Source organism: Enterobacter sp. PP-008-ECC_S150, from assembly GCF_045257065.1.
Taxonomy (GTDB): Bacteria; Pseudomonadota; Gammaproteobacteria; order Enterobacterales; family Enterobacteriaceae; genus Enterobacter; species Enterobacter chengduensis.
Window position 1 is genome coordinate 1 of sequence record NZ_JBJHHG010000019.1, and the last position, 110,748, is coordinate 110,748.

The window sequence follows — 110,748 nt, forward strand, 5'->3', positions numbered from 1 at the left end:
CGGTGGTCCCACCTGACCCCATGCCGAACTCAGAAGTGAAACGCCGTAGCGCCGATGGTAGTGTGGGGTCTCCCCATGTGAGAGTAGGGAACTGCCAGGCATCAAATAAGTGAAGAGGCCATCCGGAAGGATGGCCTTTTTGCGTTTCTGAACCACCGGATTTTGTAGGCCGGGTAAGGCGAAGCCGCCACCCGGCACGTCAGACCGCACCCCACGTCACAATAAAGTCCGCAATTCCCTCCACATCATTTAAGTCCAGCACCGGAACCTCAAGCGGCAATACCACATCACTGGCCACCGCAATGACATGCTCATCCAGCGTTAGCTCACTCATATCATGCCCGGCATCGCTTCTGAACAGCAGGATCTTAGGCACTGCCTCATGCTTAAATCCCTCAATCAGCACCAGATCCAGGGTGGAATGATCCATCCGACTGACCAGATAAGCGAGATCCAGCGGCGCCTCATCCGGCGTTTCTGTCATTAACGCCCAGCGCTGAGGACTTGCTACCATCGTTTGTGCTGCTCCGGCTTTACGCAGCTCATAGCTGTCTTTTCCTGGCGTATCGATATCCATGTTGTGATGACTATGCTTAATCAATCCAGGACGGATACCTCTGGCACAAAGCGCAGGAATGAGCTTTTTCAGCAGCGTGGTTTTCCCGGTCCCACTCCAGGCGGATATGGCTACAACAGGTATCATCTTTTCTCCTGCATCAGCAGCAAATCTTCACGCGTATTCACGTTCACAAAGGCTGATTTCACATCGCTAAAATCAACGGAATGGCCGCCAGACTCACGCATGAATACCATTACCCTGCGCTCGCCCGCAGCCAGATAGCGCTGCAGGGCAGGCGCTAGCGATCGGTGCATCAATGCGATAGCAGGATGGTCGCGCTCGCCGTCATGTGCCCAAACCACAGGAGCCGTACCATGACGCAGTAACAAACGCTCGACAAGACAGGATGGAATAAACGGGGTATCACAGGGGCAGAAGATAAACCACTCACCATCAGACTGTTGCATGACCGAAAGCATACCGGCCAGCGGTCCCGGATAATCCTCAAGAATATCCTGATAAACGGCGTACCCGCTTTGCCGGTAAGTGTCGAGATGCCGGTTAGCGCTAATGACCATTGTCGATACCTGGCCTGCGAGCGTATCGGCGACATGCTGCCACAAGGGTTTGCCATTAAGAAGCTGAAGCCCCTTATCTTTTCCCCCCATTCGCGTCGCTCTGCCACCTGCCAGAACGACCCCAATGATTTCCTGGCTAAGATTCACGAATATCGCCTCTTTTATTGTGGGATTGACCCTGCTAACGTGTCACTCTAAATGAAAGGAGCACCACCATGAAATGTAAACGTCTGAATGAAGTTATTGAACTCCTCCAGCCCGCCTGGCAAAAAGAGCCAGAGCTTAATCTGATGCAATTTTTACAGAAACTGGCGAAAGAGTCAGGTTTTGACGGCGATCTGGCAGACCTTTCTGACGACATCCTGATCTACCACCTTAAAATGCGCGACTCCGCCAAAGATGCTGTTATTCCTGGTATTCAGAAAGATTATGAGGAAGATTTTAAGACCGCACTATTGCGCGCCCGAGGCGTAATTAAAGAGTAAAAGCTTGTAAGCGGCGGCACCGAAATCGCCACAAGATGATATCCTGAATCATTCGTATAATTTCCGGATGATCGGATGAACGACCAGGCTTTTACTTTCCAGACCTTACACCCGGACACCATTATGGATGCCCTGTTTGAACAGGGTATTCGGGTGGACTCCGGGCTTACACCGTTAAACAGCTACGAAAACCGCGTCTATCAATTTCAGGACGAGGATCGTCAGCGCTTCGTCGTAAAGTTTTATCGTCCAGAACGCTGGTCCGCAGAACAAATTCAGGAAGAGCATCAGTTCGCTCACGATCTGCTGGATGATGATGTCCCCGTTGCCGCCCCGCTAAAATTCAATAATCAAACGCTCCTGACGCATGAAGGGTTTTACTACGCGGTCTTCCCGAGCCTGGGTGGTCGCCAGTTTGAAGCGGATAATATCGATCAGATGGAGTGGGTTGCCCGCTATCTTGGGCGTATACACCAGACGGGACGCAAAAAAGCGTTTATTGCCCGCCCGACTATCGGGATTCAGGAATACCTTACGGAACCGCGCGAAATATTCGCAGCGTCTGCAATGATCCCCTCTGCGCTCAAGGATGATTTCCTCAGCGCTACCGACAAGCTTATTGCTGCAGTGAAAACCTGCTGGCGCGATGATATTTCCCTCCTGCGCCTGCATGGCGATTGTCACGCCGGGAATATTCTCTGGCGTGATGGCCCGCTGTTTGTCGATCTCGATGATGCGCGTATGGGGCCAGCGGTTCAGGATCTGTGGATGCTGCTCAACGGTGACAAAGCCGAGCAACGCATGCAGCTTGAAACCATTATTGAAGCATATGAAGAATTTAGCCCGTTTAATTCAGACGAAATTGCCCTGATTGAGCCTTTACGTGCGATGCGTTTTGTTTATTATCTCGCATGGTTAATCAGGCGTTGGGACGATCCCGCATTTCCCCGGAATTTCCCGTGGCTTACCGGAGAGGATTACTGGCGCAGCCAGATATCTACATTTACTGAGCAGGTCAAGGTTCTTCAGGAACCCCCTCTGCAATTAACGCCGATGTATTAATTGGACACACCCAGGAGAGAGTTAATTATGAAAAAAATTTGGCTGGCGCTGGCAGGTATGATTCTGGCATTTAGCGCTTCTGCTGCGCAGTTTACCGACGGCAAGCAGTTCATCACGCTGGAAAAACCGGTCGCTGGCGAGCCACAGGTGCTGGAGTTCTTCTCGTTCTATTGCCCACACTGCTATCAGTTCGAGCAGGTTCTGCATGTGTCTGACAACGTGAAGAAAAAGCTGCCGGAAGGCACCAAAATGACCAAGTACCACGTCGAGTTCCTGGGCCCGTTGGGTAAAGATCTGACCCAGGCCTGGGCGGTTGCCATGGCACTGGGCGTGGAAGATAAGATCACTGCGCCAATGTTTGAAGCCGTACAGAAAACCCAGACCGTTCAGACCACTGCGGATATCCGTAAAGTGTTCGTTGACGCTGGCGTGAAAGGTGAAGATTATGACGCAGCGTGGAACAGCTTCGTGGTGAAATCCCTGGTGGCTCAGCAGGAAAAAGCGGCTGCTGACCTCCAGCTTCAGGGCGTTCCGGCGATGTTTGTTAACGGCAAGTACCAGCTGAACATGCAGGGTATGGACACCAGCAGCATGGATATCTTCGTGCAGCAGTATGCTGATACCGTGAAATACCTGGTTGAGAAAAAGTAATTTCGTTGATGTACAAACGCCGGTCACTGACCGGCGTTTTTGTATGAAGATTTTATATTGTCTATCCGTTCGTCTTTCTCTTTCCAGAGCGTATTAAGCCACTGCTGGAAACGACGTTTGAAGTTCTTATCGTTTACGTAATCACCGTGCAGTTCAGCGTCAATCGGGACCAGATCGACGTGCACGACGATGCGCGTCAGTTTACCGCTGAGCATATCGAAGAACGGCGTCTTATCGTTTTCCGGATAGCAGAGCGTGACGTTAAGAAGCTTATCGAACTGTGCACCCAGCACGTTAAGCGCCATCGCAATCCCCGCCGCCTTTGGCGGCAACAGATGCTGATAAGGAGAGCGAGTTTGCTGACGCTTCTCTTCCGTAAACCGGGAGCCTTCAACAAAGTTCACGATGGTCGTTGGATGCGCGCGAAACTTTTCACAGGAACGGCGCGTGGTCTCTACATCCTTACCGCGACGTTCAGGATGACGAATCAAATAGCTGCGCGAATAGCGTTTCATAAACGGCATATCGAGCGCCCAGCAGGCCAGCCCGATAAAAGGCACCCAGGCGAGCTGCTGTTTCAGGAAGTATTTGTTCATCGGGATATGTTTGCGAAACAGCACGCATAACACCACGATGTCGGCCCAGCTGTGGTGATTGCAGATTAGCAGGTACCAGTTCTTTTTGTTAAGGCGCTCCAGCCCTTTCACATCCCACTTCAGGTGCGGGTTAAGGCACAACAGGATCGCCAGTCCTTCGCACCAGCAATACATCATGAAATTACAAAATGCGGACACGGCTCGCCACACCACGGGGACAGGCAGCAGCAGTTTAATTATTCCGGCGAGAATGATCGGCACAGAGCAGGCGACAGTCACCAGGATAGTTAAAATGATGCTTAACGGTAATGTTATTGCAGCGAGCAATCTCGACATGATGAGCTTTTTCAGGTAGTTAGCTGTAAGTGGGCGGCCGACCAGGCGACGCTGGGCGCTGATTTTACCAGAAAACAGGCAAATGAATGGCGCTTTCACGTGATGTTTTGGCCGCTTTTACCCCACCGCAGAAGATTTCTCTGTCATTGCGCGCTTATCAAGGCTTATATCCACATAGACTAAATTGCCATCAGTTGGCCATATAGATACTATCAGATGGCATAACAGCATGATAATTAAGATCTAAAAATTAGCTCGTATGTGTTTTTTACGTCTGTTATTCATCTGAAGTGAAAATATACACAAACTTATCCACAGTTTGATTTTTGCGAGCGATCCTCACGATCGCAAAATCTTTTCCTGTATCAGGCGCTAATACCTGATGTTTTCATCCTTCTGTGGCATCCTTTACCCATAAATTGATTAAAGGCACGGACATTATGGTTCAGATCCCAGAAAACCCTCTTATTCTCGTCGATGGCTCTTCTTACCTGTATCGGGCATATCATGCGTTTCCTCCTCTGACCAATAGCGCAGGGGAACCGACCGGCGCAATGTACGGCGTGCTGAATATGCTGCGCAGCCTGATCCTTCAGTATCAGCCAAGCCATGCGGCAGTCGTTTTTGATGCAAAAGGCAAAACGTTCCGCGACGAGCTGTTCGAGCATTACAAATCCCACCGTCCGCCAATGCCTGACGATCTGCGCGCGCAGATTGAGCCGCTGCATGCCATGGTAAAAGCGATGGGGCTGCCGCTGCTGGCGGTCTCTGGCGTTGAAGCGGATGACGTCATCGGCACGCTGGCGCGTGAAGCAGAAAAAATGGGTCGTCCCGTGCTGATCAGCACCGGTGATAAAGATATGGCGCAGCTGGTAACGCCCGGTATCACCCTGATTAACACCATGACCAACACCATTCTGGGGCCGGAAGAGGTCGTCGCTAAGTATGGCGTGCCGCCTGAACTGATTATCGACTTCCTCGCATTGATGGGCGACTCTTCGGATAACATTCCGGGTGTACCTGGCGTTGGTGAAAAAACCGCGCAGGCGCTGCTTCAGGGGCTGGGCGGACTGGATACGCTCTACGCAGAATCAGACAAAATTGCCGGGCTCTCCTTCCGTGGCGCAAAAACCATGGCCGGAAAACTCATTGATAACAAAGAGGTGGCTTATCTCTCCTATCAGCTGGCCACCATCAAAACCGATGTCGAACTGGAGCTGGGCTGTGAGCAGCTGGAAGTGCAGCAGCCTTCCGCGGACGATCTGCTGACCCTGTTTAAAAAATACGAATTTAAGCGCTGGATCACCGACGTGGAAGCCGGGAAGTGGCTACAGGCAAAAGGAGCGAAACCGGCAGCAAAGCCACAGGAATCGATTGTCGCTGATGCAGAAGCGCTGGTGGAGGAAGAAGAGGCCGTTACGCTCTCTTTCGACAACTACGAAACCCTTCTTGAAGAGTCGCAGCTGGTCGCCTGGATCGAGAAGCTGAAAAAGGCGCCGGTCTTTGCCTTTGATACCGAAACGGACAGTCTTGATAACATCTCTGCCAATATGGTTGGCCTCTCGTTTGCGACAGAGCCGGGTATGGCTGCCTACGTTCCCGTGGCGCACGATTACCTGGACGCGCCGGAGCAGATGTCCCGTGAACGCGTGCTTGAGCTGCTGAAGCCGATCCTGGAAGACGAAAAGGCGCTCAAGGTGGGGCAAAACCTCAAGTACGACCGCGGTATTCTGCAAAACTACGGCATTGAACTGCGCGGGATCGCCTTCGACACCATGCTCGAATCCTACATTCTGGACAGCGTCGCGGGTCGCCATGATATGGATTCCTTATCTGACCGCTGGCTCAAGCACAAAACCATCACCTTTGAAGAGATTGCAGGTAAAGGGAAAAATCAGCTCACCTTTAACCAGATTGCTCTTGAAGAGGCGGGACGCTACGCGGCGGAAGACGCCGACGTCACGCTGCAGCTGCACCTGAAGATGTGGCCAAAACTGCAGAAGCAGGAGGGGCCGCTGAACGTGTTCCAGCATGTCGAGATGCCGCTGGTACCGGTGCTGTCCCGCATTGAACGCAACGGCGTGAAAATCGACCCAACGGTGCTGCATAACCACTCTGGGGAGCTGGCGCAGCGTCTGACCGAGCTTGAGCAAAAGGCGCACGAGCTGGCAGGCGAGCCGTTTAACCTCTCTTCGCCGAAGCAGCTGCAAACCATTCTGTTTGAAAAGCAGGGCATCAAGCCGCTGAAGAAAACCCCTGGCGGCGCGCCGTCAACGTCTGAAGAGGTGCTGGAAGAGCTGGCGCTGGATTACCCGCTGCCGAAAGTGATTCTGCAGTACCGTGGTCTCGCGAAGCTGAAGTCGACCTATACCGACAAGCTCCCGCTGATGATCAACCCGAAAACGGGTCGCGTGCACACGTCGTATCACCAGGCTGTCGCGGCGACCGGTCGTCTCTCGTCAACGGACCCTAACCTGCAGAACATCCCGGTACGCAATGAAGAAGGCCGCCGCATTCGCCAGGCTTTCATTGCGCCGGAGGATTACCTGATTGTCTCGGCGGACTACTCGCAAATCGAACTGCGCATTATGGCGCATCTGTCCCGCGACAAAGGCCTGCTGACCGCGTTTGCCGAAGGGAAGGATATCCACCGCGCAACCGCGGCGGAAGTCTTTGGCTTGCCGCTGGACAGCGTGACCAACGAACAGCGCCGCAGCGCTAAGGCGATCAACTTCGGTCTGATTTACGGCATGAGTGCATTTGGTCTTTCGCGCCAGCTCAACATTCCGCGTAAAGAGTCGCAGAAGTACATGGATCTCTACTTCGAGCGCTATCCGGGCGTGCTGGAATACATGGAGCGCACCCGCGCGCAGGCGAAGGAAAAAGGTTACGTCGAAACGCTGGATGGCCGCCGTCTCTACTTACCGGACATCAAATCCAGCAACGCGGCGCGCCGCGCTGGCGCAGAGCGTGCGGCGATTAACGCCCCGATGCAGGGTACCGCGGCGGACATCATTAAGCGTGCAATGATCGCCGTCGATGCCTGGCTGGAAAAAGAGAAGCCTCGCGTGAAAATGATCATGCAGGTACACGATGAACTGGTGTTTGAAGTGCACAAAGACGACCTCGACGCCGTGTCGAAGAAGATCCACGAACTGATGGAAAGCAGCATGACGCTTGACGTGCCGTTGCTGGTGGAAGTCGGAAGTGGTGAGAACTGGGATCAGGCTCACTAACGGTTCTTCGCATAACGCGCTTTTTATGTAAGTTTGCAACATAAGAAGGCGCGTTTTGTGACGATCATTAGAATTCCCTATGTAAAGAATGAAAAAAAACTACAAAAAGTGCTTTTTCTGCAGCACAAAAAGGGGTAGAGTTATCGGCGTAGGGTACAGAGGTAAGATGTTCTATCTTTCAGACCTTTTACTTCACGTAATCGGATTTGGCTGAATATTTTAGCCGCCCCAGTCAGTAATGACTGGGGCGTTTTTTATTGCGGCAAAGAAAATTCAGGCAAAAAAAACGCGGCCATCGCCGCGCTCGGTATTACTCTTCTTCCGCTTCCGTCGCGGGTTCCAGCTCGCTAAACCAGGTGTCGAGCTTCTGACGCAGCTTGTCCACGCCCTGCTTTTTCAGCGAGGAGAACGGCTCAACCTGTACATCACCGTTGAACGCCAGCACCGCTTCGCGAACCATATTCACCTGCGCTTTACGCGCGCCGCTTGCCAGCTTATCGGCTTTTGTCAGCAGCACCAGCACGGCGATATCGCTCGCTACTGCCCAGTCGATCATCTGCTGATCCAGATCTTTAAGGGGATGGCGAATGTCCATCAGCACGACCAGACCTTTCAGGCACAGACGTTTTTCCAGGTATTCACCCAGCGCCCGCTGCCACTTGATTTTCATCTCTTCCGGTACCTGCGCGTAACCGTATCCCGGTAAGTCGACCAGGCGTTTGCCCTCTGCGACTTCAAACAGGTTGATCAGCTGGGTACGGCCAGGTGTTTTTGAGGTACGCGCCAGGCTTTTCTGATTGGTCAGCGTATTCAGGGCGCTGGATTTCCCCGCGTTGGAGCGGCCAGCAAAGGCCACTTCTATACCGGTATCAGAAGGAAGGTGGCGAATATCGGGCGCACTGGTGACAAAATGCGTCTGTTGGTAGTTCCAGGTAGTCACGTGGTCGTCTCCAAAATCGTAATCTGAAGGGGATTATACCCGAATGCAGGCAAAAGGCTTTTCTGATTACTCTGCCCTGTAGGTGAATGCCCCTGCCGGTGTGAGACATCGGCCAGTGATGCTATGGGAGATTTAAGAGAATTCGCAGGCGTCAAAAAAGCCAAACTGTTTTAAATCATAAGTTTATTTCCAGGTAATTGTCTGAAAATCCCTTTTTGTACCGTTTCGTTGCTTGTTAGTTTAATGGAACAAGGTAAAGTGTGCGTCAGGGCGAGGAAGCCAACAGGATATCGACTTAAGGATTAGGGTCAGGAGCGCCAGGAGGCGAAGACGCAGGATTGTCAGGATGACCAGCGCCTGGAGGCGTTTAAGCAGGAAATGGAACCGTATCACGGACGGTATTAGCCAAGGGATAAACAGGGTTTGTTGTTGGCAAACACGGAATGTCTGGCCCGCTAAGGGTTGTGAGTCAGGAAAAAAGGCGACAGATTGCTCTGTCGCCTTTTTTCTTTGCTTGCTTTCTGCTAGATTTCGCCGCAATTCTATACTGAAGAAAACGACTTAAAGATAAAACATCATGAAAAAACCAACCTCCGCTGCGGGCGCGAAACGCCCTGCAAAAGCACGCCGCAAAACGCGCGAAGAACTGAACCAGGAAGCGCGCGATCGCAAACGCGACAAAAAACATCGCGGTCATGCTGCGGGTAGCCGTGCCAACGGTGGTGGTGCAGCGGGTGCTTCTGCAAAAGGCAAACAGCAGAAAGACCCTCGTATCGGCAGTAAAACTCCCATTCCACTGGGCGTGACAGACACCCCGGTCACTAAGCAGCACAAACCAAAGAGCGAGAAACCTATGCTTTCACCGCAGGCTGAGCTGGATTTGCTGGAGAACGATGAGCGCCTGGACGCGCTGCTGGAACGTCTTGAAGAGGGTGAAACCCTGACCGCGGAAGAGCAGTCATGGGTGGATGCAAAACTGGACCGCATTGATGAGCTGATGCAGAAGCTGGGCCTGTCTTACGACGATGACGAAGATGAAGAAGAAGACGAAAAGCAGGAAGATATGATGCGTCTTCTGAAGGGTGGAAACTAACATTTGCACCCGGCAGGCACGATAGTCCTGCTTATAACCCTTCCGGTTATATGTTATCTGGTGTGGTTATTCGTTAAACTACGGCGGTTGTCGCGGCGACAGAAGTGGCTGCGCACCCGAATGATGGCCCGCAACGGGGCCAGAACGGGCCGCCGTATACGAACGCGACACCAACGGAAGGAGTGAGCATGTCAGCACCAACTATCGACTGGGATTTGGCCCTAATCCAGAAATATAACTATTCTGGGCCGCGCTATACGTCATACCCCACCGCGCTGGAGTTCTCCGATGCCTTCGGCGAGGGGGATTTTCAGCAGGCCGTCGCGCGCTATCCTGAGCGTCCGCTGTCCCTCTACGTCCATATTCCGTTCTGCCACAAGCTTTGCTACTTCTGCGGCTGCAATAAAATCGTTACCCGTCAGCAGCATAAAGCCGACCAGTATCTCGATGCGCTCGAGCAGGAAATTGTGCATCGCGCACCGCTCTTTAAGGGCCGTCACGTCAGCCAGCTTCACTGGGGAGGCGGTACGCCAACCTATCTGAACAAAGCGCAAATAAGCCGTCTGATGGCCCTGCTGCGCGGCAATTTCAGCTTTAACGCCGACGCTGAAATCTCGATCGAAGTCGATCCGCGTGAAATCGAGCTGGATGTACTGGATCACTTACGCGCCGAAGGCTTCAACCGCCTGAGCATGGGCGTGCAGGATTTCAATAAAGAGGTTCAGCGTCTGGTGAACCGCGAGCAGGACGAAGAATTTATCTTTGCCTTACTCAACCATGCGCGTGAGATTGGCTTCACCTCAACCAATATTGACCTGATTTACGGCCTGCCAAAGCAAACGCCGGAAAGCTTCGCCTTCACGCTCAAGCGCGTGGCCGAACTCAACCCGGACCGCCTGAGCGTCTTTAACTACGCGCATCTGCCGACGCTCTTCGCCGCCCAGCGCAAAATCAAAGATGCGGATCTGCCTTCAGCCCAGCAGAAGCTGGATATCCTCCAGGAAACCATCACCTCGCTGACCGAGACCGGGTATCAGTTTATCGGTATGGATCACTTTGCTCGTCCGGATGACGAGCTGGCGATTGCGCAGCGCGAAGGGGTCCTGCACCGTAACTTCCAGGGCTACACCACCCAGGGCGATACCGATTTGCTGGGGATGGGCGTCTCCGCCATCAGCATGATCGGCGACTGCTACGCGCAGAACCAGAAAGAGCTGAAGCTGTACTATCAGCAGGTTGATGAAACGGGTAACGCCCTGTGGCGCGGCATTGCGCTCACGCGCGACGACTGCATCCGTCGCGATGTCATTAAAGCGCTTATCTGCAACTTCCGTCTCGATTTCGGTGACATTGAGTCGCATTGGGATCTGCACTTTAGCGATTACTTTGCGGAAGACCTGAAGCTGATTGCGCCGCTGGCGAAAGACGGGCTGGTGGAGGTGTCGGATAGCACGATTGAGGTAACGTCGAAAGGGCGTCTGTTGATCCGCAATATCTGCATGTGCTTTGACGCCTATCTGCGCCAGAAAGCGCGTTTGCAGCAGTTCTCGCGGGTGATTTAAACCGCATTGCCGGGTGGCGGCTTCGCCTTACCCGGCCTACGAAAATGCGATATGTAGGCCGGGTAAGCGAAGCGCCACCCGGCTTTTCATTAACAGCTCGCTAGCTAAACAGCCCAACCAGCGCCGCACACAGCACTGCCGCAACGGCGGTTTGTGGCGTGTGGCTTTCAGCGGCTCCGCTAGAGAGCATATTCACGATTGTTTCTAGCATGATGTTCACCCCCAATTTCCGGGCACGATCATACAAAACTCGGCGGAACAGTAAAGCGCAAAATAACGGCAATTTGCGCTCAATTTATAACCTTTACACGGCGGTGTAAAATTACTCCATTCCCAGCTCTTTCAGCTTGCGCGTCAGGGTATTACGTCCCCATCCCAGCAGGCGAGCGGCTTCCTGCTTATGACCCTGCGTATGACGCAGCGCGGTAGTTAATAGCGTACGCTCCATCTCTGGCTGAGCCTCAGACAGCAGGTTTTGATGACCGGAACGCAGCGCGCGGTCGGCCCACTGCGCCAGCAGCGTCGCCCAGCTGTCCGGCAGCGCGTGGCCGGTACTGCTTTCAGGCGCGGTCGCTTCAAACAGCTCGGCCGGTAAATCCTGAATCAGCACTTCCTGCCCGGCGGCCATCACCGTTAACCAGCGGCAGGTGTTTTCCAGCTGACGCACGTTGCCCGGCCACGCCAGGCGCGTCAGGGCGGCATCGGTTTCCGGGTGAAGCTGTTTGGCCTCCACGCCCAGCTCGCGGGCGGCTACCTGGAGGAAATGGCGCGCCAGGCGGGGAATATCTTCCCGGCGCTCACGCAGCGGCGGCAGATGAACGCGGATGACGTTGAGACGGTGGAATAAATCCTCGCGGAATTTGCCTTCCTGCACGCGCTGCTCCAGGTTCTGGTGGGTCGCGGCGATAATGCGCACGTCCACTTTCACCGGCGCGTATCCCCCCACGCGATAAAACTGCCCGTCGGCCAGCACGCGCAGCAGGCGGGTCTGAACATCCAGCGGCATATCGCCGATCTCGTCCAGGAACAGCGTACCACCGTCAGCCTGTTCAAAGCGCCCCTGGCGAATGGTGTTCGCGCCGGTGAACGCCCCTTTCTCATGGCCGAACAGCTCGGACTCAATTAAATCCTTCGGGATCGCCGCCATATTCAGGGCGATGAACGGCGCTTTTGCTCGCGGACTGTGGCGGTGCAGGGCATGCGCCACAAGCTCTTTACCGGTTCCTGATTCACCGTTAATCAGCACGCTTATAGACGAGCGGGACAGGCGGCCGATAATGCGAAACACGTCCTGCATCGCCGGCGCTTCGCCGATGATGTCGGTTGTTGGCCCAAAATCGGGCGCGTGGCGCGGCTGTTGCTGCTCCTGATAATGGCTAATCGCGCGCTCAACCAGCGCCACCGCCTCGTCGATATCAAACGGTTTGGGCAGGTAATCGAACGCCCCTTGCTGATAGGCGCTCACCGCGGCATCCAGATCGGAGTGTGCGGTCATTATGATGACCGGAAGCATAGGGTGGCGTTGTTTGATCTGCTTTAACAGCGCCAGCCCGTCCATGCCCGGCATGCGAATATCCGAAAGCAAAACGTCCGGCGTTTTGGTGGTGAGTGCGTCGAGCACTTCGCTGCCGCTCTCAAACGTCGTGCAGCTTAATCCTGCCCCTGTGAGCGCGCGTTCAAGCACCCAACGGATGGAGCTATCGTCATCGACTACCCAGACTATCCCTCGTTGCATAAACGTCACCTTTATTTTTTAATCGGCAGGAAGACCGAAAACTCGGTATGTCCCGGCCAACTGGTAAATTCAATTTTTCCGGAGTGTTGATCGATCAAACTGCGGGCAATGGATAAGCCCAGTCCGGTCCCGCCTTCGCGACCGCTGACCATCGGGTAGAACAGGGTGTCCTGCAGATGCGATGGAATGCCGGGCCCGTTATCCTCGACGTCGATGCGGGCCGCCAGCCGGTAGCGGACGCCGTGTAACGTGAGCTGGAAGGCGGTGCGGGTGCGTAAAATAATCTCGCCCCCGTCGGGTCCCAGCGCCTGCAGAGCGTTGCGCACAATATTCAACAGGACCTGCTCAATCTGGTCCGGGTCATGGGCCAGTTCCGGCAGGCTGGGGTCGTAATCACGAACCAGCGTGACGTTCTCCGGCAGCTCCATCGAGACGAGCTTCACCACCCGTTCAGCCACCTTATGGATGCTTTCCGTGACGTGCATTCCCGGCTGCTGCGGCCCGAGAAGGCGGTCTACCAGATTCCGAAGACGGTCCGCCTGCTCAATGATGACGTTGGTGTACTCCGCCAGCGCGGGGTCGGGGAGCGCCTTGGTCAGCAGCTGCGCCGCGCCGCGTAGCCCACCCAGCGGGTTTTTGATTTCATGCGCCAGACCGCGCACCAGATCCCGCGCGGCAATTTGCTGCGCATGCTGAAGCTGCTCCTGGCTCAGTCGACGCTGATTATCCATCGGCGCCATTTCCAGCAGGATCAGGCCTTCTGGAAGACGCTGCGCGGTCAGCGACAGAATGTGCGAGCGCCCGTCGATCACCAGCGTCACTTCGTTGTCGGTAAACCCCTGTCCGGCCTGCAAACTTTCCTGCATCAGGCCAATATTCAGCGAAAAATAGCTCAGGAGTTCAGGAAGCGGGGTGCCGAACAGTTTGCGTGCGCTTTGGGCGAGCAGCTGCTGCGCCGCCGGGTTGGCGTAATGAACGGCCAGCTCGTCATCGACCAGCAAGATGCTGTTAATCAAAGAATTGAGGATCTGCCCAGCATCGGGCAGCGTGCCAGTTGCCATTCAGCAGTCTCCTGGAGTCGTTTGCACTAATTTAGTGCGGTATAGCGTTTTCGGCGTAAAAAGCGCGTGAGATCAGGTTGTTGGTGGAGAAAAAAGCCCATCCGGAGATGGGCTAAAAGTTTCCACGGCAACTACTCCCGGCGCGTGTCACGCCGGGTAAAACAACTTAATTAAACGCTGTAGTACAGTTCGAACTCAACCGGATGCGGAGTCATACGCACGCGGTCGTTCTCTTCGGTACGCAGGGCGATGTAAGCATCGATAGCGTCGTCAGTGAATACGCCACCCGCAGTCAGGAACTCGCGGTCTGCGTCCAGCGCCTGCAGGGCTTCTTCCAGAGAGCCAGCAACCTGTGGGATCTCTTTCGCTTCTTCTGGCGGCAGGTCGTACAGGTTTTTGTCCATCGCTTCGCCCGGGTGGATCTTGTTCTTGATACCGTCCAGACCGGCCATCAGCAGTGCGGCGAAGCACAGGTATGGGTTAGCCGCTGGATCCGGGAAGCGAACTTCGATACGACGCGCTTTAGGAGACGCCACCACCGGGATACGGATAGAAGCAGAACGGTTACGCGCAGAGTAGGCCAGCATCACTGGCGCTTCGTAGCCCGGGACCAGACGCTTGTAGGAGTTGGTGGTTGGGTTCGCCAGGGCGTTGATCGCTTTAGCGTGTTTGATAACACCACCGATGTAGTACAGCGCCTGCTCGGACAGACCTGCATATTTGTCGCCAGAGAACAGGTTAGTGCCGTTCTTGGACAGAGACATGTGGCAGTGCATACCGGAACCGTTATCGCCAAACATCGGTTTTGGCATGAAGGTTGCGGTTTTACCGAAACGGTGCGCAACGTTGTGCACAACGTATTTGTAGATCTGAATTTCGTCCGCTTTTTTGGTCATGGTGTTGAAGCGGGTAGCCACTTCGTTCTGACCGGCAGTCGCTACTTCGTGGTGGTGAGCTTCAACCACCAGGCCCATCTCTTCCATCACCAGACACATGGTGGAACGAATGTCCTGTGCAGAGTCGACCGGAGGAACCGGGAAGTAACCGCCTTTCACGCCTGGACGGTGACCTTTGTTACCACCTTCGTATTTGGTGGAGGAGTTCCATGCGCCTTCGATGTCGTCGATAGCCACGTGGGAGCCAGAAATAGAGGCACCGAAACGGATGTCATCGAACAGGAAGAACTCTGGCTCTGGCCCGAACAGCACGGTGTCCGCGATGCCGGTAGAACGCAGGTACTCTTCAGCGCGTTTGGCGATAGAACGTGGGTCGCGGTCGTAGCCCTGCAGCGTGCCTGGCTCGAGGATATCGCAACGGATGATCAGGGTAGGTTCTTCGAAGAACGGATCAATGACCGCAGTGGTTGCATCTGGCATCAGAACCATGTCGGATTCGTTAATGCCTTTCCAGCCGCCAATGGAGGAGCCGTCAAACATTTTGCCTTCTTCAAAGAATTCGGCGTTCACCTGATGAGCAGGGATTGTGACGTGCTGTTCTTTACCTTTGGTATCGGTGAAGCGCAGATCGACAAACTTCACTTCATGTTCGTTCAGCATCGTCAAAACGTGTTCAGCGGACATACTTAACTCTCCAGATTGGTCATTGTCGTCGTGGTAACGAGGTCTTCAATTTCTGTTTGTACTGGCTGTTGCCATGTATTTTTTATAAAGCGAAATCTGTGCCAACTTTTAAAACACCCCCAAAAGGCGTTATCATGCGCACCATAGTGCAAAAGGGCTGCACCACAATGGATTTGTTGCACCAGTATAGTGCTTCGATGTGAACATTGAGCACCATATTGGTGCAATTTACGTTAAAGTGCCCTTTTACCGCTCCGTGAAAGCGATCACAAAGCATCTCTGCAATACTTGTTTGCGGGGGATGTTTGTGATCCTGTTTTGTAGTGCGATTAATCCGTGTACAATAACGCGCTATTTCTAAATGCCTGAGGCAAAGTTGTGATCGAAAATTTGCGTAACATCGCCATCATCGCGCACGTAGACCATGGTAAAACTACCCTGGTTGACAAGCTGCTGCAGCAATCCGGTACGTTTGATGCGCGTGCCGAAACCCAAGAACGCGTGATGGACTCCAACGATTTGGAGAAAGAGCGTGGGATTACCATCCTCGCGAAAAACACCGCGATTAAATGGAATGACTACCGTATCAACATCGTTGATACCCCAGGGCACGCCGACTTCGGTGGTGAAGTTGAACGTGTAATGTCCATGGTAGACTCCGTTCTGCTGGTCGTTGACGCAATGGATGGCCCAATGCCACAGACGCGCTTCGTGACCAAAAAAGCTTTTGCCCATGGTCTGAAGCCAATCGTTGTTATCAACAAAGTTGACCGCCCTGGCGCGCGTCCTGACTGGGTTGTTGACCAGGTCTTCGACCTGTTCGTTAACCTCGACGCGACCGACGAGCAGCTGGACTTCCCTATCGTTTACGCCTCTGCGCTGAACGGTATCGCGGGTCTGGACCACGAAGACATGGCTGAAGACATGACCCCGCTGTATCAGGCGATTGTTGACCGTGTTCCTGCGCCAAACGTCGATCTCGACGGTACCCTGCAGATGCAGATCTCTCAGCTCGACTACAACAACTATGTTGGTGTTATCGGCATTGGTCGTATCAAGCGCGGTAAAGTGAAGCCGAACCAGCAGGTTACTATCATCGATAGCGAAGGCAAAACCCGTAACGGTAAAGTCGGTAAAGTGCTGACTCACCTGGGTCTTGAGCGTATCGAGAGTGACGTTGCGGAAGCGGGCGACATCATCGCCATCACCGGTCTGGGTGAACTGAACATCTCCGACACCATCTGCGATCCGCAGAACGTCGAAGCGCTGCCAGCCCTGTCCGTTGATGAACCAACCGTATCCATGTTCTTCAACGTCAACACCTCTCCGTTCTGTGGTAAAGAAGGTAAATTCGTTACCTCCCGTCAGATCCTTGACCGCCTGAACAAAGAGCTGGTGCACAACGTTGCGCTGCGCGTTGAAGAAACCGAAGACGCTGACGCATTCCGCGTTTCGGGTCGTGGCGAGCTGCACCTGTCAGTTCTGATCGAAAACATGCGTCGTGAAGGTTTCGAGATGGCGGTTTCCCGTCCGAAAGTTATCTTCCGCGAAATCGACGGACGTAAACAAGAGCCGTTCGAAAACGTAACGCTGGACGTCGAAGAGCAGCACCAGGGTTCTGTCATGCAGGCACTGGGCGAGCGTAAAGGCGACCTGAAAAACATGAATCCAGATGGCAAAGGCCGCGTACGTCTCGACTACGTGATCCCAAGCCGTGGCCTGATCGGCTTCCGTTCTGAGTTCATGACCATGACGTCCGGTACCGGTCTGCTGTACTCCACCTTCAGCCACTACGACGACGTGCGTCCGGGCGAAGTGGGCCAGCGTAACAACGGCGTGCTGATCTCTAACGGTCAGGGTAAAGCGGTTGCGTTTGCGCTGTTCGGTCTGCAGGATCGCGGTAAGCTGTTCCTGGGTCATGGTGCGGAAGTTTACGAAGGCCAGATCATCGGTATTCACAGTCGTTCTAACGACCTGACCGTAAACTGCCTGACCGGTAAGAAACTGACCAACATGCGTGCGTCCGGTACTGACGAAGCAACGGTTCTGGTTCCACCGATCAAGATGACTCTGGAGCAGGCTCTGGAATTCATCGATGACGACGAACTGGTCGAAGTGACTCCACAGTCAATTCGTATCCGTAAACGTCACCTGACCGAGAACGATCGTAAACGTGCAATGCGCGGTGCGAAAGAAGACTAATACGGTCAATCCGTAGGCCGGGTAAGCGCAAGCGCCACCCGGCAACGTAAAAGCCGCTGAGAAATCAGCGGCTTTTTTATTAGAACGAATACCGTAACCCTAAGCGAATCCGGTACTGCTCGCGGTTGTAATCATTCCATCTGTCCAGCCACTGAAGCTCAAGGTACGGCAGCCAGTTTCTGTCGATCTTATAGCTGAATTTATTGGTGATTTCCCAGTGATGGTCTTTGCCGTTTTTGCTGTGATAATCATTCACCCGCTGGAAAAAGTGCGGTTCAAAGGTGTAGAAAAACGCATCCGTCACTTTGAAATTCCAGTAGTTGGCAAACTCGTGCGTGTCGTTCTTATCCATCTGCCCGTTGTCATCCGGCGTATCGTAATTGGTATGGTTATAGCGATAGCGAAACGTCAGGTTGAACCAGTCGACGAATTTATAGTTGGTGTCCAGATAGACCGCACCCCCCGAACCGGCGCTGCTGTCGTTAATTAATCCGCCAGGCTGGAAGGTGAGTTTGTCGGTGGGTTTAAAGAGCGGATACCACCCCTCAATTTCGTTATAGCTGTGCTTCAGCTCGTCCCATTTCCCCACGTTATAGGCGTTGGTGAACATCAGCCCCGCGCCCATATCGAAGTTATAGCCCGCACGCAGGATCACCTCGTGCAGCTCAGAGGCCGTGTTGTAGGCTTCGCGCGTTTCGACATAGGCCCCGGCAAATACCGGGCAGGACACAGACGACACGATCAGTACGGTAATGATTCTTTTCATAATTTGTCCATGTATCAGGTACAGAAAGGCCTCCCTCCTGATAAGCAGGAAGGACATAGTGGCCGGATTTATTGTTATAAAGTGACTGCTGACGCTTTATTGTTGGTGGTTATCTCAGGGGTATTTGCGGTTTGTTTTTTCCGTTTTCCAATCTCCTCGATAATAAAAGCGAAGCGCGCTTCGTTGAGTTTATAAAACAGCCCCATGGTCACGGCGGCCACGATCGCCAGGCCGCACGGCCAGAGGAAAATAAGCTGACGCAACCCCAGCAGCGTGCCTGCGCTCTGCACCGCATGGGGAACGTAGCCAATCTGGGTTAGCATGATGCCGGGCAGGAAGCCGGCGAGGGCGGCGGATATTTTGCGCGAGAAGGTATACCCGGTGTACACCGACCCTTCTGCGCGGATGCCGGTTTTCCACTCGCCGTAATCGACGGTATCCGGCACCAGCGCCCAGTTCAGGCTATTCACAAACGCCGTGCCGAAGAAGGCCATGCAGGAAAACAGCACGAACAGCAGGGAGCTGGTCCCCAAGAAGAAGTTCAGCACGTCACCCACTGCCCACAGCGCCAGCCCGCCCAGATAGACCGGCTTCTTGCCGAAGCGCTTCACCGCGCCGGGAACCAGAAACACGCCAATCAGAATGCAGCCCATGCTGAAAAAGCCCATCCACGACAGCAGATGGAGATCGTTCAGCACGTACTGGGTGTAATAGACCTGAATCGCCAGCTTGATGTTAAACGCGGCGAGGGTGCACAGGTTGGCGATGCACAGCACCAGCAGCGGCGGGTTGCGGAAAATCGCGCAGAACGATTTCAGAATGCCGGGCTTATGGTGATCGGGCGCGATCTCCACGTAGCGCTCCTTCACGCCGCTGTAGCACCACCACATGCAGAACAGGCCGCCGGTCACAAACGCCAGCGCGGCCACCAGATAACCGAGTGAAGGCTGGTGGACGAACAGCGCCTGGATGGGCATAAAGCCGACGGTGCAGAGCAACAGCCCCACCGTTGCGCCGCCCTGACGCCACGCCGCAAGCTGCGCACGCTCGTTGGGGTTTTTGGTCATGGCGGGCACCATCGCGCCGTAAGAGCAGTTCATCAGGCTATAGCACAGGCCAAACAGCATGAAGAGCGCGGTGGCGAGCGCCGTTTTCACCGTCAGGCTAAAGTCGTTGGCCATAAACTGCGCCGTCGCGACCAGCGCCACCGGAACGGAGGCATAAAGGATGAAGGGCCGGAATTTTCCCCTCGCGCCGATATTGCGCCGGGAGTCCAGCAGCACGCCGGTCAGCATGTCGGTAAACGCGGTAAAGAATTTCGCCACCAGGAAAATAATACCGCCGTAGAACGCGGGCAGGCCCAGCTCATCGGTGTAAAACTTCAGCAGATACAGCGTGCCAATACACAGCATCAGGTTCGAGCCAAAATCGCCCATCCCGTAGGCGCACTTCTCTCGCAGGCTCAATTTCAGGGTTAACGGATCACGGTTATGTGTCATGGTCGATCCTCAGAGCGCCCCGCAGGGCGCGCTATCTCGTCTTTTATGCCGTACGCTTGCGCAGTTCAATCTCTTCGACGATGCGCACATACATCTTCTCGTTGAGGTTGTAGAAGCAGCCCATCGCCACGATGGTGATGACCGCCAGCAGGCTCGGGTAGATAAAGATCAGCTGGCGCAGCCCTTCAACCGTCCCGGCGGACTGCACCACGTTGGGCACATAGCCGATCTGCGTCAGCATAATCCCCGGGAAGAAGCCCGCCAGCGCCTGAGACACCTTGCGAAAGAAGGTAAACCCGGTGTAGACCGTTCCCTCAGAGCGCACGCCGGTGCGCCACTCGCCGTACTCCACGGTATCGGACACCAGCGCCCAGTTCAGGCTGTTCACAAACGCGGAGCCGAAGAAGGCCAGGCAGGAGAACGCCACAAAGCTCACCGAGCCGCCGCCGAAGAAGTAGTTGAGCAGATCGCCCGCCACCCAAATCGTCAGCCCGCTGATGTAGACCTTTTTCTTACCGAAGCGCCGCACCGCGCCGGGCATCATAAAGACGCCGATAAAAATGCAGCCCATGCTGAAGAAGCCCATATACGACAGCAGGATCGGGTCGTTCAGGACGTACTGCGTGTAGTACACCTGGATGGCGAGCTTGACGTTAAAGGCGCCCAGCGTGCACAGGTTAGCAATGCAGAGGATAAACAGCGGACGGTTCCCGGCGATGGCGCGAAACGACTGCAGCAGACCCGGCTTTTGCGCCGGATGAGCGGGCCGCGTCTCGACGTAACGCTCGGTCACGCCCTTATAGCACCACCACATAAAGAACAGCCCGAACAGCGAGAAGAGGGTAGCGGCAAAGATATAGCCAAGCTGGTCGTTGCCCTCAATCAGGTTCATCACCGGCACAAAGCCGACGGTGCAGAGCAGCAGGCCGAGCGTGGCGCCGCCCTGACGCCAGGCGGCCAGCGAGGCGCGCTCGTTCGGGTTTTTGGTCATGGCGGGCACCATCGCGCCGTAGGAGCAGTTCATCATGCTGAAGAACAGGCCGTACAGCATGAACAGCACCGTCGCCATGACCGTCTTACCCGTGACCTCAAACGGCGTGCCGACAAAGTTGGCAATCGCCAGCAGGGTCACCGGGAACGCCGCGTACAGCACGAACGGGCGGAATTTCCCCTTCGGGCCGATCCTGCGCCGGGAGTCGAGCATGATCCCGGTGCCCATGTCGGTGAAGGCGGTGAAGAACTTGGCAATCAGGAAGATGATCCCGCCGTAGGTGCCCGGTAGCCCCAGCACGTCGGTATAAAACTTCAGCAGATACAGGGTGCCAATATCCAGCAGGATATTCGAGCCGAGGTCGCCCATCCCATAGGCGAGTTTTTCTTTAAACGGCAGGCGTAGGGTTGCCGGATCGGAAGTATGTTGACTCATTATTATTCTCCGTCTGCCCGCAGGTTTCCCTGCGGGCGAGCCTTATCAGATATGACGTAAGGTGCTAAACAGATCTGCCCATTCGCTGTGCTGGCGATAGAAGACCGGCGGCTTGCCGAGCGGGGCGTCAACGGTCACGTCACCGCCCCGGCAGGTTTCTCCGGTCCACGCATTCACCCAGCTGTCCTGCGGCAGATAGAGCGTCCAGTCGGTGCGCCCCTCTTCGTGAACGGGTGCCACCAGCAGATCGCGGCCAAACAGATACTGGTACTTCAGCGTGTAGGCGCGCGCGTCGTCCTCGTAGTGCAGGAACAGCGGGCGCATCACCGGCAGGCCGCTTTTCGCGTTCTGCGCGACGGCGGCTTTGATATACGGCTTCAGGGTGGTGAAGACGGTGGTCATGCGCGCGAAGTGCGCGATGGTTTCCGCATCGCCGTCGAACTGCCAGTTGTCGCCGGGACGATTGCCCTCATGGGTGCGCATCATCGGCGTGAAGGCGCTGAAATCGCACCAGCGCAGCAGCAGCTCTTTGCTGCGCTTCATCCCGAACAGGGTGGTATAGCCGCCGATGTCGCTGTGGTGCAGGCCGTGCCCGGTCATCGCCAGGGAGAGCGCCGCCGGAATCACCGAGGCCGGGCCGTCGTCCAGGCTCCAGTCGACGTTCTGGTCGCCCGCCCACATCATCACGGAATGCTTCTGGCTGCCGGTGTAGCCCGCGCGCATGAAGAACAGGATCTCCCCGAGCTTGCCGGTCTCTTCCAGCGCCTCGTAGTTACACTTCGCCCACAGGGCAGGCCAGGCGTTGTGCATGATCTCCGCGCTGACGCCGTTGTGCAGGAAGGTGTCGGTCGGCAGGTACTCCCCGAAGTCGGCCATCCAGCCGCTACAGCCCAGTTCGATCAGGTTCTGTTTGATGACCTCTTTGTACCAGTCCCAGGCTTCCGGATTGGTCAGGTCGATAACGCCCGCATAGAACTCACCGAACTCGACGTGGTAGTCCTTGCCGTCGGCATTTTTGGTCAGATAGCCGCGTTTCGCCGCCTCTTCGCACAGGTCTTTATCGCTGGCTACGTACGGGTTGATATAGGAGAGGAACTGCACGCCTTCCTGTTTCCACTGCTGAATACGCGCATCAAGCTGCGGGTACAGCTCGCGGTTCCACTTCCAGTTCCACATCACGCGTTTGCCGAAGGAGGTCATCCGGATGCCGGACCAGTCCTGCGCCCAGATGCCGTTTACCTTCACGCCGCCTTTGCGCATCACGTCGAGCTTCTGCTGACACACCTCGGTGCCGCCCTGAATCCCCAGCGTCACGCCGTCGTACACCCAGTCCGGCAGTTCTGGCTGTCGCCCCAGCAGAGCGGTGAGTTTTTCCAGCAGATCGATGTACGTTTCCGCACATTCAAAGCGCAGCGTGGCGTTATCCTCCCAGAACGCCAGCTCGTGGAAGTCCGGCGCGCTGAAGTCGAAGTTCATGTAGCAGCTGTTATCCACGTGGCAGTAGTACTTCTGGGTGCTCACAAACGTCGGCTGCGGGAAGAAGGTCCAGTAGTAATCGCCGCCTGCGTTCTCCTTGCAGTCGGCCTGCCAGGTGACAAAGGTTTGCTTGTTACGACCCACGCCCTGCTCGCTGGTCCACAGCGGGAACGGCTTGCCGCGCAGATCGAAATAAGAGAACTGCTCGCCGCAGCCGTAGATATGATCTTCCGGCTGCGCCGCCAGCCGCAGCCAGATGCGGTTATGGCGGGCGGCATCATTGCTGAGCTTCAACTCCAGACGGCCTTCGGCATCCACGCCCACCCGCAGCGTCGCGCTCACCGCGTCGCCCCGGGTAAAGCGGATCGCCCAGCCCGCGCTTTGCTGCGTAACGGTTGCGTCCGTCAGGGCAATCTTTTCGTTGAGCCTGTCCTTGATGCTGAAGTTGCCGCGAAACATCTCGATATCGGCCTCGCCCGCGCCGATCCACAGGCAGGGCGCTTCCGCGCTGTGGGACAAAATCAGGCGGTTTTCCCAGTGCAGGGTGAAACCCCTTTCGTTATTTTTCAGATCAATATTGTGTAGGGTACGCATAAGAGCTCCGTCTTTTATTATTTGGCCAGGCTATCCAGCAGGCCGGCGGCCGTTGCCGGGGCTAAGCCCGGAGCCAGCGGCAGGCGAGGGATCACCAGGCAGTGCAGCAGATGGTAAATATCCTGCTTGCCGTCCCAGACTTTGGTCGTCACTTCGTTATTGGTGTCCAGCTCCTGCCACCAGGAACCGTTCTCGTAATCCATCAGGTACTTGATGCAGTAATCCCACCACCTCTGATACCAGGCTTCGTACTGCGCTTCGCCGGTCACGGTGTAGAGCGCGTAAGCCGTGCCCATCGCCTCGACGATCGGCCAGCGCACGCGCTCGCGCACGATAGGCTTGCCGTCCCAGCCCACGGAGTAGACAAACCCGTCCGCACCGTCCGGTGCCCACGCATCGCGAATGGTGGCGTGGAACAATCCTTTCGCATCTTCCAGCAGCCACTCCGGCGGCGTTTCAAAGCGGGCTTCCAGCGCGGCGCGCAGGTGCAGCATGAGGCGGCCCCACTCGATCCAGTGCCCCGGCGTGCCGCCGTAGGCGCGGAAACGGTGGGCAGGATTGTCGATGTTGTAGTCGCGGATCGGGTTCCAGTCAGTGTCGAAATGCTCGTTAACGCGGTACTCCCCTTTGCGCGCCACGTCGTGAATAATCACCGAGGCGATGCGCAGGGCGCGGTCGAGCCACTTGCGGTCGTGCGTCACGTCATAGACGATCAGGAAGGCTTCCACGGCGTGCATGTTGGCGTTGCCGCCGCGATAATCCTCGGTTTTGCTGAAGGCCTCGTCCCAGGATTCGAGGCACATTTGCTCTTCCTCACTCCAGAAATAGCGCTCGATCACCTCAATGGCGTCGTCCAGCAGCCTGCGCGCCTGAGGATGGCCGGTAGTCACGGCGCTCGCCGCGCCCAGCAGCACGAAGAAGTGCTGATAGCCCTGCTTGGAGGCGTCAATCACGCCCTCATCGTTCACGCAGGCGTACCAGCCCCCGTGCTGTTTGTCGCGCAGCGGGCCGTTGAGGGCATTAATACCGTGCTCAACCAGGGCATACGCGCCGGGACGGCCCATGTTGGCGGCCACCGCGTAGACGTGCAGCATGCGGGCGGTGATCCACAGATGCGTGCCCATATCGCTGCGCACCTGACCGTTATTGCCCAGCCAGCCAAAACCGGTCGGCACGGCGGCGTTTTTACCGAAGTCGAAAATACGGTCGGTCTCTTGTTCGAGCCAGCGGTTATGGCTCAGGGTATTAAACCATTTCATGTTCGGGTCCTTTCCTAGCGGCGAGCCATCATTTCGTCGACGATCTCACCCAAACGCTGCAGTTTCGGCACGGAGACGTCGCGCAGCATCATGTCCGTATCCGGCAGCCCTACCACGGACGACCACACGGCGCGACCGGCTAAAAAGCCGGAAGCTCCCGCCTGCATGGCAACCTGCACCGCGCGCGGGAAGAGCTTGTCGTCCACGCCGGAAGAGAGGATCACCCACGGCATATTGATTTCCGCGTTCAGCTTCTGCGAGGCGGCCAGCAATTCCTGCTGCGTACCTTTACCGAACAGCGGCATCTCCACTTTGTAGAGGTCGGCCCCGCTGTCGCCCAGCTCTTTCGCCGCATCAATAATCGCCTGCTCGCGGTCAAACGCGGCACCGCGACGCGGCGGACGCACCACCGGCTCAATAATGCTCAGCAGCCCGTTGCTGTGGCACAGCGTGTTGAACGCCTGCACCATCTCCAGCCGCTGCTGCGGATCTTCATCGCTGCGCCACAGCACCAGCAGCTTCAGCGCCTTGCCGCCGTCGCGCCTGACCGCCTGCGCGTCGATGGTCTTGTCGATGACCACGCTGTCGACCGGAATACCGTTGCCCGGTATAAACTCGTCGGCGGCCACAATCATTGCGCAGCTTTTGGCAACGGCATGCTGCTCGACGATCTGGCGGTAGCAGAACTGCTGGTCGACGAGAATGGCGGAGGCGTAAGGCGACAGGATTTTGGCGGCGTTAACCTTAAAATCCGTGAGGTGCTGGTCGGTGACCGGCACCGGCGCGCCAGCCGCTGCAAACATCAGGCGCATCGCTTCGCGCTGGTCCACGGCCAGCATCGCAAAACCGCCGGAAGGTCGGGTGATATCTTTCAGGGTGTACATCGTCATTCCTCAGTCCTTTCGTATCAGTGTGTTTTTTTCAGCCCGGCAGATGCGCGAACCTGTTCGAGAATGGCCGTCCAGTCTTCGCGCCCGCGCCCGGCGGCGCGTGCCTGGCTGTAAACTTCGCGCGAGGCCGCGCCGAGCGGCATCGGGACGTGGAGCTGGTTGGCCACGTCGAGCGCAATGCCCAGATCTTTATGCGCAAGGTCGATCATGAAGGCGGGTGAAAGATCCCCTTTCAGCACCTTGTTCGGCCACGAGGTTGTGAAGTGGCCTTTGCCCGCAGGCGTGCCGCTCATTACCTTGAGCGCCACGTCGAAGGAGAGACCGAGCGCTTCGCACAGCACGGCCGCCTCGGCCGACAGCGCGTTCAGGGCAATGCTCATGTAGTTATTGATGAGCTTCACGCGGATGCCCATGCCCGGCCCGCCCGCGTTAATCAGCTCGTTGCCCATTGCCATGAGTACCGGGGTGGCGCGCTCAACCTGCTGCGCCGTGCCGCCTGCCAGCAGAAGTAACGTACCGGCGATGGCATGGTCAGACGTGCGCCCGACCGGGACGTCCATCAGGCTGAAGCCGCGCGCCGCCATGTCGCGGATGAGCGCGTCGGTTTGCAGCGGATGGATGGTAGACATATCTATCACCAGCGCGTCGCGGGACAGCCCTTCGCAAACGCCGTGCTCGCCGAACAGGACGATGCGCACCAGGTCGCCGTTTGGCAGCATGGTGATGACAAATTCGGCCTCCGCTGCGGCCTGCGCGGGCGTGGCTGCCGCCCGTGCGCCGCTTTCCACCAGCGTCTGAACCGCCTGCGGGTTAACATCAAAAACCTGAAGCCGGTGTCCCTGCTTCAGCAGATTCTTCGCCATTGGCGCGCCCATCTGCCCTAAACCGATAAATGCGATTGCTGACATGCCTCTCTCCTGTCACTTCGTGTCAATTTTTGCGCGTTTATATTGTCTGTTTTTGATCGTATTTGTAATTTATCGTCAAAAAATAGACATGAGTCACTTTTTAAACATTTGGTGAAATTAAAATGACGGCATCAGAAATCGCAGAAGGAATCACCATGACTCGCATCGTTTGTGTCGGCATTACCGTGCTGGATCGCATCTGGTATCTCGATGATTTACCGAAGGAAGGTGGGAAATATGTCGCAAAGGACTATACGGAAGTGGGCGGCGGCCCGGCGGCTACTGCGGCGGTGGCGGCGGCAAAGCTGGGGGCGGAAGTGGATTTTATTGGCCGGGTGGGGGACGACGACACCGGCAGACGGCTGCTCGCGGAGCTGGAATCCCTGGGGGTGAATACACGCTATACGCGCGTGTTCAGCGGTGCCCGCTCGTCACAGTCGGCGGTGCTGGTGGACGCCAGCGGGGAGCGCGTCATCGCGAACTACCCCAGCCCCGACCTCCCCGCTGGGGCAGACTGGCTGCAAGAAATCGACTTCTCACAATGGGACCTTGTACTAGCGGACGTGCGCTGGCACGACGGGGCAAAACAGGCGTTCACCCTTGCCCGTCGGCAGGGCGTTCCGACCCTGCTGGACGCCGACGTCACCCCGCAGGACATCGCGGAACTGATCGCCTTAAGCGACCATGCCGCCTTCTCCGCGCCGGGGCTGCGGCGCTTAACGCAGGTGGAAGAAACTGCTGGTGAGCTGAAAAAAGCACAAACGCTCACAAATGGACATGTGTATGTAACCCAGGGGCGAGACGGCTGCTTCTGGCTGGAAAACGGCACGGTGTGCCACCAGCCCGGCTTTGAGGTGGATGTCATTGATACCACCGGCGCTGGGGATGTTTTCCACGGCGCGCTGGCGGTCAGCCTGGGGCAGCAAGTCCCTGTGGATGACGCCGTGCGGTTTGCCAGCGCGGTCGCCGCCCTGAAGTGCACCAGGCCCGGCGGGCGTGCGGGGATACCCGACTGTGATCAAACCCGCTCTTTTTTGTCACTTTTTGTATAAAATGCGGGGCGTGATGGTTTTCAGAGGACAGCCCATGAGCCTTACCGAACTGACCGGCAACCCGCGTCACGATCAGCTGCTGACGCTGATTGCCGATCGCGGCTATATGAACATTGATGAACTGGCGCAGCTGCTGGATGTCTCCACGCAAACGGTGCGGCGCGATATCCGCAAGCTCAGCGAGCAGGGACTGATCACGCGTCATCATGGCGGCGCGGGCAGAGCGTCCAGCGTGGTGAACACGGCGTTTGAGCAGCGCGAAGTGTCGCTCACCGAAGAGAAGCGGGCGATTGCCGAAGCGATTGCAGACTACATTCCCGATGGCTCCACCATCTACATCACTATCGGGACGACGGTGGAGCACGTTGCCCGGGCGCTGCTGAACCACAACCATCTGCGCATCATCACCAACAGCCTGCGGGTGGCGCATATTCTTTATAAGAATCCGCGCTTCGAGGTGATGGTGCCCGGCGGCACGCTGAGAGCGCACAACGGAGGAATTATCGGGCCTGCTGCGAATGCCTTTGTCTCAGGATTTCGTGCGGATTATCTGGTGACCAGCATGGGGGCGATTGAAAGTGATGGCACTCTGCTGGAGTTTGACGTCAATGAAGCCAGCGTGGTGAAAACCATGATGGCTCACTCGCGCCATATTTTACTGGCGGCCGATCATACGAAGTACACCGCCTCCGCCGCCGTGGAAATTGGCAACGTGGCGCAGGCCACGGCGCTCTTTACTGACGAGCTCCCCGGCTCCACGCTGCAAAACCATCTTAAATCCAGCAAGGTTGAGGTCGTTGAAGTGAATTCAAACGACGAACAGCAGGCGGGTTAATGCGTTTATGGCCCGGACTTCAGGTGCGGGCCGCTCCTTTCTCTAAGCTGAATCTGGCGCATAGCCAAACCTTCTCTTTCCCGCTACAGTTAATTTTCCACGGCGAGCAGGAGATAAACATGCTTTATATCTTTGATTTAGGAAATGTAATCGTCGACATCGATTTTAATCGGGTGCTGGGCGCATGGAGCGATTTTAGCCGTGTTCCGCTGGCGACGTTAAAGCAGAATTTCGCGATGAGCGAGACCTTCCACCAGCACGAGCGCGGTGAAATCAGCGACGAGGAATTTGCAGAACGTTTCTGCCAGGAGATGGGACTTTCGTTAAGCTACGAGCAGTTTTCCCACGGCTGGCAGGCGGTATTTGTGGCGATTCGGCCAGAAACGATCGACATCATGCACAAACTGCGCGAGCAGGGGCACCGCGTGGTTGTCCTGTCCAATACCAACCGCCTCCACACCACGTTCTGGCCTGAGGAATATCCTGAGGTTAAGGCGGCGGCAGATAAAATCTATCTCTCGCAGGAGATGGGCATGCGTAAGCCTGAAGCGCGGATTTACCAGGCGGTTCTGCAGGCAGAGGGATTCACCGCGGCCGATGCGGTCTTTTTCGACGACAATGCCGATAATATAGAGGGGGCTAACCAGCTGGGTATCACGTCAATTCTGGTGACCGGAAAAGAGACTATCCCCAACTACTTTGCGAAGCAGCTATGCTAAAAACCGTTCATCAAAAAGCCACACATCATACGCGTCCGCTGCGGGCCTGGCTGAAGCTGCTCTGGCACCGCATTGATGAGGACAATATGACCACGCTGGCGGGTAACCTCGCCTACGTGTCGTTGCTTTCACTGGTGCCGCTGGTGGCGGTTATCTTTGCCCTGTTTTCCGCCTTCCCGATGTTTGCGGAAGTGAGCGTACAGCTTCGCCACTTTGTTTTCGCGAATTTCATTCCCGCCACCGGCGACATCATTCAGAACTACATTGAGCAGTTTGTTGCCAACTCTAACAAGATGACGGCGGTGGGGGCGTGTGGTCTTATCGTCACCGCGCTGCTGTTGATGTACGCCATTGATAGCGCGCTCAACACCATCTGGCGCAGTAAAAAAGCGCGGCCCAAGGTTTACTCGTTTGCCGTCTACTGGATGATCTTAACGCTGGGACCGCTGCTGGCCGGGGCGAGCCTTGCGATCAGTTCGTACCTTCTTTCGCTGCGCTGGGCGAGCGATTTTAACGGTGCCATTGATAACGTCCTGCGCATCTTCCCGCTGATTCTGTCGTGGCTCTCTTTCTGGCTGCTCTATAGCGTTGTCCCGACCACGCGCGTACCTAACCGCGATGCGGTAGTGGGGGCGCTGGTGGCGGCGTTGCTGTTTGAGCTCGGTAAGAAAGGGTTTGCCCTCTACATCACCATGTTTCCGTCCTATCAGCTGATTTACGGCGTGCTGGCGGTGATCCCCATTTTGTTTGTCTGGGTATACTGGACCTGGTGTATCGTCTTGCTTGGTGCCGAAATAACTGTCACTCTCGGCGTATACCGCGAACTTAAAAAAGCAGCAGCAGCTGAAAAACAACAAGAAGCAGACCAACCATGATTGCATTGATTCAGCGCGTAACCCGTGCAAGCGTCACCGTGGAGGGAGAGGTGACGGGTGAAATTGGCCCAGGACTTTTGGTGTTGTTAGGTGTCGAAAAGGATGATGACGAACAAAAAGCCAACCGCTTGTGCGAGCGCGTGCTGGGCTACCGCATTTTCAGCGATGCGGAAGGAAAGATGAACCTGAACGTCCAGCAGGCGGGCGGCAGCGTGCTGGTGGTGTCCCAGTTTACGCTGGCGGCGGATACCGAGCGCGGCATGCGCCCGAGTTTTTCTAAAGGTGCCGCGCCGGATCGTGCAGAAGCCCTTTACGAGTACTTTGTTGAGCGTTGTCGCCAGCAGGAAATGAATACGCAAACCGGACGATTCGCTGCAGATATGCAGGTATCGCTGGTGAACGATGGCCCCGTCACATTCTGGCTGCAGGTATGAGCATACTTACGGCATGGCCGCGGGTAACAAGAGAGAGTACAGCTATGTATCACCTTCGAGTACCGCAAACGGAAGAAGAGTTAGAGGCCTATTACCAGTTTCGCTGGGAAATGCTGCGCAAGCCATTACATCAGCCGAAAGGCTCCGAGCGCGACGCCTGGGACGCGATGGCCCATCACCAGATGGTGATGGACGAAGAGGGTAACCTCGTCGCCGTCGGGCGTCTGTATATCAACGCCGATAACGAAGCGTCTATTCGCTTTATGGCGGTTCACCCTTCCGTACAGGATAAAGGGCTGGGCACGCTCATGGCGATGACCCTGGAGTCCGTGGCCCGTCAGGAAGGCGTTAAGCGCGTCACCTGTAGCGCCCGCGAAGATGCCGTGGAGTTTTTTGCCAAGCTCGGTTTTGTGAATCAGGGGGAAATCACCGCCCCGCAAACCACGCCGATTCGTCATTTTTTGATGATCAAACCCATCGCCACGCTGGACGACATTCTTCATCGCGCCGACTGGTGCGGACAGCTCCAGCAGGCCTGGTATCAGCACATTCCGCTCAGCGAAAAAATGGGCGTGCGCATCCAGCAGTACACCGGGCAAAAATTCATTACCACCATGCCGGAAACCGGCAATCAGAACCCTCACCACACGCTGTTTGCGGGCAGCCTGTTTTCCCTGGCCACGCTCACCGGCTGGGGGCTGATCTGGCTGATGCTGCGCGAGCGCCATCTGGGTGGCACCATCATTCTTGCGGATGCTCACATTCGTTACAGCGCGCCGATCAGCGGCAAGCCGAGCGCGGTGGCCGATCTGGGTTCACTGGGCGGCGATCTGGACCGTCTGGCACGCGGCCGTAAGGCGCGTGTACAAATGCAGGTTGAACTGTTTGGCGATAAAACACCGGGCGCGGTGTTTGAAGGCACCTACATTGTTCTTCCGGCGAAGCCTTTTGGCGCGTATGAAGAGGGCGGGAACGAGGAGGAGTAGCCTCTTTCGTTTTTATCGCCGGGCGGCACTGATCCGCCAGGCGATATCCCGCATCACGTCCCTCGCCGACTGACTCACGCCGCCAAGCTGAAAGAAACCGTGTATCACACCCAGCCACCGTTGGGCTGTGCACGTCACCCCCTGCTCTGAAAGATGCCGATACAGCATCTCGCCCTCATCACAGAGCGGATCATACTCAGCGGTAACAATATGCACTGACGGAAGTCCGCAAAAATCATCCCGCCACAGTGGGCTGGCTTCTGGATGTTGGCGATTGGTGCTGGCCAGATACATTTCATACCCGCTGAGCAGGGTGTCGCGAGTAATGACATAATCCGCACCGTTGAGAATATAGCTTTCAAAACGAGCCGTCGCGTCGAGCATTGGGTAGATCAGGATCAGCTGTGCTGGTTGCCAGACACCTTTCGCTTTGAGCCGCAGCGACGTCACCAGCGCCAGATGTGCCCCTGCACTGTCTCCGCAAAGGGTTATCCGGTTTCTGTTAACCCCAATTCTGTCGGCATACTGCCAAACTAAATCTGCCCCTCTTTCAGCGTCGTCATGTGCGGCGGGGAAAAGATGCTCTGGCGCAAGCCGGTACTGCACCGCAACGATACGGCAGTTGCCTTTAAACACCAGCTGGCGAAGCTGATTATCATGCGTTTCAAACCCACCGCTGACAAAACAACCGCCGTGATAGTAGATGGCTGCAGGCAAGGTTTCGGGTGCATTGAGAGGCGAAAACACCCGAAAGGTCATCTCCTCAAGAACGAGCGTTTCAACAATGACGCGGTTTTCAGTCTCACCGGCAAGTTCTGTGCTCGCAATATACCCGGCTCTGCGGTCATCAATACTTTGCTTTCGCGGGGAGGGCCGTCCTGCCGCAATAAAATCCTGAACAAGCTTATCAATACCCTTTTCCAGCGCCATGGCTACGTCCTTATGCTGTATTTATATACAGCTTTATAGCCTGGTTTACGGCAGATGAAAACAGAGAAATTTGCGAGTGTGAACATTCTGGAAAGCGGCTCGCAAAACCTGCAACTACCCTGGCTATGTCCTTTAACTCTGTTTTTAATGTGGATATATTGCCTGAAAATTAACCGCAGATGATATACTAAGGTGATATATGAGTCTTTTGGCGAACCTTGATATGGGCAGAATACTGATCGATTTGTCTGATGACGTGATTCAACGACTGGATAACCTTAAGCAGTTACGCAACCGGCCCCGCGCCGAATTGCTGCGGGAAGCCATTGAGCAATATCTTGACCAACAGAGTTCATCGGTTATCCGCGATGCGCTTGGCCTGTGGGGAAACCAGCAGGAAGATGGGCTTGAGTATGAACGCAAGCTGCGTGAGGAGTGGTAATCATGGAGCACATGGCAGTGTTTGATACCAATATTCTCATCGATCTTTTTAATAATCGCGTTGAGGCTGCTGATGCGATTGATCGCACAGCTTCGCATCGCGCCATTAGTCTAATCACGTGGATGGAAGTCATGGTGGGCGCGCGCAAGCACGGCCATGAAGCGAAAACGGCAGCAGTCATGGGTGCTTTTGAAATTATTGATGTTACGCGGGAAATTGCTGAAAGAAGCGTATTACTTCGTGAACGGCACGGGATGAAACTGCCTGATGCTATCATTCTGGCCACAGCTCAGAGCAGAAATTGCCCGTTGATTTCTCGAAATACGAGAGACTTTCAGGGCATTCCCGGGGTTGTTTCACCGTACCAGCTGTAGGCCGGGCAAGCACGCGCCGCCCGGCACTGTCACAGGGAACTACTCCCCTTCACCCGGGAACAGGAACGGGTTGATCGAGCTGCGGGCAAAGCCCTCCTGCTCCATTTTGGCATCCAGAATCAGCGAGGCGAGATCGTCGGCCACCGCTTCGACTTTCGGGTCCTTTTCCTGATACAGAATCTTCAGGTAAGTGCCGCAGTCGCCGCAGCTTTCGGCTTTCACTGCCGCATCTTCATTCTCCAGCGACCAGTAGTTGAGATCGCGGGTCTGCTCGCAGTTGCTGCACTTTATGCGCACCACGTGCCACTCGGTTTCACACAGGTTGCAGTGCAGGTAGCGCAGCCCCTGCGTGGTGCCGATCTGCACCATGCTCGATACCGGCATGGAGCCGCAGACCGGGCAGAACTGGCGCGCCTCGCCGTATTCGGCGCGGGCTTTACCGGGGATCAGGCTGGCCATTTGCGCCCAGTAAAGCGACAGTGCCGCCCAGATAAACGGCGCCTTATCGCTGCTGACCAGCGAGAAATCGGAGGCAAACAGCGCGCTCGCCATCTCTTCCAGCTCCAGGTCAGAGGCTTTTTCCAGATTTTCGATCACCGCCAGCGCGGTGCCGCTCATCTCCGGCTTCAGCTCGGCAATCAGCGAATGCAGCAGCTTTTGCCAGTGCTTGTCGCGCGGCAGGACGTGAATGTCCAGCGGCGGCTTGCCCTGGGCGTTGGCTTCTTTGATGCGCGCGGTCAGGTCCATTTGCAGCGGGTGGTCATACAGCACCACTTCCTGCGCGTGGGCAACCAGCGCGGCAAAACGCAGAAAATCGCCCAGCGGGTTGTTCTCTGCCAGCTCGCGCAGGCGCTCTGCGCGGCGGTTGTAGAGGTTCTTGAGTCTGGGGAATAACAACGGCGGAATATAATCCGCCGTGCGTTTCTCGCTCGACCCCAGCTCATCTTGCGGGATTATGCGAATACTCATTCAGATGACTTTTCCTGTTTCTGGCGGACTTCACGGTACCAGCGCGGGTGATGCTTCTTCGCCCACGTGCTGGTGACCCAGCCTTCCACCATCGCGGTAATGGTGCCTTTCACCCAGAGGGCGGCGTAGATATGCACCATGATAACCACAATTAACGCTACTGCGGCAAATGAATGCAGCATCAGCGCGAATCGGATCACCGGGATTGAGAAAGCAGGCGCAAAGTACGGACGCCAGATGATCACGCCGCTCACCAGCAACAGGACCAGGAAGATAATCGCCGCCCAGAATACGCATTTCTGGCCGAAGTTATAACGCCCGGTGTCACCCACTTCCTCGTTGACGACGATCTTACGAATATTCTTCGCCCAAAAGATATCATCCCGATTGATTAGGTTATGGTGCCAGTAGCGGAAAAACATGATGATGAACGACGCGAACATGATGACGCCCACAAACGGGTGCAGAATGCGCGCCAGCTGTGGTGTGCCCATGATCTGCATCAGCCAGTTGAAGGATGGGAAGAAGAATCCCAGCCCGCTTATCGCCGCCAGCATGAAGCAGAAGGCGGTGACCCAGTGGTTGATGCGTTCCGGCGCGGTGTAGCGCACGATGGTGTCACGTTTTCTCATTTGCGCACCTCGTCTTTCTCTTCATGCAGATTGTCGTCTTCCTCTTCCGCGCGGTTCGGACCCACGCCGACGTAGTGGAAGATGCTCGCTGCAAAGGTCGCAGCAAAGCCCACCGCGGCCAGCGGTTTCCAGATGCCTTTCCAGAACTTCACGGTGGCGCTGATTTCCGGGTTCTCCGGCAGGCCGTGATACAGGTTCGGCTTGTCGGCGTGGTGCAGCACGTACATGACGTGCGTACCGCCAACCCCGGCCGGATCGTACAGGCCCGCGTTGTCATAACCACGAGTTTTCAGCTCGCCCACGCGCTCTGCCGCCAGCGTTTTCATATCCTCTTTAGAACCAAAGTGGATAGCGCCGGTTGGGCAGGTCTTCACGCATGCAGGCTCCTGGCCGACGGTAACGCGGTCCACGCACAGCGTGCATTTGTAGACGCGGTTATCTTCCGGGTTCAGGCGCGGTACGTCGAACGGACAGCCCGCGATGCAGTAGCCGCAGCCGATGCACTGTTCGGACTGGAAGTCGACGATGCCGTTGGCATACTGAATGATAGCCCCTTCTGACGGACATGCCTTCAGGCAGCCCGGATCCGCGCAGTGCATACAGCCGTCTTTGCGGATAAGCCATTCCAGCTTGTCGTTCTGCTCCACTTCCGAGAAACGCATCACCGTCCAGGACTTGGCGGTCAGGTCCGCCGGGTTGTCGTACACCCCGACGTTGTGACCCACTTCGTCACGCAGATCGTTCCACTCCGAGCAGGCCACCTGACAGGCTTTACAGCCGATGCAGGTGGTCACGTCGATAAGCTTCGCCACCTCCTGCTGGTGGTCCCGCGCCTGAGGCGCGGGCGTGAAACTATTTGTCGCGGAACGACGGATAATGTCTTGAGATTGATAAGCCATAGGTCGTCTCCGTTACACCTTTTCCACGTTCACGAGGAAGGCCTTAAACTCCGGCGTCTGCGTGTTCGCATCGCCGACGAACGGCGTCAGGGTGTTCGCAATGAACCCTTTCTTCGCCACGCCCTCATAGCCCCAGTGAATCGGAATACCGATGGTATCCACCTGCTGGCCGTGAACGTTCAGCGTGCGAATACGCTTGGTCACCACCGCCTTGGCTTTAATGTAGCCGCGGTTAGAGGAAACCTTCACGGTATCGCCGTGGGCGATGCCGAGCTTGTTCGCCAGCTTCTCGCCGATCTCCACAAACTGTTCCGGCTGCGCGATGGCGTTAAGCAGCGCGTGCTTGGTCCAGTAGTGGAAGTGCTCGGTCAGACGGTAGGTGGTGCCCACGTAAGGGAACTTGTCCTTTTTACCCAGCGCTTCAAAGTCGCCCTTGAAGATACGGGCCGCCGGGTTAGAGACCACGTTCGGGTGCAGCGGGTTGGTACCCAGCGGCGTCTCAAACGGCTCGTAGTGTTCCGGGAACGGCCCTTCTGCCATCTTATCAATGGCAAACAGACGTCCCATCCCTTCAGGCTGCATGATAAACGGCCCGACGTCGCTGCCCGGTGCGGCAGTGCTGTAGTCCGGAATATCCACGCCGCCCCATTTCGCGCCGTCCCACTTCAGCAGCTGACGCTTCGGATCCCACGGGTTGCCCTGTGGGTCAGCGGAGGCACGGTTATAGAGAATGCGGCGGTTGAGCGGCCACGCCCATGCCCAGCCCAGCGTATTGCCGAGGCCCGACGGATCGGCGTTGTCGCGGTTGGCCATCTGGTTGCCTTTCGGCGTCCAGCTACCGGCAAAGATCCAGCAGCCGCTTGACGTGGTACCGTCATCGCGCAGGTGCGCGAAGGTGCTGAGCTGATCGCCTTTCTTCGCCAGCACGGTGCCGGTGGCCGGGTCGATAACGTCCGCCAGCGCCTTACCGTTGCTCTCCATGGCCACTTCTTCGGGCGCAGGGTTTTCCGGCGTCGAGTAGTTCCAGGTCATGTTCAGAACCGGTTCCGGGTTCGCGCCGCCTTCAGCCGCGTACATCTTACGCAGGCGCAAGAAGATACCGGCCAGGATCTCGCCGTCGTTCATGGCGATGCCCGGGGCGTCCGCGCCTTTCCAGTGCCACTGCAGCCAGCGTCCGGAGTTAACGATAGACCCGTTCTCTTCCGCGAAGCAGGTGGACGGCAGACGGAACACTTCGGTCTGAATCTTCGACGGATCGACGTCGTTCGATTCGCCGTGGTTCTGCCAGAAGGTTGAGGTCTCGGTATTGAGCGGGTCAATCGTCACCAGGAACTTCAGCTTCGACAGAGACTCAACAACCTTGTTCTTGTTCGGGAACGAGGCCACCGGGTTAAAGCCCTGGCACAGATAGCCGTTCACTTTGCCCTGGTGCATCATCTCGAAATACTGCAGAACGTCGTAGCCTTTGTCCCACTTCGGCAGCCAGTCAAAGCCCCAGCTGTTTTCCGCCGTTGCTTTATCCCCGAAGAACGCTTTCATCATCGAGACGAAGAACTTCGGATAGTTGCCCCAGTAGTTCACCTGGCCTTCCAGCAGCGGTTTAGGCGTGCTGGCCGTGAGGTAGGTTTGCAGGTCGGTCTGCTTCTCGCTTGGCAGGGTCATGTAGCCCGGCAGGCTTTGCGACAGCAGGCCGAGGTCGGTCAGGCCCTGAATGTTGGAGTGACCGCGCAGGGCGTTCACGCCGCCGCCTGCCATCCCCATGTTGCCGAGCAGCAGCTGAACCATCGCCATGGTACGGATGTTCTGCGCGCCGATGGAGTGCTGCGTCCAGCCGAGGGCGTAGAGGAACGACGCGGTTTTGTCTTTCGCGCTGGTTTCGGCGATCAGCTCGCACACCTTCAGGAAGTCCGCCTTCGGCGTACCGCAGATGTTTTCGACAACTTCAGGCGTGTAGCGGGAGACGTGCTCTTTCAGCAGGTTCCACACGCAGCGCGGGTGTTGCAGGGTGGTGTCGCGCTTCGCAAAGCCTTTCTCATCCAGCTCGTAGTTCCAGCTGGTTTTGTCGTATTTGCGTTTTTCGGCGTCGTAACCGCTGAACAGGCCATCTTCGAAGTGGTAATCCTCACGCACGATCAGGCTGGCGTTGGTATAGGCTTCGGTGTATTCGCGGTTATATTTTTCGTTGGTCATCAGGTACAGCAATACGCCTGACAGGAAAGTGATGTCAGTACCTGAACGAATAGGGGTGTAGAAATCCGCCACTGACGCCGTACGCGTAAAGCGGGGATCGATCACAATCAGTTTCGCACCGTTGTGGATTTTGGCTTCCATCGCCCAGCGGAACCCGACAGGGTGCGCTTCAGCGGCGTTACCGCCCATCACCACAATGAGGTTGGCGTTCTTGATGTCGACCCAGTGGTTGGTCATCGCACCGCGACCAAATGTTGGAGCAAGACTTGCTACCGTTGGTCCGTGTCAGACACGCGCCTGGTTGTCGACCGCGAGCATACCGAGTGCGCGCGTAAATTTCTGGGTTAAATAGCCGGTTTCGTTGCTGGAGGCAGAGGCACACAGCATCCCGGTGGAGAGCCAGCGGTTGACCGTCACGCCGTCGGCGTTCTTCTCAACAAAGTTGGCATCGCGATCTTCTTTAATGTGTTTTGCGATGCGGTCGAACGCCTCTTCCCAGCTGATCTGCTGCCATTTGTCGGAGCCTGGCGCGCGGTATTCCGGGAATTTCAGGCGGCTTTCGGAGTGGATGAAGTCCACCAGACCGGCCCCTTTCGGGCACAATGCGCCGCGGTTAACCGGATGATCCGGGTCACCTTCGATATGGAAAATAGACGCTTTGGCGTTTTTAGCACCGTCGCCGAGGCTATACATCAATAGCCCGCAACCGACAGAGCAGTACGTACAGGTATTACGGGTTTCACGGGTGCGCAGCAGCTTATACTGCCGCGTTTCCGCCAGCGCTACGCCGGGGGCAAAGCCCAGCGCCGCTGCCGTGGTGCCTGCCATACCGCCAGCGCAGATCTTAAAGAACTGCCTTCTGCTGACCTGCATGGGTCACTCCTTGTTTCGACATTGCTTACATATGTAGTTTTGACTTCGCGGTTGAGAATTGACCGCAAAGGAAAAAATTTGCGTTAATCCCTCAATTCCACGAGGGATATCATCAGAATACCACAATGTCGGTACAGCTGTTCTAATGGCGTTAATACAAAGTGAACGTATTATCACCATGTTGATTATAAAGTGTGATATCGATCACATTAACCGCTCGGCATGTTAAAGCGATGTAGCCGGTGTCAGGTTGCACCCCTGCTAAATGAGTAGGAGAATGGTTGTCGAAAAGTTGATCCATACTATGCGTAAAGCCTGTGGTTTATGCTGCAATAGCAGGCTCACCTCCGTGGTTGTTCAGGAATACCGCCGTGTCTAAACAAAACCGTGCTACCCATCCGTCGCCACTGCCTGCAGGCATTGTGGAAGTGTCGGTACGCAGACCGCCCAACATTACCCACGCCACGCCCGATTTTCTGGCGGAGGAAGTGCCCGTTGCGCTCGTTTACAACGGTATCTCGCACGTGGTGATGATGGCTTCGCCGAAGGATCTCGAACTGTTTGCCATCGGCTTTTCCCTCTCGGAAGGCATCATCGAGCGTCCGCAAGACATCTACGGTATGGACGTGGTCCAGGCCTGCAACGGTCTTGAAGTGCAAATCGAACTCTCCAGCCGTCGCTTTATGGGGCTGAAAGAGCGCCGCCGCGCGCTGGCCGGGCGCACCGGCTGCGGCGTCTGCGGCGTTGAGCAGCTCAATGATATCGGCAAACCCGTTGCGCCACTGCCGTTTACCCAGACCTTTAATCTGGCAAACCTCGACCCTGCGCTTGAGCATCTCAACGACGTGCAGCCCATCGGCCAGCTGAGCGGCTGCACGCACGCGGCGGCGTGGGTGTTACCGTCGGGAGAGATTGCCGGTGGGCATGAAGACGTGGGCCGCCACGTGGCGCTGGATAAGCTGCTCGGTCGCCGGGCGCGTGAAAGCGAGCTCTGGCAGCAGGGCGCGGCGCTCGTTTCCAGCCGGGCCAGCTACGAGATGGTGCAAAAATCGGCCATGTGCGGCGTGGAAATTTTGTTTGCAGTGTCGGCGGCGACCACGCTGGCGGTGGAGGTCGCGGAGCGCTGCAACCTGACGCTGGTGGGCTTCTGCAAGCCGGGTAGGGCGACAATTTATACCCATCCACAGCGATTGCTTGTTGATCAATAATTTTGAATGATAATAGCAAATCCTTCCGCTTTTAGTTGTTCGCGATGAGGTCTAGTATTTATCTCATCAAGGCACGGTGCCTTACCTAAACAACTTAATGAAAGGGTTTATATCATGAAAAGCATCAAAACTTTTGTCGCTGTTATCGCTCTGGCTACTTCTTTCGGTTCTTTTGCTGCGCAGACCGTCACCGCAACCGCCTCTACCATTGATGGTGCAGAAGCGAAAATCGCGGCGCAGGCTCAGGAAGCAGGTGCGTCCTCTTACAAAATTACCCAGGCATTTACCGGTAACCGCGTACACATGACCGCTGAACTGAACAAATAAGCCATCCGTCACACCGTCGAAAGAGCGCCCCCGGGGCGCTTTTTTAGTTTATGCCCGCCACGCGCAGCAGCGCGGTTACCACTGCCGCCGCCACGATCACCACAATTAACGGCATTTTCCGCCAGGCTAAAAACACCGCAAACGCCACGCCCAGCACGCGCGCCATGCCGGCGAAGTGTTCCCCTTCATAAAACGTGGTCGCCAGCGCCACGGAGAACAGCAATACCGTTGCCGCATCTGACAGAAGCGCCTGAGAGCGCTCTGACAATGCCAGCCTGCTGCCCAGCTTCGCCCCGCCAAGGCGCATCAGATAGGTTCCCGCAGACAAAATGGCGATGCCGAGAATAAAAAAGGTCATATTTTCCATTATTTTTTCCTCGCAGCGAGACCGAGTAAAGAGAGCAGCACCGGCAAACCCACCGGGGCGAACGGCACGGCGGCCAGAGATAATACGGCGCCGCTGCAGGCGCGGATGAGCGTGGTACGGTTTTTAAACGCGGGAACCACTAGCGCCAGAAGAATGGCGGGAAATACCGCGTCCAGCCCGATGGTTTCCGGATCGGGGAGCAGTTTACCGACCATCGCCCCCAGCAGGGCCCCCAGCGGCCAGATAATTGCCACGCCTAAGCCGCATAGCCAGTACGCGGCTTTGCGCTGTTCAGGCGTTTTTTGCGACAGGCCAAACACCACGCTTTCGTCGTTCATGATGTGGCAGCCCAACAGGCTCAGACCACGCTTGCCCACCAGTTCCCGCACCGTCACGCCAAACGGCACGTGCCGCGCGTTGACCAGCAACCCCGCCGCCGCGGCCGCCAGCGGGTTACCGCCGCTCGCCACAATGCCGATAAACATGAACTCGGACGCGCCCGCCAGCACGGTAATGGAGAGCACAAACGGTACCCAGACCGGAAAGCCGTAGGCCATCGCCAGGGAGCCGTAGGACATGCCGACCACGCCGACCGCGAGGCAGACCAGAATGATTGCTTTTATGGTGTCGCCTTTCAGGCAGGAGAGATGATGCTTCATACAATTTTAGCCATATCGAACGTGTTTCCATTATAATGAACGCAACAGAACTGTTTTTCAAGACGAACGATTCGTTCGGTTTATAGAACAAAAAGGGCCGTTATATGACGCAGCCAATCAGCGTGATCGCCAAAAGCCTGGTGCGAGAACGCCTGCGAACCGGGCTTTCGCTGGCGGAAATAGCTCGCCGTGCCGGGATCGCGAAATCGACGCTTTCACAGCTGGAATCCGGCAACGGTAACCCTAGCCTGGAAACGCTGTGGTCGCTCTGCGTGGCGCTGGATATTCCTTTTGCCCGCTTGTTTGAGCCGCAGCTGCCAACCACCCAGGTGATCCGCCGTGGTGAAGGGACGAAAGTGGTCGCCGGACAGGCAAACTATGAAGCCATATTGCTGGCGGCGTGTCCACCCGGCGCCCGGCGCGACATCTATCTGCTGCTCACCCAGCCGGGGGCAGACCGTATCTCCCAGCCGCACCCGCCGGGGTCAGTTGAACACATCATTGTGACGCAGGGACGTGCGATGGTCGGTTTGACCGACGCAGCGGAAGAGCTGGGGCCGGGAGATTACATCTGTTATCCCGCCGATCGGCCGCATATCTTTAAGGCGCTGGAGCCAGACACACACGCGCTGCTGGTGGCGGAACAAAATTAACGTAGATACGGAAAATCATGTCGCTTAAAGCCATTGCCAAAGAGCTGGGCCTCTCCATTACCACCGTCAGCCGCGCCCTCAACGGCTATGACGACGTCTCTGCTGAAACGCGCGCCCGCGTGGAGGCCGAGGCTCAGCGCCGTGGTTACCGACCGAACACCTTCGCCCGCCGCCTGAAGATGGGCAAAATAGACGCCGTCGGGCTGGTGTTTCCCGTCCATCCTGTTCCGCTCAATAACAGCGTATTTATGGACATGGTCGGCGAAATTAGCCACGAACTGGCGCGACATGAGATCGACCTGCTGCTCATCGCCGACGACGATCTGGCGGATAAGCACAGCTATATGCGCATGGTGCAAAGCCGGCGCGTGGACGCGCTGATTGTGGCGCATACGCTGGATCGCGATCCGCGTCTTGAGCAGCTGCAGGCCGCCGGGTTCCCTTTCCTGGCGCTCGGGCGCAGCCAGCTGCCGCAGCCGTACGCGTGGTTTGATTTCGACAACTATGCCGGTACGTACAAGGCTACCCGCTGGCTGATTGAGAAAGGCCATCAGCGCATCGCGCTGCTCGGCGAAAGCAACAATCAGGCATTTATCACCCAGCGTCGTCAGGGCTATCTGGACGCCCTGCGGGAAGCCGGGCTTTCCAGCGAATGGCTGCGCGCTATGCCGCCGTCGCGCCGCGTGGGGTATGCCACCACGAAAGAGCTGCTTGCCCTGCCGCAGCCGCCCACGGCCATCATTACTGACTGCAACACCCACGGCGACGGGGCGGCGATGGCGCTCGTGCAGCTGGGGCGTTTATCCGGCGACAACGCCGTGTCGCTGGTGGTCTACGACGGCCTGCCGCAGGACAGTATCGTCGATATCGACGTGGCATCGGTGATCCAGTCCACCCGTCAGGGCGTCGGAAAACAGATTGCCGACATGGTGCGCCAGCTGATTAACGGCGACGATATTGCGCAGCTTCAGGTGCTCTGGCAGCCGGAATTCTCCCCCGGGCAGACGGCCTGAATATCTCCATTTTCTAAACCCGATCACAAATCCGAAACGTTTTGGTTTGTATCCGAAACGTTTCGGATCAAAACTCAAGGCATCCCATGACAGGAGATGTCTGATGCAAGATTCTATATTACGACTTGAAAGCGCGACGGTGGATGTGGTGATAAAAACGCGCCCGTTCGCCGAAATTATTTACTGGGGGCCGCATCTTCAGCACTTTTCGCCGCAGAATGCTGAAACCCTTTCCCGGCCCGTTGCTAACGGCAGGCTGGACGTTGACTCCCCGGTTACGCTAATGGCTGAGCTCGGGCACGGCCTGTTTGGCTCGCCGGGCATCGAGGGGCATCGACAGGGGCTGGACGGCTCCCCGGTGTTCACAACCACGCAGGTACAGCAGGAACCCAAAATCCTGACAATTACCGCTGAAGATAACTACGCGGGCCTTCGTCTGACCAGCGAGCTGGCGCTGGACGCCAGCGGCGTGCTGGTGGTGCGTCACGGCTTAACGAACCTGAAAGCAAACCCCTGGCAGGTTGACCGCTTTGCCGTTACGCTGCCGGTGGCCGAGCGCGCCCGGGAGGTGATGGCCTTCCACGGACGCTGGATCAGAGAGTTCCAGCCGCACCGCATAAACCTTGAACACGACAGCTTTGTCATTGAAAACCGCCGGGGTAAAACCTCCCACGAACACTTCCCTGCACTGATAGCCGGTACGTCGTCGTTCAGCGAAATGCAGGGCGACGTCTGGGGCGTGCATCTGGGCTGGAGCGGGAACCACCGCCTGCGCGCGGAGGCGAAAACCGACGGTCGCCGTTATATTCAGGCCGAAGCGCTCTACCTGCCGGGGGAAATGACCGTTGAAGAGGGAGATACCCTCTGGACCCCGCGCCTTTATGCCAGCTACTCCGCGCGGGGCCTGAACGGCATGAGCCAGCAGTTCCACCGCTACCTGCGCGACAACGTCATTCGCTTCCCGGAAAGCAAGCCGCGTCCGGTGCACCTCAATACCTGGGAGGGGATCTACTTCAACCACGATCCGGACTACATCATGCGCATGGCCGACGAGGCCGCCGCGCTGGGCGTGGAGCGCTTTATTATTGACGACGGCTGGTTCAAGGGCCGCAACGACGACCATGCCGCGCTGGGCGACTGGTACCTGGATGAGAAAAAATACCCGAACGGCCTGACGCCGGTGATTGATCGCGTCAAACGGCTCGGCATGGAGTTTGGCATCTGGGTTGAGCCGGAGATGATCAACCCGGATTCCGATCTGTATCGTGCCCATCCCGACTGGGTGCTGGCGCTGCCGGGCTACGCTCAGGCGACCGGGCGTCATCAGCTGGTGCTCAACCTCAACATCCCGCAGGCTTTTGAATATCTGGTGGAACGCATAATCGGCTCGTCGTTTGCCACTACCGCCGTGGAGGTCATTGCCCTGAAGATGCTGCACGCGCTGGAGGTCCCGTTCCTGCTGGTGGGCGCCTTTAAGTACATCACCGGGGTGTTTGATACCCGTCTGTCGGCGACGATCTATTTGATTGGCTTCCAGTTCGCGAAACAGTCGGCGGCGATTTTCCTTTCTGCCTTTGCCGGGAATATGTATGACCGGATCGGCTTCCAGGAGACGTACCTGATGCTGGGCTGTTTCGTACTGGCAATTACGGCGGTGTCGGCGTTTACGCTGAGCAGCAGGCGTGAGATGGCGGCAGGCAATAAGGCGGTAGAAGTCCATTAACGTCCTGAACCTGTTCACCATTTTAGCATTGGTCAGAAAATGAATAACCTTATAAAAACTACGGCATTGATAATCATTTTCAATATCATTTAATTAACTATAATGAACCAACTGCTTACGCGGCATTAACAGCTGTGCCGCCCGACAATAATGGAGAGGATTATGAGTTATACACTGCCATCCCTGCCGTATGCCTACGACGCACTGGAACCGCATTTCGACAAGCAGACGATGGAAATCCATCACACTAAACACCACCAGACCTACGTGAACAACGCGAACGCCGCGCTGGAAAGCCTGCCTGAGTTCGCTAACCTGTCTGCTGAAGAGCTGATCACCAAGCTGGACCAGCTTCCTGCGGACAAAAAAACCGTTCTGCGCAACAACGCGGGCGGTCACGCTAACCACAGCCTGTTCTGGAAAGGCCTGAAAACCGGTACCACCCTGCAGGGCGACCTGAAAGCGGCTATCGAGCGCGATTTCGGTTCCGTTGACAACTTCAAAGCGGAATTCGAAAAAGCCGCTGCCACCCGTTTCGGCTCCGGCTGGGCGTGGCTGGTTCTGAAAGGTGACAAGCTGGCGGTGGTGTCTACCGCTAACCAGGACTCCCCACTGATGGGTGAAGCGATTTCTGGCGCATCCGGTTTCCCAATCCTGGGTCTGGACGTGTGGGAACACGCTTACTACCTGAAATTCCAGAACCGTCGCCCGGACTACATCAAAGCCTTCTGGGACGTGGTGAACTGGGACGAAGCAGCAGCGCGTTTCGCCGCTAAAAAATAAGGTTGCATTGACGCCTGTGAGAAGCGAGTCTGATGACTCGCTTTTTTTGTATCTGCATAATGGAGGCAGCGATGCATTACCCGGTGAATGTATTTACAGGCAAGGTCAGGGAGTACGACGGCAGCCGCCCGAGCGCCATCGCCAAAATTCAGGTCGACGGCGAGCTGACGTTAACCGAGCTTGGGCTGGCGGGCGACGAGCAGGCCGAAAAGAAAATCCACGGCGGGCCGGAGCGCGCGCTGTGCCACTATCCGCGCGAGCACTATCAGCACTGGAAAGCGGAGTTCCCTGAGCAGGCGGATCTCTTCGTAGCCCCCGCGTTTGGCGAGAATCTCTCCACTGAAGGGCTCACCGAAAAGAACGTTTTTATCGGTGATATCTACCGCTGGGGCGATGCCCTGATTCAGGTGACGCAGCCGCGCTCGCCGTGCTTCAAGCTCAACTTCCATTTCGGCATTCACGACATGTCGGCCCAGATGCAAAGCGCGGGTAAAACCGGCTGGCTGTATCGCGTGGTACAGGCAGGGCAGGTTTCAGCGGACGCGCCGCTCGAGCTGGCGTCACGCCTGAGCGAGGTATCTGTGTATGACGCCTGCGCCATCGCCTGGCATATGCCGTTTGATGACGAGCAGTATCACCGCCTGCTGTCGGCGGCCGGGCTCTCGACAAGCTGGACCAGAACGATGCAGAAGCGGCGTTTAAGCGGCAAGATCGAGGATAATTCGCGGAGATTGTGGGGAAAATAGTCTTCCGTGGAGAGTAGGCCGGGTAAGGCGAAGCCGCCACCCGGCTTTTTTATTGGCATCTGAGCGTGAATTTGCCCGGTGGCGCTGCGCTTACCGGGCCTACAATCACTGGTGCGTTATGAACGCTTATACAGCGGCAGCCACAGCGTTAACCGCAAACCGCCCAGCGGGCTGTCGTCGGCTTTCACCCAGCCGCGGTGCTGCTGCATGGCGGTTTCAACAATCGCCAGACCCAGCCCCGTGCCGCCAGATTCCCGGTCGCGCGCCTCGTCGGTGCGGTAGAACGGACGGAAAATCTGCTCGCGGTCTTCCGGGCTGACGCCAGGGCCGTCGTCATCGACGATGACGGTGATCCCGTCTTTATCCACCGAGAACGCCACCTCAATCTTCGTGTGCGAGTAGCGCAGGGCGTTACGCACGATGTTCTCCAGCGCGCTTTCCAGCGCGTTAGGGTTACCGTACAGCGGCCACGGGCCCGGTGGGAAGTTGACGGTAAAGGATTTACCCATCTGTTCCGCTTCGAACGCCGCGTTGTCCAGCACTTCATGCCACAGGTGATTGGCTTTCACCGTTTCGCTGACCAGCGCGTTTTTCTGCTGATTACGCGACATGACCAGCAGGTCGTTGATCATGCTGTCCAGCCGGTGAGCTTCCGTTTCAATGCGCTCCAGCTCTTTGCTCTCACCGCTGCGGCGGCGGAGCAGGGCGGTGCCGAGCTGCAAGCGCGTAAGCGGGGTACGCAGCTCGTGCGAGATATCCGACAGCAGACGCTGCTGTGCGGTCATCATGCGATCGAGAGCGCTGACCATCTGGTTGAAACTGGTCCCGGCGGCAAGAAACTCCTGCGGTCCGGCTTCCAGTTCAGGGTGCTGTCGCAGGTTACCCTGCGCCACCTCATCGGCAGCATTTTTCAGCTTACGGGCCGGTTTTGCCAGGCTCCACGCCAGCCATAACAGCAGCGGCGAGCTGACCAGCATGGTGACAATCAGCAGCAGGAGAGGGCGGTCAAACAGCAGGTTGATAAAATCGGACTGGGAACTGCTCGCCGGACGTATCAGGTAGAGCTGATAGTTATCCTCGCCGTCTCGGACGGAGAAAGGCCCCACCATCTCAACGCGGCCATATTTCTTCTTCTGGGGATGATCGGCGTTATCCGCCTGGCCAATGAAGTTACGGATAATCTGCATTTCATTGCGATCGGCCCCAATGACGCGGCCTTCGCTGGTCACCAGCAGCAGGCGTTGTCCGGGCGGCGCCCACTTGTCGATAGCGCGAAACAGCCTGCGCCACCACATCAAATCGTTTGGCGGATCGTTTGCCAGCTCGGCTTCCACGTGCTGCTCGATCATCACGCCCTGACGTTGCTCACTGTCGAGAAGCTCCGTCATCTGGCGTGAGTCGAGTTTTGGCAACATCAGTACGAGCATTAAAACCAGTGCCAGCGTCAGCCAGAAGATGGCGAAGATGCGGGCGGTTAAGCTTCCTATCATGAAGCGGAAACCATCAGATAGCCGCGACCACGCAGGGTTTTAAACCATGGGTGACCGTCTTTACGCTCCGGCAGCTTACGGCGCAGGTTAGAGATGTGCATGTCGATGGCGCGGTCAAACGGGGTGAGGCGCTTGCCCAGCACTTCCTGGCTCAAATGTTCACGCGATACCACCTGGCCCAGATGCTGTGCCAGGAGATACAGCAGGGTGAACTCCGTGCCGGTCAGTTCCAGCGTCTGGCCATCAAAGCTCGCTTCCTGACGGCCCGGGTTCAGGCTCAGGGAGTCGACTTCAAGGGTAGGTGAGCTGTTGTCGGTATTTTGCTGCTGCTCGCTCCAGTGGGAACGACGCAGGATGGCGCGAATACGGGCCACCAGTTCACGGTCGTTAAACGGCTTCGGTAAATAGTCATCCGCGCCCAGCTCAAGGCCGAGTACGCGGTCGAGTTCGCTGCCGCGGGCGGTCAGCATGATAACGGGCGTCTGGTGTGTCTGGCGAAGCTCTTTCAACGTATCAATGCCGTTTTTCTTCGGCATCATCACGTCGAGCAAAAGTAAATCGATGCTGTCGTCAAGGAGACTCAGCGCCTGCTCACCATCGTGGGCAACCAGGACGTTGAAACCTTCCATGTCGAGCAACTCCTTCAAAAGGGATGTGAGCTCTCGGTCATCATCAACTAACAGGATTTTATTCATTGTTTAAATACCTCCGAGGCAGAAATTACGACATCAAGGCTGTCTAATCCATGACTTTACGTTGTTTTACACCCCCTGACGCATGTTTGCAGCCTGAATCGTAGACTGTCTCTCGTTGAATCGCGACACGAAAGATTTTGGGAGCAAGTGATGCGCAAAGTTACCGCTGCCGTCATGGCCTCAACGCTGGCGTTCAGTGCGTTTAGCCAGGCTGCTGTAGCTATCAACGGCGATAACGGTCCCTCACCAGAGGGCGCAACGCAGCTCAGTAGCCAAAGCCATATGTTTGACGGCATAAGTTTAACCGAACATCAGCGTCAACAGATGCGAGATCTGATGCAGAGGGCACGACACGACCAGCCCCCTGTTAATGTTAGCGAAATGGAGACAATGCATCGCCTTGTCACCGCAGAAAATTTTGACGAAAGCGCTGTACGCGCTCAGGCCGAAAAAATGGCACAGGAGCAGGTTGCCCGCCAGGTCGAGATGGCGAAGGTCCGCAACCAGATGTTCCACCTGCTAACGCCGGAGCAGCAAGCGGTTTTGAACACCAGACATCAGCAGCGCATGGACCAGCTGCGTGAGGTTGCACGGATGCAGCGAAGCTCAGAAGCGACGTTTTTCAGTAGCAATAGCAGTACCCGTAGTAACCAGTAACCCTGTTTTCCTTGCCATAGACACCATCCCTGTCTTCCCCCACACGATGTGGGGGTTTTTTTTATCAATAACTTACAGCCTCAAGTGAAAACAGCTACTTACAAAAAGCTGGAGCCAGCCTGAGCCATTTCAAATACCCCGGAGTGTGGACGCAATGTGGACACTCCGGGACATTATCAATTACACAGACACGCCACCGGCAAGCGGATTTAAAGCGACAGCATTTTGCAAATAGTCAGGCGATAAGTGAGCGTAGACCATCGTTTGCTGAATGCTCGCATGTCCAAGGATTTGCTGTAGTGCGATTATGTTTCCCCCGTTCATCATGAAGTGACTGGCGAAGGTGTGTCGCAGGATGTGCGTTGCCTGGTTCGGCGGGATGTCTGGTTTAACCATCCGCAGTATCTTGCAAAACTTCTCATAATCGACTTTGAACAGCTTCCCGCTGGCTTTCTCCTTGATCAGCTTTTCCAATTCTGCCGAGATTGGAACAGTTCTCTTTTTCCCGTTTTTTGTTTTCAGGAACGTGACGCGACAGTTAACGATCTGAGAGGGCTTAAGAGTTGCTATCTCCGTCCACCTTCCGCCGGTGCTTACCCCAAGCAGCGCAACCAGTAGATCATCGCCTTCTACGCTATCCAAAAGCTTCGCTATTTCTGCCTTCTCCAGAAACGTCATTTCGGGATTAGCTTCAGCCAATGGCGGCAATCCGTGAACAGGATGTGCGCCGCGACGTTTCCCCATATTGCAGTAAAAACCACGTTATGCACAGGCGCAAGACGCTGGCACGGCACAAGGTAGAGGCATTGATTAGCCGCTGGCGCCAGGCTGCGAGGGAAGTGTGATTCATGGGGCATACTGTAATTTCATATAGTATTCCGCTTTCCTGTTCGGTGAAAAAGTGCAATACTATAAGTAGTCCAATTGTTTGTTTTTATAATTTGTTTAAAATTAAGAGGTTACGATTAAGATGGGCGACTTAAGTGGTGTTCAGTCAGATTTAGCCCAGCTAGTTAGACTGGTAATAGCTGAACAGTATGATGATGTTCGGTTGTATGTCGCTCGCTTGGTGCGCAAATATCGGGAAACTATGCCTGCTCTATCTGAGCAGCTTGATCTTTATTTACGGAACAAACCGCAGAAGCCTGCCCAAGGTCTGCGAAAGGCTACGATGCCAAAACCGACTCAGTCTCAGGTTATGCCTGTGGACGAGGATTCAAGGTTAACTTTACTGAAAGCACCAAATGAAAAGATTACCAGTAAGCCATTGCTTTCTAGTCAGATAGAAGACTCACTGGATCAGATTATTCTTGAACGTAAGCACATAGACCGTCTTAAGACCCTTGGCTTACAACCAACACGTTCCGCAATTTTTGTTGGCCCACCAGGTGTGGGTAAAACGCTTACGGCAAGTTGGTTAGCACAGAAATTAGGTGTTCCTTTCTATGTTCTGGATTTAACTGCTGTAATGAGTAGTTATCTTGGGAAAAGCGGAAATAACCTTCGTGCGGCTCTTGATTTCGCAAAGAGAGGGCCGTGTGTTCTTCTGTTAGATGAAATTGACTCAATAGCCAAAAAAAGAAGCGATGATTCTGATGTAGGAGAATTAAAGAGGCTTGTTACTGTGATACTTCAAGAGGTTGATGAATGGCCTTCTTCAAGTCTGTTGCTTGCTGCAACTAACTTTGCTGAGTTGATTGATCCGGCATTATGGAGACGTTTTGATTTGGTTCTGAATTTTGAGAAACCAAATAGTGAAAGCATTAAAGAGGCTATTAAGCGTTTTTTAGGCCCCGACTATGCCATTTTTGCTCGTTGGATAGATTTGCTTGTCATCATGTTCAAAGATGAATCATTCAGTAATATTGAGCGTTCTATTAATAAATTCCGCCGCTCAGTTGCTTTAGGCATATCTTCAGATGAGGAGTTGATTGAATCTTTCATTAAAGATGGTCTATCAGATTTAGAAAGGAATGAACGTATTGAAATAGCTGTTAACCTTAACAGACATTCTAAACTATCCCAACATGCCATATCAGACTTAACTGGGGTCAGCAGGGATACAATTAGAAAATATAGTTCTAAAAAGACTAACGCAGCATAGATAAGGAGTATGTATGGCGAAAACTAATTTTCTGATTGGACGCGGCGAGTTATTAACCAATGATATTCCCGGTCCAAAAAGAGCCCCAGGAAAAGCTGAGGTGTACTCTCTTTATGAATCGAAACAGCGCCTGTTACCGCAAATTGCATCTACGATAGAAAGTTTTGCTAAGTTACCTAGTCGGGCATGTCCTGACGATTATGCAGTAGCAAAGGTAACTATCAATCCAAGCTATATTGCGCGATCCTTTTTCCCTGCGAAGATGTTGAAATCGACCGGATTAACGTCAATTGGGAGCAGGACGGTTAGAGTTACGCCGCAAAGCTGGAAACGCAAAGTTGCTGTTTCTGAGGTTACAACAACACAGATGTTTATTGCGGGTAAAAGAGAATCATTCGAAGAGTTACCTCATTGGGTGTCTGGGCTTAAAGAGTTAACTGATGAAGCGATTGATTTTGCGCGTATAGAAAAGTTTGAAGCTTATTTGCCTGAAGAGCGTATTGTTACCGCAGGTGATATGGATACGTCGTATTTTGAGGTTGGCGTACATCTGTTGGCTGAGGATGGACAAGATTTGATCCAGCAACAATTTGTTCGATTCGCGTCAACTCTGAACATCAAAGTACATACCTCTTTAGCTTTTACCGCAGGTACGTTGTGGTTCGTGCCAATTCAGGCAGATCGAATTGCTATTGATAAGCTCGCAAAATTTACATTTGTACGCGTAATTAGACCTGTACCAAAGTTACGTGGTATTAGGCCTATACAAAGGGCTTCTGGGCCATTGGCCCAGTGTAAATTGCCTACTGAAGGTCCAGTATCTTCAGAAATAAAAGTCGCTATTCTTGATGGTGGTTTACCATCAGAGCATGCTATATCTCCGTGGTTAAAATCCTATAGGGTTTTGGACGATCATGCAGAAGATGATCCTGATGGTTTAGAGCATGGTTTAGCCGTATCTTCGGCTTTTTTATTTGGGCCAATTAGTAACAAGTCAGAGGTGCAAAGGCCATACTCTTATATTGATAACTTAAGGGTACTGGATAATAAGACCTGCCAAGAAGATCCTCTGGAGTTATATCGAACGTTGGGCTTCATTGAAGAAGTATTGTTGTCTCGTCAGTATCAATTTATCAACTTAAGTTTAGGACCGGATCTACCAATTGAAGATACGGAAGTTCACGCTTGGACCTCTGTAATAGATGATTTATTAAGTGATGGCGAAACACTAATGACTGTTGCTGTTGGGAACAATGGCGAAATGGATCGTGAGTCAGGTAATGCAAGGATTCAAGTACCATCTGATTGCGTGAATGCCTTGGCTGTTGGGGCTTGCGATAGTGTTAATGAAACTGAATGGAAACGAGCACCATATAGTGCTATTGGGCCGGGTAGAAGTCCTGGCGTGATGAAGCCTGATTTAGTTGCGTTTGGTGGCGATATCGACGAGTACTTTCATGTATTGGGAAAAGGTAAAAAACCTGTCATCACACCGCAACGGGGAACAAGTTTTGCTTCTCCTTACGCTTTGCGTGCGGCCGTTGGTGTTAGGGCGATTTTAGGAAGTGATTTGAGTCAACTGGCGATAAAAGCTTTATTGATTCATGCTTCAAAACCGCTTGATCACGCTTGCGCTGAAGTGGGTTGGGGGAAACTACCTGAGGACTTAAACGACATCATTGTCAGCCCTGATGGTGTTGCTCGTATTGTCTATCAAGGTGAATTGAAGCCAGGAAAATACTTACGCGCTTCTCTTCCCATTCCTGAAGGTGGCTTGAAAGGTAAAATAAACTTAACGGCAACTTTCTGTTATGCCACAACAACAGATCCGCAAGATTCGGCTTCCTACACAAAGGCTGGTCTTGAGGTTACATTCCGCCCAAATGATTCAAGAGTTAAAGATGGTAAACAGAATGCTGAAACTAAAGGGTTTTTTGAGCTAGCCAAATACTCAACTGAAAGTGAGCGGCGCTCTGATATGGGTAAATGGGAAACTGTGCTGCACAGTTCAAAGAACATGCTGGGATCAACTTTAAAAAATCCTGTGTTTGATATTCACTATAACGCTCGTGAAGCAGGGGCTAGCATAGCGAGTCACAAGGCGGAAAAGATAAAGTACGCTCTTATCATCACCGTGAAGGCAGCGAAGCACCAAGACCTGTATAACGAAATTTTACGTGCTTACAATCAGGTACTGGTCCCAATTCAACCTCAAACCTCCATTCCAATTCGTTCATAAATATTCATTACAACGAACCCCTCATGCGAGGGGTTTTTTATATGCACAATAGTGCGCAAAATTGCACAAAAAAATCAGCCCTTTTATTTGTGGATCTCCCAAGGATCTATTCTGGCTGACGGTGGATCTGCAAGTGCACAAAAAGACGCGTGTTTGTCGCGCGCAGGTGACGGGGGGAAAGCCCGCGCGACGGGGGAGGTAGGGGGTAGCCCCAAATAACGCGAAATCAGCGGCATTTTGGCCCGCTGACGCGTTTTGATTGCGGTGTGCTGATTCAGGTATTAATACAGGGTGAGGCGCTTAGAATGGCGCTGGTGCGCTTTGTGATTATATTGAGCATGGACGCCGCCGGGTGGCGGCTTCCGGGTTACTTACTGGTTTCAAGCAGGGCATAAGGTTTAAAGCGGATCACCTCCTCACCTAGCCAGTCGTTTACATGCTTCAGCGCTTCCATTGCGGGCATCAGTTCATTGATGGCAAACACGCGGGCGGCCTTCTCTACGTCACCAAATGAACCATTTCCATCAGGCATGGCTCCCATCAGTTGAGGTGGTACGCGGTGCGCTGCCAGAATGTCATCGCGGGTTACTGATTTGATATTCAGAAACTCATCCTTTGCGGATAGCGATCACGCGTAGCAGCGGTGACAGGCACAGATTCAGAATTGCAGATCGTGATGCTTATACCGGTGTCAGGGCGTACTGGCTGGATTTAAATTTTGGCAAAAAGAAAAAGGTCAGCGTAAAGCGCAGGGCATCAACGAAGAAGGCCGACAAGAGCAGCAGCCGTGAAGGGGATTATATTGAAGGCGCTGATGGTAATGTGTTCATCATGCGTAAGACGTTCCAGAATGAGGATGCAGCCCGGCGTGCAGCGGCTGCGAAGTGGCAACAATTGCAACGTGGCGCGGCTGAGTTCTCGATCACCCTGGCGCGGGGGCGCGCAGATTTGTACCCAGAAATGCACGCAACAGTAACCGGCTTCAAAGCTGATATTGACGCCCAGGACTGGATAATCAGCAAGGTACAGCATGATGTAGACAGCAACGGGTTCACTACACAGCTTAACTTGGAAGCAAAAATATCTGACTGGATTGCTGAAACTGAATAGAATGAATGTGAGTTCAACTCCCGTGGGGAGTCATCATTATGTTCAAATGTCCACATTGCGGCGCTACGGCCCGCACTCGTACCAGTAAGCCACTCAGTGAAGTTACGATCAGGTAGTATCACCAGTGCCAGAACATGGAATGCGGCCTGTCATTCACCACACTCAACAGCGTTGAAAAGATTGTCACCCGTCGCGAAAGAAGGGATCAGTTAGAACCCGGATTCATACCGGCGGGGGCATTCCCTGTTTCCCATTATGGACGCGAGCAGCTTAGTCTGACCCTGTGAAGAAGGCCCCGCTTAAGCGGGGCTTTTTTTCGATGTGTGGACGATGTGTGGACATCGGTAGAAAAAAAATCCTTATGTTTCTATTACTTACAGGGATAAATTAATCACCATCCCTGTCTTCCCCCACATGATGTGGGGGTTTTTTTTGCCTGCCATTCTGATTTGTTAACCGTTTATTCATCCTTCGACTCCCCATGCTTCCGTTATAATAGCGGCATGACATGACAGGAGCGTTTATGAATCAATCCTATGGAAGACTGGTAAGCCGGGCCGCAATGGCCGCGACGGTGATGGCGTCGTGTTTGCTGGTCATCAAGGTTTTCGCATGGTGGTATACCGGATCGGTGAGTATTCTGGCGGCGCTGGTGGACTCGCTGGTGGATATTGCCGCCTCGTTGACCAATCTGCTGGTCGTGCGTTACTCGCTGCAGCCAGCGGATGAAGAGCACACGTTTGGGCACGGTAAAGCGGAGTCGCTGGCCGCGCTGGCGCAAAGTATGTTCATTTCTGGTTCTGCGCTTTTCCTGTTTCTCACCGGTATTCAGCACCTCGTTTCGCCGACCCCGATGAACGATCCCGGCGTCGGCGTAGTTGTGACGGTGGTGGCACTTATTTGCACACTTGTTCTGGTAACGTTCCAGCGCTGGGTGGTTCGCAAAACGCAAAGCCAGGCCGTACGGGCGGATATGCTTCATTATCAATCTGATGTTATGATGAATGGGGCTATTCTTATTGCGCTCGGTCTGGCCTGGTATGGCTGGCATCGCGCCGATGCGTTGTTTGCGTTAGGGATTGGTATCTATATTTTATATAGCGCCCTGCGGATGGGGTATGAAGCGGTGCAATCACTGCTTGACCGCGCCCTCCCGGACTCAGAACGTAATGAAATTTTTTCTATTGTGACCGCCTGGCCCGGCGTCAGCGGTGCGCACGATCTTCGAACGCGGCAGTCAGGGCCGACCCGCTTTATTCAGATTCACATTGAAATGGAAGACAACCTGCCACTGGTACAGGCTCACGTGATTGCTGAGCAGGTCGAGCAGGCGATTTTGCAGCGTTTTCCTGGTTCTGACGTCATCATTCACCAGGATCCCTGCTCGGTTGTACCCGGACAGGTTGGACTTTCGTAATTGGTTGTAAAAAAGTGAGCCAGGCCAGCATTTTGTGTATAAATTACCGCCATTTGGCCTGACCTGAATCAATTCAGCCAGAAGGGATTGATATACTATTTGCAGTATTCGTTGGTCGATAAGTTTCTTCCGGCAACAGATTTCAATTTTGCATTCCTAAGTTCAGAGGTAGTCATGATTAAGAAAATCGGTGTGTTGACAAGCGGCGGTGATGCGCCGGGCATGAACGCGGCAATTCGCGGTGTTGTCCGCGCAGCGCTGACGGAAGGTCTGGAAGTTTTTGGTATCTATGATGGTTACCTGGGTCTGTATGAAGACCGTATGGTTCAGCTCGACCGTTACAGCGTGTCTGACATGATTAACCGTGGCGGTACCTTCCTTGGGTCTGCACGCTTCCCGGAATTCCGTGACGAACGCATCCGTGAAGTGGCTATCGAGAACATGAAGAAACGCGGTCTGGACGCCCTGGTGGTAATCGGCGGTGACGGCTCGTACATGGGTGCAAAACGTCTGACCGAAATGGGCTTCCCGTGCATCGGTCTGCCGGGCACTATCGACAACGACATTAAAGGCACTGACTACACCATCGGCTTCTTTACTGCACTGGGAACCGTTGTTGAAGCCATTGACCGCCTGCGTGACACCTCGTCTTCTCACCAGCGTATATCTATCGTTGAAGTGATGGGCCGTTACTGCGGTGACCTGACGCTGGCGGCAGCGATTGCGGGCGGTTGCGAATTTATCGTGGTACCAGAAGTTGAATTTAGCCGTGAAGATCTGGTGGCCGAAATCAAAGCGGGCATCGCGAAAGGTAAAAAACACGCGATCGTGGCGATTACCGAGCACATCTGTGACGTTGACGAGCTGGCGAAGTACATTGAAGCCGAAACCAAACGCGAAACCCGCGCGACCGTACTGGGTCACATCCAGCGCGGCGGTTCCCCTGGTCCTTACGACCGTATCCTGGCGTCCCGCATGGGCGCGTACGCTATCGATCTGCTGCTGCAGGGCCACGGCGGCCGCTGCGTCGGTATTCAGAACGAAAAACTGGTTCACCATGACATCATCGACGCGATTGAAAACATGAAGCGTCCGTTCAAGGGTGACTGGCTGGACTGCGCGAAAAAACTGTACTGATCGGCTGTGTTGCCCGGTGGCGCTGCGCTTACCGGGCCTACAAAAGCACGATTCGTAGGCCGGGTAAGGCGTAGCCGCCACCCGGCTTTTTAATGCGCGCACGCTTTTTATTCCACTACGTTATAGCCAATCTTTTTTTATTCTTTAATCATCGATTCTGTTTCTGGCACGCTGCATTCATCAAAACACTACATAAGAGAGCTGGGCGATGAATAAATGGGGCGTGGGTTTTACATTATTGCTGGCATCGACCAGCGTTCTGGCTAAGGATATCCAGTTACTGAACGTGTCATACGACCCGACGCGTGAACTGTACGAGCAATACAACAAGGCGTTTGCGGCGCACTGGAAGCAGGAAACCGGCGATAACGTGGTGGTTCGCCAGTCTCACGGCGGCTCCGGTAAGCAGGCGACCTCCGTCATCAACGGTATTGAAGCCGACGTGGTGACCCTGGCGCTGGCCTACGATGTCGACGCCATCGCCGAGCGTGGCCGCATCGATAAAAACTGGATCAAACGCCTGCCGGATAACTCCGCGCCATACACCTCAACTATCGTCTTCCTGGTGCGTAAAGGGAACCCGAAACAGATTAAAGACTGGAACGACCTGGTCAAACCGGGCGTGTCTGTGATTACCCCTAACCCGAAAAGCTCCGGCGGCGCTCGCTGGAACTACCTGGGCGCGTGGGGCTATGCGCTGCACCACAACAACGGTGACCAGGCCAAAGCACAGGAATTCGTGAAAGCGCTGTATAAGAACGTTGAGGTACTGGACTCCGGCGCGCGCGGTGCAACCAACACCTTCGTCGAGCGCGGCATTGGTGACGTGCTGATCGCCTGGGAAAACGAAGCCCTGCTGGCGACCCACGAGCTGGGTAAAGACAAATTCGAGATCGTGACCCCAAGCGAATCCATCCTCGCAGAGCCGACCGTCTCCGTGGTCGACAAAGTGGTAGAGAAGAAAGACACCAAAGCGGTAGCGGATGCTTACCTGAAGTATCTCTACTCGCCAGAAGGCCAGGAAATTGCGGCGAAAAACTTCTATCGTCCACGCGATGCGGCTGTCGCGAAGAAATACGAAGGGGAATTCCCGAAACTGAAGCTTTTCACCATTGATGATGTGTTCGGCGGCTGGACGAAAGCGCAGAAAGAGCACTTCTCTAATGGCGGCACCTTCGACCAGATTAGCCAGCGCTAATCCTTAGCCTGCGACACGATGACCCGGCGTGAGAAATCCGCCGGGTTTTTTATTTGGTCATCATTTTGCGTTACTCTTTTGCCTCTATTGAAAACAGGGAACGCGTTGTGAAAAAAATTATCGTATTGATCCTTATTGTCATCGCCCTTGCCGCGGGCGGCGTGTACTGGATGAAGGCGGATAATCCGAATGCGTTGCGTCATATCGTTCTCGACCAGTGCGTGCCGAACCAGATCCAGAATCGTAACCCGGCGCCGTGTGCGCAGGTGAAAACGGATGCAGGGTATGTGGTTTTTAAGGATCGCAACGGCCCGCTGCAATACCTGCTGATGCCAACATACCGCATCAACGGCACCGAGAGCCCGCTGCTGACCGAAGCGCACACGCCGAACTTTTTCTGGCTGGCCTGGCAGTCGCGCAGCTTTATGACCCTGAAGCGGGGATCCGAGGTGCCTGACAGCGCCATTTCGCTGACGATTAACTCGCCGACAGGGCGCACGCAGAACCATTTTCATATTCATATTTCCTGTCTGCGTCCGGACGTGCGCGAGAAGCTCAACGCGGCGCAGGGAGAAATCAGCACCCAGTGGCTGCCTCTTCCCGGAGGGCTGGAAGGGCATGAGTATCTTGCCCGTCGGGTGACGGAGAATGAACTGGTTCAGCGCAGCCCGTTTATGATGCTGGCAGAAGAGCTGCCGGAAGCGCGCGACCATATGGGGCGCTTCGCGCTAGCGATGGCGCAGCAGTCGGATGGTTCGTTTGTATTGCTGGCGACCGAGCGTAACCTGCTCACCCTTAACCGCGCGTCGGCTGAGGAACTGCAGGATCATCAATGCGCTATCCTGAACTGACCCCACCATAAATAGCGTTTACTCGTCATGCCTGTCACCGTAGACTTGCTGAAAAATTCTACAGGAGACAGGTATGTCGCTCTGGTTAACGCATCCTCTACTGCTGCCCTCCCTGATTGTTGGCGTCACCATCGTGCTGTGGGCGACGTCGCTATTACCGGAATTCATCACCGCGCTGCTGTTCTTTACGGCGGCGATGACAGCCAGAATCGCCCCGCCGGAGATGATTTTTGGCGGTTTTGCCTCTTCGGCCTTCTGGCTGGTCTTCAGCGGGTTTGTGCTCGGCGTGGCGATCCGCAAAACCGGCCTGGCAGACAGGGCCGCCCGGGCGCTGTCGGCAAAGCTGACCGACTCCTGGGTATTAATGGTAGCGAGCGTGGTGCTGCTGAGCTACGCGCTGGCGTTTGTGATGCCGTCGAACATGGGACGTATTGCGCTGCTGATGCCGATTGTCGCGGCGATGGCGAAACGCGCCGGCATCGCCGACGGCTCCCGCGCCTGGTTTGGCCTGGCGCTGGCTGTGGGGTTCGGGACCTTCCAGCTTTCGGCGACGATTCTGCCCGCTAACGTCCCTAACCTGGTGATGAGCGGCGCGGCGGAAGGCTCGTACGGCATCCACCTCAACTATGTCCCGTATCTGCTGCTGCATACGCCGGTATTGGGCATTCTGAAAGGCCTGATCCTGATTGGCCTCATCTGCTGGCTATTTCCCGGCAGCCCGAAGCCGCCAAAGGAACAGGCGCCATCTGAGCCCATGGGGCGGGACGAGAAGCGCCTCGCCTGGCTGCTGGCGGTGGTGCTGGGCATGTGGGTGACGGAGAGCTGGCACGGCGTGGGGCCCGCGTGGACGGGGCTGGCGGCGTCGGTCATCGTTATGCTGCCGCGTATCGGTTTTATCACCGGGGAAGAGTTTTCCGCCGGGGTAAATATGCGTACCTGTATCTATGTGGCAGGCATTCTTGGGCTAGCGATCGTCGTGACGCAAACCGGCATCGGAACGGCGGTGGGCGAGGCGCTGCTGCGCATTATGCCGCTGGATGCAGAGAGACCCTTCACCAGTTTCCTGGCGCTGACCGGCATTACCACCGCGCTTAACTTCATTATGACCGCCAACGGCGTTCCGGCGCTGTACACCACCCTGGCGCAGAGTTTTTCGGATGCGACCGGCTTCCCGCTGCTGTCGGTGATCATGATTCAGGTGCTGGGCTATTCCACGCCGCTGCTGCCGTATCAGGCATCGCCGATTGTGGTGGCTATGGGCTTAGGAAAGGTGCCTGCAAAGGCGGGGATGGTGCTCTGTCTGGCGCTGGCGATTGCAACCTATCTGGTGCTGCTGCCGCTGGATTATCTGTGGTTTAGCGTGCTGGGACGGTTGTAAAAAAGCCCGGAAGCGCTGGCGCTTACCGGGCCTACAGAACCGCAGGGCGGGTTAGCGAAGCGCCACCCGCCACAAAGCATAAGGGCAATTACGCCTGTTTAGCCGCTTCTGCCGCTTTAACGATCACCGCGAAAGCGTCCGCTTTCAGGGATGCACCGCCAACCAGCGCGCCATCGATGTCTGGCTGGGTGGACAGCTCCGCAGCGTTGGAAGCGTTAACGGAACCGCCGTACTGGATGATCACTTGCTCAGCGACTTTCGCGTCGGCTTTCGCAATGTGGTCACGGATGAATTTGTGAACTGCCTGAGCCTGCGCAGGAGTTGCAGATTTGCCGGTACCGATCGCCCAGACTGGCTCGTATGCGATAACCGCGCCTTCGAACGCTGCCGCGCCCTGGGTTTTCAGCACCGCGTCGATCTGACGTGCGCACACTTCTTCAGTTTTGCCCGCTTCGTTTTCCGCTTCGGTTTCACCGATGCACAGAACCGGGATCAGACCCTGCTCTTTCAGCACGGCAAATTTCTTCGCGATGAACTCGTCGGATTCTTTGTGGTAGGTGCGACGCTCGGAGTGGCCGATGATGATGTATTTCGCGCCGATATCTTTCAGCATTTCAGCGGAGGTTTCACCGGTGAACGCGCCAGACAGGTTAACGTCAACGTTCTGCGCGCCCAGAATGATGTGGCTACCGTCAGCAGCACGTTTAGCCAGATCCAGATACATATCCGGCGGAGCGATAGCAACCGCGCAGCCCGTCACGCCAGCCAGCTCTTTACGCAGGTTCGCAACCAGTTCGTTTACCATGTGGCGGCTGCCGTTCAGTTTCCAGTTACCCATCACTAAAGGATGTCGCATTTCAATTCTCCACGCTCAATAAGCGAATTAAGGAATATGGCCACCCTGTCGGGCAGCATGGTCTGTGAATCAGTATAGAGATTTTCCCTCGAAAGGCTTTGCTTTTCGTCATTAATTCGCCCCGCCGAGGGTGTCAGAGAGTGCCAGCTTAATCGGTTCAACAGCGAAGGTCAGTCCTTTTTCGCCGTTGTCCGCCACCACATAGCGGATTGCGCCTTCTGTCGTGGCGTAGTACCGCTTGTTTTTACCGGCGGTCAGCAGCTTTTGCAGCTTTTGCTGGCTTTGCTTTTTCGTCAGCGCGGGCGTAAACGCCTGCAAAACCGCGCTCATGTATTCCAGCGCCTTCGCTTTTGCGGCTTTCTGCTCTGGCCCCTGAATCGGCAGCCAGGTGATTTGCATACTCTTGATTTTTAACGTTCCACGCTCCAGCGCCGTGGACGCGTATAAATTTTCGTTAATCTTGCTTGCCGCGCGGGTCAGCGTCGGCGTGTCGCGGGAGCCGTCAATGGCGCGAAACTCATCCAGCGGCAGGGTGGGGTTAGCCTGATTAAAGGCTTCACGAAACTGGCTGATGGACTGGTCGAACGACGGCGCGCCCGCCAGCAGATACGGTGCGGTGGTCGGGGCAGCGGTTTCGGCGGCGTGCAGGGGATAACCGACGCCGAGCAGCGCTAAACACAGGAAGAGAGAACGTGCCGAACTTTTCATCAACATTGCCCCTGGCCGTAAGTGCTCATGATTAAAACGATATCTGGGCGGCTTGTCAAAAGGTCACAACTCCAGGGTAAAATGCGGGCTATACGATAATAAGGAACCTTACATGACCATACAGCAGTGGCTGTTTTCGTTCAAAGGGCGTATTGGACGCCGTGATTTCTGGATCTGGATAGTGACGTGGGTTGTCGCCATGCTGCTTCTGTTTTTTGTGGCGTACAATGCCTGGCTGAGCACGCAGACGGCGGCGTTTGCGCTGGTCTGTTTACTGTGGCCAACGGCGGCTGTCGTCGTGAAAAGGCTGCACGATCGCGGCCGTTCCGGCGCGTGGGCATTTCTGATTATTCTGGCGTGGATGCTGGTGGCGGGAAACTGGGCGATGCTGCCGTCCATCCTGCCGTGGGTCGTGGGCAGGCTGCTGCCGTCGGTCATCTTCGTCATGATGATTGTCGATCTGGGCGCGTTTATCGGCACCCAGAGCGAAAACAAATACGGTAAAGACACCCTTGAGGTGAAATACCGCTGATCACCAGTAGTGTTCGGCGGTCATATGGCCCGGTCGGCGACGAAGGTGCTTCGTCATCTGCCGGGTGTCCTTCAGAAGCTGCTGCGTGTCCCGAACCATCTGCGGGTTACCGCACAGCATGACGTGGCAGGTTTCAGCCGTCATCGGCAAGCCTACCGCCTCTTCCAGCGCGCCGCTCTCAATTAACGCCGGCACGCGACCGGTTAGCGTACCTGCAACGGTTTCGCGGCTCACCACCGTCTGAATCTTTAACTTTCCGCCATAACGCTGTTCCAGCGCCTGCATCTGCGGCAGGTAGCTGAGGTCTGCGGCGTAGCGCGCGGCGTGAACCAGCACGATGTTTTTAAAGCGCTCAAGGTCTTTGCCATATTGCAAAATGGAGAGGTACGGACCAATGGCCGTGCCGGTCGCCAGCATCCAGAGCGTGTCGCAGTCTGGGACCTCTTCGAGCACAAAGAAACCCGCCGCTTCGCTGACAATTTGCACATCGTCGCCGGGCTTAAGGGCGGCGAGGCGCGGGCTGAGCTTACCGTCCGGGACGGTAACGAGATAGAACTCGAGATCAGGGTTATCCGGCGCGTTAACGTAAGAGTAGGCGCGCTGCACGCGTTCGCCGTCGACATCCAGCCCCAGCTTCGCAAACTGCCCGGCCTTAAACGGATGGACGGGAGCATGCAGGGTGAGACTAAATAGCGCATCGGTCCAGAACTCTATCTTTGTGACTTTACCTGTTACCCAGTCCGCCATGATCTTCTCCTGTGCTGTTTCTCTGTTCTATCTTCTGTTCTTGTGGAGATAATTTCCAGCCCGTCAGGGCCGGAAAGCTCTATCGATCAAACGGTTTACAGAATGTGCGCCTGCACGTCCGGATCTTTGCGGTCGAGATAGTGGATGGACTGAATGCGGCGAATGGTGCGCGACTTGCCGCGGATCAGCAGCGTTTCGGTGGTCGCCATATTGCCCTTGCGGGTGATGCCGTCCAGCAGATCGCCTTTGGTGATGCCGGTCGCCGAGAAGACCACGTTGTCGCTGCGGGCCATTTCGTTCAGCGCGAGAACCTTATTGGCCTCGATGCCCATCGCTTCGCAGCGTGCCAGCTCGTTTTCCCCAATACGGCGGTTCTCTTCGCTGTCGCCTTTCACCTCATGGCGGGGCAGCAGACGCGCCTGCATATCGCCGTCCAGCGCGCGGATCACCGCCGCAGAGACCACACCTTCCGGCGCGCCGCCGATGCCGTAAAGCACGTCCACTTCGCTGTCCGGCATGCAGGTCAGGATCGAGGCGGCAACGTCGCCATCCGGAATAGCAAACACCCGCACGCCGAGCTTTTGCATCTGCGCGATGGTGGCGTCGTGGCGCGGTTTTGCCAGAATGGTTACGGTGAGTTCGCTAAGTGGTTTGCCCAGGGCTTTGGCGACGTTGTGCAGGTTCTCTTCCAGCGGCAGGCTGAGGTCGATAGCGCCCTTCGCGCCGGGACCGACAATCAGTTTTTCCATGTACATGTCCGGCGCGTTAAGGAAGCAGCCTTTGTCGCCGACGGCCAGCACCGCCAGGGCGTTGGCCTGACCCATCGCCGTCATGCGCGTGCCTTCAATCGGGTCCACGGCGATATCCACCGCATCGCCTTTGCCGGTACCGACTTTTTCACCGATATAGAGCATCGGCGCTTCGTCGATCTCGCCTTCGCCGATCACGATGGTGCCGTCGATGTTGACCTGGTTAAGCACAATGCGCATGGCATGGACGGCCGCGCCGTCTGCGGTATTTTTGTCACCGCGACCCAGCCATTTATAGCCTGCGAGGGCGGCCGCTTCGGTGACGCGGGAAAACTCGATAGCAAGTTCACGTTTCATGAGGTACTCGTGCAATCAAAAGGAATTGCACGAAGTTTATCACAGAGTGGGTAAGGTGCGGTCTGTACTCCCCGCACCTTAACCCTCTCCCCAAAGGGGCGAGGGGACTAAAAACACCCTCTCCCCTTTGGGGAGAGGGCCGGGGTGAGGGGGACTTACTCGTCGTGCTCTTCCCACGCCAGGGCGCGTTTCACCGCTTTCTTCCAGCCGCTGTAGCGGACGTTACGTTCGGTGGTTTCGATGCCCGGGCGGAATTCGCGTTCGATTACCGCTTTTTCCTGCAGCTCGTCGAGATTCTGCCAGAAGCCTACCGCCAGACCGGCAAGGTACGCCGCGCCCAGCGCCGTGACTTCACGCACTTCAGGACGCTCAACGCGGGTGCCCAGAATGTCGGACTGGAACTGCATCAGGAAGTTATTCGCTACCGCGCCGCCGTCCACGCGCAGGGCGTGCAGACGAATGCCGGAGTCCGCCTGCATCGCTTCCAGCACGTCGCGCGTCTGGTAGGCGATGGATTCCAGGGTGGCGCGAATAATGTGGTTCGAGTTGACGCCGCGCGTCAGGCCGAAAATCGCCCCGCGTGCATACGGATCCCAGTACGGTGCGCCCAGGCCGGTAAACGCCGGCACCACGTACACGCCGTTGGTATCCTTCACTTTGGTCGCGAAATATTCGGAGTCGAAGGCATCGCTGATCAGCTTCATCTCGTCGCGCAACCACTGGATGGACGCGCCGGCCATGAACACCGCACCTTCCAGGGCGTAGTTCACTTCGCCGCGCGGGCCGCAGGCGATGGTGGTCAGCAGGCCGTTTTCTGATTTCACCGCTTTCTCGCCGGTGTTCATCAGCATGAAGCAGCCGGTGCCGTAGGTGTTTTTCGCCATCCCTTCCTTGACGCACAGCTGGCCGAACAGCGCCGCCTGCTGGTCACCGGCGATACCGGCGATAGGAATACGGGTGCCGCCTTTACCGCCGATGTTGGTCTGGCCGTACACTTCTGAAGACTTACGCACTTCAGGCAGCATCGCGCGCGGAATGTCCAGCGCGTCCAGCATCTTGTCATCCCACTCCAGGGTGTTGATGTTGAACAGCATGGTACGCGAGGCGTTAGTGTAGTCGGTGACGTGAACGCGTCCCTGGGTCATCTTCCAGATAAGCCAGGTATCGACGGTACCGAACAGCAGCTCGCCGCGTTTAGCACGCTCGCGTGACCCTTCCACGTGGTCGAGGATCCACTTCACTTTGGTGCCGGAGAAGTACGGGTCGACCACCAGGCCTGTTGCGCTACGGATATAATCTTCCATACCCTCGCGCTTCAGTTTTTCGCAAATTTCTGAGGTACGACGACACTGCCAGACGATAGCGTTGTAAATAGGCTTACCGGTTTCGCGCTCCCAGACAACGGTGGTCTCACGCTGGTTGGTGATACCAATCGCGGCAATCTCGTCGGAACTGATATCGGCTTTCGCCAGCACTTCCACCAGCGTGGAGCTTTGTGATGCCCAAATTTCCATCGGGTCGTGTTCTACCCAGCCTGGACGGGGATAAATTTGCTCAAATTCGCGCTGTGACACGCTGACGATGTTCGCGTCATGATCCATTACGACAGCGCGGGAGCTGGTAGTGCCCTGGTCGAGCGCAACGATATATTTTTTTTCGGTCATGGTATGTGTCCCGTAGTCAGATTACAGCGAAGCTTTTTGTTGTGCGGTAGAAGTCGTTTCCTTCTCCTCTTCCACACAGGTGTCGCACGGTAAATGGCGACCAATTAATTTGCGGTAGCTAAATGCACCCAGCGCAGCCCCGACAACCGGCGCAAACAGCGGTACCAGGAAGTAAGGAATGTCTTTGCCTCCGGTGAAGGCAACGTCGCCCCAGCCTGCGATAAAGGCAAATGCTTTTGGCCCAATATCACGCGCCGGGTTCATCGCGAAGCCGGTCAGCGGGCCCATGGAAGCGCCGATCACCGCAATCAGTAAACCAATCAGCAGGGGGGCCAGCGGGCCGCGCGGAATGCCGTTTCCGTCGTCGGTCAGCGCCAGGATAACGCCCATCAGAATAGCGGTAATCACCATTTCAACTGCGAACGCCTGCACAAAATTGATATGTGGGTTAGGGTAGGTTGAGAAGATGCCTGCCAGATCCAGACTTTCGACGCTGCCGCGTACCATATGATGCGTCTGTTCGAAGTCGATGAAAAGATTGTAATAAAGCCCGTAAACTAACGCCGCTGCGCAAAACGCGCCGGCAAACTGAGAAAGAATGAAAGGAACAACTTTGCGTCCGTCGAAGCACGCGAACAGCCACAGTGCGATAGTCACCGCCGGGTTAAGATGTGCGCCAGACACCCCTGCAGTCAGGTAGATGGCCATCGCCACGCCCAGACCCCAGATGATACTGATTTCCCACTGACCAAAACTGGCACCCGCCACTTTCAGTGCAGCAACACAGCCCACTCCGAAGAATATCAACAACCCGGTACCAAGGAACTCGGCAATGCACTGGCCTTTTAAGGTTGATGTCTGACTCATAATCGGAATCCTGAAGAAATTGATGTTTATTGTTAGCATGGCCGCCCGTGACAGCCACGATGCCCTGTAGACATAGTGTTAATTTATCGTTAACGAGCAAAAACGAGAAATATCGAAATCAAAATGTGTGGTCTGCGTCAATAAAATGAGCGTTTTCGCGCCATAAAGCACATTTTTGCATCAGCACAAGAATGTGAGCTGAATCATTTCATTAACGAATCAGTTAACAATTTAGGGGTATATGACGCGAACACACCAGGACCAGACCTAAAAGTGTTGCAAACCGCGATCTGCGCGGTGTGTCGCTGGACACAGAGCGCCGCGCTCCATACAATCGACGGTATATGTCGTGCGCGTTTATGTTAAAGCGTCGCCTTGCAATTCAGGAGAGGTAGCATCATGTCTTTAGAAGTGTTTGAGAAACTGGAATCGAAAGTACAGCAGGCGATTGACACCATCACCCTGCTGCAGATGGAAATTGAAGAGCTGAAAGAGAAGAACAACAGCCTGGCGCAGGAAGTTCAGAACGCTCAGCACGGCCGCGAAGAACTGGAGCGCGAAAACAATCAACTGCGCGAACAGCAGAACGGCTGGCAGGATCGCCTGCAGGCGCTGCTGGGCCGTATGGAAGAAGTCTGATTCCCACTGGGATGAACTGAACAGGCCGGGTAAGGCGAAGCCGCCACCCGGCTTTTTTATTACTGGCATAAAAAAGGCCGCCAGAGGCGGCCTTAACGCTACTTGTCCTGCGCTGTCATAGTAAGAGCAATCAACACATTCGGTTCATCACTCTTTACAACGAGTACGCTGGCGACAATGAACGCGATACATAAATAGCGTTTCATTATGCGGTCCCTGCAGCTAACCGCTCCACCGTTCACCACCGGTGATAAGTCGGTGGACACAAGCCCTGGTGTGGGCTGTTTTACGGCTGTGAATACACCTTTCCCTGGACCGATGCCCATGTGCGAGATGGCGGAAAGGGACGCAGCATCATAGTTAACATCAGCCCCGCCGTTAAGACGTGCAAATAAAATTAAGATTTTATAAAGGGTCTAAGGGATTGCCTGCCGCTTATTGAGGGGTATGATAAACGTCCCTGGTGTGGAGCTGTAAATCCTCCCAACGGACCGCGAATCCCGAGGGACAAAAAAACCGCCACATTGCTGTTGGCGGTTTTTTTATGGTCCACGCTGACGGTTTTATTACTCGATATCCAGCGGATCTTCCGAAAGGATAATGCCGGTATTATCGGCGTAGAGATGGTCGCCGGAGAAGAAGGTCACGCCGCCGAAATTGACGCGCACGTCGCTTTCGCCGATGCCGTCACCCGCCGCCCCTACCGGTATGGCCGCGATGGCCTGAATCCCGATATCGAGGTCTTCCAGATCGTCCACCTGGCGCACGGAACCGTACACCACAAGGCCTTCCCACTCGTTTTGCACGGCAATGCCGGCCAGCTCTGCATCAATTAATGCACGGCGCACGGAGCCGCCGCCGTCAACGACCAGAACGCGGCCTCGGCCATTCTGTTCGAGCAGATCGTACAGCAACCCGTTGTCCTCGAAACATTTCACCGTGACGATTTGACCGCCAAACGACGACCGCCCACCAAAGTTGGAAAACAGCGGTTCAACGACGTTGACATCTTCCTGGTAGATGTCACAAAGCTCGGAGGTATCGTATTTCATAGGTTTAACGCTCAGTTGCTGCGAATGTGTTCAGTATATCGTGCGAAATGCGTTGTTGGCAAAATCATCAATTGTTAATTGATATTTGTCAGCTAATGAAGCGTCTGGCTTAAGACAATCCCGATGACGAACAACAGGTTAGTCAACAGCGCGCCTTTTACCGTGCGCTCCAGCATCGGCGGCATAGCTGCCGGGCTGAGTTCACGCATCACAAAGCGGGCCTGCTTAATCAGCAGCGGCGCGGCAAGCACAAATAGCCAACCCCACAGGCTGTGCAGGGAAATCAGGTTAAACAGCGCCAGACACACTAGGGCGCTCATGAGCAGGCAGACATGGTAGCGGCGCGCATTCACCGGCCCCAGACGGACCGCCAGGGTGTTTTTACCGTTCTCGCGATCGCTGTCGATGTCGCGCAGGTTGTTGATGTTCAGCACCGCTGTCGCCAGCAGACCGCAGGCGGTCGCAGGCAGGAACAGGGCAGGGATCACCGTATGCGCCTGTAGGTACCAGCTCCCCATCACGCTTAGCCAGCCGAAGAAAACCAGCACGGAGATATCACCGAGCCCAATATAACCGTAAGGTCGCGTGCCGACGGTGTAGGTAATGGCCGCGATAATGGCCAATAAGCCCAGCACCAGGAAGCCAATAAAATCGCTGGGGGTCTTAGACGCCACCGTCACCAGCGCCAGGCCGGATACGCAGATCAGCACCACGGTGATAATCAGCGCGCGTTTCATCTGCGCCTGGGTAATCACCCCTTTCTGCATTCCGCGCAGGGGACCAATGCGGTCCGGCTTGTCGCTGCCCTTTACCGCATCGCCGTAGTCGTTGGCGAGGTTGGAGAGGATTTGCAGCAGGCCGGCGGTAATCAGTGCCAGCGCGGCGACCAGCGGGTCAAAATACCCCTGCCACCAGGCAAGGGCCGTGCCGACGATAATCGCGGCAAAGGCCAGAGGAAGTGTTTTAGGGCGCAGACTTTCGAGCCACGCCTGAGTACGGCTGATGTCAGTCATAAGTAGTTAGCCAATAAAAATGGGGGCATTAGCCCCCATTAAACGTGATGAGAATCCAGTAACCGCGATTATAGGATAAAACGGCTCAGATCTTCATCTGCCACTAACGCATCCAGATGTTTACTCACATATTCTGCGTCAATGGTAACGGTTTGACCGTTCAGGTCGCTCGCGTCGTAAGAGATATCCTCCACCAGGCGTTCCAGCACGGTATGCAGACGACGCGCACCGATGTTCTCGGTGGTTTCGTTCACCTGCCATGCGGCCTGAGCAATCCGTTTGATACCGTCTTCGGTGAACTCGAGGTTCACGCCTTCGGTTGCCATCAGCGCTTTGTACTGTACGGTCGCAGAGGCGTTTGGCTCGGTCAGGATACGTTCGAAATCTTCGGTGGTCAGCGCCTGCAGCTCAACGCGGATCGGCAGACGGCCCTGCAGTTCCGGGATCAGATCCGACGGGCTGGCAACCTGGAACGCACCTGAAGCGATAAACAGGATGTGGTCCGTTTTCACCATGCCGTGCTTGGTGGAGACGGTGCAGCCTTCAACCAGCGGCAGCAGGTCGCGCTGTACGCCTTCGCGGGACACGTCCGGGCCGGAGCTGTTGCCGCCGCGCTTACAGATTTTGTCGATTTCGTCGATAAATACGATGCCGTGCTGCTCAACCGCGTCGATAGCGTCCTGCTTCAGCTCTTCCGGGTTCACCAGCTTCGCCGCTTCTTCTTCAATCAGCAGCTTCATCGCGTCTTTGATTTTCAGCTTACGCGCTTTCTGCTTCTGGCCGCCCAGGTTCTGGAACATGGACTGCAGCTGGCTGGTCATCTCTTCCATGCCAGGAGGCGCCATGATCTCCACGCCCATTGGCGCGGCAGCGAGATCGATCTCAATCTCTTTGTCGTCCAGCTGGCCTTCACGCAGCTTTTTGCGGAACGCCTGACGCGCGGCGGACGGTTCCGCCTGCTGCTCTGCCTGGCCCCAGTTGTTTTTTGCCGGTGGGATCAGCACGTCGAGAATGCGCTCTTCGGCCATCTCTTCCGCGCGATAGCGGTTTTTCTCGATCGCCTGGACGCGCACCATCTTGATCGCCGAGTCGGTCAGATCGCGGATGATGGAGTCCACTTCTTTACCCACATAGCCCACTTCGGTGAACTTGGTGGCTTCAACTTTGATGAACGGCGCGTTAGCCAGCTTCGCCAGACGACGGGCGATTTCGGTTTTACCGACGCCGGTCGGGCCGATCATCAGAATGTTTTTCGGCGTCACTTCGTGGCGCAGCTCTTCGTCGAGCTGCATACGGCGCCAGCGGTTACGCAGCGCAATCGCCACGGAACGCTTGGCGTTATCCTGGCCGATAATGTGTTTGTTCAGTTCGCTGACAATTTCGCGTGGGGTCATTTCAGACATGGGAGATCCTTACGCTTTGGAATTCAATTCTTCGATGGTGTGGTTGTGGTTGGTATAGATGCAGATATCACCTGCAATATCCAACGCCTTCACCGCGATATCGCGCGCGTTCATGTCGGTATTTTCCAACAGCGCGCGGGCTGCAGCCTGGGCATAAGGGCCGCCAGAGCCGATGGCAATCAGGTCATTTTCCGGCTGAATAACGTCGCCGTTACCGGTGATGATAAGCGAAGCGGTTTCATCGGCTACGGCCAGCAGCGCTTCGAGCTTGCGCAGCATGCGGTCGGTACGCCAGTCTTTTGCCAGCTCTACGGCCGCTTTCACCAGATGGCCCTGGTGCATTTCCAGTTTGCGTTCAAACAGTTCAAACAGCGTGAAGGCGTCCGCCGTGCCGCCTGCAAAACCGGCGATCACTTTGTCGTTGTAGAGACGGCGCACTTTCTTCACGTTGCCTTTCATGACGGTATTACCCAGCGTGGCCTGGCCATCACCGGCGATTACCACTTGGCCGTTACGGCGTACACTTACTATTGTTGTCACGAGCAGACCCCCTGGTTACAGAATCGGGAAACAGAAGCCCTGAGCCTGTGCTCAGGGCTGAATTAAATGATAGATGGGGGAGATTTTGGGGGTTTCAACCCCCGGAGGCGAGTCGAATGCAGTTTGTGTGGCCGGCGACTTTCAGGCGTGAAATGGTGCCATCGGCATTTTCTTTGCCTTTGACCGGGCCAATCACCACGCGATTCCAGCCGTTATTGGTGGTAATACGCGAATCAAACCCTTCAAAGGCCAGCTGTGCGCGTACCGTTTCCGCCTGCTCGGCACCTTTGAACGAACCGCACTGCACCATCCAGCGGCGTTCGTCTTTTTTCTCCGCCGTCTGCTTCGGCGCTTCGGTCTCTTTGGTGACCGGCGCGGCCTGCTGCGTTTTCGGCTGCTGCGCGGTGGTATGCGCTGGCGTCTGAAGCAGATCCTGATACGGCTGAGCCGCCTGTTTCTGCGGCTGCGCTTTCGGCGGCTGTTGGACAGGCTGAGACTGCACCGTACGCGTCGGCTGCTGGTATGGCTGTTCCGTTACCCGCGGCTGTGCTTTCGGCTGCTGCACCGGTTGAGTTTGCGCCCACTGCTGCTGTTGCTGTTGCTGAATCTGCTGTTGCGCCTGGCGTCGCTGCAGCGTTTGCTGGCGCTGTGCTGGCGTCTGCTCATTCCACGGCACTTCGTTCAGCTGCGTTGGCTGCTGGCGCATATCGGCCTGCATTTGTGCCAGCAGCTGACGCTGTTCATCCGTCAGCTGATTCGCATTCTGCACTTCACCACCTGCAGAAGGTTCGGTTGGCGCACGCACCCCAGGCTGGCGGCTTTCCAGCTCTTTGATGTAGCGCCAGCGCTCTTCAGGCTTAGGTGGAAGGCCATTCCCGGCAACCTTGCTGGCCTGAAGCGCCTCAGACTCTTCTTTTTTATGGTGAGTGATAAAGTACAGGCCACCAATAAAGGCGACGACTACAGCCGCAGCAATAGCGACCATTGCTGGCGATACAGCAGGCAGGTTACGTTGCTTTTTCCTTGAGCTACTCTTTTTGCGTCGCGAAGGTGCCGGCTGGCCGCGACGTACATAATCTCGTTGTGCCACTATCGTTTCGCTGTATTTATTCGTTCGTCAGTCCGCCATGTTACTTAAGCGGCGGGGCTTTGACCAGATAAGGGTATCCGAAAGACGTTTACTTTAAGTCAATGCCTGAGTCGTGCCGCGGACAATCAGCTCGCAGTCCAGCAACCGCGAGCCGCTGCTAACTGTTTGACCATGAAGCTGATCCAGCAGAAGCAGCATCGCTTCACGGCCGATTTGATAGCGCGGCTGAGCGACCGTAGAGAGCGGCGGATCGCAAAATTCTGAAAGCGAAATATTGTCGAATCCGACGATAGACAGATCTTTCGGTACCCGCAGGCCGCGGCGTTTGGCGTAGGATAAGGCGCCCAGCGCCATCACGTCGCTGTGACAAAATACGGCGGTTGGCGGTTCAGGCAGGTCCAGAAGTTTCTCCAGCGCTTGCCCGCCCGCGGAGAAGGTGAAGTCACCGCGCGCAATGTAGTGCGGATCGACGGTGACGCCGGTACGGCGCAGCGCCTGAACGTAGCCCTGCAGGCGATAGTGACACAGCGGCATTTCCTCCGGCCCGGCAATGCAGCCAATGCGCTTATGCCCCAGCTCCTGGAGATAGTTTACGGCGTTGAATGCGGCAGTGAGGTTATCAATGTGGACCGTCGGCAGCTCCAGCTCTGGCGCAAACTCGTTGGCCATGACCATCGGGGGTAGATTGCGCTGCTCTTCAATGCTGGCATCAAACGGCAGGCGAGAGCCAAGCAGCAGCATGCCGTCGATCTGCTTGGTGATAATGAGGTCGATGAAGGTTTTTTCCTGCTGATTCTGGTGGGCGCAGTCGCCAATCAGCACAAGGTATCCCTGTTCCGCCGCCGTGACTTCAATACCGCGGATGATCTCGCTAAAGAAGGGGTCACAGATGTCCGGCACAATCACCAGGATGGTGCGCGACTCGTTGCGTTTGACGTTACGCCCCATCGCCTGCGGGAAATAGCCCACTTCAAGCGCCGCCTGCTCTACGCGGTTACGGGTCGCCTGGGAGACTTTATCCGGGTTCATTAATGCGCGGGATACGGTTGCCGTAGAGACCTGTGCTTTCTGTGCAACGTCTTTCATGGTCGCAGTCGCAACCTCTTTCCTGGACTTCAACGTCTTCTCCTCGCCTGAACACCGAACTTCTGACGTCACCATTTTTACAGATAGTGAATGGAATCGGTTACAGAATTTTCATAAAAAGTGTGAGGAGCGTTAAATTTTTCGATCCAGCTTCAGCCTTCGATGGGATCGACGTCCAGTACCCACTTCACTTTTCGCGCTTCAGGCAGGGTGTTGATGAGCGCCAGCGTGCCGCTGACGATGTGCTGCAGGCGAACCCGTGACGGATGCTGAAGTAAGATTTGCCAGCGGAAACGCCCGCCGCGCTTCGGCGCAAGGGCGGGCACCGGGCCCAGGATCCACAGCTGATTATCTACCAGCGGGCTGGCCTGCAGAAGGTTTCGCAGCTGCTGCAGGAAAAGCGGGGCCTGCTGGTTGTTGTGATCTTCCGCGCGGATGATGACGTGGCTGGTCCACGGCGGCAGCTGCAGGGTCTGGCGTTCGGCCAGCGCCTGCTCGGCAAAGGCGTCATAGCCTTTGTGCAGCAGGGTTTGCAGCAGCGGGTGCTCGGGGTGGTGCGTTTGTAACACCACTTCGCCCTGTTTGCCGGCGCGACCGGCACGCCCTGCGACCTGGGTGTAAAGCTGCGCGAAGCGCTCGGCCGAGCGGAAATCTGCCGAGAACAGCGCGCCGTCCACGTCCAGCAGGGCGACTAGCGTCACGTCCGGGAAGTGGTGGCCTTTGGCCAGCATCTGAGTACCAATCAGGATGCGCGCGCCACCGCGATGCACTTCCGCCAGCTGCTGTTCCAGCGCGCCTTTGCGGCTGGTGGTGTCCCGATCGATACGCGAAATTGGCACGTCCGGGAAGAAGGGACCCAGCGCCTGTTCAAGCTGCTCTGTTCCCAGACCGACCGGCACAATATGCGTTGAACCACATGACGGGCACTGGCGCGGCACCGGCCGCTGGCTGTCGCAGTGGTGGCAGCGCAAATGCCGCTGGGCCTGGTGGAAGGTGTAGTAGTGGTCGCAGCGCGGGCACTCGGCGATCCAGCCGCAGTCGTGGCACAGCAGGGCGGGGGCAAATCCGCGCCGGTTGAGGAACAGAATGACCTGATTCCCCGCCTGCAAATGCTGGCGCATACGGGTAATCAATGCGGGTGCCAGCCCCGCCTGCACCTGCTGGCCTTTCAGATCCAGCACGTGCTGAACGGCCGGACGGGCATTCCCCGCGCGGCGCGTCAGGCGCAGCATGTGGTATTTACGCTGGCGCACGTTGTGCAGCGTTTCAAGCGCAGGCGTGGCGGAGCCGAGAATAATCGGAATCTGCTCACTGTGCGCGCGGTAGACCGCCAGATCGCGGGCGTGATAGCGCCACCCTTCCTGCTGTTTATAGGAGCTGTCGTGCTCTTCGTCGATCACGATCACGCCAAGATTTTTAAACGGCGTGAACAGCGACGAGCGGGTGCCGATCACGATCGCCGCTTCGCCGTTTTTCGCTTTCAGCCACGCGCTGAGGCGTTCGCTGTCGTTCAGGCCGGAGTGCAGCACCTCAACCGGCGCGTTAAAGCGTTCGCGGAATCGGGCGATGGTTTGCGGCGTCAGGCCAATTTCGGGCACCATCACCAGCGCCTGTTTACCCTGCGCGAGCACGTTTTCCAGCACGCTCAGGTAAACTTCCGTCTTGCCGGAGCCGGTGACCCCGGCCAGCAGCCAGGCAGAAAAATGGTCGGAGGCGCTATGAATCGCACCCACGGCGGTGGCCTGCTCGGTGTTCAGACGCAGCCGATCCCCTGAAACGGAGAAACTTTTCCGCCAGTCGTAAAGGGCAGGCGCTTCGCTGGCCAGTTCGCTCAGCCCTTTCTTTCTTAATGCCTGTAGCGCCGTTTCGCTGACCTCAAGCTCGTCGACCTGATGCCGCCAGATTTTCCCCTGGCGCAGCGCCGCCAGCGCCTGCTGCTGTTTTTGCGAGCGCTTGAGGCTGTTAATATCGACCGCCTGACCCTGCTCGGTCGCAAACCAGTACCACATCGGCGCGTGGCTGGCGCTCTTGCCCTGGCGCAGCATAATCGGCAGCGCGTGGAACAGGACGTCGCCAATGGGGTGATGATAATAATCCGCCGCCCACAGCAGCAGTCGCCAGGTGCTGGTGGAGTAAACCGGCTCGCTGTCCAGCACCTCAACGACCGATTTCAGTTCGTTAAGCGGCAGCTCGCTTTTATCGCTGACGGACACCACGATTCCCACGCGCTGCTGTTTGCCAAACGGCACGGTCACGCGACAGCCCGCTTTGACGCTCATGCTGTCAGGCAGCAGATAGTCAAAGGTGCGGGGAAGCGGAACGGGCAGGGCAACGTGAGCGACGGGCATCGAATCTTCCTGACTTGAAAAGTGGCGCGTTAGTATACACATTAGTGAAAGCGGCGTGCGGATCAGTTTGCATACACTGGTTAAATTCTGTATGATTCGCCGCCTTTGGTGTAGATTACGCCAGAGAAATTACATTCAACATCGCGTGGTGTCTGGCGTTAGGGCTGGAAGAGCGACGCGGCCTTAACTGAGGTTCTCCCATGAAAAAAGATATTCACCCGAAATACGAAATGATTACTGCAAACTGTTCTTGCGGTAACTCTATCCAGATCCGCTCTACCGTGGGTCACGATCTGAACCTGGACGTGTGCGGCAAATGCCACCCGTTCTACACTGGCAAGCAGCGTGATGTTGCAACCGGTGGCCGTGTTGACCGCTTCAACAAGCGTTTCAGCATCCCGGGCGCTAAATAAGTTTCCCGAAAAAAAGGCACCGCAAGGTGCCTTTTTTGTATCCGCTTCTCAGTATTCCCACGTATCCGGGTCAATACCCAGTTCACGCATGATCACCTTCGCCTCTTCCGGGATTTCATCACTACGCTCTTTGCGCAGATCGTCATCGTTCGGCAACGGTTGACCGGTAAACGCATGCAGAAACGCTTCGCACAGCAGTTCGCTGTTGGTTGCGTGGCGCAGGTTGTTCACCTGACGACGCGTACGTTCATCGGTGAGGATCTTCAACACCTTCAGAGGAATGGAAACCGTAATTTTCTTTACTTGCTCACTCTTCTTACCGTGCTCAGCGTATGGGCTGATATATTCGCCGCTCCATTCAGCCATGAGATACCTTTAATCCTCTCAGTCATTTATCTAAAGGTGCAAAACCTGTAACCACCCGTTTTGAACCGCAATCTTGCCTAGTTTACCGTAGAGACGATACCGTGGCACGGATATTGCCGCTGCAGCGTGCACTAAAGCATATAATTTTAACGGCTATTTGCGCATTGCTCAATCTATACGCAAAGAAGTTTAGATGTCCAGATGTATTGACGTCCATACTTTCAATGTTTACTCTGGTGCCTGACTTTTCACCTCATTCGCCAGGAAGCCCTCACCATGACGCGTAAACAGGCCACTATCGCAGTGCGTAGCGGATTAAATGATGACGAGCAGTACGGCTGCGTTGTCCCGCCGATTCATCTTTCCAGTACCTACAATTTCACCGGATTTAATGAACCCCGCGCGCACGACTACTCGCGTCGTGGCAACCCTACGCGTGACGTGACCCAGCGTGCGCTGGCTGAACTGGAAGGTGGCGCAGGCGCCGTATTAACCAATACCGGGATGTCCGCCATTCACCTGGTGACCACCGTGTTCCTGAAGCCTGGCGATCTGCTGGTCGCGCCGCACGACTGCTACGGCGGCAGCTATCGTCTGTTTGATAGCCTGGCGAAACGCGGCTGCTATCGCGTGCTGTTTGTCGATCAAAATGACGAACAGGCGCTGAAGCAGGCGCTGACAGAGAAGCCGAAGCTGGTTCTGGTGGAAAGTCCAAGCAATCCATTGTTGCGCGTTGTCGATATTGCGAAAATTTGTCAGCTCGCAAGGGATGCGGGAGCGATAAGTGTAGTGGATAATACGTTCCTCAGTCCGGCCCTTCAGAACCCACTCGCACTGGGTGCCGATCTGGTATTGCATTCATGCACTAAATATCTGAACGGCCATTCTGACGTGGTAGCGGGCGTGGTGATTGCTAAAGATCCGGAAGTTGTCACCGAACTGGCATGGTGGGCCAATAACATTGGCGTCACCGCGGGAGCCTTCGACAGCTATCTGCTGCTGCGCGGCATCCGCACGCTGTCGCCGCGCATGGACGTGGCGCAGCGCAATGCCCAGGCGATTGTCGACTTCCTGAAATCCCAGCCGCTGGTGAAAAAGCTGTATCACCCGTCGCTGCCGGAAAACCAGGGGCACGAGATTGCCGCGCGCCAGCAGAAAGGGTTTGGCGCGATGTTAAGTTTTGAACTGGACGGTGACGAGCAAACGCTGCGTCGCTTCCTGAGCGGGCTGTCATTGTTTACGCTGGCGGAATCCTTAGGTGGGGTTGAAAGCTTGATCTCCCACGCCGCGACCATGACGCACGCAGGAATGGCACCCGAAGCACGTGCCGCCGCCGGGATTTCTGAGACGCTGCTGCGGATCTCAACCGGTATTGAAGATTCTGAAGATTTAATTGCCGATCTGGAAAATGGCTTCCGGGTCGCAGCCAAGGGGTAATCATGAGTGTGATAGCGCAGGCAGGGGCGAAGGGTCGTCAGCTGCACAAGTTTGGTGGTAGTAGTCTTGCTGATGTGAAATGTTACCTGCGTGTCGCAGGGATCATGACGGAGTATTCACAGCCGGGTGACATGATGGTTGTCTCGGCGGCGGGCAGCACCACCAACCAGTTGATTAGCTGGCTTAAACTGAGCCAGACCGATCGCCTCTCTGCGCATCAGGTGCAACAGTCCTTACGTCGTTACCAGAGCGAGCTGATTGCCGGCCTGCTGCCTGCAGACGTGGCGGACGGGCTGATCAGCGCCTTTACGCATGACCTTGAGCGACTGGCCGCCCTGCTGGACAGCGGCATTACCGATGCGGTGTATGCCGAAGTGGTGGGCCACGGTGAAGTGTGGTCCGCACGCCTGATGGCTGCCGTGCTGCAACACCTGGGCGTGGACGCCGCCTGGCTCGACGCCCGTGATTTCCTGCGTGCCGAACGCGCCGCGCAGCCGCAGGTTGATGAAGGCTTGTCCTACCCGCTGCTGCAACAGCTGCTGGTGCAGCACCCGGGTAAACGCATTGTCGTCACCGGCTTTATCAGCCGCAGCAACGCGGGTGAAACCGTGCTGCTGGGTCGTAACGGTTCGGACTACTCGGCAACGCAAATCGGTGCGCTGGCGGGCGTGTCACGCGTCACCATCTGGAGCGACGTGGCCGGTGTGTACAGCGCGGACCCGCGTAAGGTGAAAGATGCCTGCCTGCTGCCGCTGCTGCGTCTCGACGAAGCCAGCGAGCTGGCGCGTCTGGCCGCGCCGGTACTGCACGCGCGTACCCTGCAGCCGGTGTCCGGCAGCGATATCGACCTGCAGCTGCGCTGCAGCTACACCCCGGATCAGGGCTCCACGCGCATTGAGCGCGTGCTGGCGTCCGGTACCGGGGCGCGTATCGTCACCAGCCACGACGACATCTGCCTGATTGAGTTCCAGGTGCCCGCGGGCCAGGACTTCAAGCTGGCGCATAAAGAGATTGACCTGGTGTTAAAGCGTGCGCAGGTTCGCCCGCTGGCCGTTGGCGTTCACAACGATCGCCAGCTGCTGCAGTTCTGCTATACCGCGGAAGTGGCGGACAGCGCCCTTAAGATTCTGGATGAAGCGGGCCTGCCGGGCGAGCTTCGCCTGCGTCAGGGGCTGGCGCTGGTGGCGATGGTGGGCGCGGGCGTCACCCGTAACCCGCTGCACTGCCATCGCTTCTGGCAGCAGCTGAAAGGCCAGCCGGTGGAATTTACCTGGCAGTCGGAAGAGGGCATTAGCCTGGTGGCCGTGCTGCGTAAAGGGCCAACCGAAAGCCTGATTCAGGGTCTGCATACCTCGCTGTTCCGTGCGGAAAAGCGCATCGGCCTGGTGCTGTTTGGTAAAGGCAACATCGGTTCCCGCTGGCTGGAGCTGTTCGCGCGCGAGCAGGTCACGCTTTCGGCGCGTACCGGGTTTGAATTCATTCTCGCAGGCGTGGTGGACAGCCGCCGCAGCCTGCTGAACTACGAAGGGCTGGACGCCAGCCGGGCACTGGCCTTCTTTAACGATGAAGCCGTCGAGCAGGACGAAGAGTCGCTGTTCCTGTGGATGCGCGCGCACCCGTATGACGATCTGGTGGTGCTGGACGTTACCGCCAGCGAACAGCTTGCCGATCAGTATCTTGATTTCGCCAGCCACGGTTTCCACGTCATCAGCGCCAACAAGCTGGCGGGGGCAAGCAGCACCGATAAATACCGTCAGATCCACGACGCGTTCGAAAAAACCGGTCGTCACTGGCTCTATAACGCCACCGTTGGCGCGGGCCTGCCGGTCAACCATACCGTGCGTGACCTGATTGAAAGCGGCGACAGCATTCTGGCGCTGAGCGGTATCTTCTCCGGCACGCTCTCCTGGCTGTTCCTGCAGTTTGACGGCACCGTACCGTTCACCGACCTGGTGGATCAGGCGTGGCAGCAGGGCTTAACCGAGCCTGACCCGCGCGTTGACCTTTCCGGTAAGGACGTGATGCGTAAGCTGGTGATCCTGGCGCGTGAAGCCGGTTACGACATCGAACCGGATTCCGTCCGCGTCGAATCGCTGGTGCCGGCCGGCTGCGAACAAGGTTCTGTGGACCATTTCTTTGAGAATGGTGACGAGCTTAACGAGCAGATGGTGCAGCGTCTGGAAGCGGCGAACGAGATGGGGCTGGTGCTGCGCTACGTGGCGCGCTTCGAGGCCAACGGAAAAGCGCGCGTCGGCGTCGAGGCGGTGCGCCCTGAACATCCGCTGGCGGCGCTGCTGCCGTGTGATAACGTTTTCGCCATCGAAAGCCGCTGGTATCGCGATAACCCGCTGGTGATCCGCGGTCCTGGCGCCGGGCGCGACGTTACCGCTGGAGCAATCCAGTCCGACATTAACCGCCTGGCTAAGCTGCTGTAATTCCGCTTGTTCCCTCTCCACGTGGGAGAGGGTTAGGGTGAGTGCATCACACCGCACTCACCCCGTCATGAATTTCCCTCATCTTTCCTGAGCAAACCTCACCGTTATTGTTGATTATTTATGTTGACGTCCTTCCGCTTTTCCGTCATTTTTACATCTGGACGTCTAAACGTATAGAAGTTCACAACACAACAGACAACGACAGCGATTGATAGAGGTAAGGTATGAGCTTTTTTCACGCCAACCAGCGGGAAGCACTGAATCAGAGCCTGGCCGAAGTAAACGGTCAGATTAACGTCTCTTTTGAATTTTTCCCGCCGCGCACCAGTGAAATGGAGCAAACCCTGTGGAGTTCTATCGATCGTCTCAGCAGCCTGAAGCCGAAGTTTGTCTCCGTGACCTACGGTGCGAACTCCGGCGAGCGCGACCGTACGCACAGCATCATTAAGGGCATTAAAGACCGTACCGGTCTGGAAGCCGCGCCGCACCTCACCTGTATCGACGCCACCCGCGACGAGCTGCGTGCCATTGCCCAGGATTACTGGAATAACGGTATCCGTCATATCGTTGCGCTGCGCGGCGACCTGCCGCCGGGGAGCGGTAAGCCGGACATGTATGCCGCCGACCTGGTCGGTCTGCTGAAAGACGTGGCGGACTTTGATATCTCCGTTGCCGCTTATCCTGAAGTGCATCCGGAAGCGAAAAGCGCCCAGGCCGATCTGCTTAACTTGAGGCGCAAAGTGGACGCGGGCGCAAACCGCGCCATCACCCAGTTTTTCTTCGATGTAGAAAGCTACCTGCGCTTTCGCGACCGCTGCGTCTCCGCGGGCATCGACGTTGAAATTATTCCGGGGATTCTGCCGGTTTCTAACTTCAAACAGGCGAAGAAATTCGCCGATATGACCAATGTCCGCATTCCGCTGTGGATGTCCAAAATGTACGAAGGGCTGGACGATGACCCGGAAACGCGCAAGCTGGTGGGCGCAAATATCGCGATGGACATGGTGAAGATCTTAAGCCGTGAAGGGGTGAAGGATTTCCACTTCTACACGCTGAACCGCGCGGAAATGAGCTATGCCATTTGTCATACCCTAGGCGTTCGTCCGGCGTAAAAAACACAAAGCCCTTGTAAATTAGAGGGCTTTTTAATCAAACAGATAGTTAAAAGGTATTAACTATCGAATCTGTGGATTATTTCAACTATATCTTATTGCTAGTGGTGTATATCGTAACGGTAACACTGTAAAAGGGAGCATAGCGATGAGCACGTCAGACGAGACCAATAAAGCGGCATCAGTCGGCAAATGCCCGTTCCATCAGGGCGGCGTCGATCACAGCGCGGGCGCAGGTACAGGCAGCCGCGACTGGTGGCCAAAACAACTCCGCATCGATCTTCTTAACCAACATTCCAATCGTTCGAACCCGCTGGGTGAAGACTTCGACTACCGCAAAGAATTCAGCAAGCTTGATTACTCCGCCCTTAAAGGCGACCTCAAAGCACTTTTAACCGACTCCCAACCGTGGTGGCCTGCCGACTGGGGCAGCTATGCGGGCCTGTTTATCCGCATGGCGTGGCACGGCGCAGGCACCTATCGCTCCGTTGACGGACGCGGCGGGGCAGGACGCGGTCAACAGCGCTTTGCGCCATTGAATTCCTGGCCGGATAACGTCAGCCTGGACAAGGCGCGCCGCCTGCTGTGGCCCATCAAGAAAAAATACGGACAAAAGATTTCCTGGGCTGACCTGTTTATCCTCGCGGGTAACGTCGCCCTGGAGAACTCCGGCTTCCGCACCTTCGGTTTTGGTGCCGGACGTGAAGACGTCTGGGAACCGGATCTCGACGTAAACTGGGGTGATGAAAAAGCCTGGCTGACCCATCGTGACCCGGAAGCGCTGGCGAAGCGCCCTCTGGCGGCCACCGAAATGGGGCTGATCTACGTGAACCCGGAAGGGCCAAACGCCAGCGGTGAACCGCTGTCAGCGGCGGCAGCGATTCGCGCGACCTTCGGCAACATGGGCATGAACGACGAAGAGACCGTGGCGCTGATCGCGGGCGGCCACACCCTCGGTAAAACCCACGGTGCGGGTGAAGCCACGCACGTCGGCACCGACCCGGAAGCGTCACCGATTGAAGCGCAGGGCCTGGGCTGGGCGAGCACGCACGGCACGGGCGTTGGCGCAGATGCCATTACCTCCGGCCTGGAAGTCATCTGGTCGCAAACCCCGACCCAGTGGAGCAACTACTTCTTCGAGAACCTGTTTAAATACGAATGGGTGCAAACCCGCAGCCCGGCGGGTGCGATTCAGTTCGAAGCCGTGGATGCGCCGGAAATCATGCCCGATCCGTTCGACCCGTCGAAAAAGCGCAAGCCAACGATGCTGGTCACCGACCTGACGCTGCGTTTTGACCCGGAATTCGAGAAAATTTCCCGCCGCTTCCTGAACGACCCGCAGGCCTTCAACGAAGCCTTCGCGCGCGCGTGGTTCAAACTGACCCACCGCGATATGGGGCCAAAATCGCGTTACCTTGGCCCGGAAGTGCCGAAAGAAGATCTGATCTGGCAGGACCCGCTGCCGCAGGCGGTGTTCAATCCGTCGAAAGAAGACATTGAGAGCCTGAAGGCGGAAATTGTGGCCTCCGGTCTCTCCGTGAGCGAAATGGTTTCTGTTGCCTGGGCGTCAGCGTCAACCTTCCGCGGGGGCGATAAGCGTGGCGGTGCCAACGGCGCGCGTCTGGCGCTGGCACCTCAGCGCGACTGGGACGTGAACGCCGCGGCGGTTCGCGCGTTACCGGCTCTGGAAGCCATCCAGCGCACCACCAACAAAGCCTCCCTGGCCGATATCATCGTGCTGGCGGGCGTGGTTGGCGTTGAGCAGGCGGCGAAAGCGGCAGGCGTTTACGTCAACGTGCCCTTCACGCCGGGCCGCGTTGATGCGCGTCAGGATCAGACGGATATCGAGATGTTTAACCTGCTCGAACCGATTGCCGATGGCTTCCGTAACTACCGTGCGCAGGTGGATGCATCCACGACGGAATCACTGCTGGTTGATAAAGCCCAGCAGCTGACGCTGACCGCACCGGAACTGACGGTGCTGATTGGGGGTCTGCGCGTACTGGGTACCAACTTTGATGGCAGCAAGAATGGCGTGTTCACCGACCGCGAAGGCGTGCTGAGCAATGATTTCTTCGTAAACCTGCTGGATATGAATACCCAGTGGAAGGCGACCGATGAATCCAGTGAGCTGTTTGCCGGAAGCGACCGCGCCAGCGGTGAAGTGAAATATACCGCCACCCGCGCCGATCTGGTCTTCGGTTCTAACGCCGTCCTGCGCGCGCTGGCAGAGGTTTACGCCAGCGATGATGCGCATGAGAAGTTCGTCCGTGACTTTGTTGCCGCATGGGCGAAGGTGATGGATTTGGACCGGTTTGACGTGAAGTAACCCTTGTGCCGGGTGGCGGCTACGCCTTACCCGGCCTACAAATTCAAGTGCCATGTAGGCCGGGTAAGCGCAGCGCCACCCGGCTTTTTTATTACTCCCACTCCTGCAGGAACCGCTGTCCATACTGGTCGGCCACCAGCAGCGCCGCATAGACCTGATCCGGCGTGACGCCGCCGGGCATGTTGTGGATGGTTTCTCCTTCCGCACAGGACGCTTCGGCGATCAGACGCATTTTGGCAGGAATATCTTCTTTGATGTTCAGCTGTGCCAGCGTAATGGGCAGCCCGACGCTGTGGCAGAGCGCCGCGACGGTCTCTATTTCTTCTACCGGCGCGTTTTCCAGCACCAGCTGCGTCAGCGTTCCAAACGCCACTTTCTCGCCATGATAGAAGTGATGTGCGTCCGGCACTGCCGTCATGCCGTTATGAATAGCGTGTGCCGCTGCCAGGCCACCGCTTTCAAAACCGACGCCGCTGAGATAGGTGTTGGCTTCGATGATGCGTTCCAGCGCAGGCGTTACCACATGCTGTTCCGCCGCCAGCATCGCTTTTTCACCCTCTTCAACCAGCGTGTTGTAGCACAGCTCGGCCAGAGCTAACGCCGCCTGGGTGCATTTACCTCCGGCCATGGTAGTCGCGCCGCTGCGCGAGCAGGCGCGCGCTTCAAACCATGTCGCCAGCGCATCGCCAATCCCGGCGGCAAGCAGACGTGCTGGCGCACCCGCCACCACTTTCGTATCCACAATGACCATGTTCGGGTTGTGCGGCAGCATCAGGTAGCGATCGAACTCACCGCTGTCGGTATAAATGACGGAAAGGGCGCTGCAGGGCGCATCGGTGGAAGCGATAGTCGGCGCAATGGCGACCGGCACGTCCATAAAGTGGGCCAGCGCTTTGGCGGTATCCAGCGTTTTACCGCCGCCAATGCCCAGGACCGCCAGGCAGTCGGCGCTGTCGGCCAGTTTTTTCAGTCGATCGATTTCATTTTGTGAACATTCGCCACCAAACGGCGCGATTTCGGCATGCAGTTCGGCATTTTTAAAACTCTGACGCAGGGTCTCTTCGGCAAAGCCCAGCACAAATTTATCGCCGACAACCAGCCAGCGGTTGGCCAGCGGTTTCAGATAGTCGCCGAGACGGGTGAGCACATCAGCGCCCTGGATATATTTTCCCGGCGATTGAATGATACGGTCCATAACAGTTCTCCCTTAGAGGTTGAGGTTACCAAACGCGTTTTTCCAGTCCTGCTCGAACTTCTCTATGGCTGACTCTACCGCTGGCGTGCCGAGCATTTGTTGCGCTACATCTAAAGGAAGCGTGATTGCCTCGCATCCCGCCAGCAGGCAGTCCAGCGCCTGCCGCGGCGTTTTAAAGCTGGCAGCCAGCACGCGGCTTTCCGGCGCGTGCAGTTCCAGCAGGGATTGCAGCTCCTGGACCATGCGAATGCCGTCGCCGCCCTGAGCGTCAACGCGGTTGACATACGGCGCGACATATTTCGCCCCGGCGAGTGCGGCAAGCAAGCCCTGTGCCGCGCTGTAAACGGCGGTCCCCAGCGTGGTTATCCCCTCTTTTTTTAACGCCTTAATCGCGATAAGCCCCTGAGCCGTCACCGGGATTTTTACCACGATGCCCGGGATTGCGTTACTCAGACGTTTGGCCTCTGCCACCATGCCTTCGGCATCGCGGCTCATGGTTTGAGCAAACAGCGTGCCGTCCGGTCCAATGGCTTTTTGCAGACGCGGCAGCACGTCCCAGATGGATTCACGGCTGGCGGCAATGATGCTCGGGTTGGTGGTGACCCCCGCAATGGGAAAAATGTGCGCCAGACGTTCTACTTCCGCCACGTTGGCGGTATCCAGGTACAGTTCCATTACTCTTCCTCGTTTTACAGTTCTAATTCGTGTTGTAACAGGGAAGCAATCGCCTCCCCGGAACTGGCGTTAACCAGCGCGTTGCGAAAATCTTCATGCATGATGCGGCGGGCCAGGCGGGAGAAAATACGCATATGCTGATCGCCCGCAGCGTGTTTGTTCAGCGTCAGCATGATGATGAATTGTGCTTCTTCCTCTCCCCACACGACGGGGGCTTTCAGGCGCGCCACGCTGATGGTGGATTGCTCAATGTGTTCCGATTTGCTGTGCGGGATGGCAAAGCTAAAGCCAAGCCCGGTAGAAAACACGGCTTCGCGCGCCCACAGATCGGCCTCCAGCTTGCGGGGATAGCGGCAACGTCCTGCAAGCAGCAGGTTATCGGTCATCCCTTTCATAACCTCTTCTTTGCTGTTCCAGTCGTTGTCCAGTGAAATGCAGCGAGGTGTGACCAGCGGCGTGTCCTGCTGGTTCATGCGGAACTGCGCCAGCAGGTGTTCCACTTCAAGCGAAGTGCGACACGCCATGGCCTGGTTCAGCAGCTGGCGGCAGGCGCGGCTATCAAGCTGTGCCAGCCGCGCTTTGGTTGCCGGAATGGCAGGTGAGCCCATGCTCAGTTCGTCCAGCCCCAGACCCACCAGCAATGGCAGCACCGAACCTTTTGCACCCAGCTCGCCGCACAGGCCAATCCATTTCCCCTGGCGATGGACGGCCTGTACCGCGTAGTCCAGCGCCCGCAGGAAGGCCGGGTTCAGGCTGTTGTAGTGGCGTGTGACTTTGGCGTTGTCGCGGTCGACGGCCAGCAGATACTGCGTCAGGTCATTGCTGCCGATGCTAAAGAAATCAAGCTCCTCACAGCACTGATCGATGATAAACATCACCGAAGGCACTTCCAGCATGATGCCGAGCGGAATTTTTTCATCAAACGGGATATGTTCAGCCCGGAGCTGCTGTTTCGCTTCGGCGAGCTTCTCTTTGACCCACAGGATCTCTTCCATGGAGGAGATCATCGGGATCATGATCTTCAGTTTGCCGTGAGCAGAGGCGCGCAGGATCGCCCGCAGCTGGGTGGTGAAAAGCACCGCATATTCTTCGTAAATACGAACCGCGCGATAGCCGAGGAACGGATTATTTTCGGCCGGGATATTCAGGTACTCCACCGGTTTATCGCCCCCGATATCCATGGTGCGCACGATAATGCTGCGCCCGTTTGCACTTTCCAGCGCCTGACAGAAAATGTTGTACAGCTCGTTTTCCCCAGGCGCGCTGGTACGGTCCATGTAGAGCATTTCGGTGCGAAACAGGCCAACACCCTCGGCGCCGTTTCCAAACGCAGCCTGCGCTTCAACCGCGTGGGCGATATTCGCGGCAACCTCAACGCGCAGGCCATCGGCGGTTCTGGCTTCCCGCTCAAGCCAGATGCGCTGCTGCTCGCGTAGTGCCTGTTGTACCCGTGCTTCCTGTTGGTAGTAACGCGCCACCGCATCGCTGGCATTGACCACCACCGCACCGGCATTGCCGTCGATAAATACGGGTTTATTGCGCCACTGCAGCAGGCTTTCACTGTCGACACCCACCAGGGTCGGAATATTAAAGGAACGTGCAAGAATGACGGTGTGCGAGGTTGTTCCGCCGCTTTTTAACAGCAGCCCCTTAAGCAAGGTTTTATCGAGTTCCAGAAACTGGCCGGGCGTAAGATCGTCAGCCAGACAGACGCTCTGCTGGGTGAGCTGTCCCGGTGTTGGGAAGCGTTGTTCACCATAAATCTGTTGTAAAAGTTGATAGCAGACATCGCGTACGTCCAGCACGCGTTCCCGCAAGTAGCTGCTGCTGGAACGCGAGAACACGTCGCAGAAATGGTTGGCTGTAGCGACTGTCGCCTGCGCGCAGCTTAGCCCCTGGCTCACGCCCGCAAGCAGATGCTGGCGCAGTGAGGCATCCGTTGCGAGCGATCGGTGTGCGTCGAGAATGGCGCCGGCGGTGCTGTCGCTGTCCAGCGCACGCAGCTCAATATTTTTTACCAGCAGGGTGAGGCCGTTATCCAGCGCTGACTGTTCTTCCTCTAAGTTTTTCGCGTCGGGTAAATCCGTCAGTGCATTGAGATCCAGCGAGGTCAGCAAGGTCAACACACCCTCGGCACTCCCGCTGCAAACGGACAGGGCACGAAAAAGCGTTGGATTAAGGCGCGCGAGAGATTCTGGCAGCGGATCGCGCTCAATATTGATGGCTTCTGCGAGCGGCGCATCACAGTGTGGAAACACTTCCCGAAGCCATTGTTCCAGCTGTTGATGGGCGCTTTGCTCATCTTCACCGTAGATCACCAGACGACAGGCGTCGCCTGCCAGCGTATCGGTGCCAATAAGTGACAGTGCGCTCTTGGCGTTCCCTTTGCGATCGGTGCGCAGATTATGCCACTCGATGTGCGAGATAAACGTGTTGCACAGCGTCTCCACGTGACTTGCCGGACGCGCGTGAACACCGTTGGGCAATTCACAGGTAAATTCCACTACCAGAGCCATACACACTCCTGAAACCAGTCATCATTCATTGGGTAACAGCATACGAGCGTGTTGATGACGCGCGCCATGTGACAAATCTGCCAAAAACTGGACAAATGTAATATCACCTGAAAAGTGAGATTTAACTCACAGGTTGTGGCGGTTTGTCTTATACGTACCCCATGCTCGAAATGTCGAGGCGGATCGCATTTTTATTTCTATATTACAAAAATCCAGTAAATGGCCTTTTTGTCTCCTGTCCGCCGTCTTCCTGATTGCCTATTGTTTGCCACAACATCTTTATGGTTTTAGGCCAGGAGCGACATATGAAAGAGTTGGTGCATATTCTCAAGAACACGCGGCAGCATCTGATGACCGGGGTGTCGCACATGATCCCGTTCGTGGTGGCGGGCGGTATTTTGCTGGCGGTTTCGGTCATGCTGTACGGCAAGGGTGCGGTCCCGGATGCAGCAACCGATCCCAACCTCAAAAAGCTATTCGATATCGGTGTGGCGGGGTTAACGCTGATGGTGCCTTTCCTCGCCGCCTATATTGGCTATTCCATCGCAGAGCGCGCCGCACTTGCTCCCTGCGCTATTGCCGCGTGGGTCGGTAACAGCTTCGGGGCGGGGTTCTTCGGCGCCATTATTGCCGGGATCCTCGGTGGGATTGTGGTCTGGTATCTGAAAAAACTGCCGGTCCCGAAAGTGCTGCGCTCCGTCATGCCTATCTTCATCATCCCTATCATCGGCACCTTTGTTACCGCAGGCATCATGATGTGGGGGCTGGGTGAACCTGTTGGCGCGCTGACAACCGGCTTAACCCAGTGGCTGCAAGGGATGCAGCAGGGCAGCATCGTCGTGCTGGCCATCATCATGGGGTTGATGCTGGCCTTCGACATGGGCGGCCCGATTAATAAAGTCGCCTATGCCTTCATGCTGATCTGCGTTGCTCAGGGCGTCTACACCGTGGTGGCAATTGCGGCAGTCGGCATCTGTGTGCCACCGCTGGGATTGGGCCTGGCGACGCTGATTAACCGCAAGAATTTTACCGGTGAAGAGCGTGAAGCGGGCAAGGCCGCATTAGTGATGGGCTGTGTGGGGGTCACCGAAGGGGCCATTCCGTTTGCGGCGGCCGATCCTCTGCGTGTCATTCCTTCCATCATGCTGGGATCCGCATGTGGCGCAGTGACGGCTGCCGTAATGGGCGCGCAATGCTATGCCGGATGGGGCGGGCTCATCGTTCTGCCTGTGGTGGAAGGCAAACTGAGCTACATCGCGGCGGTCGCGGTAGGGGCTGTGGTGACGGCCATTAGCGTCAACGTGCTGAAGAGTATTGCCCGGAAGAGTGCAAAACAGGTCGAGGAAAAAGAAGACGACCTGGATCTGGATTTCGAAATTAACTGAGTGAGGAAGAGAACATGGCCCGAATTATCGCAGTAACCGCATGTCCGTCAGGCGTTGCCCATACCTATATGGCAGCCGAAGCGCTGGAAAGCGCTGCTAAAGCCAAAGGCTGGGAAGTGAAGGTTGAAACTCAGGGGTCAATTGGTCTGGAGAACGAACTGAACGCTGAGGATATCGCCGCAGCGGATGTGGTGATCCTGACCAAAGATATTGGCATTAAGTTTGAAGAACGTTTTGCCGGGAAAACTATCGTGCGCGTCAACATCAGCGACGCGGTAAAACGCGCCGACGCCATCATGAACAAAATTGACGCTCACCTGGCGCAAACCGCCTGACGCTCTCCCGCCCTTCGGGGCGGGCTCGTTTTCCGTTACAGGAGTTCCCTCATGACGAATCGTACCCAGCGTTTGAAAGATGCACTTTTTGCCAGTCCGCGTGAAATCTCGCTTGAGCGAGCGTTGCTCTATACCGCCAGCCATCAGCAGACGGAAGGCGAGCCGGTTATCCTCAGGCGTGCTAAAGCCACGGCGTACATTCTTGACCATGTGAACATCGCGATTCGTGATGAGGAACTGATTGCCGGAAACCGGACCGTTAAGCCGCGTGCGGGCATTATGTCTCCTGAGATGGATCCGTACTGGCTGCTTAAGGAGCTGGACCAGTTTTCCACGCGTCCACAGGACCGCTTCGATATTAGCGAAGAGGATAAGCAGATCTACCGTGACGTGCTCTATCCCTATTGGGAAAAGCGGTCGATGAAGGATTTCATCAATAGCCAGATGACGGATGAGGTGAAAGCCGCTGTAGGAACGCAAATTTTCAGCATCAACCAGACGGACAAAGGGCAGGGGCATATCATTATTGATTACCCGCGCCTGCTCAATAACGGCCTGAGTACGCTGGTGAAGGAAATGCGGGAACACTGCGCCCGCGATGCGCATAACACGTTCTATGCCTCCGCGCTGATTCTGCTTGAAGCGGCCCAGCGTCATATTCTGCGCTATGCCGCGCTGGCTGAAACGCTTGCCACCGTCTGCGATGAGGCTCCACGGCGTGAAGAATTACGAAAGATTGCCGAAATCTCGCGCCATAACGCCCAGCATAAGCCACAGACGTTCTGGCAGGCGTGTCAGCTGTTCTGGTATATGAACGTCATTTTGCAATACGAATCTAACGCCAGCTCGCTCTCCATTGGCCGCTTCGATCAATACATGCTGCCCTTTTATCAGGCTTCGCTATCACAGGGCGAAGAGCCCGCGTTTCTGAAAGAGATTCTGGAATCGCTGTGGGTGAAGTGCAATGACGTGGTGCTTTTACGCTCGACCAGCAGCGCCCGCTATTTTGCCGGGTTCCCGACCGGGTATACCGCGCTGTTGGGCGGTCTGACGGAGAACGGGCGTAGCGCGGTGAATGTGCTTTCCTTCTTGTGTCTGGATACCTATCAAAGCGTTCAGCTTCCTCAACCGAACCTCGGCGTGCGGGTCAACGAACTTATCGACCGGCCTTTCCTGCTTAAAACGGCGGAGACGATCCGCCTGGGCACCGGCATCCCGCAGATCTTTAACGATGAAGTGGTGGTGCCTGCATTCCTGAATCGGGGTGTGTCGCTGGAAGATGCGCGCGACTACGCGGTGGTTGGCTGTGTAGAACTGTCGATTCCGGGTAAAACCTACGGTCTGCACGATATTGCGATGTTTAACCTGCTGAAGGTGATGGAAATCGCGATGCAGGAGAACGAAGGCAACGCAGCGCTGAGTTATGAAGGTTTGCTGGAGCATATTCGCGCCAAAATTAATCACTACATTGCGCTGATGATCGAGGGGAGCAATATCTGCGATATCGGCCATCGCGACTGGGCACCGGTGCCGTTGCTCTCTTCTTTTATTAACCATTGTCTGGAAGCGGGTAAAGACATCACCGACGGTGGCGCGCGCTATAACTTTTCTGGCGTGCAGGGGATCGGGATAGCGAATTTGAGCGACTCTCTGCATGCCCTGAAAGGGCTGGTTTTTGAACAGCAGCGCTTAAGTTTTGATGAATTGCTAGCCGTATTGAAGGCCAACTTTGCCACGCCTGAAGGCAAAAAAATCCGCGCCCGGTTGATCGGTCGATTCGAAAAATACGGCAATGATGTTGATGATGTCGACAACATCAGCGCTGAACTGCTGCGCCACTACTGCAAAGAGGTTGAAAAATACCGGAACCCGCGCGGTGGGCAGTTCACGCCGGGTTCTTATACCGTATCGGCACATGTGCCGCTGGGGGCGGTGGTGGGAGCAACGCCCGATGGCCGCTTTGCCGGAGAACAGCTGGCCGACGGTGGACTCTCGCCGATGCTTGGGCAAGATATGCAGGGCCCGACGGCGGTACTGAAATCGGTAAGTAAGCTGGATAACTATCTGTTATCTAACGGTACGCTGCTAAACGTTAAGTTCACCCCCGCGACGCTGGAAGGCGATGCCGGGCTGCAAAAGCTGGCGGATTTCCTGCGCGCTTTCACCCAGCTTAAATTGCAGCACATCCAGTTCAACGTGGTGAACGCGGATACGCTGCGTGAGGCGCAACAGCGTCCGCAGGATTTTGCCGGTCTGGTGGTGCGCGTTGCCGGATACAGCGCCTTCTTTGTTGAGTTATCGAAGGAGATCCAGGATGACATTATCCGCCGTACAGCGCATCAGCTGTGACGAGGTTGAAACACGCGCCGAGGTGGCGCGTATTTTCAATATCCAGCGCTACTCGTTGAATGACGGCCGCGGCATCCGTACGGTGGTTTTTTTTAAAGGCTGCCCTCACCGCTGCCCGTGGTGTGCTAATCCAGAGTCGATCTCACCGAAAATCGAGACGGTGCGAAGAGAGAGTCAATGTCTTCACTGTGCCCCCTGTCTGCGTGACGCTGATGAATGCCCGTCAGGTGCCTTCAGGCATATCGGAAGGGATGTGACCCTTGATGAGCTGGAAAACGAGGTGATGAAAGACGATGTCTTCTTTCGTTCCTCGGGAGGCGGGGTGACGCTTTCGGGTGGGGAAGTGTTGATGCAGGCACCTTTCGCGACACGTTTTCTACAGAGGCTGCGTCGTTTCGGCGTGCATACGGCCATCGAAACGGCAGGCGATGCGCCTTTGTCCCGGCTAATGCCGCTGGCCCGCCAGTGTGATGAAGTGCTGTTTGATTTGAAGATCATGGACTCGGAGCAGGCCCTGGCAATGGTGGGAATAAATCTTCCGAGAGTGCTGGATAATTTCCGCCAGCTGGTGGCTGAGGGGATAAACGTCATTCCTCGCGTCCCGCTTATTCCTGGCTATACGCTCAACGAAACGAATATGGCGCGCGTATTGGCTTTCCTGGTACCTTCAGGAATACGGCAACTGCATCTATTGCCTTTCCATCAGTATGGGGAGCCAAAATACCGCTTGCTGGGAAAGGAGTGGGGAATGCGGCAAACCATCCCTCCGACGGAAGAGGAGGTGTCAGCGATGCGGCAACTGGCTGAGCGCGAAGGCTTCAACGTAACCCTGGGAGGCTAAGCAATGACAGCGATCGCTGGACGTCATCTGGTGGCGGTGACCGCGTGCGTCAGCGGTGTCGCACATACCTATATGGCTGCCGAACGGCTGGAAAAGCTCTGCCAGCAGGAGAAGTGGAGCGTTAACATCGAGACTCAGGGAGCGCTGGGCGTTGAGAACGAGCTTAATGAAGAGGACATCCGGCGCGCCGATGTCGTATTGCTGATTACCGATATCGACCTGGCGGGCAGTGAACGTTTCGATCATACGCGCTACGTGAAGTGCGGTATTAACGCCTTTTTACGCGACCCACAAAAGGTGATGGGGGCGGTGCGTAGAATGCTATCCGCGCCGCAGCATACTCAGGTCATTCTTGACTAGCGGCCTTGCCGGTGAGCTGGCTGTGATACTGGCGACGGTATTCAGACGGCGAACGCTCCGTGTTTTTACGAAATAACCGACAGAAATAGTTACTGTCGACAAATCCGCAGGCATGCGCCACCTCTTTCACTTTTAAATCATACCCTTTCAGCAGCTGGCGCGCGTGTTCCAGCCGGGTATGCGTCAGGTATTCATTGAAACCCACTGCGCCCGTTTTCTGGAACAGATGCGACAGGTAGTTTGGGGAAATATAAAACGCCTGCGCGACGGATTCCCGGGTAAGCGGAGTGGCGTAGTGTTCATCAATATAAACCCGAATGGCTTCAAACAGAGCCTGACTGCGGGAGGCGGTTTGGATCTGACTACCCAGCAGGTCTACGCAGTGGCTAAGCAGGCTGGCGATAATCAGCCGTGCGGTTTGCTGCTCGTGTGGCTGCATCTGCATTTCGTGGAGCGTCTGTAAGAGTAGCGATCCAATACGGGGACCGCGGCGGGCAACGTGCTGCTTCGCCAGGTTTCGCACGTCTATACCGTCCCAGTGCAAAAGGCTAAACCCGAGCTGCTGTTTGCCAAACAGGATGCTCAGCGTTGTTGCCGATGCTTGCCATTGTGGATTATTCCAGCCGCCAGCCGGGACGTATAACACATCACCCTGCTGTAAAACGCAGTCAGCCAGGTCTTTCATTGACCCTTCGATCACGATCTCCAGACGTGGAAAATCAACCTGCAAGGCAAGTTCGGGGGCTGAGGTCGCGGAGTTTGCAAAATGCACCTGACGCAGCGGCGTTGTGCTGTTGATCAGGTCAGTCAGGATGCGGGTAATGTCGTGGTGCATGGTGGATACCAGGTATTGCCGGGTGGCGCTAACGCTTACCCGGCCTACTTAACGTAGGTCCGTGCAAGCGCAGCGCCGCCGGGCATAAAGCATTAGCCGGTGTTACGCATACCCGCCGCAACGCCCGCAATCGTCACCATCAGCGCCTGTTCAACGCGCGGATCCGGCTCTTTGCCTTCTTCTTCCGCGAGACGCGAGCGGTGCAGCAGCTCTGCCTGCAGGACGTTCAGCGGGTCGGTGTAGATATTACGCAGCTGAATAGACTCGGCAATCCACGGCAGGTCCGCCATCAGGTGCGAGTCGTTGGCGATGTCCAGCACCACTTTGATGTCGCCTTCCAGCAGTTCGCGCAGCTCTTTACCCAGCGCCCACAGCTCGGGCTTCACCAGACGCTGGTCGTAGTACTCCGCCAGCCACAGGTCCGCTTTCGAGAAGACCATTTCCAGCATGCCCAGGCGGGTAGAGAAGAATGGCCAGTCGCGGCACATGGTTTCCAGTTCGTTCTGTTTACCGTCTTCCACCACTTTTTGCAGCGCGGCACCGGCACCCAGCCAGGCGGGCAGCATCAAACGGTTCTGTGTCCAGGCGAAGATCCACGGGATTGCGCGCAGAGACTCTACGCCACCGGTTGGGCGACGCTTCGCAGGACGCGAGCCCAGCGGCAGTTTACCCAGCTCCTGCTCAGGGGTGGCTGAACGGAAGTAAGGCACGAAATCTTTGTTTTCACGCACGTAGCCGCGGTACAGATCGCAGGAGATCGCCGACAGTTCGTCCATGATATGGCACCAGGAGGCTTTCGGCTCCGGCGGCGGCAGCAGGTTGGCTTCCAGGATCGCGCTGGTATAGAGCGACAGGCTGCTGATGGTCACTTCCGGCAGGCCGTACTTGAAGCGGATCATCTCGCCCTGCTCGGTGACGCGCAGGCCGCCTTTCAGGCTTCCCGGCGGCTGCGACAGCAGCGCTGCGTGCGCAGGTGCGCCGCCGCGGCCAATGGAGCCCCCGCGTCCGTGGAACAGGGTCAGTTCAATACCGGCTTTCTCGCAGGTTTTGATCAGTGCGTCCTGCGCCTGATACTGCGCCCAGGATGCCGCCATCACGCCCGCATCTTTCGCGGAGTCGGAATAGCCAATCATTACCATCTGTTTGCCCTGAATAAAGCCGCGGTACCAGTCGATATTCAACAGCTGGCTCATGACGTCGTTGGCATTGTTCAGGTCGTCGAGGGTCTCAAACAGCGGGGCGACAGGCAGAGCGTAGTCGATTCCCGCTTCTTTCAGCAGAAGGTGAACGCCCAGCACGTCGGACGGGGTCTTCGCCATGGAGATCACATAGGCGGCCACCGATCCTTTCGGTGCGTCCACGATCGCTTTACAGGTGTTGAGCACTTCGCGAGTGTCGTTGCTTGGCTCCCAGTTGCGCGGCAGCAGAGGGCGCTTCGAGTTCAGCTCGCGGATCAGGAAGGCCTGTTTGTCGGCTTCAGACCAGCTCTCATAGTCGCCGATGCCGAGATAGCGGGTCAGCTCGCCCAGCGCTTCGGTATGGCGGGTACTTTCCTGACGGACGTCGATACGCACCAGCGGCACGCCGAAACACTTCACGCGACGCAGGGTGTCGAGCAGTTCGCCGTTGGCGATGATGCCCATCCCGCACGCCTGGAGTGATTTATAACAGGCGTAAAGCGGCTCCCAGAGCTGTTCGTTCTGGCTGAGCAGGCCTTCTGGTTTTGGCAGGCGCTGGCCTTTCAGGCGCGCTTCCAGCCAGGCCTGAGTGGCCATCAGCTGACCGCGCAGCTTTTTCATCAGGAAACGGTACGGCTCGCTGGCGCCTTCTTCACCGGCCAGCGCGCGCAGCTCCGGCGTCGCTTCAACCATCGACAGCTCGGAGATCAGCACCTGAATGTCTTTCAGGAACAGGTCGGTCGCTTTCCAGCGGCTCAGCAGCAGGACGTGACGGGTGATTTCCGCAGTCACGTTCGGGTTGCCGTCGCGGTCGCCGCCCATCCAGGAGGTGAAGCGTACCGGAACGAAATCGACCGGCAGGCGGTAGCCCAGGTTCGCTTCCAGCTGTTCGTTCAGCTCGCGCAGGTAGTTCGGCACCCCTTCCCACAGGCTATTTTCCACCACCGCAAAGCCCCATTTGGCTTCGTCGACCGGGCTTGGGCGATGCTTACGAATCTCATCGGTGTGCCAGGACTGGGCAATGAGCTGGCGCAGACGGCGCATCAGCTGGTTGCGTTCGTAGTCGGCAATGTCTTTGTTATCCAACTGCTTCAGGCAGTTGTTCACTTCCACCATTTTGTGGATCAGGGTGCGACGGGTGATTTCCGTTGGGTGAGCGGTGAGTACCAGCTCCAGCGAAAGGGACTCCACCGCTTTTTTGATGGTGGCTTCGTTGAGATCAGGCTGGTCTTTCAGTTTACGAAGGGTGCGGGCAATGACTTCCGGGTTGCTGGCCGCTTCGCCGTTTGGCGAAATGCTATGGTACTGCTCAGCGGTGTTGGCCAGGTTCAGGAACTGGCTGAACGCGCGTGCAACGGGCAGCAGCTCGTCGTTAGAGAGGTTCTGCAACGTGGTCAGCAGCTCCTGACGACTGGCCTCGTTACCGGCACGGGAAGATTTAGAGAGCTTGCGGATGGTTTCAACGCGATCGAGGATATTCTCCCCCAGCGCATCTTTGATGGTATCTCCAAGCACTTTGCCGAGCATACTGACATTACTACGCAACGCGGAATATTGTTCGTTCATAAAAACCCAGTCACCCCATCATTTTTGTTTATGCCCAGGCGAAAATCTTCTGGCCATTATTTTGTCATCTCCCTTTATAAAGCCACGTAAAACCCCCGTCGTCAATTGCTGCGAAAACGGTTCAGCAAACGAATAAATGTGGGCAATTTACGAAATTTAATTCGCATTGCGTCAGATAAGAGATGCTTATGGGAATGTGACGAAGATCATGCGATTTGTTGCCCTCATCCTGACCCTCTCCCACAGGGAGAGGGGACTTTTCGGCGGGCCTTAATGCCAGCAGAAGTGATGCACAACCTGGGTAATCAGTTCGCGGGTGGGCTTGATGAAGCGGGTCTCCAGATATTCATCCGGCTGATGCGCCTGGTTGATGGAGCCCGGGCCAAGGACCAGCGTCGGGCACAGCGTCTGAATAAACGGCGCTTCGGTGCAGTAGTTCACCACGTCGGTTTTCTCGCCGAGCAGTTTTTCCACCACTTCAACCAGCTGGTGGTCCGGCGGGCATTCGTAACCCGGGATCGGCGGATGCAGTTCGGAAACCGTCAGGCGGCCCGGCCAGCGCTCGCTCACCGGAGCCAGGGCTTCATTCAGCAGGCCGTCGAGATCGCTCAGGGTCATGCCCGGCAGCGGACGGATGTCCATATGCAGTTCGCAGCAGGCGCAGATACGGTTGGAGGCATCGCCGCCGTGCAGGCTGCCGAGGTTTAGCGTCGGATACGGCACGGTGAACGCCTCGTAGTGATAACGCTCTTTCAGCGAGTCGCGCAGGGCCATGATGCGACCAATGGCGTCATGCATCAGCTCGATCGCATTGACGCCGCGCGCCGGATCGCTGGAGTGGCCGGACTGGCCCAGCACGCGCACGGCGGTAGAGATATGGCCTTTGTGCGCGCGAATAGGCTGCAGAGACGTCGGCTCGCCGATGATGGCGCAATCCGGACGAATTGACGTGTTTTCAGAGAAGTAGCGCGCGCCCGCCATGCTGGTCTCTTCATCGGCGGTCGCCAGAATATAGAGCGGTTTTTTCAGCTTCGTCACGTCCACGTCACGCAGCGCGTCGAGGATAAAGGCGAAGAAGCCTTTCATGTCGGCGGTGCCCAGACCATAGAGCTTGTTGTCGTGCTCGGTCAGGGTGAAGGGATCGCGCGTCCAGCGGCCATCGTCAAACGGCACGGTGTCGGTATGACCGGCCAGCAGCAGGCCGCCCGCTCCGGTTCCGGTGCTGGCCAGCAGGTTAAATTTGTGGCGGGTTCCGGGAACGGGCTGAACCTCAACGTTAAACCCAATATCGCTAAACCAACCCGCCAGCAGATTGATTAAAGACTCATTGCTCTGATCCAGCGCTTCTTCCGTTGCGCTGATGGACGGTGTGGCAATCAGGGCGCGGTAGATCTCGATAAATGGCGGTAAGTTCATTTTCATTGTTGACACACCTTAGGTCGTGATAGTATCAATATTCATGCAATAAATGTGAATAAAAATACATTAACGTTGAGCATAAAGGAACCCGATGTTGAATACGCTGATTGTAGGCGCTAGCGGTTATGCGGGCGCAGAGCTTGTAAGCTACGTAAATCGCCACCCTCATATGACCATAACCGCTTTGACCGTGTCAGCGCAAAGCAATGATGCAGGAAAGTTAATTTCCGATTTGCATCCGCAGCTTAGGGGCATTGTTGACCTGCCGCTGCAGCCGATGTCTGACATCAGCGAGTTTACCGACGGCGTCGACGTGGTGTTTTTAGCCACCGCGCACGAGGTCAGCCACGACCTGGCGCCGCAGTTCCTGGCGGCCGGCTGCGTGGTGTTCGACCTCTCCGGCGCGTTCCGCGTTAACGACGGCGCGTTCTACGAAAAATATTATGGTTTCACCCATCAGCACCCGGATCTGCTGGAAAAAGCGGTTTACGGCCTGGCGGAGTGGAGCGCAGATAAACTGAAAGAGGCGGATCTGATTGCCGTGCCGGGCTGCTACCCGACGGCGGCGCAGCTTTCCCTGAAGCCGCTGATCGATGCAGGGCTGCTGGATCTGAACCAGTGGCCGGTGATCAACGCGACCAGCGGCGTGAGCGGTGCGGGGCGTAAAGCGGCAATCTCGAATAGCTTCTGTGAAGTGAGCCTTCAGCCGTACGGCGTGTTTAATCACCGTCATCACCCTGAAATCACGACGCACCTGGGCGCGGACGTCATTTTCACTCCGCATCTGGGCAGCTTTCCGCGCGGGATCCTCGAAACTATCACCTGTCGCCTGAAGCCGGGCGTGACCAAAGAGCAGGTGAGCGAGGTCTTCACGCAGGCGTATGCGGATAAACCGCTGGTGCGCCTGTACGACAAAGGCGTCCCGGCGCTGAAAAACGTGGTCGGCCTGCCGTTCTGCGACATCGGCTTTGCCGTGCAGGGTGAGCATCTCATCGTGGTGGCCGCAGAAGATAACTTACTCAAAGGCGCTGCCGCACAGGCAATGCAGTGTGCAAATATTCGTTTCGGTTTCCCGGAAACGCAGGCTCTTATTTAAGGTGTGATGATGAACCCATTAATTATCAAACTCGGTGGTGTACTGCTGGACAGCGAAGAAGCGCTGGAGCGTCTGTTTACCGCGCTGGTGAACTATCGCGAATCACACCAGCGTCCGCTGGTCATTGTGCACGGCGGCGGCTGCGTGGTGGATGAGCTGATGAAAGGGCTCAACCTGCCGGTGATCAAGAAAAACGGCCTGCGCGTCACGCCTGCTGACCAGATTGACATCATTACCGGCGCGCTGGCGGGCACGGCGAACAAAACGCTGCTGGCGTGGGCGAAGAAGCACCACATTGCCTCCGTTGGCCTCTATCTGGGCGATGGCGACAGCGTAAAAGTGACCCAGCTCGACGAAGCGCTCGGCCACGTTGGACTGGCGCAGCCGGGTTCGCCTAAGCTGATTAACACGCTGCTGGAAGGCGGTTTCCTGCCGGTGGTGAGCTCTATCGGCGTGACCGAAGCGGGCGAGCTGATGAACGTTAACGCGGACCAGGCGGCAACCGCGCTGGCGGCAACGCTGGGCGCGGACCTGATCCTGCTCTCCGACGTGAGCGGCATTCTGGACGGTAAAGGCCAGCGCATTGCGGAAATGACGGCAGAGAAAGCCGAACAGCTGATCGCGCAGGGCATTATTACCGATGGCATGATCGTCAAAGTGAACGCCGCGCTGGATGCGGCGCGCACGCTGGGCCGCCCGGTGGATATCGCCTCCTGGCGTCACGCGGAGCAGCTCCCGGCGCTGTTTAACGGCACGCCGATTGGCACGCGTATTCTGGCTTAAGTTTTTATTGAATGACCGTAGGCCGGGTAAGCGAAGCGCCACCCGGCGGAACTAACGAATAAAGGAAGCATGTTATGGCACTTTGGGGTGGGCGTTTTACACAGGCAGCGGATCAGCGGTTCAAACAGTTCAATGACTCTTTGCGCTTCGACTATCGCCTGGCCGAACAGGATATTGTCGGCTCTGTGGCCTGGTCCAAGGCGCTGGTGACGGTGGGCGTGCTGACCGCTGAGGAACAGCTCCAGCTGGAAGAGGTGCTGAACAATCTGCTGGAAGAGGTGCGTCTGGATCCGCAGCAAATCCTGCAGAGCGACGCCGAAGATATTCACAGCTGGGTGGAAAGCAAACTTATCGACAAAGTCGGTCAGCTGGGTAAAAAGCTGCATACCGGCCGTAGCCGTAACGACCAGGTCGCCACCGATCTGAAGCTGTGGTGCAAAGATACCGTTGGCGAACTGCTGGCGGCCAACCGTCAGCTGCAGACCGCGCTGGTGGAGACCGCGCAGAACAATCAGGATGCGGTGATGCCGGGCTATACCCACCTGCAGCGCGCGCAGCCGGTGACCTTTGCCCACTGGTGCCTGGCCTACGTTGAGATGCTGGCGCGTGACGAAAGCCGTCTGCAGGATACCCTCAAGCGTCTGGACGTCAGCCCGCTGGGCAGCGGCGCGCTGGCGGGTACGGCGTATGAAATCGACCGCGAACAGCTCGCAGGCTGGCTGGGCTTTGCCTCCGCCACCCGCAACAGCCTGGACAGCGTTTCTGACCGCGACCACGTGCTGGAGCTGCTTTCCAATGCGTCTATCGGGATGGTGCACCTGTCGCGCTTTGCCGAAGACCTGATCTTCTTTAACTCCGGTGAAGCCGGTTTTGTTGAGCTGTCTGACCGCGTGACCTCAGGCTCGTCCCTGATGCCGCAAAAGAAAAACCCGGACGCGCTGGAGCTGATCCGCGGGAAGTGTGGCCGCGTACAGGGCGCGCTGACCGGCATGATGATGACCCTGAAAGGGCTGCCGCTGGCGTACAACAAAGACATGCAGGAAGACAAAGAAGGGCTTTTCGACGCGCTCGACACCTGGCTGGACTGTCTGCACATGGGCGCGCTGGTGCTGGACGGCATTCAGGTGAAACGTCCGCGCTGCCAGGAAGCGGCGCAGCAGGGCTATGCGAACTCGACCGAGCTGGCGGATTATCTGGTGGCGAAAGGCGTACCGTTCCGTGAAGCGCACCACATTGTGGGTGAAGCGGTAGTAGAAGCTATTCGTCAGGGTAAACCGCTGGAAGATCTGGCGCTGGCCGACCTGCAGAAATTCAGCGCGGTGATTGGGGAAGATGTATATCCGATTCTGGCGCTGCAATCCTGCCTGGATAAGCGTGCCGCGAAAGGCGGCGTGTCGCCGAAGCAGGTGGCGCAGGCGATTGCGGATGCGAAAAACCGCCTGATTTGATGCCTGAAACGTCGGGTGGCGGCTTCGCCTTACCCGACCTACAAAACCCCAGCCCAACCCTGAGTTGGGCTTTTTTACGCAAAAAAAAAGCGGACCACGGGGTCCGCAAAAGTTCACGTTGGCTTTAGTTGTTCGAGTTTTGAGAGAAACTCGCTGACGGTGCGGGGACGTCAAGGGTCAAACACGTGCCGCCTCGTCTATGTGGTGTATTATTCAACAGAATGCTTGATAGGGATAATCGTTCGTTGCTATGCTATCTATCGCCATGAACTATCGTGGCGACGGAGGATGAATAATGAATATTCGTGATCTTGAATACCTGGTAGCGTTAGCCGAGCATCGCCACTTTCGCCGCGCGGCAGATTCCTGCCACGTTAGCCAGCCCACGCTGAGCGGTCAGATCCGCAAGCTGGAAGACGAGCTGGGCGTGATGCTGCTGGAGCGCACCAGTCGTAAGGTTCTGTTCACACAGGCAGGTCTGCTGCTGGTGGATCAGGCGCGTACCGTGCTGCGCGAGGTCAAAGTGCTCAAGGAAATGGCAAGCCAGCAGGGGGAGGCGATGTCCGGCCCGCTGCACATTGGCCTGATCCCAACCGTTGGCCCGTACCTGTTGCCGCACATCATTCCGATGCTGCACCAGACGTTCCCGAAACTCGAAATGTACCTGCACGAAGCGCAAACCCATCAGCTGCTGGCGCAGCTGGACAGCGGCAAGCTCGACTGCGCCATTCTGGCACTGGTCAAAGAGAGCGAAGCGTTTATTGAAGTGCCGCTGTTCGATGAGCCGATGATGCTGGCGATCTACGAAGATCACCCGTGGGCGAACCGCGATCGCGTGCCGATGGCCGATCTGGCGGGTGAAAAGCTGCTGATGCTGGAAGACGGCCACTGCCTGCGCGATCAGGCAATGGGCTTCTGCTTTGAAGCGGGTGCTGATGAAGATACCCACTTCCGCGCAACCAGCCTTGAAACGCTGCGTAATATGGTCGCGGCGGGAAGCGGTATCACGCTGCTGCCTGCGCTGGCGGTGCCGCGCGAGCGTAAACGTGATGGCGTGGTCTATCTGCCGTGCATTAAGCCGGAGCCGCGTCGCACTATCGGCCTGGTCTATCGTCCTGGGTCGCCGCTGCGCAGCCGCTATGAGCAGCTGGCAGAGGCCATCCGCGGTGCGATGGATGGCCATTTTGACAGCGCGTTAAAACAGGCGGTTTAAGCCGTTCAGCGCGGCGACCCGATAGGCTTCCGCCATGGTCGGGTAGTTAAAGGTGGTGTTAACGAAGTACTCAATGGTGTTACCGCCGCCTTTCTGCTCCATTATCGCCTGGCCGATATGAATGATTTCCGCCGCGCGTTCGCCAAAGCAGTGAATGCCGAGGATCTCTTTCGTTTCGCGGTGGAACAGGATCTTCAGCGTCCCCACGCTCATCCCCACGATTTGCGCCCGCGCTAGATGTTTAAACTGCGCGCGACCCACCTCGTAAGGCACCTTCATTGACGTCAGCTGCTGCTCGGTTTTGCCGACAGAACTGATTTCCGGAATGGTATAGATACCCGTCGGAATATCTTCGATCAGGTGCGCCGTTGCTTCGCCTTTTACCAGCGCCTGAGCGGCAATGCGGCCCTGGTCGTAAGCGGCTGATGCCAGGCTTGGGTAGCCAATCACGTCGCCAACCGCGTAAACGTGCGGCAGGGCGGTCTGGTACATGCTGTTGACCTTAAGCTGACCACGGCTGTCGGTTTCAAGCCCGATATTTTCCAGCTGCAGGGAATCGGTGTTGCCGGTGCGACCGTTGGCGTACAGCAGGCAGTCTGCTTTCAGCTTTTTGCCGGACTTAAGGTGCATAATCACCCCGTCGTCACAGCCTTCAATCTTCTCGTACTCTTCGTTGTGGCGAATCACCACGCCGCTGTTCCAGAAGTGGTAGGAGAGGGAGTCTGACATCTCCTGATCGAGGAACGCCAGCAGGCGGTCGCGGGTGTTGATCAGGTCAACTTTGACGTCCATTCCGCGGAAGATCGACGCATATTCGCAGCCAATGACCCCTGCGCCGTAGATAATAACGTGGCGGGGTTCATGGTGCAGGCTCAGAATCGAGTCGCTGTCGTAGACGCGCGGGTGCGAGAAGTCCACGTCGGCCGGATGATACGGGCGCGAGCCGCAGGCAATCACAAATTTTTCAGCGGTGATGGTTTCAACCGACCCATCGTGGCATTCGAGTGCCAGGGTGTGTTCATCCACAAAATGCGCGTTACCCTGCAAAATCTCACAGTGGTTACGCTCATAAAACCCCTGACGCATGCGCGTCTGCTGATTAATGACGGTATCCGCGTGGTTCAGGATGTCGGCAAAGGAGGAACGAAGAAGTCGGGAGTGGTCGCTGTAAAGAGGGTTCTGGTTAAATTCGATAATGCGGCTGACGGCGTGGCGGAGGGCTTTCGAAGGGATGGTGCCCCAGTGGGTGCAACCGCCGCCGACATTATGGTAGCGCTCAATGACCGCTACTCTGGCTCCCTGTTTCACCAGACCCATAGCAGCACCTTCGCCGCCGGGGCCGGAACCAATAACTATTGCGTCGTAATCGTAGGAATGTGGCATGGCAAGGCTTACCTGTTCTTATACATAAAAGCAACAGAATCATAACATCATTGCCAGGGTAACCCAATTATCGTTGTGCTTTTTTCCGGCAGTGGAGCACAAACCGCACGTAAACAATCATTCACAAAGCCAGGCAAACAGATTAATTTTATTCTCTGGTATAGTGCCGGCAGGCCTTTGGAAGGATTCAACTATCGTGATGGGCGTAAGAGCACAACAAAAAGAGAAAACCCGGCGTTCGCTGGTGGAAGCCGCATTCAGTCAACTGAGTGCTGAGCGGAGTTTTGCCAGTTTGAGCCTGCGCGAAGTCGCACGCGAGGCCGGGATTGCGCCAACGTCCTTCTATCGTCACTTCCGTGACGTGGATGAGCTGGGCCTGACCATGGTCGACGAAAGCGGGCTGATGCTGCGCCAGCTGATGCGCCAGGCGCGTCAGCGTATCGCAAAAGGGGGCAGCGTGATCCGCACCTCCGTGTCGACCTTTATGGAATTTATCGGCAATAACCCCAACGCGTTTCGTCTGCTTCTGCGCGAGCGTTCGGGCACATCGGCGGCGTTTCGTGCCGCCGTCGCGCGTGAAATTCAGCACTTCATCGCGGAACTTGCCGACTATCTTGAACTCGAAAACCATATGCCGCGTGCGTTTACTGAAGCACAGGCCGAGGCGATGGTGACGATTGTTTTCAGCGCGGGTGCCGAAGCGCTGGATGTCAGCATTGAACAACGCAAGCAGCTCGAAGAGCGACTGGTATTGCAGCTCAGGATGATCTCCAAAGGCGCGTACTACTGGTATCGCCGTGAACAAGAGAAACTGGCACATCAAACCGAAGAGTGAAGGTGAGTAATGAAACAGTCAGGTCAGGATAAAGGGACGCTGTTGCTGGCATTGATCGCTGGCTTATCCATTAATGGAACGTTTGCCGCTATTTTTAGCTCAATTGTTCCATTTTCGATTTTCCCGCTTATTGCGCTGGTGCTGACGGTGTACTGCCTGCATCAACGTTACCTGAACCGCACCATGCCGGTGGGGTTACCGGGGCTGGCCGCCGCCTGCTTTATTCTGGGCGTATTGCTCTACAGCACGGTGGTGCGCGCGGAGTATCCGGATATCGGCTCTAACTTCTTCCCTGCGGTGCTGTCTGTTGCGCTGGTGTTCTGGATTGGCTCACGCATGCGTAGCCGTAAGAGCCAGTTGCCGGAGTAATGAATTATTTGTTGTAGGGCAGGTAAGCGAAGCGCCACCTGCCAAAAAAGCCGGATGGCGCTACGCTTATCCGGCCTACAGATCACCGTGCGGTAAGTAAAACGCCGCACTCCATATGGTGCGTATACGGGAACTGATCGAACAGCGCCAGACGTTCAACCTTGTGCGTCTGGCCTAATGTTTCGAGGTTCTTGCACAGCGTCTCCGGGTTACAGGAGATGTACAAAATACGCGGATACGCCTGCACCATCTTCTCGGTTTCGCTGTCCAGTCCACTGCGCGGCGGGTCGACAAAAATCGTCTCACACCGGTAGCTCTTGAGATCGATCCCTTCCAGGCGGTTAAACTGGCGCACGCCGTTCATGGCCTGCGTGAACTCTTCTGCGGCCATACGAACGATCTGCACGTTGTCGATATGGTTAGCGGCAATGTTGTACTGCGCGGCGGCAACCGACGGCTTGGCGATTTCCGTCGCCAGAACGCGATCGAAGTTACGCGCCAGCGCCAGCGAGAAGTTGCCGTTACCGCAGTACAGCTCAAGCAGGTCGCCTTTAGATCCTTCCGTCGCCTTCAGCGCCCACTCCAGCATCTGCACGTTCATCGCGGCGTTCGGCTGGGTGAAGCTGTTCTCGACCTGACGATACACCATCTCTTTACCCGCCACCGGCAGGCGCTCGTCAATGTAATCCTGATCCAGCATGATTTTGGTTTTGGTCGCGCGGCCAATCAGGTGAACGTTGATGTTCTGCGCGCGCAGCGCATCGCGCAGGGCTTCTGCCTGCTCGCGCCATTCGTCGGTCAGCGCTTTGTGATAGAGCAGGGAGACAATCGCCTGATTGCTTTGCGTGGTCAGGTAGTCAATCTGGAACAGCTTGTTACGCAGTACCGGATTGTTGCGCACGCCGTCCATTATCAGCGTCATTAATTGGTTAATGAGCTCGCTCGCCGCCGGAAAGCTGTCCACGCGAATGCGGGATTTCGTTTGCTGATCGAAAATGATGTGGTACAGGTCGTCACCGTCGTGCCAGATGCGGAACTCGGCGCGCATGCGGTAGTGGCTGACGGGGGAGCGGAACACCTCGGGAACGGGCGCGTTGAACGGCGTCATCATACTTTGCAGACGGACAACTTTTTCGGCCAGCTGCGCGTCGTACTGTTCTGTCGGGAGGTGTTCTGGGGTCATGATGCGTCCTGAGTGATAATGAATTACGCGGGGATTGTAGGCATTGTTCAGGGGATGTCCAGATTTAATGCCCAATAGCTGTCTGGACATCCATACGTGTCTAATTGTAGCATTCTGTTTCCGGTCTCCTGAGAGTGAAAAGGGAATCCAGTGTAAATCTGGAGCTGACGCGCAGCGGTAACGACTGGCGGGATGAGCGTTGTAGACACTGTGAAAATGGGAAGTCTTCATCCTTATATAGCCACCTAGCCCGAAGACCTGCCGGGATCACGTCGCATTTGGTTTCATCATCGCGTGCTATCGATGAGGCCTGCGGCATCCTTCTTATATTGTGGATGCTTTAACAATGATTAAAAAAGTATCGCTGCTGACGGCACTGTCCGTCACGGCATTTTCGGGCTGGGCGCAGGATGGCGCAGACTCGTTGGTGGTGACGGCAAATCGTTTTGAACAACCTGAAAAAACTATTCTGGCTGCAAACACGGTTGTTACGCGTGCTGATATTGATCGCTGGCAATCAACCTCGGTCCTCGATGTTATGCGTCGCCTGCCCGGCGTGGATACGGCGCAAAGTGGCGGGATGGGGCAACTCTCTTCTCTCTTTATACGTGGCACCAACTCCAGCCACGTCCTGATCCTTGTTGATGGGATCCGCCTTAACCAGGCGGGCGTTACGGGGTCGTCCGATCTCAGCCAGTTTCCCATCGCTCTGGTGCAGCGTATCGAATATGTTCGTGGACCGCGTTCGGCGGTATACGGCTCGGACGCGATCGGCGGAGTCGTAAACATTATCACCACTCGCGCGAAGGACGGTACCACGCTGAATGCAGGCGTAGGATCGCACGGTTACCAGAATTATGGCGGCAGTACTCAGCAAACATTGGGCGACAGCACGCGCGTCACGCTGGCGGGTGATTACACCTATACCAAAGGGTTTGATGTGGTTGCGGACGGCAACAATGGTGGCCTTGCCCAGACCGACCGCGACGGCTTTATGAATAAAACGCTTTATGGCGCACTGGAACACGCATTCTCAGAGCAGTGGAGCGGTTTTGTTCGCGGATTTGGCTACAGCAACCGTACTGCCTATGATGGTTACTACAGCTCATTTACCCCTGACGTTCTGGTCGATACCCGCCAGCTCTATAGCCAGACCTGGGATGCAGGCTTGCGCTTCAACGATGACATCTTCCATTCACAGCTGCTCACCAGCTATAGCCACAGTAAGGACTATAACTACGACCCAAATTTGGGCCGCTACGATTCAACAGCCACGCTGGATGAAATCAAACAGTACAACGTCCAGTGGCTCAACTCTGTTGATGTGGGGCATGGGAACATTGGCGCGGGCGTTGACTGGCAGAAGCAGAGCACCGAGCCGGGTACAAACTACGTGACCAACGGCTATGACCTGCGTAACACCGGCGTTTACCTGACGGGGTTGCAGCAGTTTGGTGATGTCACTCTGGAAGGGGCGGTTCGTAGCGATGACAACTCTCAGTTCGGCCGCCATGGCACATGGCAAAGCAGTGCAGCGTGGGAGTTCGTGGAGGGTTACCGCTTCGTTGCTTCTTATGGAACGGCCTATAAGGCACCGAATCTGGGTCAACTCTATGGCTTCTATGGCAATGACCATCTTGATCCCGAAGAGAGCAAGCAGTGGGAAGGTGCGTTTGAAGGCCTCACGGCAGGCGTGAGCTGGCGCGTATCCGGCTACCGTAATGACGTTGATAATCTCATCGACTTCAATAATAACCTCCAGCAATATTACAACGTCGGTAAAGCACGCATCAAAGGCGTGGAAGCGACAGCATCGTTTGATACGGGTCCGTTGACGCATACGGTCGGCTACGACTATGTGGATGCCCGTAATGCCGCAACTAACGAACTTCTGGACCGTCGCGCTAAGCAGCAGGTGAAATATCAGCTCGACACGCAGATCTATGATTTCGACTGGAGCCTGACTTATCACTATCTCGGTACGCGTTACGACACTGACTTTGGTACTTACCCGTCTGAGAAAGTGAAAATGGGCGGTGTCAGCCTGTGGGATGTCGCCGTTTCATATCCTGTCACCTCACACCTCACAGTTCGTGGTAAAATAGCCAACCTGTTCGATAAAGATTACGAGACAGTTTATGGCTACCAAACTGCAGGACGGGAATACACCTTGTCTGGCAGCTACACCTTCTAATCCGCGCCCTACCGTGCTGGTGTTTGATTCCGGCGTCGGTGGGCTTTCGGTCTATGATGAGATTCGGCATCTCCTGCCGGATCTCCATTACATCTACGCTTTCGATAACGTCGCTTTCCCGTACGGGGAAAAGAGCGAAGATTTTATTGTGGAGCGCGTGGTTGAAATCGTCACTGCGGTACAAAAGCGCTATCCCCTTGCGCTGGCGGTCATCGCCTGTAATACGGCGAGCACCGTTTCCCTTCCAGCCCTGCGTGAAAAATTCCCATTCCCGGTAGTGGGCGTCGTTCCTGCGATAAAGCCTGCCGCGCGTCTGACGGCGAACGGCATTGTGGGTTTACTGGCAACGCGAGGTACGGTAAAGCGTCCTTATACCCGCGAGCTAATCGACCGTTTCGCTAACGAATGCCAGATTGCGATGCTCGGCTCGGCTGAGCTGGTGGAGATGGCAGAAGCGAAACTGCATGGCAAGGCGGTATCACTCGACGAGCTGCGCCGTATTCTTCGTCCGTGGCTGCGGATGCCCGAACCGCCTGATACCGTTGTGCTGGGCTGCACCCACTTCCCGCTATTACAGGATGAGCTATTAGAGGTGCTGCCGGAGGGGACTCGTCTGGTCGATTCCGGCGCGGCTATTGCCCGTCGTACGGCCTGGCTGCTGGAACACGAAGCGCCGGATGCAAAATCTGCCGATGCGAATATCGCGTTTTGTATGGCCATCACGAAAGAAACTGAGCAACTTTTGCCCGTTTTACGTCGTTATGGCTTTGAAACGCTCGAAAAACTGGCGCTGTAGCACGGTTTTGAGCAAAAAAGAGACGGTTGAAAGTTTTTTTTAAAAGAGGGGTTGTCAACGTCTGAGAACTCCCTATAATGCGCCTCCACTGACACGGAACAACGGCTTACAGGCCGCCGGGTTAGCGGGGTTCAGAGATGAACGCCAACAGAGAAAAGCAAAAATAATCGCTTGACTCTGAATGAGGAAAACGTAATATACGGGACCTCGCAACGGTGAGCGAAAGCCGCGTTGCACTGCTCTTTAACAATTTATCAGACAATCTGTGTGGGCACTCAAAGTGACATGGATTCTTAACGTCCCCGGACGAAAAATGAATACCAAGTCTCTGAGTGAACATACGTAATTCATTACGAAGTTTAATTCACGAGCATCAAACTTAAATTGAAGAGTTTGATCATGGCTCAGATTGAACGCTGGCGGCAGGCCTAACACATGCAAGTCGGGCGGTAACACAGGGAGCTTGCTCCTGGGTGACGAGCGGCGGACGGGTGAGTAATGTCTGGGAAACTGCCTGATGGAGGGGGATAACTACTGGAAACGGTAGCTAATACCGCATAACGTCGCAAGACCAAAGAGGGGGACCTTCGGG

The 110,748-nt window shown here is 56.1% G+C and carries 96 protein-coding genes, 2 rRNA genes, 5 pseudogenes and 1 riboswitch; of the genes and pseudogenes, 55 read left to right on the top strand and 48 right to left on the bottom strand.

Annotated features, from left to right (window positions below; translation table 11 throughout):
* Positions 1-100, top strand: a 5S ribosomal RNA gene (gene rrf, locus ACJBF3_RS19150); the annotation flags it as partial.
* A 99-nt stretch (positions 101-199) separates the two neighbouring features.
* Here the strand turns inward: rrf and mobB are convergent.
* Entirely contained in the window at positions 200-703 is a 504-nt protein-coding gene (gene mobB / locus ACJBF3_RS19155; RefSeq protein ID WP_045329475.1) for a molybdopterin-guanine dinucleotide biosynthesis protein MobB, read from the bottom strand.
* Positions 700-1,284 (bottom strand): molybdenum cofactor guanylyltransferase MobA, encoded by a 585-nt coding sequence (gene mobA, locus ACJBF3_RS19160; RefSeq protein ID WP_045329477.1) that lies wholly within the window; start codon positions 1,282-1,284, stop codon positions 700-702. Before mobA ends, mobB begins: the two co-directional genes overlap by 4 nt.
* Positions 1,285-1,352: 68 nt before the next feature.
* On the opposite strand from mobA, the gene ACJBF3_RS19165 reads away from it, so the two are divergent.
* From ACJBF3_RS19165 to dsbA, 3 genes are all read left to right on the top strand, one after another.
* The gene (locus ACJBF3_RS19165; RefSeq protein WP_008501866.1) at positions 1,353-1,622 is read left to right on the top strand and encodes a YihD family protein; all 270 of its coding nucleotides are present in this window, start codon (positions 1,353-1,355) and stop codon (positions 1,620-1,622) included.
* Positions 1,623-1,697: 75 nt separating this feature from the next.
* Entirely contained in the window at positions 1,698-2,684 is a 987-nt protein-coding gene (locus ACJBF3_RS19170) for a serine/threonine protein kinase (RefSeq protein ID WP_045329479.1), read from the top strand.
* A 27-nt stretch (positions 2,685-2,711) separates the two neighbouring features.
* The gene (gene dsbA / locus ACJBF3_RS19175; RefSeq protein WP_045329480.1) at positions 2,712-3,335 is read left to right on the top strand and encodes a thiol:disulfide interchange protein DsbA; all 624 of its coding nucleotides are present in this window, start codon (positions 2,712-2,714) and stop codon (positions 3,333-3,335) included.
* Positions 3,336-3,358: 23 nt separating this feature from the next.
* Here dsbA and ACJBF3_RS19180 read toward each other — a convergent pair whose 3' ends face one another.
* The gene (locus ACJBF3_RS19180) at positions 3,359-4,267 is read right to left on the bottom strand and encodes an acyltransferase (protein WP_045329573.1); all 909 of its coding nucleotides are present in this window, start codon (positions 4,265-4,267) and stop codon (positions 3,359-3,361) included.
* A gap of 440 nt (positions 4,268-4,707) precedes the next feature.
* On the opposite strand from ACJBF3_RS19180, the gene polA reads away from it, so the two are divergent.
* Positions 4,708-7,503: a DNA polymerase I gene (gene polA / locus ACJBF3_RS19185; protein WP_045329575.1), complete on the top strand. Its 2,796-nt coding sequence runs from the start codon at positions 4,708-4,710 to the stop codon at positions 7,501-7,503.
* A 310-nt stretch (positions 7,504-7,813) separates the two neighbouring features.
* On the opposite strand, the gene yihA is transcribed toward polA, so the two are convergent.
* Positions 7,814-8,443 (bottom strand): ribosome biogenesis GTP-binding protein YihA/YsxC, encoded by a 630-nt coding sequence (gene yihA / locus ACJBF3_RS19190; RefSeq protein WP_023309768.1) that lies wholly within the window; start codon positions 8,441-8,443, stop codon positions 7,814-7,816.
* 577 nt (positions 8,444-9,020) lie between these two features.
* Between yihA and yihI the strand changes: the two genes are divergently transcribed.
* Both yihI and hemN read left to right on the top strand, forming a co-directional pair.
* Positions 9,021-9,536, top strand: coding sequence for a Der GTPase-activating protein YihI (gene yihI / locus ACJBF3_RS19195; RefSeq protein ID WP_032644299.1), 516 nt, complete (start codon positions 9,021-9,023; stop codon positions 9,534-9,536).
* A gap of 188 nt (positions 9,537-9,724) precedes the next feature.
* Positions 9,725-11,098 carry an oxygen-independent coproporphyrinogen III oxidase gene (gene hemN / locus ACJBF3_RS19200; RefSeq protein WP_045329482.1) on the top strand — a complete coding sequence of 458 codons (1,374 nt, stop codon included), beginning with the start codon at positions 9,725-9,727 and terminating at the stop codon, positions 11,096-11,098.
* A gap of 100 nt (positions 11,099-11,198) precedes the next feature.
* Here the strand turns inward: hemN and ACJBF3_RS19205 are convergent, their stop codons facing one another.
* From ACJBF3_RS19205 to glnA, 4 genes are all read right to left on the bottom strand, one after another.
* A complete protein-coding gene (locus ACJBF3_RS19205; protein WP_045329576.1) occupies positions 11,199-11,309 on the bottom strand; it encodes a YshB family small membrane protein in 111 nt (36 codons plus the stop codon).
* 111 nt (positions 11,310-11,420) lie between these two features.
* Positions 11,421-12,833 carry a nitrogen regulation protein NR(I) gene (gene glnG / locus ACJBF3_RS19210; RefSeq protein WP_023309765.1) on the bottom strand — a complete coding sequence of 471 codons (1,413 nt, stop codon included), beginning with the start codon at positions 12,831-12,833 and terminating at the stop codon, positions 11,421-11,423.
* Positions 12,834-12,844: 11 nt separating this feature from the next.
* Positions 12,845-13,894, bottom strand: a complete 1,050-nt coding sequence (gene glnL / locus ACJBF3_RS19215) for a nitrogen regulation protein NR(II) (RefSeq protein WP_032644301.1) — start codon at positions 13,892-13,894, stop codon at positions 12,845-12,847.
* Between the two features lie 170 nt (positions 13,895-14,064).
* Positions 14,065-15,474 (bottom strand): glutamate--ammonia ligase, encoded by a 1,410-nt coding sequence (glnA, locus tag ACJBF3_RS19220; RefSeq protein WP_008501856.1) that lies wholly within the window; start codon positions 15,472-15,474, stop codon positions 14,065-14,067.
* A 378-nt stretch (positions 15,475-15,852) separates the two neighbouring features.
* Here glnA and typA point away from each other — a divergent pair, with 378 nt between their 5' ends.
* Positions 15,853-17,676, top strand: coding sequence for a ribosome-dependent GTPase TypA (typA, locus tag ACJBF3_RS19225; protein ID WP_032639914.1), 1,824 nt, complete (start codon positions 15,853-15,855; stop codon positions 17,674-17,676).
* 79 nt (positions 17,677-17,755) lie between these two features.
* Here the strand turns inward: typA and ompL are convergent, their stop codons facing one another.
* The 7 genes from ompL to yihU all read right to left on the bottom strand — a co-directional run bounded on the left by ompL (position 17,756) and on the right by yihU (position 26,494).
* Complete coding sequence (ompL, locus tag ACJBF3_RS19230; protein WP_045329484.1) at positions 17,756-18,442, bottom strand: porin OmpL; 687 nt, start codon at positions 18,440-18,442, stop codon at positions 17,756-17,758.
* Positions 18,443-18,516: 74 nt separating this feature from the next.
* A complete protein-coding gene (locus tag ACJBF3_RS19235; protein WP_045329486.1) occupies positions 18,517-19,941 on the bottom strand; it encodes an MFS transporter in 1,425 nt (474 codons plus the stop codon).
* A 43-nt stretch (positions 19,942-19,984) separates the two neighbouring features.
* A complete protein-coding gene (locus ACJBF3_RS19240) occupies positions 19,985-21,367 on the bottom strand; it encodes an MFS transporter (protein WP_045329487.1) in 1,383 nt (460 codons plus the stop codon).
* Between the two features lie 45 nt (positions 21,368-21,412).
* Positions 21,413-23,437, bottom strand: coding sequence for an alpha-glucosidase (locus ACJBF3_RS19245; RefSeq protein ID WP_045329489.1), 2,025 nt, complete (start codon positions 23,435-23,437; stop codon positions 21,413-21,415).
* Positions 23,438-23,454: 17 nt separating this feature from the next.
* Complete coding sequence (gene yihS / locus ACJBF3_RS19250) at positions 23,455-24,696, bottom strand: sulfoquinovose isomerase (RefSeq protein WP_045329491.1); 1,242 nt, start codon at positions 24,694-24,696, stop codon at positions 23,455-23,457.
* Between the two features lie 14 nt (positions 24,697-24,710).
* A complete protein-coding gene (gene yihT / locus ACJBF3_RS19255) occupies positions 24,711-25,586 on the bottom strand; it encodes a sulfofructosephosphate aldolase (protein ID WP_045329492.1) in 876 nt (291 codons plus the stop codon).
* A gap of 17 nt (positions 25,587-25,603) precedes the next feature.
* Positions 25,604-26,494 carry a sulfolactaldehyde 3-reductase gene (gene yihU / locus ACJBF3_RS19260; RefSeq protein WP_045329494.1) on the bottom strand — a complete coding sequence of 297 codons (891 nt, stop codon included), beginning with the start codon at positions 26,492-26,494 and terminating at the stop codon, positions 25,604-25,606.
* A gap of 155 nt (positions 26,495-26,649) precedes the next feature.
* Here yihU and ACJBF3_RS19265 point away from each other — a divergent pair, with 155 nt between their 5' ends.
* From ACJBF3_RS19265 to fabY, 6 genes are all read left to right on the top strand, one after another.
* Positions 26,650-27,546 (top strand): sugar kinase, encoded by an 897-nt coding sequence (locus tag ACJBF3_RS19265; protein WP_045329496.1) that lies wholly within the window; start codon positions 26,650-26,652, stop codon positions 27,544-27,546.
* Positions 27,547-27,580: 34 nt separating this feature from the next.
* The gene (locus ACJBF3_RS19270; protein ID WP_045329498.1) at positions 27,581-28,381 is read left to right on the top strand and encodes a DeoR/GlpR family DNA-binding transcription regulator; all 801 of its coding nucleotides are present in this window, start codon (positions 27,581-27,583) and stop codon (positions 28,379-28,381) included.
* A gap of 119 nt (positions 28,382-28,500) precedes the next feature.
* A complete protein-coding gene (gene yihX / locus ACJBF3_RS19275; protein WP_045329577.1) occupies positions 28,501-29,100 on the top strand; it encodes a glucose-1-phosphatase in 600 nt (199 codons plus the stop codon).
* Positions 29,094-29,975: a virulence factor BrkB family protein gene (locus ACJBF3_RS19280; protein WP_045329499.1), complete on the top strand. Its 882-nt coding sequence runs from the start codon at positions 29,094-29,096 to the stop codon at positions 29,973-29,975. The genes yihX and ACJBF3_RS19280 overlap by 7 nt, the downstream gene beginning before the upstream one ends.
* Positions 29,972-30,409, top strand: coding sequence for a D-aminoacyl-tRNA deacylase (dtd, locus tag ACJBF3_RS19285; RefSeq protein ID WP_008501836.1), 438 nt, complete (start codon positions 29,972-29,974; stop codon positions 30,407-30,409). Before ACJBF3_RS19280 ends, dtd begins: the two co-directional genes overlap by 4 nt.
* Positions 30,410-30,453: 44 nt before the next feature.
* Positions 30,454-31,395 carry a fatty acid biosynthesis protein FabY gene (gene fabY / locus ACJBF3_RS19290; protein WP_045329500.1) on the top strand — a complete coding sequence of 314 codons (942 nt, stop codon included), beginning with the start codon at positions 30,454-30,456 and terminating at the stop codon, positions 31,393-31,395.
* A gap of 12 nt (positions 31,396-31,407) precedes the next feature.
* Here the strand turns inward: fabY and ACJBF3_RS19295 are convergent, their stop codons facing one another.
* Complete coding sequence (locus ACJBF3_RS19295) at positions 31,408-32,325, bottom strand: alpha/beta hydrolase (protein ID WP_406545240.1); 918 nt, start codon at positions 32,323-32,325, stop codon at positions 31,408-31,410.
* A 199-nt stretch (positions 32,326-32,524) separates the two neighbouring features.
* On the opposite strand from ACJBF3_RS19295, the gene ACJBF3_RS19300 reads away from it, so the two are divergent.
* Both ACJBF3_RS19300 and ACJBF3_RS19305 read left to right on the top strand, forming a co-directional pair.
* Entirely contained in the window at positions 32,525-32,767 is a 243-nt protein-coding gene (locus ACJBF3_RS19300) for a CopG family ribbon-helix-helix protein (protein WP_045329502.1), read from the top strand.
* 2 nt (positions 32,768-32,769) lie between these two features.
* Positions 32,770-33,141 (top strand): type II toxin-antitoxin system VapC family toxin, encoded by a 372-nt coding sequence (locus ACJBF3_RS19305; protein ID WP_045329503.1) that lies wholly within the window; start codon positions 32,770-32,772, stop codon positions 33,139-33,141.
* A gap of 39 nt (positions 33,142-33,180) precedes the next feature.
* Here ACJBF3_RS19305 and fdhE read toward each other — a convergent pair whose 3' ends face one another.
* From fdhE to fdnG, 4 genes are read right to left on the bottom strand one after another with little or no spacing between them, the layout of a single operon-like run.
* Complete coding sequence (gene fdhE, locus ACJBF3_RS19310; protein ID WP_025912306.1) at positions 33,181-34,110, bottom strand: formate dehydrogenase accessory protein FdhE; 930 nt, start codon at positions 34,108-34,110, stop codon at positions 33,181-33,183.
* Positions 34,107-34,742, bottom strand: a complete 636-nt coding sequence (fdoI, locus tag ACJBF3_RS19315; protein WP_008501832.1) for a formate dehydrogenase cytochrome b556 subunit — start codon at positions 34,740-34,742, stop codon at positions 34,107-34,109. The genes fdhE and fdoI overlap by 4 nt, the downstream gene beginning before the upstream one ends.
* Positions 34,739-35,641 (bottom strand): formate dehydrogenase subunit beta, encoded by a 903-nt coding sequence (gene fdxH, locus ACJBF3_RS19320; protein ID WP_010436855.1) that lies wholly within the window; start codon positions 35,639-35,641, stop codon positions 34,739-34,741. Before fdxH ends, fdoI begins: the two co-directional genes overlap by 4 nt.
* A gap of 12 nt (positions 35,642-35,653) precedes the next feature.
* Complete coding sequence (gene fdnG, locus ACJBF3_RS19325; protein WP_114138456.1) at positions 35,654-38,704, bottom strand: formate dehydrogenase-N subunit alpha; 3,051 nt, start codon at positions 38,702-38,704, stop codon at positions 35,654-35,656.
* A gap of 371 nt (positions 38,705-39,075) precedes the next feature.
* Here fdnG and fdhD point away from each other — a divergent pair, with 371 nt between their 5' ends.
* Both fdhD and ACJBF3_RS19335 read left to right on the top strand, forming a co-directional pair.
* Positions 39,076-39,912: a formate dehydrogenase accessory sulfurtransferase FdhD gene (gene fdhD, locus ACJBF3_RS19330; protein ID WP_045329504.1), complete on the top strand. Its 837-nt coding sequence runs from the start codon at positions 39,076-39,078 to the stop codon at positions 39,910-39,912.
* A 114-nt stretch (positions 39,913-40,026) separates the two neighbouring features.
* The gene (locus tag ACJBF3_RS19335; protein WP_008501827.1) at positions 40,027-40,239 is read left to right on the top strand and encodes a DUF1471 domain-containing protein; all 213 of its coding nucleotides are present in this window, start codon (positions 40,027-40,029) and stop codon (positions 40,237-40,239) included.
* A gap of 43 nt (positions 40,240-40,282) precedes the next feature.
* Here ACJBF3_RS19335 and ACJBF3_RS19340 read toward each other — a convergent pair whose 3' ends face one another.
* Together ACJBF3_RS19340 and ACJBF3_RS19345 are read right to left on the bottom strand one after the other, a co-directional pair.
* Positions 40,283-40,606, bottom strand: a complete 324-nt coding sequence (locus ACJBF3_RS19340; RefSeq protein WP_045329505.1) for an AzlD domain-containing protein — start codon at positions 40,604-40,606, stop codon at positions 40,283-40,285.
* Entirely contained in the window at positions 40,606-41,265 is a 660-nt protein-coding gene (locus ACJBF3_RS19345) for an AzlC family ABC transporter permease (RefSeq protein ID WP_032644337.1), read from the bottom strand. Before ACJBF3_RS19345 ends, ACJBF3_RS19340 begins: the two co-directional genes overlap by 1 nt.
* A 104-nt stretch (positions 41,266-41,369) precedes the next feature.
* Here ACJBF3_RS19345 and ACJBF3_RS19350 point away from each other — a divergent pair, with 104 nt between their 5' ends.
* The 6 genes and pseudogenes from ACJBF3_RS19350 to yiiM all read left to right on the top strand — a co-directional run bounded on the left by ACJBF3_RS19350 (position 41,370) and on the right by yiiM (position 46,183).
* The gene (locus ACJBF3_RS19350) at positions 41,370-41,918 is read left to right on the top strand and encodes a helix-turn-helix domain-containing protein (protein WP_045329506.1); all 549 of its coding nucleotides are present in this window, start codon (positions 41,370-41,372) and stop codon (positions 41,916-41,918) included.
* A gap of 17 nt (positions 41,919-41,935) precedes the next feature.
* Positions 41,936-42,931, top strand: coding sequence for a LacI family DNA-binding transcriptional regulator (locus ACJBF3_RS19355; protein ID WP_045329507.1), 996 nt, complete (start codon positions 41,936-41,938; stop codon positions 42,929-42,931).
* 103 nt (positions 42,932-43,034) lie between these two features.
* A pseudogene (locus ACJBF3_RS19360) lies at positions 43,035-44,312 on the top strand (alpha-galactosidase); the annotation flags it as partial.
* A 48-nt stretch (positions 44,313-44,360) separates the two neighbouring features.
* Positions 44,361-44,654: an MFS transporter gene (locus tag ACJBF3_RS19365; RefSeq protein ID WP_308464014.1), complete on the top strand. Its 294-nt coding sequence runs from the start codon at positions 44,361-44,363 to the stop codon at positions 44,652-44,654.
* Between the two features lie 162 nt (positions 44,655-44,816).
* Positions 44,817-45,437 carry a superoxide dismutase [Mn] gene (gene sodA / locus ACJBF3_RS19370; RefSeq protein WP_004203668.1) on the top strand — a complete coding sequence of 207 codons (621 nt, stop codon included), beginning with the start codon at positions 44,817-44,819 and terminating at the stop codon, positions 45,435-45,437.
* A gap of 71 nt (positions 45,438-45,508) precedes the next feature.
* Positions 45,509-46,183, top strand: a complete 675-nt coding sequence (gene yiiM, locus ACJBF3_RS19375) for a 6-hydroxyaminopurine reductase (RefSeq protein ID WP_045329508.1) — start codon at positions 45,509-45,511, stop codon at positions 46,181-46,183.
* A gap of 116 nt (positions 46,184-46,299) precedes the next feature.
* Here the strand turns inward: yiiM and cpxA are convergent, their stop codons facing one another.
* Together cpxA and cpxR are read right to left on the bottom strand one after the other, a co-directional pair.
* A complete protein-coding gene (gene cpxA / locus ACJBF3_RS19380) occupies positions 46,300-47,673 on the bottom strand; it encodes an envelope stress sensor histidine kinase CpxA (RefSeq protein ID WP_045329509.1) in 1,374 nt (457 codons plus the stop codon).
* Positions 47,670-48,368 (bottom strand): envelope stress response regulator transcription factor CpxR, encoded by a 699-nt coding sequence (gene cpxR, locus ACJBF3_RS19385; protein WP_006179159.1) that lies wholly within the window; start codon positions 48,366-48,368, stop codon positions 47,670-47,672. Before cpxR ends, cpxA begins: the two co-directional genes overlap by 4 nt.
* 150 nt (positions 48,369-48,518) lie before the next feature.
* Here cpxR and cpxP point away from each other — a divergent pair, with 150 nt between their 5' ends.
* On the top strand, positions 48,519-49,025 hold the full coding sequence (cpxP, locus tag ACJBF3_RS19390) for a cell-envelope stress modulator CpxP (protein WP_045329510.1): 507 nt from the start codon (positions 48,519-48,521) through the stop codon (positions 49,023-49,025).
* 180 nt (positions 49,026-49,205) lie between these two features.
* Here cpxP and ACJBF3_RS19395 read toward each other — a convergent pair.
* A pseudogene (locus ACJBF3_RS19395) lies at positions 49,206-49,754 on the bottom strand (tyrosine-type recombinase/integrase); the annotation flags it as partial.
* Positions 49,755-49,995: 241 nt separating this feature from the next.
* On the opposite strand from ACJBF3_RS19395, the gene ACJBF3_RS19400 reads away from it, so the two are divergent.
* Together ACJBF3_RS19400 and ACJBF3_RS19405 are read left to right on the top strand one after the other, a co-directional pair.
* Positions 49,996-51,129: an AAA family ATPase gene (locus ACJBF3_RS19400; RefSeq protein ID WP_047716327.1), complete on the top strand. Its 1,134-nt coding sequence runs from the start codon at positions 49,996-49,998 to the stop codon at positions 51,127-51,129.
* 13 nt (positions 51,130-51,142) lie between these two features.
* A complete protein-coding gene (locus tag ACJBF3_RS19405; RefSeq protein ID WP_047716325.1) occupies positions 51,143-53,368 on the top strand; it encodes a S8 family peptidase in 2,226 nt (741 codons plus the stop codon).
* Positions 53,369-53,735: 367 nt separating this feature from the next.
* Here ACJBF3_RS19405 and ACJBF3_RS19410 read toward each other — a convergent pair.
* Positions 53,736-53,993 (bottom strand): annotated as a pseudogene (locus ACJBF3_RS19410) (phage portal protein); the annotation flags it as partial.
* Between ACJBF3_RS19410 and ACJBF3_RS19415 the strand changes: the two are divergent.
* From ACJBF3_RS19415 to ACJBF3_RS19445, 7 genes and pseudogenes are all read left to right on the top strand, one after another.
* A pseudogene (locus ACJBF3_RS19415) lies at positions 53,993-54,478 on the top strand (phage late control D family protein); the annotation flags it as partial. The pseudogenes ACJBF3_RS19410 and ACJBF3_RS19415 overlap by 1 nt on opposite strands.
* 38 nt (positions 54,479-54,516) lie before the next feature.
* Positions 54,517-54,765: pseudogene (locus ACJBF3_RS19420) on the top strand (ogr/Delta-like zinc finger family protein).
* Positions 54,766-55,001: 236 nt separating this feature from the next.
* Positions 55,002-55,895 carry a CDF family cation-efflux transporter FieF gene (gene fieF / locus ACJBF3_RS19425; RefSeq protein ID WP_045329511.1) on the top strand — a complete coding sequence of 298 codons (894 nt, stop codon included), beginning with the start codon at positions 55,002-55,004 and terminating at the stop codon, positions 55,893-55,895.
* 174 nt (positions 55,896-56,069) lie between these two features.
* On the top strand, positions 56,070-57,032 hold the full coding sequence (gene pfkA, locus ACJBF3_RS19430; RefSeq protein WP_045329512.1) for a 6-phosphofructokinase: 963 nt from the start codon (positions 56,070-56,072) through the stop codon (positions 57,030-57,032).
* A 208-nt stretch (positions 57,033-57,240) separates the two neighbouring features.
* Positions 57,241-58,230: a sulfate ABC transporter substrate-binding protein gene (locus tag ACJBF3_RS19435; protein ID WP_045329513.1), complete on the top strand. Its 990-nt coding sequence runs from the start codon at positions 57,241-57,243 to the stop codon at positions 58,228-58,230.
* Between the two features lie 107 nt (positions 58,231-58,337).
* Positions 58,338-59,081, top strand: coding sequence for a CDP-diacylglycerol diphosphatase (locus tag ACJBF3_RS19440; RefSeq protein ID WP_045329514.1), 744 nt, complete (start codon positions 58,338-58,340; stop codon positions 59,079-59,081).
* A 73-nt stretch (positions 59,082-59,154) separates the two neighbouring features.
* Positions 59,155-60,459, top strand: a complete 1,305-nt coding sequence (locus tag ACJBF3_RS19445) for an SLC13 family permease (protein ID WP_045329516.1) — start codon at positions 59,155-59,157, stop codon at positions 60,457-60,459.
* Positions 60,460-60,547: 88 nt separating this feature from the next.
* Here the strand turns inward: ACJBF3_RS19445 and tpiA are convergent, their stop codons facing one another.
* Complete coding sequence (gene tpiA / locus ACJBF3_RS19450) at positions 60,548-61,315, bottom strand: triose-phosphate isomerase (protein ID WP_406545241.1); 768 nt, start codon at positions 61,313-61,315, stop codon at positions 60,548-60,550.
* A 111-nt stretch (positions 61,316-61,426) separates the two neighbouring features.
* A complete protein-coding gene (locus ACJBF3_RS19455; RefSeq protein ID WP_045329518.1) occupies positions 61,427-62,023 on the bottom strand; it encodes a DUF1454 family protein in 597 nt (198 codons plus the stop codon).
* A gap of 112 nt (positions 62,024-62,135) precedes the next feature.
* Between ACJBF3_RS19455 and ACJBF3_RS19460 the strand changes: the two genes are divergently transcribed.
* The gene (locus ACJBF3_RS19460) at positions 62,136-62,555 is read left to right on the top strand and encodes a DUF805 domain-containing protein (protein WP_045329520.1); all 420 of its coding nucleotides are present in this window, start codon (positions 62,136-62,138) and stop codon (positions 62,553-62,555) included.
* Here the strand turns inward: ACJBF3_RS19460 and fpr are convergent, their stop codons facing one another.
* The 4 genes from fpr to ACJBF3_RS19480 all read right to left on the bottom strand — a co-directional run bounded on the left by fpr (position 62,556) and on the right by ACJBF3_RS19480 (position 66,939).
* Positions 62,556-63,302, bottom strand: coding sequence for a ferredoxin--NADP(+) reductase (fpr, locus tag ACJBF3_RS19465; protein WP_045329521.1), 747 nt, complete (start codon positions 63,300-63,302; stop codon positions 62,556-62,558).
* A 95-nt stretch (positions 63,303-63,397) separates the two neighbouring features.
* On the bottom strand, positions 63,398-64,408 hold the full coding sequence (gene glpX, locus ACJBF3_RS19470; protein ID WP_045329523.1) for a class II fructose-bisphosphatase: 1,011 nt from the start codon (positions 64,406-64,408) through the stop codon (positions 63,398-63,400).
* A gap of 155 nt (positions 64,409-64,563) precedes the next feature.
* Positions 64,564-66,072, bottom strand: a complete 1,509-nt coding sequence (gene glpK / locus ACJBF3_RS19475) for a glycerol kinase GlpK (protein WP_045329525.1) — start codon at positions 66,070-66,072, stop codon at positions 64,564-64,566.
* 21 nt (positions 66,073-66,093) lie between these two features.
* On the bottom strand, positions 66,094-66,939 hold the full coding sequence (locus ACJBF3_RS19480) for an MIP/aquaporin family protein (protein ID WP_014885705.1): 846 nt from the start codon (positions 66,937-66,939) through the stop codon (positions 66,094-66,096).
* 399 nt (positions 66,940-67,338) lie between these two features.
* Between ACJBF3_RS19480 and zapB the strand changes: the two genes are divergently transcribed.
* Entirely contained in the window at positions 67,339-67,578 is a 240-nt protein-coding gene (gene zapB / locus ACJBF3_RS19485; protein WP_010436935.1) for a septal ring assembly protein ZapB, read from the top strand.
* Positions 67,579-68,144: 566 nt separating this feature from the next.
* Here zapB and rraA read toward each other — a convergent pair.
* The 7 genes from rraA to priA form a co-directional block, all read right to left on the bottom strand.
* Positions 68,145-68,630: a ribonuclease E activity regulator RraA gene (gene rraA, locus ACJBF3_RS19490; protein WP_023309687.1), complete on the bottom strand. Its 486-nt coding sequence runs from the start codon at positions 68,628-68,630 to the stop codon at positions 68,145-68,147.
* Positions 68,631-68,722: 92 nt separating this feature from the next.
* Positions 68,723-69,643, bottom strand: coding sequence for a 1,4-dihydroxy-2-naphthoate polyprenyltransferase (gene menA, locus ACJBF3_RS19495; protein ID WP_045329528.1), 921 nt, complete (start codon positions 69,641-69,643; stop codon positions 68,723-68,725).
* 68 nt (positions 69,644-69,711) lie between these two features.
* A complete protein-coding gene (gene hslU, locus ACJBF3_RS19500) occupies positions 69,712-71,046 on the bottom strand; it encodes an HslU--HslV peptidase ATPase subunit (RefSeq protein WP_023309685.1) in 1,335 nt (444 codons plus the stop codon).
* A 9-nt stretch (positions 71,047-71,055) separates the two neighbouring features.
* Entirely contained in the window at positions 71,056-71,586 is a 531-nt protein-coding gene (hslV, locus tag ACJBF3_RS19505; protein ID WP_045329529.1) for an ATP-dependent protease subunit HslV, read from the bottom strand.
* 94 nt (positions 71,587-71,680) lie between these two features.
* Positions 71,681-72,676 (bottom strand): cell division protein FtsN, encoded by a 996-nt coding sequence (ftsN, locus tag ACJBF3_RS19510; RefSeq protein WP_045329532.1) that lies wholly within the window; start codon positions 72,674-72,676, stop codon positions 71,681-71,683.
* Positions 72,677-72,769: 93 nt separating this feature from the next.
* A complete protein-coding gene (gene cytR, locus ACJBF3_RS19515; protein WP_047716322.1) occupies positions 72,770-73,795 on the bottom strand; it encodes a DNA-binding transcriptional regulator CytR in 1,026 nt (341 codons plus the stop codon).
* 119 nt (positions 73,796-73,914) lie between these two features.
* On the bottom strand, positions 73,915-76,110 hold the full coding sequence (gene priA, locus ACJBF3_RS19520) for a primosomal protein N' (RefSeq protein WP_045329533.1): 2,196 nt from the start codon (positions 76,108-76,110) through the stop codon (positions 73,915-73,917).
* A gap of 200 nt (positions 76,111-76,310) precedes the next feature.
* Here priA and rpmE point away from each other — a divergent pair, with 200 nt between their 5' ends.
* Positions 76,311-76,523, top strand: coding sequence for a 50S ribosomal protein L31 (gene rpmE / locus ACJBF3_RS19525; RefSeq protein WP_003862040.1), 213 nt, complete (start codon positions 76,311-76,313; stop codon positions 76,521-76,523).
* A 48-nt stretch (positions 76,524-76,571) separates the two neighbouring features.
* On the opposite strand, the gene metJ is transcribed toward rpmE, so the two are convergent.
* Positions 76,572-76,889 (bottom strand): met regulon transcriptional regulator MetJ, encoded by a 318-nt coding sequence (metJ, locus tag ACJBF3_RS19530; RefSeq protein WP_006179183.1) that lies wholly within the window; start codon positions 76,887-76,889, stop codon positions 76,572-76,574.
* Between the two features lie 276 nt (positions 76,890-77,165).
* On the opposite strand from metJ, the gene metB reads away from it, so the two are divergent.
* The 4 genes from metB to katG all read left to right on the top strand — a co-directional run bounded on the left by metB (position 77,166) and on the right by katG (position 84,202).
* Positions 77,166-78,326, top strand: a complete 1,161-nt coding sequence (metB, locus tag ACJBF3_RS19535) for a cystathionine gamma-synthase (protein WP_045329535.1) — start codon at positions 77,166-77,168, stop codon at positions 78,324-78,326.
* Between the two features lie 2 nt (positions 78,327-78,328).
* A complete protein-coding gene (locus ACJBF3_RS19540) occupies positions 78,329-80,761 on the top strand; it encodes a bifunctional aspartate kinase/homoserine dehydrogenase II (protein ID WP_045329537.1) in 2,433 nt (810 codons plus the stop codon).
* Positions 80,762-80,985: 224 nt separating this feature from the next.
* The gene (gene metF, locus ACJBF3_RS19545; RefSeq protein WP_045329539.1) at positions 80,986-81,873 is read left to right on the top strand and encodes a methylenetetrahydrofolate reductase; all 888 of its coding nucleotides are present in this window, start codon (positions 80,986-80,988) and stop codon (positions 81,871-81,873) included.
* 148 nt (positions 81,874-82,021) lie between these two features.
* Positions 82,022-84,202 (top strand): catalase/peroxidase HPI, encoded by a 2,181-nt coding sequence (gene katG / locus ACJBF3_RS19550; RefSeq protein WP_045329540.1) that lies wholly within the window; start codon positions 82,022-82,024, stop codon positions 84,200-84,202.
* Between the two features lie 91 nt (positions 84,203-84,293).
* Here katG and ACJBF3_RS19555 read toward each other — a convergent pair whose 3' ends face one another.
* The 3 genes from ACJBF3_RS19555 to ptsP are packed head-to-tail and all read right to left on the bottom strand — an operon-like array spanning position 84,294 to position 88,588.
* Positions 84,294-85,397, bottom strand: coding sequence for a glycerol dehydrogenase (locus tag ACJBF3_RS19555; protein WP_045329542.1), 1,104 nt, complete (start codon positions 85,395-85,397; stop codon positions 84,294-84,296).
* A 12-nt stretch (positions 85,398-85,409) separates the two neighbouring features.
* A complete protein-coding gene (gene fsa, locus ACJBF3_RS19560; protein WP_045329543.1) occupies positions 85,410-86,072 on the bottom strand; it encodes a fructose-6-phosphate aldolase in 663 nt (220 codons plus the stop codon).
* A gap of 14 nt (positions 86,073-86,086) precedes the next feature.
* Positions 86,087-88,588, bottom strand: coding sequence for a phosphoenolpyruvate--protein phosphotransferase (gene ptsP / locus ACJBF3_RS19565; protein ID WP_045329545.1), 2,502 nt, complete (start codon positions 88,586-88,588; stop codon positions 86,087-86,089).
* Positions 88,589-88,893: 305 nt separating this feature from the next.
* Between ptsP and ACJBF3_RS19570 the strand changes: the two genes are divergently transcribed.
* The 5 genes from ACJBF3_RS19570 to ACJBF3_RS19590 are packed head-to-tail and all read left to right on the top strand — an operon-like array spanning position 88,894 to position 93,858.
* On the top strand, positions 88,894-89,973 hold the full coding sequence (locus ACJBF3_RS19570) for a PTS fructose transporter subunit EIIC (RefSeq protein WP_045329547.1): 1,080 nt from the start codon (positions 88,894-88,896) through the stop codon (positions 89,971-89,973).
* 14 nt (positions 89,974-89,987) lie between these two features.
* A complete protein-coding gene (locus ACJBF3_RS19575) occupies positions 89,988-90,308 on the top strand; it encodes a PTS fructose-like transporter subunit IIB (RefSeq protein ID WP_045329550.1) in 321 nt (106 codons plus the stop codon).
* Positions 90,309-90,359: 51 nt separating this feature from the next.
* Complete coding sequence (locus tag ACJBF3_RS19580) at positions 90,360-92,657, top strand: formate C-acetyltransferase (protein WP_045329552.1); 2,298 nt, start codon at positions 90,360-90,362, stop codon at positions 92,655-92,657.
* Positions 92,623-93,498 (top strand): [formate-C-acetyltransferase]-activating enzyme, encoded by an 876-nt coding sequence (locus tag ACJBF3_RS19585; protein WP_045329553.1) that lies wholly within the window; start codon positions 92,623-92,625, stop codon positions 93,496-93,498. Before ACJBF3_RS19580 ends, ACJBF3_RS19585 begins: the two co-directional genes overlap by 35 nt.
* 3 nt (positions 93,499-93,501) lie before the next feature.
* On the top strand, positions 93,502-93,858 hold the full coding sequence (locus tag ACJBF3_RS19590; RefSeq protein ID WP_045329555.1) for a PTS fructose-like transporter subunit IIB: 357 nt from the start codon (positions 93,502-93,504) through the stop codon (positions 93,856-93,858).
* Here ACJBF3_RS19590 and ACJBF3_RS19595 read toward each other — a convergent pair.
* The 3 genes from ACJBF3_RS19595 to argE form a co-directional block, all read right to left on the bottom strand.
* A complete protein-coding gene (locus tag ACJBF3_RS19595) occupies positions 93,845-94,693 on the bottom strand; it encodes an AraC family transcriptional regulator (protein ID WP_045329557.1) in 849 nt (282 codons plus the stop codon). The genes ACJBF3_RS19590 and ACJBF3_RS19595 overlap by 14 nt on opposite strands.
* Before the next feature lie 92 nt (positions 94,694-94,785).
* On the bottom strand, positions 94,786-97,437 hold the full coding sequence (gene ppc, locus ACJBF3_RS19600; protein ID WP_047716320.1) for a phosphoenolpyruvate carboxylase: 2,652 nt from the start codon (positions 97,435-97,437) through the stop codon (positions 94,786-94,788).
* 270 nt (positions 97,438-97,707) lie between these two features.
* Positions 97,708-98,859, bottom strand: a complete 1,152-nt coding sequence (argE, locus tag ACJBF3_RS19605) for an acetylornithine deacetylase (RefSeq protein ID WP_045329561.1) — start codon at positions 98,857-98,859, stop codon at positions 97,708-97,710.
* A gap of 88 nt (positions 98,860-98,947) precedes the next feature.
* Between argE and argC the strand changes: the two genes are divergently transcribed.
* From argC to oxyR, 4 genes are all read left to right on the top strand, one after another.
* On the top strand, positions 98,948-99,952 hold the full coding sequence (gene argC / locus ACJBF3_RS19610; RefSeq protein WP_045329564.1) for an N-acetyl-gamma-glutamyl-phosphate reductase: 1,005 nt from the start codon (positions 98,948-98,950) through the stop codon (positions 99,950-99,952).
* 6 nt (positions 99,953-99,958) lie between these two features.
* The gene (argB, locus tag ACJBF3_RS19615; protein WP_088475254.1) at positions 99,959-100,735 is read left to right on the top strand and encodes an acetylglutamate kinase; all 777 of its coding nucleotides are present in this window, start codon (positions 99,959-99,961) and stop codon (positions 100,733-100,735) included.
* 74 nt (positions 100,736-100,809) lie between these two features.
* Positions 100,810-102,183: an argininosuccinate lyase gene (gene argH, locus ACJBF3_RS19620; protein WP_045329566.1), complete on the top strand. Its 1,374-nt coding sequence runs from the start codon at positions 100,810-100,812 to the stop codon at positions 102,181-102,183.
* A gap of 295 nt (positions 102,184-102,478) precedes the next feature.
* Positions 102,479-103,396, top strand: a complete 918-nt coding sequence (gene oxyR / locus ACJBF3_RS19625; RefSeq protein WP_025758848.1) for a DNA-binding transcriptional regulator OxyR — start codon at positions 102,479-102,481, stop codon at positions 103,394-103,396.
* Here oxyR and sthA read toward each other — a convergent pair.
* Entirely contained in the window at positions 103,379-104,779 is a 1,401-nt protein-coding gene (gene sthA / locus ACJBF3_RS19630) for a Si-specific NAD(P)(+) transhydrogenase (RefSeq protein ID WP_008501785.1), read from the bottom strand. The genes oxyR and sthA overlap by 18 nt on opposite strands.
* Positions 104,780-104,975: 196 nt before the next feature.
* Between sthA and fabR the strand changes: the two genes are divergently transcribed.
* Together fabR and ACJBF3_RS19640 are read left to right on the top strand one after the other, a co-directional pair.
* Positions 104,976-105,614, top strand: coding sequence for an HTH-type transcriptional repressor FabR (fabR, locus tag ACJBF3_RS19635; RefSeq protein ID WP_008501784.1), 639 nt, complete (start codon positions 104,976-104,978; stop codon positions 105,612-105,614).
* Positions 105,615-105,623: 9 nt separating this feature from the next.
* Positions 105,624-105,983, top strand: a complete 360-nt coding sequence (locus ACJBF3_RS19640) for a YijD family membrane protein (protein ID WP_008501783.1) — start codon at positions 105,624-105,626, stop codon at positions 105,981-105,983.
* An 82-nt stretch (positions 105,984-106,065) separates the two neighbouring features.
* On the opposite strand, the gene trmA is transcribed toward ACJBF3_RS19640, so the two are convergent.
* The gene (gene trmA, locus ACJBF3_RS19645; RefSeq protein WP_045329567.1) at positions 106,066-107,166 is read right to left on the bottom strand and encodes a tRNA (uridine(54)-C5)-methyltransferase TrmA; all 1,101 of its coding nucleotides are present in this window, start codon (positions 107,164-107,166) and stop codon (positions 106,066-106,068) included.
* Between the two features lie 104 nt (positions 107,167-107,270).
* Positions 107,271-107,447: riboswitch (cobalamin riboswitch) on the top strand.
* Between the two features lie 65 nt (positions 107,448-107,512).
* Here trmA and btuB point away from each other — a divergent pair.
* From btuB to ACJBF3_RS19660, 3 genes are all read left to right on the top strand, one after another.
* Positions 107,513-109,360: a TonB-dependent vitamin B12 receptor BtuB gene (gene btuB, locus ACJBF3_RS19650; RefSeq protein WP_045329569.1), complete on the top strand. Its 1,848-nt coding sequence runs from the start codon at positions 107,513-107,515 to the stop codon at positions 109,358-109,360.
* Positions 109,305-110,156, top strand: coding sequence for a glutamate racemase (murI, locus tag ACJBF3_RS19655; protein ID WP_045329571.1), 852 nt, complete (start codon positions 109,305-109,307; stop codon positions 110,154-110,156). The genes btuB and murI overlap by 56 nt, the downstream gene beginning before the upstream one ends.
* Before the next feature lie 381 nt (positions 110,157-110,537).
* A 16S ribosomal RNA gene (locus tag ACJBF3_RS19660) occupies positions 110,538-110,748 on the top strand; the annotation flags it as partial.

What these genes read in the sequence shown, in the direction of transcription:
- ACJBF3_RS19235 (WP_045329486.1), bottom strand. Translation starts at nt 19,941, where the DNA reads ATGACACATAACCGTGATCCGTTAACCCTGAAATTGAGCCTGCGAGAG.
- glnA (WP_008501856.1), bottom strand. Translation starts at nt 15,474, where the DNA reads ATGTCCGCTGAACACGTTTTGACGATGCTGAACGAACATGAAGTGAAG.
- fabY (WP_045329500.1), top strand. Translation starts at nt 30,454, where the DNA reads ATGTATCACCTTCGAGTACCGCAAACGGAAGAAGAGTTAGAGGCCTAT.
- ACJBF3_RS19345 (WP_032644337.1), bottom strand. Translation starts at nt 41,265, where the DNA reads ATGAAGCATCATCTCTCCTGCCTGAAAGGCGACACCATAAAAGCAATC.
- ACJBF3_RS19570 (WP_045329547.1), top strand. Translation starts at nt 88,894, where the DNA reads ATGAAAGAGTTGGTGCATATTCTCAAGAACACGCGGCAGCATCTGATG.
- ACJBF3_RS19245 (WP_045329489.1), bottom strand. Translation starts at nt 23,437, where the DNA reads ATGCGTACCCTACACAATATTGATCTGAAAAATAACGAAAGGGGTTTC.
- ACJBF3_RS19170 (WP_045329479.1), top strand. Translation starts at nt 1,698, where the DNA reads ATGAACGACCAGGCTTTTACTTTCCAGACCTTACACCCGGACACCATT.
- metJ (WP_006179183.1), bottom strand. Translation starts at nt 76,889, where the DNA reads ATGGCTGAATGGAGCGGCGAATATATCAGCCCATACGCTGAGCACGGT.
- rraA (WP_023309687.1), bottom strand. Translation starts at nt 68,630, where the DNA reads ATGAAATACGATACCTCCGAGCTTTGTGACATCTACCAGGAAGATGTC.
- dtd (WP_008501836.1), top strand. Translation starts at nt 29,972, where the DNA reads ATGATTGCATTGATTCAGCGCGTAACCCGTGCAAGCGTCACCGTGGAG.
- ACJBF3_RS19305 (WP_045329503.1), top strand. Translation starts at nt 32,770, where the DNA reads ATGGAGCACATGGCAGTGTTTGATACCAATATTCTCATCGATCTTTTT.
- priA (WP_045329533.1), bottom strand. Translation starts at nt 76,110, where the DNA reads ATGCCCGTCGCTCACGTTGCCCTGCCCGTTCCGCTTCCCCGCACCTTT.
- ACJBF3_RS19405 (WP_047716325.1), top strand. Translation starts at nt 51,143, where the DNA reads ATGGCGAAAACTAATTTTCTGATTGGACGCGGCGAGTTATTAACCAAT.
- ACJBF3_RS19335 (WP_008501827.1), top strand. Translation starts at nt 40,027, where the DNA reads ATGAAAAGCATCAAAACTTTTGTCGCTGTTATCGCTCTGGCTACTTCT.
- rpmE (WP_003862040.1), top strand. Translation starts at nt 76,311, where the DNA reads ATGAAAAAAGATATTCACCCGAAATACGAAATGATTACTGCAAACTGT.
- ACJBF3_RS19555 (WP_045329542.1), bottom strand. Translation starts at nt 85,397, where the DNA reads ATGGACCGTATCATTCAATCGCCGGGAAAATATATCCAGGGCGCTGAT.
- cpxP (WP_045329510.1), top strand. Translation starts at nt 48,519, where the DNA reads ATGCGCAAAGTTACCGCTGCCGTCATGGCCTCAACGCTGGCGTTCAGT.
- btuB (WP_045329569.1), top strand. Translation starts at nt 107,513, where the DNA reads ATGATTAAAAAAGTATCGCTGCTGACGGCACTGTCCGTCACGGCATTT.
- polA (WP_045329575.1), top strand. Translation starts at nt 4,708, where the DNA reads ATGGTTCAGATCCCAGAAAACCCTCTTATTCTCGTCGATGGCTCTTCT.
- ACJBF3_RS19435 (WP_045329513.1), top strand. Translation starts at nt 57,241, where the DNA reads ATGAATAAATGGGGCGTGGGTTTTACATTATTGCTGGCATCGACCAGC.
- yihT (WP_045329492.1), bottom strand. Translation starts at nt 25,586, where the DNA reads ATGACGATGTACACCCTGAAAGATATCACCCGACCTTCCGGCGGTTTT.
- fpr (WP_045329521.1), bottom strand. Translation starts at nt 63,302, where the DNA reads ATGGCGGACTGGGTAACAGGTAAAGTCACAAAGATAGAGTTCTGGACC.
- ACJBF3_RS19400 (WP_047716327.1), top strand. Translation starts at nt 49,996, where the DNA reads ATGGGCGACTTAAGTGGTGTTCAGTCAGATTTAGCCCAGCTAGTTAGA.
- yihX (WP_045329577.1), top strand. Translation starts at nt 28,501, where the DNA reads ATGCTTTATATCTTTGATTTAGGAAATGTAATCGTCGACATCGATTTT.
- tpiA (WP_406545241.1), bottom strand. Translation starts at nt 61,315, where the DNA reads ATGCGACATCCTTTAGTGATGGGTAACTGGAAACTGAACGGCAGCCGC.
- ACJBF3_RS19180 (WP_045329573.1), bottom strand. Translation starts at nt 4,267, where the DNA reads ATGTCGAGATTGCTCGCTGCAATAACATTACCGTTAAGCATCATTTTA.
- ACJBF3_RS19265 (WP_045329496.1), top strand. Translation starts at nt 26,650, where the DNA reads ATGACTCGCATCGTTTGTGTCGGCATTACCGTGCTGGATCGCATCTGG.
- glnG (WP_023309765.1), bottom strand. Translation starts at nt 12,833, where the DNA reads ATGCAACGAGGGATAGTCTGGGTAGTCGATGACGATAGCTCCATCCGT.
- fsa (WP_045329543.1), bottom strand. Translation starts at nt 86,072, where the DNA reads ATGGAACTGTACCTGGATACCGCCAACGTGGCGGAAGTAGAACGTCTG.
- glpX (WP_045329523.1), bottom strand. Translation starts at nt 64,408, where the DNA reads ATGAAACGTGAACTTGCTATCGAGTTTTCCCGCGTCACCGAAGCGGCC.
- dsbA (WP_045329480.1), top strand. Translation starts at nt 2,712, where the DNA reads ATGAAAAAAATTTGGCTGGCGCTGGCAGGTATGATTCTGGCATTTAGC.
- glpK (WP_045329525.1), bottom strand. Translation starts at nt 66,072, where the DNA reads ATGACCGAAAAAAAATATATCGTTGCGCTCGACCAGGGCACTACCAGC.
- fieF (WP_045329511.1), top strand. Translation starts at nt 55,002, where the DNA reads ATGAATCAATCCTATGGAAGACTGGTAAGCCGGGCCGCAATGGCCGCG.
- murI (WP_045329571.1), top strand. Translation starts at nt 109,305, where the DNA reads ATGGCTACCAAACTGCAGGACGGGAATACACCTTGTCTGGCAGCTACA.
- metF (WP_045329539.1), top strand. Translation starts at nt 80,986, where the DNA reads ATGAGCTTTTTTCACGCCAACCAGCGGGAAGCACTGAATCAGAGCCTG.
- zapB (WP_010436935.1), top strand. Translation starts at nt 67,339, where the DNA reads ATGTCTTTAGAAGTGTTTGAGAAACTGGAATCGAAAGTACAGCAGGCG.
- ACJBF3_RS19365 (WP_308464014.1), top strand. Translation starts at nt 44,361, where the DNA reads ATGCTGCACGCGCTGGAGGTCCCGTTCCTGCTGGTGGGCGCCTTTAAG.
- ACJBF3_RS19165 (WP_008501866.1), top strand. Translation starts at nt 1,353, where the DNA reads ATGAAATGTAAACGTCTGAATGAAGTTATTGAACTCCTCCAGCCCGCC.
- argE (WP_045329561.1), bottom strand. Translation starts at nt 98,859, where the DNA reads ATGAAAATGAACTTACCGCCATTTATCGAGATCTACCGCGCCCTGATT.
- ACJBF3_RS19480 (WP_014885705.1), bottom strand. Translation starts at nt 66,939, where the DNA reads ATGAGTCAGACATCAACCTTAAAAGGCCAGTGCATTGCCGAGTTCCTT.
- metB (WP_045329535.1), top strand. Translation starts at nt 77,166, where the DNA reads ATGACGCGTAAACAGGCCACTATCGCAGTGCGTAGCGGATTAAATGAT.
- ACJBF3_RS19575 (WP_045329550.1), top strand. Translation starts at nt 89,988, where the DNA reads ATGGCCCGAATTATCGCAGTAACCGCATGTCCGTCAGGCGTTGCCCAT.
- yihI (WP_032644299.1), top strand. Translation starts at nt 9,021, where the DNA reads ATGAAAAAACCAACCTCCGCTGCGGGCGCGAAACGCCCTGCAAAAGCA.
- cpxR (WP_006179159.1), bottom strand. Translation starts at nt 48,368, where the DNA reads ATGAATAAAATCCTGTTAGTTGATGATGACCGAGAGCTCACATCCCTT.
- yihU (WP_045329494.1), bottom strand. Translation starts at nt 26,494, where the DNA reads ATGTCAGCAATCGCATTTATCGGTTTAGGGCAGATGGGCGCGCCAATG.
- ompL (WP_045329484.1), bottom strand. Translation starts at nt 18,442, where the DNA reads ATGAAAAGAATCATTACCGTACTGATCGTGTCGTCTGTGTCCTGCCCG.
- trmA (WP_045329567.1), bottom strand. Translation starts at nt 107,166, where the DNA reads ATGACCCCAGAACACCTCCCGACAGAACAGTACGACGCGCAGCTGGCC.
- ACJBF3_RS19460 (WP_045329520.1), top strand. Translation starts at nt 62,136, where the DNA reads ATGACCATACAGCAGTGGCTGTTTTCGTTCAAAGGGCGTATTGGACGC.
- glnL (WP_032644301.1), bottom strand. Translation starts at nt 13,894, where the DNA reads ATGGCAACTGGCACGCTGCCCGATGCTGGGCAGATCCTCAATTCTTTG.
- ACJBF3_RS19355 (WP_045329507.1), top strand. Translation starts at nt 41,936, where the DNA reads ATGTCGCTTAAAGCCATTGCCAAAGAGCTGGGCCTCTCCATTACCACC.
- ACJBF3_RS19590 (WP_045329555.1), top strand. Translation starts at nt 93,502, where the DNA reads ATGACAGCGATCGCTGGACGTCATCTGGTGGCGGTGACCGCGTGCGTC.
- sthA (WP_008501785.1), bottom strand. Translation starts at nt 104,779, where the DNA reads ATGCCACATTCCTACGATTACGACGCAATAGTTATTGGTTCCGGCCCC.
- yihS (WP_045329491.1), bottom strand. Translation starts at nt 24,696, where the DNA reads ATGAAATGGTTTAATACCCTGAGCCATAACCGCTGGCTCGAACAAGAG.
- ACJBF3_RS19300 (WP_045329502.1), top strand. Translation starts at nt 32,525, where the DNA reads ATGAGTCTTTTGGCGAACCTTGATATGGGCAGAATACTGATCGATTTG.
- ACJBF3_RS19270 (WP_045329498.1), top strand. Translation starts at nt 27,581, where the DNA reads ATGAGCCTTACCGAACTGACCGGCAACCCGCGTCACGATCAGCTGCTG.
- hslU (WP_023309685.1), bottom strand. Translation starts at nt 71,046, where the DNA reads ATGTCTGAAATGACCCCACGCGAAATTGTCAGCGAACTGAACAAACAC.
- fdhE (WP_025912306.1), bottom strand. Translation starts at nt 34,110, where the DNA reads ATGAGTATTCGCATAATCCCGCAAGATGAGCTGGGGTCGAGCGAGAAA.
- ptsP (WP_045329545.1), bottom strand. Translation starts at nt 88,588, where the DNA reads ATGGCTCTGGTAGTGGAATTTACCTGTGAATTGCCCAACGGTGTTCAC.
- ppc (WP_047716320.1), bottom strand. Translation starts at nt 97,437, where the DNA reads ATGAACGAACAATATTCCGCGTTGCGTAGTAATGTCAGTATGCTCGGC.
- ACJBF3_RS19455 (WP_045329518.1), bottom strand. Translation starts at nt 62,023, where the DNA reads ATGAAAAGTTCGGCACGTTCTCTCTTCCTGTGTTTAGCGCTGCTCGGC.
- ACJBF3_RS19240 (WP_045329487.1), bottom strand. Translation starts at nt 21,367, where the DNA reads ATGAGTCAACATACTTCCGATCCGGCAACCCTACGCCTGCCGTTTAAA.
- fdxH (WP_010436855.1), bottom strand. Translation starts at nt 35,641, where the DNA reads ATGGCTTATCAATCTCAAGACATTATCCGTCGTTCCGCGACAAATAGT.
- sodA (WP_004203668.1), top strand. Translation starts at nt 44,817, where the DNA reads ATGAGTTATACACTGCCATCCCTGCCGTATGCCTACGACGCACTGGAA.
- fdoI (WP_008501832.1), bottom strand. Translation starts at nt 34,742, where the DNA reads ATGAGAAAACGTGACACCATCGTGCGCTACACCGCGCCGGAACGCATC.
- pfkA (WP_045329512.1), top strand. Translation starts at nt 56,070, where the DNA reads ATGATTAAGAAAATCGGTGTGTTGACAAGCGGCGGTGATGCGCCGGGC.
- ACJBF3_RS19205 (WP_045329576.1), bottom strand. Translation starts at nt 11,309, where the DNA reads ATGCTAGAAACAATCGTGAATATGCTCTCTAGCGGAGCCGCTGAAAGC.
- ACJBF3_RS19640 (WP_008501783.1), top strand. Translation starts at nt 105,624, where the DNA reads ATGAAACAGTCAGGTCAGGATAAAGGGACGCTGTTGCTGGCATTGATC.
- oxyR (WP_025758848.1), top strand. Translation starts at nt 102,479, where the DNA reads ATGAATATTCGTGATCTTGAATACCTGGTAGCGTTAGCCGAGCATCGC.
- argB (WP_088475254.1), top strand. Translation starts at nt 99,959, where the DNA reads ATGATGAACCCATTAATTATCAAACTCGGTGGTGTACTGCTGGACAGC.
- ACJBF3_RS19585 (WP_045329553.1), top strand. Translation starts at nt 92,623, where the DNA reads ATGACATTATCCGCCGTACAGCGCATCAGCTGTGACGAGGTTGAAACA.
- hemN (WP_045329482.1), top strand. Translation starts at nt 9,725, where the DNA reads ATGTCAGCACCAACTATCGACTGGGATTTGGCCCTAATCCAGAAATAT.
- ACJBF3_RS19540 (WP_045329537.1), top strand. Translation starts at nt 78,329, where the DNA reads ATGAGTGTGATAGCGCAGGCAGGGGCGAAGGGTCGTCAGCTGCACAAG.
- ACJBF3_RS19350 (WP_045329506.1), top strand. Translation starts at nt 41,370, where the DNA reads ATGACGCAGCCAATCAGCGTGATCGCCAAAAGCCTGGTGCGAGAACGC.
- argH (WP_045329566.1), top strand. Translation starts at nt 100,810, where the DNA reads ATGGCACTTTGGGGTGGGCGTTTTACACAGGCAGCGGATCAGCGGTTC.
- cpxA (WP_045329509.1), bottom strand. Translation starts at nt 47,673, where the DNA reads ATGATAGGAAGCTTAACCGCCCGCATCTTCGCCATCTTCTGGCTGACG.
- katG (WP_045329540.1), top strand. Translation starts at nt 82,022, where the DNA reads ATGAGCACGTCAGACGAGACCAATAAAGCGGCATCAGTCGGCAAATGC.
- yiiM (WP_045329508.1), top strand. Translation starts at nt 45,509, where the DNA reads ATGCATTACCCGGTGAATGTATTTACAGGCAAGGTCAGGGAGTACGAC.
- ACJBF3_RS19340 (WP_045329505.1), bottom strand. Translation starts at nt 40,606, where the DNA reads ATGGAAAATATGACCTTTTTTATTCTCGGCATCGCCATTTTGTCTGCG.
- ACJBF3_RS19295 (WP_406545240.1), bottom strand. Translation starts at nt 32,325, where the DNA reads ATGGCGCTGGAAAAGGGTATTGATAAGCTTGTTCAGGATTTTATTGCG.
- ACJBF3_RS19445 (WP_045329516.1), top strand. Translation starts at nt 59,155, where the DNA reads ATGTCGCTCTGGTTAACGCATCCTCTACTGCTGCCCTCCCTGATTGTT.
- ACJBF3_RS19595 (WP_045329557.1), bottom strand. Translation starts at nt 94,693, where the DNA reads ATGCACCACGACATTACCCGCATCCTGACTGACCTGATCAACAGCACA.
- ACJBF3_RS19580 (WP_045329552.1), top strand. Translation starts at nt 90,360, where the DNA reads ATGACGAATCGTACCCAGCGTTTGAAAGATGCACTTTTTGCCAGTCCG.
- ACJBF3_RS19280 (WP_045329499.1), top strand. Translation starts at nt 29,094, where the DNA reads ATGCTAAAAACCGTTCATCAAAAAGCCACACATCATACGCGTCCGCTG.
- argC (WP_045329564.1), top strand. Translation starts at nt 98,948, where the DNA reads ATGTTGAATACGCTGATTGTAGGCGCTAGCGGTTATGCGGGCGCAGAG.
- menA (WP_045329528.1), bottom strand. Translation starts at nt 69,643, where the DNA reads ATGACTGACATCAGCCGTACTCAGGCGTGGCTCGAAAGTCTGCGCCCT.
- mobB (WP_045329475.1), bottom strand. Translation starts at nt 703, where the DNA reads ATGATACCTGTTGTAGCCATATCCGCCTGGAGTGGGACCGGGAAAACC.